This window comes from Microbacterium sp. LMI1-1-1.1 (assembly GCF_040815675.1).
Classification (GTDB): Bacteria; Actinomycetota; Actinomycetes; order Actinomycetales; family Microbacteriaceae; genus Microbacterium.
The window spans coordinates 621,952-731,788 of record NZ_JBFPNN010000008.1 but is presented as its reverse complement, the minus strand read 5'-3'; the positions used below and the strand labels follow the sequence as shown (position 1 = coordinate 731,788).

Annotated in this window: 107 protein-coding genes, 3 tRNA genes and 1 pseudogene (2 of these 111 running past the window's edge); 40 read left to right on the top strand and 71 right to left on the bottom strand. The window is 71.8% G+C overall.

Features of this window, described 5'->3' with window-relative positions:
* Both modA and MRBLMI1_RS13005 read right to left on the bottom strand, forming a co-directional pair.
* Positions 1–728 carry the 5' portion of a molybdate ABC transporter substrate-binding protein gene (gene modA, locus MRBLMI1_RS13010; RefSeq protein WP_367733584.1) on the bottom strand. Its footprint begins 37 nt before the window's first position, so the window shows 728 of its 765 coding nt (coding positions 1–728); the start codon lies at positions 726–728; its stop codon lies beyond the left edge, outside the window.
* A gap of 81 nt (positions 729–809) precedes the next feature.
* The gene (locus MRBLMI1_RS13005; protein ID WP_367733583.1) at positions 810–1,208 is read right to left on the bottom strand and encodes a TOBE domain-containing protein; all 399 of its coding nucleotides are present in this window, start codon (positions 1,206–1,208) and stop codon (positions 810–812) included.
* A 49-nt stretch (positions 1,209–1,257) separates the two neighbouring features.
* Here MRBLMI1_RS13005 and moaA point away from each other — a divergent pair, with 49 nt between their 5' ends.
* Genes moaA through MRBLMI1_RS12980 form a run of 5 tightly spaced genes read left to right on the top strand, consistent with a single transcriptional unit; the run spans position 1,258 to position 5,060 of the window.
* The gene (gene moaA / locus MRBLMI1_RS13000; protein WP_367733581.1) at positions 1,258–2,361 is read left to right on the top strand and encodes a GTP 3',8-cyclase MoaA; all 1,104 of its coding nucleotides are present in this window, start codon (positions 1,258–1,260) and stop codon (positions 2,359–2,361) included.
* Complete coding sequence (locus tag MRBLMI1_RS12995) at positions 2,358–3,128, top strand: HesA/MoeB/ThiF family protein (protein WP_367733580.1); 771 nt, start codon at positions 2,358–2,360, stop codon at positions 3,126–3,128. Before moaA ends, MRBLMI1_RS12995 begins: the two co-directional genes overlap by 4 nt.
* The gene (glp, locus tag MRBLMI1_RS12990; protein WP_367733579.1) at positions 3,128–4,351 is read left to right on the top strand and encodes a gephyrin-like molybdotransferase Glp; all 1,224 of its coding nucleotides are present in this window, start codon (positions 3,128–3,130) and stop codon (positions 4,349–4,351) included. Before MRBLMI1_RS12995 ends, glp begins: the two co-directional genes overlap by 1 nt.
* On the top strand, positions 4,348–4,827 hold the full coding sequence (moaC, locus tag MRBLMI1_RS12985) for a cyclic pyranopterin monophosphate synthase MoaC (RefSeq protein WP_367733577.1): 480 nt from the start codon (positions 4,348–4,350) through the stop codon (positions 4,825–4,827). Before glp ends, moaC begins: the two co-directional genes overlap by 4 nt.
* A complete protein-coding gene (locus MRBLMI1_RS12980; protein ID WP_367733576.1) occupies positions 4,824–5,060 on the top strand; it encodes a MoaD/ThiS family protein in 237 nt (78 codons plus the stop codon). The genes moaC and MRBLMI1_RS12980 overlap by 4 nt, the downstream gene beginning before the upstream one ends.
* A 31-nt stretch (positions 5,061–5,091) precedes the next feature.
* Here MRBLMI1_RS12980 and MRBLMI1_RS12975 read toward each other — a convergent pair whose 3' ends face one another.
* The 3 genes from MRBLMI1_RS12975 to MRBLMI1_RS12965 are packed head-to-tail and all read right to left on the bottom strand — an operon-like array spanning position 5,092 to position 7,628.
* The gene (locus MRBLMI1_RS12975) at positions 5,092–5,535 is read right to left on the bottom strand and encodes a molybdenum cofactor biosynthesis protein MoaE (RefSeq protein WP_367733575.1); all 444 of its coding nucleotides are present in this window, start codon (positions 5,533–5,535) and stop codon (positions 5,092–5,094) included.
* Entirely contained in the window at positions 5,532–6,011 is a 480-nt protein-coding gene (locus MRBLMI1_RS12970) for a MogA/MoaB family molybdenum cofactor biosynthesis protein (RefSeq protein ID WP_367733574.1), read from the bottom strand. The genes MRBLMI1_RS12975 and MRBLMI1_RS12970 overlap by 4 nt, the downstream gene beginning before the upstream one ends.
* Positions 6,012–6,020: 9 nt before the next feature.
* Positions 6,021–7,628, bottom strand: a complete 1,608-nt coding sequence (locus tag MRBLMI1_RS12965) for an SDR family oxidoreductase (RefSeq protein WP_367733573.1) — start codon at positions 7,626–7,628, stop codon at positions 6,021–6,023.
* Between the two features lie 72 nt (positions 7,629–7,700).
* Between MRBLMI1_RS12965 and MRBLMI1_RS12960 the strand changes: the two genes are divergently transcribed.
* On the top strand, positions 7,701–9,011 hold the full coding sequence (locus tag MRBLMI1_RS12960) for an MFS transporter (protein ID WP_367733572.1): 1,311 nt from the start codon (positions 7,701–7,703) through the stop codon (positions 9,009–9,011).
* Between the two features lie 12 nt (positions 9,012–9,023).
* Here MRBLMI1_RS12960 and MRBLMI1_RS12955 read toward each other — a convergent pair whose 3' ends face one another.
* The 3 genes from MRBLMI1_RS12955 to MRBLMI1_RS12945 all read right to left on the bottom strand — a co-directional run bounded on the left by MRBLMI1_RS12955 (position 9,024) and on the right by MRBLMI1_RS12945 (position 13,007).
* The gene (locus MRBLMI1_RS12955; RefSeq protein WP_367733571.1) at positions 9,024–10,865 is read right to left on the bottom strand and encodes a helicase HerA-like domain-containing protein; all 1,842 of its coding nucleotides are present in this window, start codon (positions 10,863–10,865) and stop codon (positions 9,024–9,026) included.
* 10 nt (positions 10,866–10,875) lie between these two features.
* Positions 10,876–11,574 carry a phosphatase PAP2 family protein gene (locus MRBLMI1_RS12950; RefSeq protein WP_367733570.1) on the bottom strand — a complete coding sequence of 233 codons (699 nt, stop codon included), beginning with the start codon at positions 11,572–11,574 and terminating at the stop codon, positions 10,876–10,878.
* A gap of 86 nt (positions 11,575–11,660) precedes the next feature.
* Positions 11,661–13,007, bottom strand: a complete 1,347-nt coding sequence (locus tag MRBLMI1_RS12945) for a multidrug effflux MFS transporter (protein ID WP_367733569.1) — start codon at positions 13,005–13,007, stop codon at positions 11,661–11,663.
* Positions 13,008–13,286: 279 nt separating this feature from the next.
* On the opposite strand from MRBLMI1_RS12945, the gene MRBLMI1_RS12940 reads away from it, so the two are divergent.
* Together MRBLMI1_RS12940 and MRBLMI1_RS12935 are read left to right on the top strand one after the other, a co-directional pair.
* Positions 13,287–13,994 (top strand): DUF3105 domain-containing protein, encoded by a 708-nt coding sequence (locus tag MRBLMI1_RS12940; protein ID WP_367733568.1) that lies wholly within the window; start codon positions 13,287–13,289, stop codon positions 13,992–13,994.
* On the top strand, positions 13,994–14,662 hold the full coding sequence (locus MRBLMI1_RS12935; RefSeq protein ID WP_367733567.1) for a DUF305 domain-containing protein: 669 nt from the start codon (positions 13,994–13,996) through the stop codon (positions 14,660–14,662). Before MRBLMI1_RS12940 ends, MRBLMI1_RS12935 begins: the two co-directional genes overlap by 1 nt.
* A 72-nt stretch (positions 14,663–14,734) precedes the next feature.
* Here the strand turns inward: MRBLMI1_RS12935 and MRBLMI1_RS12930 are convergent, their stop codons facing one another.
* The 3 genes from MRBLMI1_RS12930 to MRBLMI1_RS12920 form a co-directional block, all read right to left on the bottom strand.
* Positions 14,735–15,706, bottom strand: a complete 972-nt coding sequence (locus tag MRBLMI1_RS12930; protein ID WP_367733566.1) for a carbohydrate ABC transporter permease — start codon at positions 15,704–15,706, stop codon at positions 14,735–14,737.
* Entirely contained in the window at positions 15,706–16,839 is a 1,134-nt protein-coding gene (locus tag MRBLMI1_RS12925; RefSeq protein ID WP_367733565.1) for a carbohydrate ABC transporter permease, read from the bottom strand. The genes MRBLMI1_RS12930 and MRBLMI1_RS12925 overlap by 1 nt, the downstream gene beginning before the upstream one ends.
* An 85-nt stretch (positions 16,840–16,924) precedes the next feature.
* Positions 16,925–18,253, bottom strand: coding sequence for an ABC transporter substrate-binding protein (locus MRBLMI1_RS12920; RefSeq protein WP_367733564.1), 1,329 nt, complete (start codon positions 18,251–18,253; stop codon positions 16,925–16,927).
* A gap of 239 nt (positions 18,254–18,492) precedes the next feature.
* On the opposite strand from MRBLMI1_RS12920, the gene MRBLMI1_RS12915 reads away from it, so the two are divergent.
* Positions 18,493–19,500 carry a LacI family DNA-binding transcriptional regulator gene (locus MRBLMI1_RS12915; RefSeq protein WP_367733563.1) on the top strand — a complete coding sequence of 336 codons (1,008 nt, stop codon included), beginning with the start codon at positions 18,493–18,495 and terminating at the stop codon, positions 19,498–19,500.
* A gap of 90 nt (positions 19,501–19,590) precedes the next feature.
* Here MRBLMI1_RS12915 and MRBLMI1_RS12910 read toward each other — a convergent pair whose 3' ends face one another.
* From MRBLMI1_RS12910 to MRBLMI1_RS12895, 4 genes are all read right to left on the bottom strand, one after another.
* The gene (locus tag MRBLMI1_RS12910) at positions 19,591–24,312 is read right to left on the bottom strand and encodes an ExeM/NucH family extracellular endonuclease (protein WP_367733561.1); all 4,722 of its coding nucleotides are present in this window, start codon (positions 24,310–24,312) and stop codon (positions 19,591–19,593) included.
* Positions 24,313–24,557: 245 nt separating this feature from the next.
* The gene (gene rplL, locus MRBLMI1_RS12905) at positions 24,558–24,944 is read right to left on the bottom strand and encodes a 50S ribosomal protein L7/L12 (protein WP_055956082.1); all 387 of its coding nucleotides are present in this window, start codon (positions 24,942–24,944) and stop codon (positions 24,558–24,560) included.
* Positions 24,945–24,982: 38 nt separating this feature from the next.
* Positions 24,983–25,498: a 50S ribosomal protein L10 gene (gene rplJ / locus MRBLMI1_RS12900; protein WP_367733560.1), complete on the bottom strand. Its 516-nt coding sequence runs from the start codon at positions 25,496–25,498 to the stop codon at positions 24,983–24,985.
* Positions 25,499–25,761: 263 nt separating this feature from the next.
* Positions 25,762–26,175, bottom strand: a complete 414-nt coding sequence (locus MRBLMI1_RS12895) for an SIP domain-containing protein (RefSeq protein WP_367733559.1) — start codon at positions 26,173–26,175, stop codon at positions 25,762–25,764.
* 121 nt (positions 26,176–26,296) lie between these two features.
* On the opposite strand from MRBLMI1_RS12895, the gene MRBLMI1_RS12890 reads away from it, so the two are divergent.
* From MRBLMI1_RS12890 to MRBLMI1_RS12875, 4 genes are all read left to right on the top strand, one after another.
* On the top strand, positions 26,297–26,971 hold the full coding sequence (locus MRBLMI1_RS12890) for a YqaJ viral recombinase family protein (RefSeq protein WP_367733558.1): 675 nt from the start codon (positions 26,297–26,299) through the stop codon (positions 26,969–26,971).
* 95 nt (positions 26,972–27,066) lie between these two features.
* Positions 27,067–28,761, top strand: a complete 1,695-nt coding sequence (locus MRBLMI1_RS12885) for an MDR family MFS transporter (protein ID WP_367733557.1) — start codon at positions 27,067–27,069, stop codon at positions 28,759–28,761.
* A gap of 1 nt (position 28,762) precedes the next feature.
* A complete protein-coding gene (locus MRBLMI1_RS12880) occupies positions 28,763–29,275 on the top strand; it encodes a MarR family winged helix-turn-helix transcriptional regulator (protein WP_367733555.1) in 513 nt (170 codons plus the stop codon).
* A gap of 165 nt (positions 29,276–29,440) precedes the next feature.
* Positions 29,441–30,463 carry an NADP-dependent oxidoreductase gene (locus MRBLMI1_RS12875; protein ID WP_367733553.1) on the top strand — a complete coding sequence of 341 codons (1,023 nt, stop codon included), beginning with the start codon at positions 29,441–29,443 and terminating at the stop codon, positions 30,461–30,463.
* Positions 30,464–30,466: 3 nt separating this feature from the next.
* On the opposite strand, the gene MRBLMI1_RS12870 is transcribed toward MRBLMI1_RS12875, so the two are convergent.
* The gene (locus MRBLMI1_RS12870) at positions 30,467–31,354 is read right to left on the bottom strand and encodes a LysR family transcriptional regulator ArgP (protein WP_367733552.1); all 888 of its coding nucleotides are present in this window, start codon (positions 31,352–31,354) and stop codon (positions 30,467–30,469) included.
* A 69-nt stretch (positions 31,355–31,423) separates the two neighbouring features.
* Here MRBLMI1_RS12870 and lysE point away from each other — a divergent pair, with 69 nt between their 5' ends.
* A complete protein-coding gene (gene lysE, locus MRBLMI1_RS12865) occupies positions 31,424–32,086 on the top strand; it encodes an L-lysine exporter (RefSeq protein WP_367733551.1) in 663 nt (220 codons plus the stop codon).
* A gap of 73 nt (positions 32,087–32,159) precedes the next feature.
* Positions 32,160–32,438 (top strand): acylphosphatase, encoded by a 279-nt coding sequence (locus MRBLMI1_RS12860; protein WP_367733550.1) that lies wholly within the window; start codon positions 32,160–32,162, stop codon positions 32,436–32,438.
* Positions 32,439–32,463: 25 nt separating this feature from the next.
* Here MRBLMI1_RS12860 and MRBLMI1_RS12855 read toward each other — a convergent pair whose 3' ends face one another.
* From MRBLMI1_RS12855 to MRBLMI1_RS12825, 7 genes are all read right to left on the bottom strand, one after another.
* Positions 32,464–33,507: an NAD(P)H-dependent flavin oxidoreductase gene (locus tag MRBLMI1_RS12855; RefSeq protein ID WP_367733549.1), complete on the bottom strand. Its 1,044-nt coding sequence runs from the start codon at positions 33,505–33,507 to the stop codon at positions 32,464–32,466.
* 3 nt (positions 33,508–33,510) lie between these two features.
* Positions 33,511–34,314 carry an amino acid ABC transporter ATP-binding protein gene (locus MRBLMI1_RS12850; protein ID WP_367733548.1) on the bottom strand — a complete coding sequence of 268 codons (804 nt, stop codon included), beginning with the start codon at positions 34,312–34,314 and terminating at the stop codon, positions 33,511–33,513.
* Positions 34,301–34,966 (bottom strand): amino acid ABC transporter permease, encoded by a 666-nt coding sequence (locus MRBLMI1_RS12845; protein ID WP_367733547.1) that lies wholly within the window; start codon positions 34,964–34,966, stop codon positions 34,301–34,303. The genes MRBLMI1_RS12850 and MRBLMI1_RS12845 overlap by 14 nt, the downstream gene beginning before the upstream one ends.
* Before the next feature lie 142 nt (positions 34,967–35,108).
* Complete coding sequence (locus tag MRBLMI1_RS12840; protein ID WP_367733546.1) at positions 35,109–35,915, bottom strand: amino acid ABC transporter substrate-binding protein; 807 nt, start codon at positions 35,913–35,915, stop codon at positions 35,109–35,111.
* Between the two features lie 168 nt (positions 35,916–36,083).
* Entirely contained in the window at positions 36,084–36,776 is a 693-nt protein-coding gene (gene rplA, locus MRBLMI1_RS12835) for a 50S ribosomal protein L1 (RefSeq protein WP_367733545.1), read from the bottom strand.
* Positions 36,777–36,788: 12 nt separating this feature from the next.
* The gene (gene rplK / locus MRBLMI1_RS12830; RefSeq protein WP_367733544.1) at positions 36,789–37,220 is read right to left on the bottom strand and encodes a 50S ribosomal protein L11; all 432 of its coding nucleotides are present in this window, start codon (positions 37,218–37,220) and stop codon (positions 36,789–36,791) included.
* Between the two features lie 74 nt (positions 37,221–37,294).
* A complete protein-coding gene (locus tag MRBLMI1_RS12825) occupies positions 37,295–37,477 on the bottom strand; it encodes a hypothetical protein (protein WP_367733543.1) in 183 nt (60 codons plus the stop codon).
* A gap of 95 nt (positions 37,478–37,572) precedes the next feature.
* Between MRBLMI1_RS12825 and MRBLMI1_RS12820 the strand changes: the two genes are divergently transcribed.
* The gene (locus tag MRBLMI1_RS12820) at positions 37,573–38,532 is read left to right on the top strand and encodes a hypothetical protein (protein ID WP_367733542.1); all 960 of its coding nucleotides are present in this window, start codon (positions 37,573–37,575) and stop codon (positions 38,530–38,532) included.
* Positions 38,533–38,697: 165 nt separating this feature from the next.
* Here the strand turns inward: MRBLMI1_RS12820 and nusG are convergent, their stop codons facing one another.
* The 8 genes from nusG to gabT all read right to left on the bottom strand — a co-directional run bounded on the left by nusG (position 38,698) and on the right by gabT (position 47,252).
* Entirely contained in the window at positions 38,698–39,912 is a 1,215-nt protein-coding gene (nusG, locus tag MRBLMI1_RS12815) for a transcription termination/antitermination protein NusG (protein ID WP_367733541.1), read from the bottom strand.
* Between the two features lie 61 nt (positions 39,913–39,973).
* Positions 39,974–40,249 (bottom strand): preprotein translocase subunit SecE, encoded by a 276-nt coding sequence (secE, locus tag MRBLMI1_RS12810; RefSeq protein ID WP_367733540.1) that lies wholly within the window; start codon positions 40,247–40,249, stop codon positions 39,974–39,976.
* 43 nt (positions 40,250–40,292) lie between these two features.
* A tRNA-Trp gene (locus MRBLMI1_RS12805) sits at positions 40,293–40,365 on the bottom strand.
* A 173-nt stretch (positions 40,366–40,538) separates the two neighbouring features.
* Entirely contained in the window at positions 40,539–41,900 is a 1,362-nt protein-coding gene (locus MRBLMI1_RS12800) for an NAD-dependent succinate-semialdehyde dehydrogenase (protein WP_367733539.1), read from the bottom strand.
* Between the two features lie 22 nt (positions 41,901–41,922).
* Positions 41,923–43,485 carry an APC family permease gene (locus MRBLMI1_RS12795; protein WP_367733538.1) on the bottom strand — a complete coding sequence of 521 codons (1,563 nt, stop codon included), beginning with the start codon at positions 43,483–43,485 and terminating at the stop codon, positions 41,923–41,925.
* Positions 43,482–44,354: a universal stress protein gene (locus tag MRBLMI1_RS12790; RefSeq protein ID WP_367733537.1), complete on the bottom strand. Its 873-nt coding sequence runs from the start codon at positions 44,352–44,354 to the stop codon at positions 43,482–43,484. Before MRBLMI1_RS12790 ends, MRBLMI1_RS12795 begins: the two co-directional genes overlap by 4 nt.
* The gene (locus MRBLMI1_RS12785) at positions 44,351–45,814 is read right to left on the bottom strand and encodes a flavin monoamine oxidase family protein (RefSeq protein ID WP_367733536.1); all 1,464 of its coding nucleotides are present in this window, start codon (positions 45,812–45,814) and stop codon (positions 44,351–44,353) included. The genes MRBLMI1_RS12790 and MRBLMI1_RS12785 overlap by 4 nt, the downstream gene beginning before the upstream one ends.
* Before the next feature lie 88 nt (positions 45,815–45,902).
* Entirely contained in the window at positions 45,903–47,252 is a 1,350-nt protein-coding gene (gene gabT, locus MRBLMI1_RS12780) for a 4-aminobutyrate--2-oxoglutarate transaminase (protein WP_367733535.1), read from the bottom strand.
* Positions 47,253–47,344: 92 nt separating this feature from the next.
* On the opposite strand from gabT, the gene MRBLMI1_RS12775 reads away from it, so the two are divergent.
* Positions 47,345–48,871 carry a helix-turn-helix domain-containing protein gene (locus MRBLMI1_RS12775; protein ID WP_367733534.1) on the top strand — a complete coding sequence of 509 codons (1,527 nt, stop codon included), beginning with the start codon at positions 47,345–47,347 and terminating at the stop codon, positions 48,869–48,871.
* Positions 48,872–48,884: 13 nt separating this feature from the next.
* Here the strand turns inward: MRBLMI1_RS12775 and rbsD are convergent, their stop codons facing one another.
* The 6 genes from rbsD to MRBLMI1_RS12745 are packed head-to-tail and all read right to left on the bottom strand — an operon-like array spanning position 48,885 to position 54,897.
* A complete protein-coding gene (gene rbsD / locus MRBLMI1_RS12770) occupies positions 48,885–49,268 on the bottom strand; it encodes a D-ribose pyranase (protein WP_367733533.1) in 384 nt (127 codons plus the stop codon).
* A complete protein-coding gene (locus MRBLMI1_RS12765) occupies positions 49,265–50,287 on the bottom strand; it encodes a ribokinase (RefSeq protein ID WP_367733532.1) in 1,023 nt (340 codons plus the stop codon). Before MRBLMI1_RS12765 ends, rbsD begins: the two co-directional genes overlap by 4 nt.
* A complete protein-coding gene (locus tag MRBLMI1_RS12760) occupies positions 50,284–51,228 on the bottom strand; it encodes a substrate-binding domain-containing protein (RefSeq protein WP_367733531.1) in 945 nt (314 codons plus the stop codon). Before MRBLMI1_RS12760 ends, MRBLMI1_RS12765 begins: the two co-directional genes overlap by 4 nt.
* Before the next feature lie 59 nt (positions 51,229–51,287).
* Positions 51,288–52,268: an ABC transporter permease gene (locus MRBLMI1_RS12755; RefSeq protein WP_367733530.1), complete on the bottom strand. Its 981-nt coding sequence runs from the start codon at positions 52,266–52,268 to the stop codon at positions 51,288–51,290.
* On the bottom strand, positions 52,265–53,866 hold the full coding sequence (locus MRBLMI1_RS12750; RefSeq protein ID WP_367733529.1) for a sugar ABC transporter ATP-binding protein: 1,602 nt from the start codon (positions 53,864–53,866) through the stop codon (positions 52,265–52,267). Before MRBLMI1_RS12750 ends, MRBLMI1_RS12755 begins: the two co-directional genes overlap by 4 nt.
* Positions 53,863–54,897: a LacI family DNA-binding transcriptional regulator gene (locus MRBLMI1_RS12745; protein WP_367733528.1), complete on the bottom strand. Its 1,035-nt coding sequence runs from the start codon at positions 54,895–54,897 to the stop codon at positions 53,863–53,865. The genes MRBLMI1_RS12750 and MRBLMI1_RS12745 overlap by 4 nt, the downstream gene beginning before the upstream one ends.
* Before the next feature lie 454 nt (positions 54,898–55,351).
* Between MRBLMI1_RS12745 and MRBLMI1_RS12740 the strand changes: the two genes are divergently transcribed.
* Complete coding sequence (locus MRBLMI1_RS12740) at positions 55,352–56,014, top strand: endonuclease domain-containing protein (RefSeq protein WP_367733527.1); 663 nt, start codon at positions 55,352–55,354, stop codon at positions 56,012–56,014.
* 111 nt (positions 56,015–56,125) lie between these two features.
* Here MRBLMI1_RS12740 and MRBLMI1_RS12735 read toward each other — a convergent pair whose 3' ends face one another.
* Positions 56,126–57,601 carry a helix-turn-helix domain-containing protein gene (locus MRBLMI1_RS12735; protein WP_367733526.1) on the bottom strand — a complete coding sequence of 492 codons (1,476 nt, stop codon included), beginning with the start codon at positions 57,599–57,601 and terminating at the stop codon, positions 56,126–56,128.
* 125 nt (positions 57,602–57,726) lie between these two features.
* On the opposite strand from MRBLMI1_RS12735, the gene aceB reads away from it, so the two are divergent.
* From aceB to MRBLMI1_RS12700, 7 genes are all read left to right on the top strand, one after another.
* Positions 57,727–59,364, top strand: a complete 1,638-nt coding sequence (aceB, locus tag MRBLMI1_RS12730; RefSeq protein WP_367733525.1) for a malate synthase A — start codon at positions 57,727–57,729, stop codon at positions 59,362–59,364.
* Positions 59,365–59,427: 63 nt separating this feature from the next.
* Positions 59,428–61,023 carry an isocitrate lyase gene (locus tag MRBLMI1_RS12725; protein WP_367733524.1) on the top strand — a complete coding sequence of 532 codons (1,596 nt, stop codon included), beginning with the start codon at positions 59,428–59,430 and terminating at the stop codon, positions 61,021–61,023.
* Between the two features lie 210 nt (positions 61,024–61,233).
* Entirely contained in the window at positions 61,234–61,902 is a 669-nt protein-coding gene (locus tag MRBLMI1_RS12720) for a bifunctional 4-hydroxy-2-oxoglutarate aldolase/2-dehydro-3-deoxy-phosphogluconate aldolase (RefSeq protein WP_367733523.1), read from the top strand.
* Position 61,903: 1 nt separating this feature from the next.
* Positions 61,904–63,262, top strand: coding sequence for an MFS transporter (locus tag MRBLMI1_RS12715; RefSeq protein WP_367733522.1), 1,359 nt, complete (start codon positions 61,904–61,906; stop codon positions 63,260–63,262).
* Positions 63,259–63,927, top strand: a complete 669-nt coding sequence (locus tag MRBLMI1_RS12710; RefSeq protein WP_367733521.1) for an AAA family ATPase — start codon at positions 63,259–63,261, stop codon at positions 63,925–63,927. The genes MRBLMI1_RS12715 and MRBLMI1_RS12710 overlap by 4 nt, the downstream gene beginning before the upstream one ends.
* Before the next feature lie 54 nt (positions 63,928–63,981).
* The gene (locus MRBLMI1_RS12705) at positions 63,982–64,314 is read left to right on the top strand and encodes a YciI family protein (RefSeq protein ID WP_367733520.1); all 333 of its coding nucleotides are present in this window, start codon (positions 63,982–63,984) and stop codon (positions 64,312–64,314) included.
* 25 nt (positions 64,315–64,339) lie between these two features.
* The gene (locus tag MRBLMI1_RS12700) at positions 64,340–65,539 is read left to right on the top strand and encodes a pyridoxal phosphate-dependent aminotransferase (protein ID WP_367733519.1); all 1,200 of its coding nucleotides are present in this window, start codon (positions 64,340–64,342) and stop codon (positions 65,537–65,539) included.
* 218 nt (positions 65,540–65,757) lie between these two features.
* On the opposite strand, the gene MRBLMI1_RS12695 is transcribed toward MRBLMI1_RS12700, so the two are convergent.
* The 5 genes from MRBLMI1_RS12695 to MRBLMI1_RS12675 form a co-directional block, all read right to left on the bottom strand.
* Positions 65,758–66,894: a UDP-N-acetylmuramate dehydrogenase gene (locus MRBLMI1_RS12695; protein WP_367733518.1), complete on the bottom strand. Its 1,137-nt coding sequence runs from the start codon at positions 66,892–66,894 to the stop codon at positions 65,758–65,760.
* A gap of 4 nt (positions 66,895–66,898) precedes the next feature.
* Positions 66,899–67,303, bottom strand: a complete 405-nt coding sequence (locus MRBLMI1_RS12690) for a MaoC/PaaZ C-terminal domain-containing protein (RefSeq protein WP_367733517.1) — start codon at positions 67,301–67,303, stop codon at positions 66,899–66,901.
* Positions 67,300–67,749: an FAS1-like dehydratase domain-containing protein gene (locus tag MRBLMI1_RS12685; protein ID WP_367733516.1), complete on the bottom strand. Its 450-nt coding sequence runs from the start codon at positions 67,747–67,749 to the stop codon at positions 67,300–67,302. The genes MRBLMI1_RS12690 and MRBLMI1_RS12685 overlap by 4 nt, the downstream gene beginning before the upstream one ends.
* Before the next feature lie 184 nt (positions 67,750–67,933).
* Positions 67,934–68,731, bottom strand: a complete 798-nt coding sequence (locus MRBLMI1_RS12680) for a sulfite exporter TauE/SafE family protein (protein ID WP_367733515.1) — start codon at positions 68,729–68,731, stop codon at positions 67,934–67,936.
* Positions 68,728–69,459, bottom strand: coding sequence for a DUF2510 domain-containing protein (locus MRBLMI1_RS12675; RefSeq protein WP_367733514.1), 732 nt, complete (start codon positions 69,457–69,459; stop codon positions 68,728–68,730). The genes MRBLMI1_RS12680 and MRBLMI1_RS12675 overlap by 4 nt, the downstream gene beginning before the upstream one ends.
* 372 nt (positions 69,460–69,831) lie before the next feature.
* Here MRBLMI1_RS12675 and MRBLMI1_RS12670 point away from each other — a divergent pair, with 372 nt between their 5' ends.
* Positions 69,832–70,467: an NADPH-dependent F420 reductase gene (locus MRBLMI1_RS12670; protein WP_367733513.1), complete on the top strand. Its 636-nt coding sequence runs from the start codon at positions 69,832–69,834 to the stop codon at positions 70,465–70,467.
* A 108-nt stretch (positions 70,468–70,575) separates the two neighbouring features.
* Here the strand turns inward: MRBLMI1_RS12670 and MRBLMI1_RS12665 are convergent, their stop codons facing one another.
* Complete coding sequence (locus tag MRBLMI1_RS12665; RefSeq protein ID WP_367733512.1) at positions 70,576–71,736, bottom strand: cystathionine gamma-synthase; 1,161 nt, start codon at positions 71,734–71,736, stop codon at positions 70,576–70,578.
* A gap of 20 nt (positions 71,737–71,756) precedes the next feature.
* Positions 71,757–72,827, bottom strand: a pseudogene (locus tag MRBLMI1_RS12660) (pyridoxal-phosphate dependent enzyme); the annotation flags it as partial.
* Positions 72,828–73,106: 279 nt separating this feature from the next.
* Between MRBLMI1_RS12660 and MRBLMI1_RS12655 the strand changes: the two are divergent.
* The 3 genes from MRBLMI1_RS12655 (at position 73,107) to MRBLMI1_RS12645 (ending at position 75,846) form a co-directional block, all read left to right on the top strand.
* Positions 73,107–74,054: a MetQ/NlpA family ABC transporter substrate-binding protein gene (locus tag MRBLMI1_RS12655; protein ID WP_367733488.1), complete on the top strand. Its 948-nt coding sequence runs from the start codon at positions 73,107–73,109 to the stop codon at positions 74,052–74,054.
* 83 nt (positions 74,055–74,137) lie between these two features.
* A complete protein-coding gene (locus MRBLMI1_RS12650) occupies positions 74,138–75,160 on the top strand; it encodes a methionine ABC transporter ATP-binding protein (protein WP_367733486.1) in 1,023 nt (340 codons plus the stop codon).
* Positions 75,157–75,846 (top strand): methionine ABC transporter permease, encoded by a 690-nt coding sequence (locus MRBLMI1_RS12645; protein WP_367733424.1) that lies wholly within the window; start codon positions 75,157–75,159, stop codon positions 75,844–75,846. Before MRBLMI1_RS12650 ends, MRBLMI1_RS12645 begins: the two co-directional genes overlap by 4 nt.
* Before the next feature lie 12 nt (positions 75,847–75,858).
* Here the strand turns inward: MRBLMI1_RS12645 and MRBLMI1_RS12640 are convergent, their stop codons facing one another.
* From MRBLMI1_RS12640 to MRBLMI1_RS12625, 4 genes are all read right to left on the bottom strand, one after another.
* Positions 75,859–76,707: an SDR family oxidoreductase gene (locus MRBLMI1_RS12640; RefSeq protein WP_367733422.1), complete on the bottom strand. Its 849-nt coding sequence runs from the start codon at positions 76,705–76,707 to the stop codon at positions 75,859–75,861.
* A gap of 61 nt (positions 76,708–76,768) precedes the next feature.
* Complete coding sequence (locus MRBLMI1_RS12635) at positions 76,769–77,092, bottom strand: hypothetical protein (protein WP_367733420.1); 324 nt, start codon at positions 77,090–77,092, stop codon at positions 76,769–76,771.
* On the bottom strand, positions 77,089–77,670 hold the full coding sequence (locus tag MRBLMI1_RS12630; RefSeq protein ID WP_367733418.1) for an Asp23/Gls24 family envelope stress response protein: 582 nt from the start codon (positions 77,668–77,670) through the stop codon (positions 77,089–77,091). Before MRBLMI1_RS12630 ends, MRBLMI1_RS12635 begins: the two co-directional genes overlap by 4 nt.
* A gap of 4 nt (positions 77,671–77,674) precedes the next feature.
* On the bottom strand, positions 77,675–78,217 hold the full coding sequence (locus MRBLMI1_RS12625; protein ID WP_367733416.1) for an RNA polymerase sigma factor: 543 nt from the start codon (positions 78,215–78,217) through the stop codon (positions 77,675–77,677).
* A gap of 232 nt (positions 78,218–78,449) precedes the next feature.
* On the opposite strand from MRBLMI1_RS12625, the gene MRBLMI1_RS12620 reads away from it, so the two are divergent.
* Positions 78,450–79,292: an NAD-dependent epimerase/dehydratase family protein gene (locus MRBLMI1_RS12620; protein ID WP_367733414.1), complete on the top strand. Its 843-nt coding sequence runs from the start codon at positions 78,450–78,452 to the stop codon at positions 79,290–79,292.
* A gap of 58 nt (positions 79,293–79,350) precedes the next feature.
* Positions 79,351–79,605: a hypothetical protein gene (locus MRBLMI1_RS12615; protein WP_367733412.1), complete on the top strand. Its 255-nt coding sequence runs from the start codon at positions 79,351–79,353 to the stop codon at positions 79,603–79,605.
* A gap of 4 nt (positions 79,606–79,609) precedes the next feature.
* On the opposite strand, the gene MRBLMI1_RS12610 is transcribed toward MRBLMI1_RS12615, so the two are convergent.
* Entirely contained in the window at positions 79,610–81,022 is a 1,413-nt protein-coding gene (locus MRBLMI1_RS12610) for a dihydrolipoyl dehydrogenase family protein (RefSeq protein WP_367733410.1), read from the bottom strand.
* A gap of 390 nt (positions 81,023–81,412) precedes the next feature.
* Between MRBLMI1_RS12610 and MRBLMI1_RS12605 the strand changes: the two genes are divergently transcribed.
* From MRBLMI1_RS12605 to MRBLMI1_RS12595, 3 genes are read left to right on the top strand one after another with little or no spacing between them, the layout of a single operon-like run.
* A complete protein-coding gene (locus MRBLMI1_RS12605; protein WP_367733408.1) occupies positions 81,413–81,940 on the top strand; it encodes an RNA polymerase sigma factor in 528 nt (175 codons plus the stop codon).
* Positions 81,918–82,928 (top strand): hypothetical protein, encoded by a 1,011-nt coding sequence (locus tag MRBLMI1_RS12600; RefSeq protein ID WP_367733406.1) that lies wholly within the window; start codon positions 81,918–81,920, stop codon positions 82,926–82,928. Before MRBLMI1_RS12605 ends, MRBLMI1_RS12600 begins: the two co-directional genes overlap by 23 nt.
* Entirely contained in the window at positions 82,925–83,338 is a 414-nt protein-coding gene (locus tag MRBLMI1_RS12595; RefSeq protein WP_367733404.1) for a hypothetical protein, read from the top strand. Before MRBLMI1_RS12600 ends, MRBLMI1_RS12595 begins: the two co-directional genes overlap by 4 nt.
* A gap of 30 nt (positions 83,339–83,368) precedes the next feature.
* Here the strand turns inward: MRBLMI1_RS12595 and MRBLMI1_RS12590 are convergent, their stop codons facing one another.
* The 12 genes from MRBLMI1_RS12590 to pcaH form a co-directional block, all read right to left on the bottom strand.
* Positions 83,369–83,533 (bottom strand): DUF2795 domain-containing protein, encoded by a 165-nt coding sequence (locus tag MRBLMI1_RS12590; protein ID WP_367733402.1) that lies wholly within the window; start codon positions 83,531–83,533, stop codon positions 83,369–83,371.
* 212 nt (positions 83,534–83,745) lie between these two features.
* A complete protein-coding gene (locus MRBLMI1_RS12585) occupies positions 83,746–84,666 on the bottom strand; it encodes an aldo/keto reductase (RefSeq protein ID WP_367733400.1) in 921 nt (306 codons plus the stop codon).
* A gap of 33 nt (positions 84,667–84,699) precedes the next feature.
* Positions 84,700–85,101, bottom strand: coding sequence for a hypothetical protein (locus MRBLMI1_RS12580; protein WP_367733398.1), 402 nt, complete (start codon positions 85,099–85,101; stop codon positions 84,700–84,702).
* A gap of 1 nt (position 85,102) precedes the next feature.
* Positions 85,103–85,777, bottom strand: coding sequence for a DUF433 domain-containing protein (locus MRBLMI1_RS12575; RefSeq protein ID WP_367733396.1), 675 nt, complete (start codon positions 85,775–85,777; stop codon positions 85,103–85,105).
* Between the two features lie 51 nt (positions 85,778–85,828).
* A complete protein-coding gene (locus MRBLMI1_RS12570; RefSeq protein ID WP_367733394.1) occupies positions 85,829–86,995 on the bottom strand; it encodes a thiolase family protein in 1,167 nt (388 codons plus the stop codon).
* A gap of 3 nt (positions 86,996–86,998) precedes the next feature.
* Positions 86,999–87,637 (bottom strand): 3-oxoacid CoA-transferase subunit B, encoded by a 639-nt coding sequence (locus tag MRBLMI1_RS12565; protein WP_367733392.1) that lies wholly within the window; start codon positions 87,635–87,637, stop codon positions 86,999–87,001.
* On the bottom strand, positions 87,634–88,380 hold the full coding sequence (locus MRBLMI1_RS12560; RefSeq protein ID WP_367733390.1) for a 3-oxoacid CoA-transferase subunit A: 747 nt from the start codon (positions 88,378–88,380) through the stop codon (positions 87,634–87,636). Before MRBLMI1_RS12560 ends, MRBLMI1_RS12565 begins: the two co-directional genes overlap by 4 nt.
* Entirely contained in the window at positions 88,377–88,775 is a 399-nt protein-coding gene (pcaC, locus tag MRBLMI1_RS12555; protein WP_367733388.1) for a 4-carboxymuconolactone decarboxylase, read from the bottom strand. Before pcaC ends, MRBLMI1_RS12560 begins: the two co-directional genes overlap by 4 nt.
* Positions 88,775–89,542: an alpha/beta fold hydrolase gene (locus tag MRBLMI1_RS12550; protein WP_367733386.1), complete on the bottom strand. Its 768-nt coding sequence runs from the start codon at positions 89,540–89,542 to the stop codon at positions 88,775–88,777. The genes pcaC and MRBLMI1_RS12550 overlap by 1 nt, the downstream gene beginning before the upstream one ends.
* Entirely contained in the window at positions 89,539–90,846 is a 1,308-nt protein-coding gene (locus MRBLMI1_RS12545) for a lyase family protein (protein ID WP_367733383.1), read from the bottom strand. The genes MRBLMI1_RS12550 and MRBLMI1_RS12545 overlap by 4 nt, the downstream gene beginning before the upstream one ends.
* Positions 90,836–91,399 carry a protocatechuate 3,4-dioxygenase subunit alpha gene (pcaG, locus tag MRBLMI1_RS12540; protein ID WP_367733381.1) on the bottom strand — a complete coding sequence of 188 codons (564 nt, stop codon included), beginning with the start codon at positions 91,397–91,399 and terminating at the stop codon, positions 90,836–90,838. Before pcaG ends, MRBLMI1_RS12545 begins: the two co-directional genes overlap by 11 nt.
* Complete coding sequence (pcaH, locus tag MRBLMI1_RS12535) at positions 91,396–92,208, bottom strand: protocatechuate 3,4-dioxygenase subunit beta (RefSeq protein ID WP_367733379.1); 813 nt, start codon at positions 92,206–92,208, stop codon at positions 91,396–91,398. Before pcaH ends, pcaG begins: the two co-directional genes overlap by 4 nt.
* 90 nt (positions 92,209–92,298) lie before the next feature.
* Between pcaH and MRBLMI1_RS12530 the strand changes: the two genes are divergently transcribed.
* Both MRBLMI1_RS12530 and MRBLMI1_RS12525 read left to right on the top strand, forming a co-directional pair.
* The gene (locus MRBLMI1_RS12530; protein ID WP_367733377.1) at positions 92,299–93,051 is read left to right on the top strand and encodes an IclR family transcriptional regulator; all 753 of its coding nucleotides are present in this window, start codon (positions 92,299–92,301) and stop codon (positions 93,049–93,051) included.
* A gap of 92 nt (positions 93,052–93,143) precedes the next feature.
* Positions 93,144–93,383 (top strand): zf-TFIIB domain-containing protein, encoded by a 240-nt coding sequence (locus MRBLMI1_RS12525; RefSeq protein WP_367733375.1) that lies wholly within the window; start codon positions 93,144–93,146, stop codon positions 93,381–93,383.
* 92 nt (positions 93,384–93,475) lie between these two features.
* Here the strand turns inward: MRBLMI1_RS12525 and MRBLMI1_RS12520 are convergent, their stop codons facing one another.
* The 5 genes from MRBLMI1_RS12520 to MRBLMI1_RS12500 all read right to left on the bottom strand — a co-directional run bounded on the left by MRBLMI1_RS12520 (position 93,476) and on the right by MRBLMI1_RS12500 (position 97,198).
* Positions 93,476–94,162, bottom strand: coding sequence for a hypothetical protein (locus MRBLMI1_RS12520; protein WP_367733372.1), 687 nt, complete (start codon positions 94,160–94,162; stop codon positions 93,476–93,478).
* A 177-nt stretch (positions 94,163–94,339) separates the two neighbouring features.
* A tRNA-Met gene (locus tag MRBLMI1_RS12515) sits at positions 94,340–94,413 on the bottom strand.
* Positions 94,414–94,440: 27 nt separating this feature from the next.
* A tRNA-Thr gene (locus MRBLMI1_RS12510) sits at positions 94,441–94,512 on the bottom strand.
* Positions 94,513–94,576: 64 nt separating this feature from the next.
* Positions 94,577–96,127 carry a M23 family metallopeptidase gene (locus MRBLMI1_RS12505; RefSeq protein WP_367733368.1) on the bottom strand — a complete coding sequence of 517 codons (1,551 nt, stop codon included), beginning with the start codon at positions 96,125–96,127 and terminating at the stop codon, positions 94,577–94,579.
* A 279-nt stretch (positions 96,128–96,406) separates the two neighbouring features.
* On the bottom strand, positions 96,407–97,198 hold the full coding sequence (locus tag MRBLMI1_RS12500) for an inositol monophosphatase family protein (RefSeq protein ID WP_367733366.1): 792 nt from the start codon (positions 97,196–97,198) through the stop codon (positions 96,407–96,409).
* 146 nt (positions 97,199–97,344) lie between these two features.
* Here MRBLMI1_RS12500 and MRBLMI1_RS12495 point away from each other — a divergent pair, with 146 nt between their 5' ends.
* On the top strand, positions 97,345–98,919 hold the full coding sequence (locus MRBLMI1_RS12495) for a phytoene desaturase family protein (RefSeq protein WP_367733364.1): 1,575 nt from the start codon (positions 97,345–97,347) through the stop codon (positions 98,917–98,919).
* A gap of 271 nt (positions 98,920–99,190) precedes the next feature.
* On the top strand, positions 99,191–100,699 hold the full coding sequence (locus tag MRBLMI1_RS12490) for an HNH endonuclease signature motif containing protein (RefSeq protein ID WP_367733362.1): 1,509 nt from the start codon (positions 99,191–99,193) through the stop codon (positions 100,697–100,699).
* 182 nt (positions 100,700–100,881) lie between these two features.
* Here the strand turns inward: MRBLMI1_RS12490 and MRBLMI1_RS12485 are convergent, their stop codons facing one another.
* Positions 100,882–102,336 carry a PLP-dependent aminotransferase family protein gene (locus MRBLMI1_RS12485; RefSeq protein WP_367733360.1) on the bottom strand — a complete coding sequence of 485 codons (1,455 nt, stop codon included), beginning with the start codon at positions 102,334–102,336 and terminating at the stop codon, positions 100,882–100,884.
* An 82-nt stretch (positions 102,337–102,418) separates the two neighbouring features.
* Here MRBLMI1_RS12485 and MRBLMI1_RS12480 point away from each other — a divergent pair, with 82 nt between their 5' ends.
* On the top strand, positions 102,419–103,093 hold the full coding sequence (locus MRBLMI1_RS12480; protein WP_367733358.1) for a pyridoxamine 5'-phosphate oxidase family protein: 675 nt from the start codon (positions 102,419–102,421) through the stop codon (positions 103,091–103,093).
* A gap of 105 nt (positions 103,094–103,198) precedes the next feature.
* Here the strand turns inward: MRBLMI1_RS12480 and MRBLMI1_RS12475 are convergent, their stop codons facing one another.
* A complete protein-coding gene (locus MRBLMI1_RS12475; protein WP_367733348.1) occupies positions 103,199–106,678 on the bottom strand; it encodes a bifunctional proline dehydrogenase/L-glutamate gamma-semialdehyde dehydrogenase in 3,480 nt (1,159 codons plus the stop codon).
* A gap of 100 nt (positions 106,679–106,778) precedes the next feature.
* On the opposite strand from MRBLMI1_RS12475, the gene MRBLMI1_RS12470 reads away from it, so the two are divergent.
* Positions 106,779–107,672, top strand: a complete 894-nt coding sequence (locus MRBLMI1_RS12470) for a LysR family transcriptional regulator (protein WP_367733346.1) — start codon at positions 106,779–106,781, stop codon at positions 107,670–107,672.
* A 4-nt stretch (positions 107,673–107,676) separates the two neighbouring features.
* Here MRBLMI1_RS12470 and aztD read toward each other — a convergent pair whose 3' ends face one another.
* Complete coding sequence (aztD, locus tag MRBLMI1_RS12465; RefSeq protein ID WP_367733344.1) at positions 107,677–108,891, bottom strand: zinc metallochaperone AztD; 1,215 nt, start codon at positions 108,889–108,891, stop codon at positions 107,677–107,679.
* A gap of 50 nt (positions 108,892–108,941) precedes the next feature.
* Positions 108,942–109,837 carry the 3' portion of a zinc ABC transporter substrate-binding protein AztC gene (aztC, locus tag MRBLMI1_RS12460; protein ID WP_367733342.1) on the bottom strand. Its footprint extends 37 nt past the window's final position, so 896 of the gene's 933 nt are visible here — the last part of the coding sequence; the start codon falls outside the window, past its right edge; it ends in the stop codon at positions 108,942–108,944.

Below are 109,837 nucleotides of genomic sequence, written 5' to 3'. Positions count from 1 at the left end.
TGCCCACGGGCCGACAGCACGAAGTCCACGAACGCGGCCGCCGCGTCCGGGTTGCGGGCGTCCGCCAGCGCGGCGATCGGGTACCGGTTGACGACGTCGGCCGCCCCGTCGGGCACGATGGCCTCGACGTCGTCGCGGCCCACCACGTCGGTGGCGTAGACGAGACCGGCATCCGCCTCCCCCGCCGCCACCTTGGTGAGCACCGCCGTCACGTTCTGCTCCGCGCTCGCGGGCGTCACCGCGACCCCGGCGTTCGACAGCAGGGTCGCGGACGCGGCGCCGCAGGGCACCTCCGGCGCGCACAGCACGGTGGTCACGCCGGCCAGGTCGGCGAGGTCGTCGACGGCCCCCGGGTTGCCGGCCGGGACGACGATGACCAGCGTGTTGCCGGCGAACACCTGCGGGTCCGGCGCGCGGTCGGCGACCTTCGCCATGTTCTTCTCGTCGGCGGAGGCGAACACGTCCGCGGGCGCGCCCTCGCCGATCTGCGTGGCCAGGGTGCTGGAGCCGTCGTAGACGGCCGTCACCTGCACGTCGGGGTTGTCCTCTTCGAACGCCGCCGCGATCTCGTCGAAGCTGCGCTGCAGCGAGGCCGCGGCGTAGACCTCGACGGTTCCGGAGACGCCGCTCCCGGCGGACGTGTCCTCCGAGGGAGCGGGGGCGGCGCAGGCCGTGAGGACCGCGGCGGTCACCGCGAGCAGGACGGGCAGACGCAGGGTGTGGCGCACGATGATCCTCTCCCCGGCGCTCCGGAGGACGGGAGGCCGAGGTCTCCAGTATTCCGCATCAGCGGATGCAGGAGCCGCAGATCACCGCTCCCGCGGCTTCTCGATCGTGACGACGGTCGCCTTCATGGATGCCACGGCGAGCGCCCCCGGCTCGAGGGCGAGCTCCTCCGCCGCCTCGGCCGACATCAGCGACACCACCCGGTGGGGCCCGCACTGCAGGTCGACCTGCGCCATGACCCCGTCGACGCGGACCCGTGTGACGATCCCGACGAAGCGGTTGCGGGCACTGGAGGCGACGTCGGTGGGATCGGCGGGCTCGGCGGCGAGGGCCACGGCGCGCTCGGCGAGGGCCGCGCCGGGGATCTCCACGGGCGTGGTCCCCGTCGTCGGGAGCACGCCCTGATCGATCCAGCGGCGCACGGTGTCGTCGCTGACGCCGAGCAGCCGGGCGGCCGCGGCGATGCGGAAGGTGTTCGGCATGCGACGACCGTACCGCCCCGACGTGCGGGGACTGTCTTAGGCTCGACCCATGGATGCCGAGCACGTGACCGGGACCCCGAGACCGGTCCCCGTGACGCTCGGCGCCATCCGCACGACCGGCGCCCCGCAGGAGGGGGGCCTCCTCGACCGTTTCGGCCGCGTGGCGACGGACCTGCGCGTGTCCGTCATCGACAAGTGCAACCTCCGCTGCACGTACTGCATGCCGGCCGACGGGATGCCGTGGCTCCCGCAGTCGCAGCTGATGAGCACCGACGAGATCCGCCGCATCGTCCGCGTCGCGGTGCAGTCCCTCGGCGCCGAGGAGCTGCGCATCACCGGCGGCGAGCCGCTCGTGCGCAAGGACCTCGAGTTCATCATCGCCGGCATCCGCGAGGACAACCCGGACCTGCCCATCTCGATGACGACCAACGCCGTCGGCCTCGACCGTCGCGCCCAGGCGCTCGCCGACGCCGGACTCACGCGCGTGAACGTGTCGCTCGACACCCTGCACCCCGAGACCTTCGCCGAGCTCACCCGCCGCCCGCACCTCGACAAGGTGCTCGCGGGGCTGCAGGCGGCCCGTGCGGCGGGCCTCGGCCCGATCAAGATCAACGCCGTGCTGCTGCGCGGCGTCAACGACACCGAGGTCGTCCCCCTGGTGGACTGGGCGGTGGCGAACGGCTTCGAGATGCGCTTCATCGAGGACATGCCACTGGACGGCGACCGCTCCTGGTCCGCGATGAACGTCATCCCCGCCCGCGACATCCGCGCCGCGATCGAGGAGGCCTTCGTCCTCACGGCCGACCCGCGCGGCCGCGGCGCCGCCCCGGCCGAGCGCTGGGAGGTGCGCCGGCCCGGCGAGACCGACGTTGCCGGCCACGTCGGGATCATCTCCTCGGTCACCGAGCCGTTCTGCGCGGCGTGCACGCGCACCCGCGTGACCGCCGACGGCAAGGTGCGCTCGTGCCTGTTCTCGCACGAGGAGACCGACCTCCTCGCCGCCCTCCGCGACGGGACGACCGACGCGGGCCTCGCGCAGATCTGGCGGGATGCCATGTGGGCCAAGCCCCGCGCCCACGGCTCGGACACCGTGGGTCTGGCGCGGGAGGACTTCGTCCAGCCGGAACGCACCATGAGCGCGATCGGCGGATGAGACCGCTCGTCGAGCCGGTGGCCGCCCTCGCGCCCGAGGAGCTGATCCGCACCGCACGACACGCCGTGCTCGCCGCGATCGGCGAAGAGGGCCAGCGCCGTCTCGCGAACGCCCGGATCGCGGTCGTCGGCGCCGGCGGTCTCGGCTCCCCCGTGCTGCTGGCCCTCGCGGCCGCGGGCGTCGGCGAGCTCGTCGTCATCGACGACGACACCGTCGAGCGCACCAACCTGCAGCGTCAGCTCGCGCACCGCGTCGACGACATCGGGACGCCCAAGACGACGTCCGCCGCCCGCGCCGTCCGCGACCTGTCGCCCCTCACCGTCGTCCACGAACGACAGGTCCGGCTCGTCCCCGGCAACGCCGTCGACCTGCTCGCCGGCGCCCACCTCGTCATCGACGGCAGCGACACCTTCGACACGCGCGAGGCCGTCGCCGCCGCGGCCGAGACCCTCGGCATCCCCCTGGTGTGGGGAGCCGTGCAGGAATGGGCCGCACAGGTGACGGTGTTCTGGTCGCACCCGCCCGAGGGGTACGCGCCCGTCGTGCTGGGCGACCTGTTCCCGCCCGGATCCGCCGGGGAGCCGCCCACGTGCGCCCAGGTCGGCGTGCTCGGCTCGCTGTGCGTGCAGGTGGGCGGGCTCCTCGCCACCGAGGCCGTCAAGCTCGTGACCGGTGCCGGCGACCCGCTGCTCGGCCGCCTCGTCGTGATCGACGCGCTGCGCGCGCGGCAGGACGTGATCCCCCTGACCCCCGGAAGGACCCCGTGATGAGCGACCTCCGCACCGTCGAGGAGCATCGTGCCCGCGTGCTCGCGGCCGTCTCGGCCCTCCCCGTCGAGACCGTCCTGCTCGCGGACGCCGCGGGCCGCACGCTCGCCGAGCCCGTGCATGCCGCGCACGACCTCCCCGGCGTCGACAACTCCTCGATGGACGGGTTCGCGGTGCGCTTCGCCGACGTGGCGGGGGCGGATGCCGACAGCCCTGTCACCCTGCGAGTCGTGGCGGACCTGCCGGCCGGCACCGCCGACGACCCGCCACTCGCGCCCGGGGAGGCGGCGCGCATCATGACGGGAGCCGCCGTCCCGGCGGACGCCGACGCCATCGTGCCCTTCGAGGACACCGCGGGCGGCCTCGCCGACTCGCTCGGGACGGTGACGGTGCTCCGCGCCCCCGCGGCATCCGGTGCCTTCATCCGCCGGCGTGGCGGCGACACGCGCGCCGGGGCGACCGTGCTCTCCCCCGGCGAGCGCCTCGGGCCCTTCGCCCTGGCCGCCGCCGCGGCCGCCGGGGTCGCCGAGGTCGTCGTGCGCCGTCGCCCCCGCGTGGCCGTCGTGTCGACGGGCAGCGAGCTCGTCGCCCCCGGAGAGGTCCCCGGCCGCGGGCAGACGCCGGACTCCAACGCGACGCTCCTCGCCGGGCTCGTCGCCGGGGCCGACGCGGAGGTCGCCCTCGTCGATCGCGTCGGCGACGACCCGGCCGGGATCGACGCGGTCCTCGCGCGCGCGGCGGACCTCGACGTCGTGGTGTTCACCGGAGGGGTGAGCGCCGGAGCCTACGAGCCGGTGCGCCTGGCGCTGTCCGACCGCATCGCGTTCGAGAAGGTCGCGATGCAGCCGGGCAAGCCGCAGGCCTTCGGCGTCCTCGACGACGGGCGGCTCGTGTTCGGCCTCCCCGGCAACCCGGTGAGCGTCGCGGTGTCCTTCGAGGTGTTCGTCCGCCCAGCACTGCTGGCCCTGCAGGGCCGGACGACGATCGACCGGCGGATCGCCCGGCTCACGGCATCCGAGACCTGGACGACCCCGCCCGGCCGCCGGCAGTACCTCCCCGCCGCGATCGACCTCGTCGCGGGCACCGTGCGTCCGGCGACGGCCGGCGGGTCCGGATCGCACCTCGCCGCCTCCCTCGCGCGGGCCGAGGCGTTCGCCGTCGTCCCCGCGGAGGTGTCCGCCGTCGCCGTGGGCGACCCGCTCGATGTCATGCTGATCCCATGACCTTCACCCACCTGGATGCCGCGGGCCACGCCCGCATGGTCGACGTCACCCTCAAGCAGCCCACCGTCCGCACCGCGACCGCCCGCGGTTTCGTGCGGTGCGCGCCCGCGGTGGTCGACGCCCTCCGCGACGGCACCGCCCCGAAGGGGGACGTCCTGGCGGTGGCCCGCATCTCCGGCATCCAGGCCGCCAAGTCCACGCCCGCCCTCCTCCCCCTCGCCCACGTCATCGGCGTGCACCGCGCCTCGGTCGACCTGGCCATCACCGACGAGGGCGTGGAGATCGAGGCCACCGTCGGCACCGCCGACCGCACGGGCGTCGAGATGGAGGCGCTGACGAGCGTGTCCGTCGCCGCGCTCGCGGTCGTCGACATGGTGAAGGGGATGGACAAGGGCACCTCCATCGAGAACGTGCGCATCGTGTCCAAGACCGGCGGCAAGTCCGGCGACTGGCACCGTCCGGGAGAGGGATCGTGAGCGTGCGGGTCCGGTACTTCGCCGCGGCCGCGGACGCCGCGGGCACCGACGCCGAGGAGCGGGGCGAGGCTTCGCTCGCCGGGCTGCGCCGCGCCGTCGTCGCCGACCACCCCGCGCTCGGCGGCATCCTGGACCGGTGCGCCGTGCTCGTCGACGGCACCCGCCGCGACGACGACGCGCCCCTCGACGGCGCGACCCACGTGGACGTGCTGCCGCCGTTCGCCGGCGGCTGAGCCGGCTGCTGCGCCGCTCGCTAGCCGCTCGCTAGCCGCCGAGGCCCTTCCAGGCGGTCGTGCCGTCGGCCTCGACCTGGCGCTTCCACACGGGCAGGTCGGTCTTGATCGTCTCGATCACGGTGCGGCAGACCTCGAACGCGGCGGCGCGATGACCGGATGCCACGGCGATGACGACCGCGGCCTCCCCCACGCCCAGCCGGCCGATGCGATGGCTGACCGCGACGATCGCGTCGGTGCCGGCGGCGGCGTCCTCCGCGATGCGGTGCAGCGCCTGCTCGGCATCCGGGTGGGCGCTGTACTCGAGGGCCACGACCGCGTCGGAGGCGTCCGGATCGGTGTCGCGCACGCGCCCGACGAACGTGGTCACGGCGCCCGACGAGGACTCCTCGACGGCATCGAGGTGCGCGTCCAGATCGAGCGGGGTCTCCGAGAGGCGGGCGATCCGCACCGCGGATGCAGGGGTGGCGCTCATGAGTGGTCTCCTCCGGCGAGCTGGTCGACGATGTGCGGGGCGAGCTCGGCCACGACCGCGATCCCCGAGGCGACCGCCCGCGTGGACCCCGGCAGGTTCACCACGAGCGTGCCCGGGTCGACGATGCCGGCGAGCCCCCGCGAGATGACCGCCATCGGGGTGTCGGCCAGGCCGCGCCGGCGGAGCTCCTCGGCGATGCCCGGCAGCTCCCGGTCCAGGACGCGGGCCGTCCCCTCCGGCGTGCGGTCGGTCGGGGCGATGCCGGTGCCGCCGGTCGTCACGACGAGGGATGCGCCGGGGACGACCCGTCGGAGGGCGCCCTCGACGCTGTCCGCGCCGTCGGGCACGACGATCGGGTCGTCGCACGAGAAGCCGGCCTCGCGCAGCAGCGCGACGGCCAGCGGCCCCCCGCGGTCCTCGCGGAGCCCCGCGGCGGAGCGGTCCGAGACGGTGATGACCCGAGCGATGTGCGGCACCGCTCCAGCCTAGGCCGACGCGGTGGTCTCGACCTCGGGCACCGCCGGGGCGATGCGCCCGGCCTCGGCCTTCGGCTCCGGGTTCTCGCGCTGCACGTGCTCGGCGGCGGCGGTGATGCGCCGGGCCATGCCGCTGAAGATGAGACCGTGGAACGGCAGGACGGCGATCCAGTACAGCCGGCCCGCCAGACCCGTCGGGAAGAACAGCGCGCGCTGGTCGAAGCGCGCGCCCTCGCCCTCGGCGGACGCGCGCAGCTCGAGCCACGCCCCGCCCGGCACCTTCATCTCCGCGCGCAGCCGCAGCAGGTGTCCCGGCTCGATGGCCTCGACCCGCCAGAAGTCCAGGGCGTCGCCCACCGTCACGACGGAGCGGCTGCGGCGCCCGCGGGCGAGCCCGACGCCGCCCACGAGCCGGTCCATCCACCCGCGGATGGCCCACAGCAGCGGCGACGAGTACCACCCGTTCTCGCCGCCGATGCCCTCGATGACCGACCACAGCTGCGCCGCGTTCGCGGTCGTCCGCATGGTGCGCTCGTCGGTGTAGACGAGCCGCCCGGCCCAGTCGGGGTCGCTCGGCAACGGGTCGCTGGGAACGCCCGAGACCTCGGCGTCGAGCCAGCTCGTCTCGATGTCGTCGTCGTTCACGCGGCGCAGGGCCAGACGGACGGCGTCCCGATAGGGCATGAGCCCCTCGGCGGGGCGCGGGATGAGGTCGTCCACCGCGCGGTCCTTGACGACGCAGTCGTTCTGCAGCGACTCCACGAGCGGACGCGCGATGGCCTTCGGGATGGGAGTGACGAGGTTGACCCAGTGCGAGGCCAGGCGCGGCGTCAGCACCGGGAGCGATGCGATCGGCCGCTGGTGCAGCCCTGCCTCGAGCGCATAGCCGTTCATCATCTGGCCGTACCGCAGGACGTCCGGTCCGCCGATGTCGACGGCGCGGTTGACGTTCGGCGCGACGCGGGCCGCCCCCAGCAGGTAGTGCAGCACGTCGCGGACCGCGATCGGCTGGATGTGGTTGCGCACCCACTTCGGCGCGGGCATGTAGGGCAGCACGTCGGTCAGGTGACGCACCATCTCGAACGAGGCCGAGCCCGAGCCGATCACCACGCCCGCCTGCAGCACGAGCGTCGGCACCCCGCTGCCGAGGAGGATCTCCCCCACCTCGACGCGGGAGCGCAGGTGGGCGGACAGCTCGGTGTCGGTCGGGTGCAGACCGCCGAGATAGACGATGCGGGACACGGATGCCGCGGCCGCCGCGTCCGCGACCGTCCGGGCCGCCCGCCGGTCGGTGCTCTCGAAGTCGCGCCCGCCGCCCATCGAGTGGATCAGGTAGTAGAGCACGTCCACGCCCTCGACGGCCTCACCCACTGCCACCGGGTCGGTGGCGTCGCCCTGGACCGACTCGACGTCGCCGCCCCACGGGAAGGCCTGGATGCGACGGACGTCGCGCGCGAGGACGCGCACCCGGTAGCCGGCGGAGAGGAGACGCGGGACGAGCCGGCCGCCGAGGTAGCCGGTCGCGCCGAGGACGAGGGCGAGCGGCGCGGAGCCGTCGGGACGGGGCTGGGCGACCAGGGCCGGTTCGCGGCCGGTCGGGGTGGTCAACGCGCTCATGGCCGTCAAGCTACGCCCGGCCACGGTCTCAGATGGCGGGCTTGACGTCCGCCCGGTCACGCTGACCCCCTGGTGTTCACCCCCGAGCTGCCCGACCCGTGGGGCCTGCTCGTGACGCTGCTCGGCTTCGCGATCTCGTTCCTCGTGCGCCCCTTCGGCGGTTTCGTGCTCGGCCCCCTCGGCGACCGCATCGGGCGCCAGAAGGTGCTCTTCCTCACGATGGCGATGATGGCGGCGGCCACCGCGCTCATCGGCGTCCTGCCCACCTCCGCCGCGATCGGCCTGTGGGCCATCGTCCCGCTCTACCTGCTCAAGATGGTGCAGGGCTTCTCCACCGGCGGCGAGTACGCCGGTGCGACGACGTACGTGTCGGAATTCTCCCCCGACCGCAGTCGCGGCTTCTGGTCGTCCTGGCTCGACGTCGGGTCGTACGTCGGCTTCGCCGCCGGCGCCTCGGCGGTCGCCGTCACCACCGCGATCACGACCGCGATCTCCGGCGACGACGCGATGGTCGAGTACGGCTGGCGCATCCCGTTCCTCCTCGCGATCCCCCTGGGCATCGTCGCGATCTACTTCCGGCTGCGCATCCCGGAGACGCCGTCCTTCGAGCAGACGCACGCGGCGGAGTCCGACCGGGTGCCGGACGCCGACGACCCGATGGCACGGCAGGGTCTCCGCGGCATCCTTCGCCATCACTGGCGGGCGCTGCTCATCGGGATCGCGCTGGTCGCGGCGACCAACACGGCCGGATACGCGCTCACCAGCTACATGCCGACCTACCTCGAACGCGAGGTCGGCGTGTCGAACCTCTTCGCCGCCGTCGCCACCGTCCCCGTGCTGCTCGTGATGTCGGCGACACTCCCGCTCATCGGCCGGCTGAGCGATCGCATCGGCCGCCGACCGGTCTACGCCATCGCGGCGGGTTCCGCGCTCGTCCTGCTGGTGCCGGCGTTCCTCATCATGCAGATCGGCGAGCTGTGGGCCGTCATGATCGCGCTCGTGATGGCCGCCGTGCCCGTGGCGTTCTACGTCGCGATCTCGGCGTCGGCGCTCCCCGCCCTCTTCCCCACGGCATCCCGGTTCGGTGCGATGGCGGTCGCCTACAACGTCGCGGTGTCGCTGTTCGGGGGCACGACCCCGCTGTTCAGCCAGGCCCTGATCGCCTGGACCGGCAACACGCTCATGCCGGCCTTCTACATCATGTTCTTCGCCGCGCTGGGGCTGGTCGCCCTGCTCGCGATGCGCGAGACGGCGAAGCGCCCCCTGCTCGGCTCGGTCCCCGCCGTGGAGACGGCCGAGGAGGCGCGCGCGGTCGTCGACCGGCAGGACCGCGACCCCCTCATCGACACGTCGACCATGCCGCTCCCGGTCCGTCGCCCCTGACGGGAGCGCGGGTCAGCGTCGGCGGCCCGTGCCGAACAGGCCCCGGATGACGCCGGAGAGGATGCTCTTCGTCGCCCCGCGGCCGAGCAGGTCGTCCAGCGGCGCGGTCGGGGCGGACGAGCGTCGCGAGGGGGCGGCGGTGCTGCGCAGGATCCGGTCGTACTCCCGCTGCGCCTTCTTCTGCGCCGCGGCGTGCGCCTTGTCGATCGCCGCCTTCTGCTTCTCGTACTCGGCCTGGTCCGCGGCGTCCTTCTCGGCCCGCTCCTCCGCCTCCCGGGCGACGGTGGCCGCCTCCAGCCGCGCGCCGAGGATCTCCCGCGCCGACTCGCGATCGATGGGGGTCCCGTACCGGGCGAGGAGAGGGGATGCCGCCACGGCCGACGACAGCTCGTCGGCGGGGATCGGCGACATCGACGCCTCCGGGGCGAACATCCGCGTCCACGCCACGGGCGTGGGCCGGCCGCGCTCGTCCATCACCGTGACGATCGCCTCGCCGGTGCCGAGCTCCTGCAGCACCCGCTCGAGGTCGTAGCCCGACTCCGGATAGGTGCGGACCGAGGCCCGCAGCGCCTTCGCGTCGTCGGGCGTGAAGGCGCGCAGCGCGTGCTGCACGCGCGAGCCCAGCTGCGCGAGGACGTCGGCGGGGACGTCCTTCGGGGTCTGCGTCACGAGGAACACCCCGACGCCCTTGGACCGGATGAGCCGGACCGTTTGCGTGATCGCGGCCAGGAAGTCCTTCGACGCATCGCGGAACAGCAGGTGCGCCTCGTCGAAGAAGAACACGAGCTTCGGCTTGTCGACGTCGCCGACCTCGGGCAGCATCTCGAAGAGCTCCGCGAGCAGGTACATGAGGAACGTGGAGTACAGCGCGGGGCGCGACGCGACATTCGGCACCTCGAGCAGACTGACGATCCCCTCGCCCGACGCGGCCGTCCGCAGGAACACCGCGACGTCGAGCTCCGGCTCGCCGAAGAAGCCCTCCGCTCCGTCCGCGGCGAACGCGACGAGCTCCCGCAGGATGACGCCGGCGGTGGCGGACGACACCCCGCCGATCCCCTTCAGCTCGGCCTTCCCCTCGTCGCTGACGAGATGGGTGAGCACCGCCCGCAGGTCCGCCAGGTCGACGAGCGCGAGCCCCTTCTGGTCGGCGTAGTGGAACACCAGCGCGAGGCTCGACTCCTGCGTCGCGTTCAGGCCCAGGACGCGGCTCAGCAGCAGCGGACCGAACCCCGACACGGTGGCGCGCACCGGGATGCCCGCACCCGCGTCGTCGCCGAGCACGAAGAACTCCGTCGGCCGCGCGCGCGGCGTCCACTGCTGGCCCAGCGCGGCGGTGCGGGCGGACAGCTTCTCGCTCGCGACACCGGGCGCCGCCACGCCGGACAGGTCGCCCTTGATGTCGGCCGCGAAGACCGGGACGCCGTTGGCCGACAGCTGCTCCGCGAGCAGCTGCAGGGTCCGGGTCTTCCCCGTTCCCGTGGCTCCCGCGACGAGACCGTGACGGGCGACCATCGACAGCGGGATCCGCACCGGCACCGCGGGCACCGGTCCGCCGTTGACGAGCACGCCGAGGTCGAGCGCCGGCCCCTCCGCCGCGTAGCCCCGGGCGATCTCCTCGACCTGCGCGGGATCGAGCGGGACGGATGCCACCGGTGCCGGGCCCGCGTCCGGGGTGGCGGGCGCGGCCGGCGCGGCCTCCCCGGCGGCGGCCATGCGGGCGCGCGCGGCGGCGGCCTCCGCCTCGGCGAGGTCGGCGCGGGCGCGGGCCAGCCGCAGCTCCGCCTCGGCCGCCTCCGCCTCGGCGCGCAGCCGCGCCACCGCGGGATCGATCTCGGACCGGCCGGGCTCGCTCATGCGCGTCAGCCTACGACGGCTGCGAGATCGAGGCATCCCGCCGTCGTCGTCGCAGCGTTCGCCGGTCGTCGTCTCGGGATCGCAGGTGGGAGAAGAGGGCGGCGAGCAGGAGGGCGGCGCCCGCGCCCGCCATCGTGCCGCCGATGGTGTCGGACAGCCAGTGGGCGTGCAGGTAGGTGCGGCTGAACGCCATCAGCACCACCCACGCCACCCCGACGATGCGCACCCACAGGTGCGGGAACACCACCGCGGCCACGACCGCGACCGTGGCGGCGTTGGCCGTATGCCCCGACGGGAATGAGCCGTAGTCGCTGAGGACCAGGATGTCCTCCGGGCGGGCACGGCCGAAGGTCTGCTTGAGCACCTGCACGAGACCGGCGCTGGCCGCCGAGGCGACGAGGAAGTACAGCGCCGACCACCGGCGACCGACGAGGAAAAGGACGAGCGCCCCGCCGAGCGGGACGATGTAGATCGCCGTGTAGTAGCCGCCCAGCTGGTTCATGACGTAGGCGAAGTCCAGCAGCGGCCGCGAGGCCGCCCCGGCGAACAACCCGTTCCACCACACGTCGACGGCGAAGGGGCTCGGACCGCGGAAGAACACCCACGCGCCGAGGCCGCAGGTCAGGGCGATGAGGACGAGTCCGGCGATGGCCCGCGCACGCTGCGGGCGGGTGTCGAGGACCGGATCGTCGGCGACGGTGGCATCCATCGACCCATCCTGGCGGGCGGAAGACGTCAGCGAAACACCGACGGCCGGTCTGCTACTGTTCGCGGCCGTCGGTCTGCGCCCGCAGGTCAGGGGGCGAGGCGCTCGACGGTGCGCGGACGGACGAGCGTCCAGAGCGAGACGACGCCGATCGCGGCGCAGCCGACCATGACGGAGGCCATCGTCGTGGCCGTGATCCCGGACCCGCCCGAGAGCAGGCCGACGACGGGCGAGATGATGCCCGCGACGCCGAAGTTGGCCGCGCCGATGATCGACTGCGCGGTGCCGGCGGCCTTGCCGTGCCGGTCGAGGGCCAGCACCTGGGCGCAGGGGAAGGTGAAGCCGCAGGCCGTCATGAAGACGAACAGCGGGACGATCGTCCCCCACAGCCCGAGGCCGAGCTGGTCGGTGAGCACGATCGCGCCGCCCGCCAGCACGAGCACCGAGGTGGACACCGCCAGCACCCACTGGGGGCCGAAGCGCGCCGCGAGACGCGCGGCCACCTGCACGCCGACGACGACGCCGACCGAGTTGGCGGCGAAGAGGATGCCGTACTGCTGGGCGTCGAAGCCGTAGCTGACCTGGAAGAGGAACGAGGATGCCGACAGGTACGAGAACAGCCCGCTGAAGGTCATGCCGCCGATGATGAGCACGCCGATGAAGACGCGGTCGCGGAACACACTGGCGTAGCGCTGCCAGATGGTCGTGGACCCGTGCGCCTGCCGGCGGGCCGGCGGCAGCGTCTCGGGCACGAAGAGGATCGCCGAGACGAGCATGATCACGCCGTACGCGGCGAGCACCCAGAAGATGCCCCGCCACGGCATGATCAGCAGCAGGCCTGAGCCGGCGAGCGGCGCGAGGACCGGCGCCACGCCTGAGACGAGGGCCAGGCGCGACAGCATCACGACGAGCCGGCGTCCGCCGAACAGGTCGCGGACGATCGCCGCGGCGACGACACCGCCGGCCGCGGCGCCGGCGCCCATGAGCACGCGGGCGATCGACAGCGTCTCGAGCGTGGGGGCCAGGGCGGCGAAGGCGCTGGCGAAGACGTGCAGCGCCGTCACGGACAGCAGCGGGATGCGACGCCCCACCTTGTCGCTGAGCGGTCCGACGATGAGCTGGCCGAGCGCGAAGCCGATCATGGTGCCGGTCAGCGTGAGCTGGATCGCGGCCGCGGAGGTCTGGAAGTCGGCCTCGAGCACCGGGAACGCCGGCAGGTAGAGGTCGATCGTGAACGGGCCCAGCGCCGTGAGCGCGCCCAACAGCACGATGTAGAGGATGCGGCGGCGGTTCGGGATGGCATCCCCGGGGTGGAGGACGACGGGCGCCGTCGCGGGGTTCGCGCCGAGGGTCCGGATGGCGTCCGTGGCGGGGCGACGGTCGGCCCCGCGGGCGGCGGAGGAGGGGATCACGGGAGTGGAGGCAGTATCGAGCACGCGCGTCAATTCGTTTCGCAACACGGACAGCCCGGAGGACCGGGCTGGAGATTCGGGGGGAGCATCGAACCTCGAATCGATTCGACATCGTTCATCCTAGCGTGTGGCCCTGCGCGGCTCCATGCCCGTCTCCCGCAGGGACGGGCCGGAATGCGGCGGCGACGGACGGAGTTCGCTCGCGGTTTCCTCCCAGGACCCATCACGATTCACCCGCCTAGGCTGGGGATGTCGGCGGCTGCCGATGTGTCCCGCCCCCTCAGAGAAGACAGCACACACCGCATGACCACTCCCTCCGACAAGCGTGCGAGCGGCAACCCCGCGACGCAGGCCAAGATCGAGCTCTCCCAGAAGCAGCAGCGCGAGCAGAAGCGCCAGGAGAAGCTGGCCGAATACCAGAAGCAGATCGCCCGCCGTAAGCGCAGCAAGCTCGTGTGGTGGGTCGTGGGATCCACCGCCGGCGTCGCCGTCATCGCGCTCGTCGTGGCGTCCTTCGTCTTCGCGCCCGAGCCCGCTCCGACGTACGAGGCGCAGAACAGCACCGGCGAGGTGCCCGACGGCGTGCAGACGTTCGAGAACCGCTCCGACCACGTGCAGGGCACCGTGGACTACGAGCAGAACCCGCCCGCCGGCGGGCCGCACAACCCGTACTGGCTGAACTGCGGCATCTACACCGAGCCCCAGCAGAACGAGTACGCCGTGCACTCGATGGAGCACGGCGCGATCTGGGTGACCTACGACCCCGCCCGCGTCGACGAGGCGGGCCTCGACACCCTCAAGGCCGTCCTGCCCTCGAGCTACGTCATCCTCTCGCCGTACTCCGACATGGACACCCCCATCGCCGTGAGCGGCTGGAACCACCAGCTCAAGGTCGACGACCCCGCCGACCCGCGCATCGCGGACTTCTTCACCGAGTTCTGGCGCAGCCAGAACGTCCCCGAGCCGCAGGCCGCGTGCTCCGGCGCGATCGACGGTCCGGGCAAGGCCTGATGACCGACGCCCCGGTCGCCCGGCCGGCGGTCCGGTGGATCGTCGCGGCCGTCGCCGTCTTCGCCGTGGTGGCCGTGGCCTTCGCGATCGGACGCTTCACCGCGTTCGGCGCGACGGCCGCGCCCGCCCGGCCGAGCACGACGTCGGCGGACGCGGGCTTCGCCCGTGACATGCAGGTGCACCACACGCAGGCCGTGCTGATGGCGATGGAGATCTACCGCAAGACCTCGGACGACGAGCTCCGCGCCCTCTCCTACGACATCGCGACGGCGCAGTCCGGCCAGCGCGGCGAGATGTTCGGCTGGCTCGTCGAATGGGGCCTCCCCCAGACCTCCCCGCAGCCGCTCATGACGTGGATGGAGGCGTCCGGCGAGCACAGTCACGGCGACACCGCCGCGCTGTCGCAGGACGAGCTCATGGCCGAGATGGGCATGGCGACGGATGCGGAGATCGCGCAGCTCCAGGAGGCGGAGGGCCGCCCCGCCGACTGCCTCTTCCTCGACCTCATGATCCGCCACCACCAGGGCGCGATTCCGATGGCCCAGGCGGTCATCGAGCTGGGCGACGAGCCGCGGGTCGCGGAGGTCGCGCAGACCATCGTCACCGGTCAGTCGGCCGAGCTCGACGCGATGCAGGACATCCGCACGCGTCTGTCCTGCGGCGGCTGACCCGCCTCTCCCCCACGCACGAGAAGGGGGCGGCATCCCCCCACGGATGCCGCCCCCTTCGTCGTGAGCGCGTCAGCCCTTCGTCGACCCCGCCAGGAGGCCGCGGACGAAGAAGCGCTGCAGCGCGATGAACACCGTGAGCGGGATGACGATCGCGATGAACGCGCCCGCCGTCAGCAGGTACCAGTCCTGACCGCGGCTGCCGGTCATCTCCGCCAGGAGCTTGGTGATCGGGGCGACGTTGCCGTCGGCGAAGATCAGCGCCACGAGCAGGTCGTTCCAGACCCACAGGAACTGGAAGATGGCGACGGATGCCACGGCGGGCATCGTCAGCGGCAGGATGACGCGGAAGAAGATCTGCCCGTGCCCGGCGCCGTCCACGCGCGCCGCCTCGATGACGTCCCGCGGGATCTCGGACATGAAGTTGTGCAGCAGGAAGATCACCAGCGGCAGGGCGAAGATCGTGTGCGCGACCCACACCTGGGCGTAACCGGCCTGACCGATGCCCTGGATGACGGGGATCCCGAAGATCGTGCCGCCCGAGAACAGCTGGAGCAGCGGGATCAGAGCCATCTGGATCGGGACGATCTGGAGGGCGAACACGAGGATGAACAGGATGTTCCGTCCGCGGAACTCCATCCAGGCGAAGGCGTAGGACGCGAGCAGCGCGATCGAGATCGGGATGATCGTGGCCGGGACCGTGATCGCGATCGAGTTCACGAACGCGCCCGCCATGTTCAGCTGGCTGTTGCCGGCCTGCAGGGCGGTGCCGTAGTTCTCGAGCGTGAAGCCCCAGTTCTGGAAGACGGTCCACCAGCCGGTGCTCTGGATGAGCTGCTGCGGGCGGAACGACGACAGGAACAGGCCGAACGTCGGCAGCGTCCACAGCACCGCGATGACGAGCGCGGCGATGGTCGCGCCGCGGGAGCTCAGACGCTTCTTGGCGCCCGAGGCCACGCTCTGCTCGGCCTTGCGCTCCCCGCGGGTGAGCTGCGTCTTGGTGGCGTCGTCGACGGGCAGGTCGATGGGGGCGACGGCGGACATCAGCGGACCTCCTGTTGCTTGCGCAGCTGCACCGCGTTGTAGATGACCAGCGGCAGGACGAGCACGAACAGCACGACGGCGAACGCCGCCGCCCGTCCCTGCTCGAAGCTGCGCAGCTGCGTGTACATCTCGTTCGCGATGACGGACGTGTTGTTGGTACCGGCCGTCATGGTGCGCACGATGTCGAACACCTTGAGGGACGCGATGGCGATCGTGGTGAGGACCACGACGAGGGAACCTCGGATGCCGGGGACGACGACGTTCAGGAAGCGCTGCCACGCGTTGGTGCCGTCGAGCTCCGCGGCCTCCAGCTGCTCGGTCGGCACGCCCTTGATGGCGGCCGAGAGGACGACCATGGCGAAACCGGTCTGCACCCAGATGAGCACCACGATGAGGAACAGCGTGTTCCACGGCTCCACGGCCAGGAAGTTCACGGGCTGCCCGCCGAGCCACACGATGACCTGGTTCAGGAAGCCGATCTGCTCCTGACCCGCGGGGCGGGAGGTGTACATGAAGCGCCAGATGATGGACGCGCCGACGAACGAGATCGCCATCGGGAGGAACACGAGGATCTTGTAGTACTTCTCCCCGCGCGCCTTGTCGATGAAGTAGGCGTAGGCCAGACCGGCGACGGTCGAGACGATGGGCGTGACGACCACCCAGACGATCGTGTTGAGCACGACGCGCAGGCCCTGCGGCTGCGTGAAGATCCAGACGAAGTTGTCCAGGCCCACGAAGGTGTCGCCGCCGCGGTCGAAGAACGCCTGACCCGTGGTCTGGACCGCCGGAACGATGAGCCCGACCACGAGGAGCAGGATCGCCGGGGCGAGGAACGCCACCAGCTGGAACAGCGAGCCGGCGCCCTTGCGGGCCCGCATGTCGAGGAGGAAGAAGCCGAGGCCGACGAAAGCGGCGGCGATGATGGCCCACTGGTAGGACTGGAGGAGCCACAGGACAAGGGCCGGGGTCACGACGCAGGCCGCGAGCCGGGCGATCGTGTAGCCGCGCCCGCGACGCGGGGCGATCTCCACGAGGAAGAGGATGAGACCCACGACCGCCAGGAAGACGCCGATGATGATCGGGATCTCCAGGAACGGCGAGAGGGTGCTCAGCCATTGCAGGAATTCGCGCATGATGAACCTTTCGACTGCGCCGACGGACTGCGAGGGAGCCGACGGGGCCGCCCCTCCGGAGAGGGGCGACCCCGCGGCATCCAGGTCAGCTGGAGGGCCAGCCGGCCTCGATCTGCTCGAGCACGGTCGCGGTGGGCGTGCCGTTCACGAACGCGTTCATGCCGGACCAGAAGGTTCCCGCGCCGACGGCGGAGGGCATCAGGTCGGAGGCGTCGAAGCGGAACGTCGTCGACGGGTCCTGCAGGATGGTGATGGCCTGCTGCAGGATCGCGCTGTCGGCGTTCTCGGGGTCGAGTCCGGTGTTGGCGGAGATGACGCCGCCCAGCGAGACGCGCGAGTTGGCCCATTCGGGGCTGGAGAGGTACTCCTGCACCTTCTGGGTCGCCTCGTCGTCGCTGAACGCGCCGACGATCTCGCCACCGCCGGTGACGACGTCACCCGAGGCGCCGGCCTCGAACGGCGGGGTGAGGAAGGCCCAGATGTCGCCGTCCTCGGCCACGGTGCCGCCCGCGTCGGTGATGAAGCCGTCGTAGAAGGAGGCCTGGTGGTGCAGGGCGCACTGGCCCTCGACGAGCGCGGTCGCCGGGTCGCCGAAGGGCGTCGTGACGATCGTGTCGACGCCGCCGAAGCCCGCGTTGACGTAGTCGGGGTTGAGGGCGATCTTGCCGAACTCGTCGAACGCCGAGGCGATCTGCGGGTCGGTGAAGGGGATCTCGTTCTCAACCCACTGGTCGTAGACGTCGGCGCCCGATTGACGCAGGACGATGTCCTCGATCCAGTCGGTGCCCGGCCAGCCGGTCGCCGCGTCGGAGCCGAAGCCGATGCACCACGGGGGCGTGTTGGTGGTCTGCTGGATCTGCGCGGTGAGGTCGAGCAGGCCCTGCCAGTCGGTCGGGACCGTCCAGCCGTTCTCCTCGAACTGCTTCGGGGAGTACCAGACCCAGCCCTTGACGCTCGCCATGAGCGGGGCGCCGTACTGGGTGCCCTCGTACTGCCCGTAGCCGGCCCAGTCCTCGGACCAGTACTCGCTGACGTTGTTCTGGACGGCCTCCGGCGCCTCCTTCAGGAAGCCCTGCGCGGCCATGTCGCGCATCAGACCCGGCTGCGGGAAGATCGCGATGTCGGGGGCGTTGCCACCCTGCGCACGGACGGCGATCTGCGCCTCGAACTCCTTCGACGCCTCGTACTGGATGTCGATGTCGTTCTCTTCTTCCCAGTCGGCCCAGGACTGCTCCAGCAGTTCGGCCTCGGTGTCCGAGATCGTTCCATAGACGGTGACGACGTTGGAGTCGCCCCCGCCGTCTCCGCCTCCGCTGCTGGCGCCGGGTCCCCCCGAGCATCCGGCCAAAGCGATGCCGGCAACGCCGGCCAGGGCAAGCGGCGCCAGAAGGCGACGACGCTGTGTCATGCCCATGTGGTCCTCCTCATCGAGTCACTGTCGGTGCATCAGTTCCTCTCGGGAACCGATTCCAGGTAACCGTAAGGGACATCTCACAATCCCGCAACACCGATATATCACGAAGCGGTAACGCCGCGTATTTCTGCGGGAAGACGCACATTTTCGCGACGACAACCGGTTCCAGGTTTGCGCCGTGTGGGTTATCGTTCTTCCGTGTCGACATCGCAGTCGGCAGCAGCACCGAGGAAGACACCATGAGCGGAATAGCCGATGTGGCACGCCTGGCGGGCGTGTCCAAGTCGACGGCGAGCCGTGCCCTCACCGGCGGCGGCTACGTCTCCGACGGCACACGCCGACGCGTCACCGACGCCGCGGCATCCCTGGGCTACGTCCCGACCACCAGCGCCGTGAGCCTGGCCACCGGTCGCACGCGCACGATCGCCCTGATCGTCCCCAAGGTCAACCGGTGGTACTTCGGCGCCATCGTGGAGGGCGTCGAGCGCTCCCTCATCCCCCACGGCTACGACCTCACGCTCTACGTCGCGGAGCCCGGCTCCCGCGACCGCGAGAGCCTCTACTCCACCTACCTGGCCCGCAAGCGCTTCGACGGCATCATCGCGGTGGCCCTCGAGCCCGACGACAGCGACCTCGAACGCCTCGTCGCGATCGACAAGCCGACGGTGAGCATCGGCAACGCGCTCGGCGACATCGCCACGCTCGGCCTCGACAACGTCGCCATCACCCGCATCATCACCGAGCACCTCATCACGCTCGGGCACACCGACATCGCGTTCGTGGGCAGCACCCCCCCGACGGACGCGCCGGCGCGCGACGTCGACGAGCGCTCCATCGGCTATCGCAACGCGATGAACGACAACGGCCTCGCCGTGCGGATCCGCGCCGTCCCCTCGACCCTGACGATCACCGACGCGTACGCCGCGGCGGCGTCCTTCCTCGCCGACGCCGCGAACCGCCCGACGGGCATCGTCGCGGCGTGCGACGAGGTCGCCATCGGCGTCATCATCGCGGCGCGGCGGCTCGGCATCTCCGTCCCGACCCAGCTCAGCGTGGTCGGCATCGACGGTCACGACTACGCGGAGATGTTCGCACTGACGACCATCGAGCAGTACCCGCGCGACCAGGGCACGGCGGCCGCGGGCCTGCTCATCTCCATGATCGAGGGCGTCGCCGCCCCGCTGCGCACCCCCGCGGCCACGCGGCTGGTGGTCCGCGCCTCGACCGCTCCCCCGCGGTCCGTCTGACCTGGCCGCTCCCGTCGAGAACCTCCACGGGCACGGAAAGGGAAGGACCCCGGATGCCATGGCATCCGGGGTCCTCCTCGTCGTCAGTCGTCAGTCGGCACGACGAGCCGCGCTGCGACGGGCGATCACGCCCAGGCCGATCATCAGCATCGCCGCGAGGGCGGCGCCGCCGATCCAGCCGGCGTCGGCACCCGTCACCGGGAGCAGACCCGAGCCGGAGCCGGAGCCGGTGCCAGTGCCGGTGCCGGTGCCCGCACCCGAACCGGAGCCCGAACCGGAGCCCGAACCGGTGCCCGGATCGACGACGCTCGGCGCCGCCGTCAGGACGGGGACGGTGAGCGTCGTGCCGGACGGCTGCGCGAGCAGGTCGAGCTCGAACGCCTCCGGTGCGTCCGCGGCGATCGGCACGGTCACCGTCGCCGCACCGCCCGTGACGGGCACCTCGAGGGCGACGGCCGCAGCCGTCGTCGCGGGGGGCGCGGTGGGCGAGGCGGAGGCGAGGGTCCCCAGCTGGTCGGCCGGCGACGCCGTCGCGGACAGCGAGGCCGGGGCCACGGGCGTGGCGGTCTCGACCGTCAGCGACGTGTTCGCCGGGGCGCCGAGCGACGTGAGGTCGAGGTTCGACACCGTGAACGTCAGGTCGGTGCCGCGCTCGACCGGGGCGGTCGGAGCCTGGACCTGCACCGCGCGGGCGGTGAAGTCCGGGGTCAGGCCGGGGTTCGCCTCGAGGTAGGCGATCCAGGCGTCGCGGTCGATGAGCCCCGAGTCGCGGGTGTCGGAACCGTCGCGGAACGCGGTGAACGCGTCGCCGCCCTGCAGCAGGAAGCTGAACGAGCCGACGCGGTACTCGGCGGCCGGGTCGACGGACTCACCGTCGATCCAGATCCCCGTGATGCGCTCGCCCGCCGGACGGGCGGCGTCGTAGGTGACGCGCACGTTCTCGGACACGCCGAGGGCGAGGTCGCGGTCGCGACCGGCCGCGGCGCCCCACTGCTGCTCGAACACCCGACGCAGCTCGTCGCCGGTCAGCGTCGTCGTCCACAGGTTGTTGACGAAGGGCAGCACCGCGTTGGCCTCGGCCCGCGTGATCACCCCGTCCGTTCCGTAGAGGAGCTCCGCACGCAGACCACCGGGGTTCACGATGGCGATCTCGGCGCCCCCGCGATCGGGGTCGGCGAGGGTCTCCCGCAGGGCGTCGGCGACGAGACCGCCGAGGGCGGACTGCTTCGACCGGTCGTCGCGCTGACCGCCGGCGTAGCGGCCGTCGACGTACGCCCCGCCCCGGAAGGCGGTGGTGATGTCGGCGGTGACCGAGCCCACGGGCTCCGCGCCGACCCGGTCGGCCTCGGCCCGGGCGAGGGCCACGATCTCCGCGACCTCCGCGACACGGGGGTACGTCGCGATCAGCTCGGCGTCCAGCGCCGCGCTGTTCGCCGCGGTCGCGGCCGGGTCGTTCGCCACGACCGCCGAGGCGAGTCGGGCGACGTTGCGGGCGCTGTAGTCCACGACCTCGCCGTTGTCCCGGTCGACGGTCAGGACGACCTGGCCGATGTTCTCGCCGTAGCTGCCGGTCTGGACGATCGGACGGGTGCCCTCGCCACCGGGGATGGGGGCGTCCCACGCGTACTTCTGGTGCGTGTGCCCGGTGAAGATGGCATCCACGGCGGGGTCGGTCTCGTTCACGATCGTCGCGAACGCGCCGCCGCGGGCCAGGGCCTGCTCGAGCGTCGCCGCCGTCGCATCACCCTCGGCCGCACCCTCGTGATACTGGGCGACGATGATGTCGACCTCGTCCTCGATCTCGGCAACGACGCGGTTGACCTCGGCGACCGGCTCGCGGAACTCGATGCCCTCGATGCCGCCCGGGGAGACCAGCTGCGCGGTCTCCCGGGTCACGGCGCCGACGACGCCGATGCGGACGCCGTCGACCTCGAAGATCGCGAACTCGTCGAGGAGCGGCTCGCCGTCCTTGTACACGTTCGCCGCGAGGTACGGGAAGTCCGCGGACGCCGACACGCGTCCGGTGAGGTCCTCCGCGCCCTTGTCGAACTCGTGGTTGCCCACGGCCGAGGCGGCCAGGTCCAGCGCGTTCAGCACCTCGATGGTCGGCTCGTCGTCGAAGTACGCCGAGGCGAAGAGCGACGCGCCGATGTTGTCGCCGTTGGAGAGGAAGAGGGAGTTGGCATCCCCGTACTCCGCCCGCAACTGCTCGATCGTCCCCGCGAACTTGACCGTGTTGGCGTCGATACGACCGTGGAAGTCGTTGATGCCGAGCAGGTTGACGTCGGTGGTGTTGGCCAGGTTCAGGCCGACGATCACCGGGTCGTGGTCGCTGGAGCGGTAGGGCGTCGTGTCGTACAGGTCGGTGACGTTGTAGTTGTACCGGCTGTACTCGAGGGCGATCGACTCGCCCGCGTTGATGTTCCAGATGTCGGCGCCGGTCACGATGGCCTGCGCGTCCGCGGAGGCGAGCACGTGGTCCAGCGAGCCGGACAGACCGGAGAACGAGTAGGAGAATTTGCCGGACTGCTCGCCGAGGCTGGCGTAGCCCGCCTCGTAGAGCACCTGCATCGGGTCCTCCTGCGTGTAGGAGTTGAAGTCGCCGAGCAGGAACGACAGCTCGGTGCCGTACTTCGTCTCCATGTCGTCGGCGAACGCCGCGAGCGCGGTGGCCTGGGAGACGCGGGACGCGTTCGACGCGCCCTGGCCGTCGCCCTGGTCCGCGTCGGCGCCCGAGCCGGAGCCCTTCGACTTGAAGTGGTTCACGATCGCGACGAAGGTCTCCTCCGCGCCGCCGTCGACGGGCACGAAGGCCTGCGCGAGCGGCTGCCGGGCGTTCGAGAACGCCGCGGCATCCAGGATCGTGCTCTCGCCGACGGTCTCGACGACCGCCTTCTTGTAGATGAACGCGGTGCGGATGACGTCCTCGGATGCCGGGACCTGCGCGGGCGAGGGCACGAACGCCCACACCTCGGAGCCGGCGCCCGTGTTGAGGGCGGTCACCAGCGTCTGCAGGGCCGCGTCGCGGTTCTTGCCGTACGCCGCGGAGTTCTCGATCTCCTCGAGGGAGACGACGTCGGCGCCGAGGGCGTTGATCGCGGAGACGATCTTGTCCTGCTGACGCTTCAGGCTCTCGGCCGTCGCCGCGCCGCGCGGACCGGTGCCCGAGCAGTTCGCGGTGATGGGCGTTCCCGCACGGTCCTTGTACGAGCCGGTGCAGCCGACCTCGGCGGGGAGCGTCGTGAAGTAGTTGAGGACGTTGAAGCTGGCGATCTTGACGTCGCCGCCCACCTCGGCCGGGGCCGCGGTGCGGGTGTTCTCGAAGGTCGCGGGCTGCGCGGTGGCCGCGTTGGCACCGGTGAGCACCTGCGTCGGCTGGAAGCCCCACTTCTCGAAGCGGTAGTCGAGGACGACCGGCTGCGTGAACGTGACCGCCGCTCCGACGCGCACGGGCGCGGTCCGCGAGAGGTACGGCAGCGGCACCGTGGTGGCGCTGGAGAAGTTCGTCGTCGCGCCGTCGTCGAGGAGCACCGCGCGGGCGGCGTTGTCGGCGACGACGGTGGCGTACTCCGCCGTGCCGGGACGGGCGACCTCGGTCGGCTGGATCAGCGGGGTGGTGCCCGCGGCCAGGCCGACGCTGCCGAACCGGTTGGTGTCGTAGGTGTTGGTGACGGTGAAGTCGCCCTCGGGTGCGAGCAGCATGCTCTCGAGGCTGCGGCGCTGCGCCTCCCCGGCGGGCCACTCGACCGCGGCCGGGGTGACGGGGGCGGCGGTCTCGGTGAGGACGGCGACGTCCGCCGCGCTCGCGCTGATCTGCGTGAGTCCGTAGTAGTCGCCGACGGTGCCGGTCACCTCGACGTGCTGACCGACCGAGACCGCGGCGGCGGCGGCTCCGCCGAACACGAAGATGCCGTCCGACGCGGTGTGGGTGGCGAGGTCGAGCTCACCGCCGGTGCCGGCGGTCTGCAGCGAGAACCCGTTGAAGCCGCCGGTCGGGTAGGTGGCGGTGACGATGCCGCGAGTGGTGACCCGCTGACCGGCGAGGGGGCTGACCGTCCCGGTGCCCTGGATGTCGCGGATGGCCGTCACTGCGCCGGGCTGCGGCTCGGGCTCGGGCTCCGGCTCGGGCTCGGGCTCCGTCGGGGCGCCGCCCGTCGAGGACTGCGGCGTGACCGTGGTGGCGGTGGTGAAGTCCGACGCGTTGTCGTCGTTGTCGGCGAAACCGGTGCGCACGAGCGCGTTCGGCACGCTGTTGCCGCCCGTCACGGTCGCGGCGGCGGTCTCGAAGCTGACGCCCGCGCCGTAACCGAGGAGGTCGGCGACCTGCGGGTTGTTCACCACGGAGCCGGCCGGCAGGGCCAGGCGCTCGGTGGTCTTGGCGAGCCAGAGCTGTCCCGTCGTGCCCGAGGGGTTCAGGCTGCCGGACACGTCCGGGGTCGGAAGGGCCTCGCCGACGGCGCCGTTGCCGGGCAGGGCGATGAGGTAGTACGCGCCCGCGGCGATCGATCCGGTCAGGGCGAGCGTGTTGGACGCGGTCGGGGCGTCCGTGCTCCCGGCCGAGCGGTACTGCAGTGACCATCCGCTGAGATCCTGCGTCGTCGCGCCCGAGTTGTAGAGCTCGACGAACTTCTGGTTGAACGGCGCGTTGGCGCTGCCGCCCTTGAAGTAGGCCTCGTTGATCACCACCCCGGACGGGTCGGCCGCGACGGCGGCGGTGGGGACGAGGGCGGAGCCGAGAAGAGCGGCTCCGAGGGCGGCGCTGAGCGTCGTCGTGAGACGACGCGAGCGCAGCCGCGAGTGCACGGTGGGCATGAGTCTCCTGCGAGACCGACGTACGGCGACGTCGGCGGGGGGTGTTCGACGGGGGTACCCATCGACCGTAAACGACTCGCATAGCGTTTTCCCAGGTCGAATGTTGCGATCAGATGAACTTCCGTCTGCGCGAGGGTGACACCCGGTCCCACTCCGACCCGCGGTGCGGCGGGGACGACGAAGGCCCGGATGCCATGGCATCCGGGCCTTCGTTTATCGCGTTGCCGCGACCGCGTGAAGCGTGATTACTTCAGGGTCACCGTGGCGCCGGCGCCCTCGAGGGCCTCCTTGGCCTTCTCGGCGGTCTCCTTGTTCGCGCCCTCGAGCACGGCCTTGGGGGCACCGTCGACGACGGCCTTGGCCTCGCCGAGGCCGAGCGAGGTGAGCTCGCGGACGACCTTGATGACCTGGATCTTCTTGTCGCCGGCGGCCTCGAGGACGACGTCGAACGAGTCCTTCTCCTCGACCTCTTCGGCGGGGGCGGCGCCACCGGCGGCGGGGCCGGCCACGGCCACGGGGGCGGCGGCGGTGACGTCGAAGGTCTCCTCGAACGCCTTGACGAACTCGGACAGCTCGATGAGCGTGAGCTCCTTGAACGCGTCGAGCAGCTCTTCGGTGCTGAGCTTAGCCATGTTGTATCTCCTTGATCGGGTTAATCAGCCGGGCCGGGTCAGGCCGCGGTGTCCTGCTTCTCGCGCAGCGCGTCGACCGTGCGAACGGCCTTCGACGGAAGCGCCTGGAAGACGTATGCCGCCTTGGTCATCGTCGCCTTCATCGCACCGGCGAGCTTCGCCAGCAGGACTTCACGGCTCTCGAGATCGGCGAGCTTGTTGACCTCATCCGCGGTCAGAGCGGCGCCATCGAAGTAGCCGCCCTTCACCACGAGCTGAGGGTTAGCCTTGGCGAAGGCGCGCAGACCCTTCGCGACGGCGACCGGGTCGCCGTGCACGAACGCGATGGCAGACGGGCCCTTGAGCTCGTCGTCCAGTCCCGTGACCCCCGCGTTGTTCGCGGCGATCTTGGTCAGCGTGTTCTTCACCACGGCGTAATCCGCGTCCTGACGGATGTCGTTGCGCAGCTGCTTGAGCTGGGCAACCGTCAGACCGCGGTACTCGGTCAGCAGAACGGCGGTCGAGTTCTCGAAGTTCTTCGTGAGCTCGGCGACCGATGCATCCTTCTGCGCCATGGCCACTCCTTGTGTGTACGAGGCGCTCCGCGATGGCGGGGCGCCGGCCGTGGACATCGGGGTCTGGGCAAAAAAGAAGAGCTCCGGCGCAGGCGCACGGAGCTCGGAATCCCTGTCGGGAGGAGGTTCGTCCACCTGCGTAGGTCCCCTGCTTCTCAGCAGACGCTTCGATCGAAGTGCAGGCACTCCGATGACCGACGGTCTTTGGCTTGTCCCCTACTGTACCCGACCCCCGCCCCCTCGCCAAACCCGGGCGGGCGGTGCTAGGGGACGCGCGGGGTGGGGAGGAGGGCGCGCGTCATGCGGACGATGCGCGACGGCGTCCGCGCCCCGAGCCACACCGTGCACACCGGGTCGGAGCCGTCGGCGGCGCAGGCCCATTCCGCGCACCACGCGTGGATCGCCGTCGCGAGGCGCTCCCCGCGGGGGCGCATCCCCTCGCCGTCGGACCGGACGAGCCAGGTCACCCGCGCCGCTCCCCCGGCCGGCACCGGCTCGACCTGCGAGGCGACCGCGGCCTCGACCAGCACCGTGACGTGCGCGGCGGGCGACAGCGCCGCGGCGATGCGCCGCATCTCGGGCAGGTTGCGGGCGTCGCCGGCGAGCAGCACCGCCCCGCCCAGGTCGCACCAGCGCCCGCCGTCCGGTCGCCGAAGGGGCGTGGCATCCGATTCCATGCCCCCCAACTTAGGTGACCCTTACCTCGCGAACAAGGGGGTCGGGATGCCAGGACGACGAGGCCGCGAATCGCCGTCGTCGCACCCTCGGGCCCGGCGACGTCGGGTTAGGGTCGAACACATGTCCCCCGAGCTCGTCGCGTCGCGCAGCGCCGACCTCGAGTCCCGGATCGTCGCGGACTCGCGTGATCGCGTGGCGTGGATCCGCGCACGGTCGCGCGGCATCACCGCCACGGACGTCGCCGCTCTCACCAGCGCGAACGCGATCTCCCGCGCCGCGGACGCGAAGCTGATGGGCTCGAGCTTCTCGGGCAACGCGTTCACCGCGCACGGTCGTCGACGCGAGCCGGAGATCGCCGCCTGGGTGGCGGCGACGCATGGCATCCGCCCCTCCTCCGCCCTGTATCACGCGGTCGTCGAGAAGCGGCACCTGGCGACGCCGGACGGGGTCGTCGTGGACGGCGAGGGCCGCATCGTGCTGGCCGAGATCAAGACGACGAACAAGGCGTGGCGGTCGATCCCGCGCACCTACATGCGGCAGATCTGGTGGCAGCAGCACGTCCTGGGCGCCGAGCGCACGCTCGTCGCGTGGGAGCAGCACGACGGGTTCGTCCCCGTGGACGACGAGCCGCGCTGCCAGTGGATCGATCGCGACGAGCGGGAGATCGCCAAGCTCGTGTCGCTGGCCACGGCGCTCATCGACGAGCTCTACCACCGCACCATGCGGACGCGTCAGGCGCCGGTGCGGCCGGCCCCCACGGAGAGGTACCGCGCTCTCGCGCTGATCGACGACTGATCGTTGATATTTGTCAACCATTCGGCGTATAGTTGATTTTCGTCAACTAACGCGCCGATGTCGTCGCGGTCCCCTTTTCCCGTGGAGAGCTCCGCATGACCACTTCGTCCCCCGACACCGCCGCTTCGCGGCGCGTGCTCCCGGCCCTCATCGGGCTGCTGCTCGGCATGTTCGTGTCGATGCTGGCCTCGACCGTCGTCTCGACGTCGCTGCCGGTCATCGTCCACGACCTGCAGGGCGATCAGAACGCCTACACCTGGGTCATCACGGCGACCCTGCTGACCACGGCGATCTCCACCCCCATCTGGGGCAAGCTCGCCGACCTGTTCAACCGCAAGGTCCTCATCCAGATCGCGATCGCGATCTTCGTCCTGGCGACGGCCGCCGCCGGCTTCTCGCAGAACACCGAGATGCTCATCGCGTTCCGCGCCGTGCAGGGCCTCGGCGCCGGCGGTCTCGCCGCGCTCAGCCAGGTGATCATGGCCGACATCATCAGCCCGCGCGAGCGCGGTCGCTACATGGGCCTGTTCGGCGCGGTCATGGCCGTCGCCACCGTGGGCGGACCGCTGCTCGGCGGCGTCATCACCGACGCGTTCGGCTGGCGCTGGAACTTCTTCGTCGCGATCCCGTTCGCCGTCGCCGCCCTGCTCATCCAGCAGCGGACCCTGCACCTCCCGGCGCGGGCCGCCCGCAAGGTGAAGATCGACTACCTCGGCATCGTCCTGCTCTCCACCGCGGTCTCGCTCCTGCTCATCTGGGTCACCAACGCCGGCGACTCCTTCGAGTGGGCCAGCGTCCCCACGCTGCTCATGGTCGGCGGCGCCGTCGTCGCGGCCCTGCTGTTCGTCCTCGTCGAGCTCCGCTCGTCCGAGCCGCTGGTCCCGCTGACGCTGTTCCGCGACGCCACCTTCACGCTGGCCACCATCGCCTCCATCGCGACGGGTCTGGCCATGTTCGGCACCTCGGTCTTCCTGAGCCAGTACATGCAGATGGCCCGCGGCGCGACGCCGACCGAGGCCGGCGTCATGACGATCCCGATGATCGCGGGCCTGCTGGTGGCATCCGTCGTCGTCGGCTCGCTCATCTCGCGCTTCGGTCACTGGAAGCCGTTCCTCGTCGTCGGCGGCATCCTGCTCATCGCCGGCTCGTTCCTGCTGTCGACGATCCACTACGACACGAACTTCACCCTCGTCTCGATCTACATGGCCCTGCTCGGCGCCGGCGTCGGCATGACGATGCAGAACCTCGTCCTCATCGTCCAGAACACCGCCGACCCGTCCCAGATGGGCGCGGCCAGCTCCGGGGTCACGTTCTTCCGCAGCCTCGGCGGCACGATCGGCGTCTCGGTCATGGGCGCGGCCCTCGCGAGCATGGCGACGAGCCTGTTCACCGACCGCGCGGCGGACCTGCAGGCCGCGATCATGGGGCTCGGCGCCGAGGGGGCCTCGGTCGCGCAGGCCCTCCAGTCGGGGGCCATCCCGCAGGTGTCGACCCTGCCCGAGAGCGTCCGCGTGATCGTCGAGGACATCTACGCCCAGTCCATCGCGCACTCGTTCCTCATCGCCGTGCCGGTCGCGGTGGTCAGCCTCCTCGCGATCCTCTTCCTCCCCAACCGCCCGCTGACCCGGATGACGACGAGCGAGCGCGTCGCCGCCAGCGAGGCCGACCTCGCGACGGTGTCGGTCCCCGAGGGCATGGCGAGCCTGTCCGCCACCGGGTCGGTCCGGACCGTGGATGCCACGGCCCCCGGCTCCGCGCGCCGAGGCGCCTCCGTGGGAGAGGATGACTGACATGGTCGCGTCCCCGTCGTCCCCGCCCGTCTCGTGCATCGCGAGCGGCGGGGACGCCGTCGCGTCCGACGAGCGCCGGGAGGCGGTGCAGGCCCTCGAGGGCTCGTTCTCGGAGCTGATGACCGTCTTCCGCCGGTACGTGTCCGAGGCCGCCGAGCGGGTGAGCCCCGGGATGCTCCCGGCGACGTTCAAGGCGCTGTCGGTCGTGAGCCGGTTCGGTCCGCTCACGCTGTCGGCCCTCGCCGAGCGGCTGACGGCCGACAAGGGCTTCCTCAGCCGCAGCATCAGCGAGCTCGAGGAGCTCGGCCTCGTCACGCGCACGCCCGACCCGGCCGATCGCCGCTCCCGCGTGATCGCCGTGACCGAGGACGGTCACGCGCGGCTCGCCGAGGCGCGTGCCCCGCACGAGAGCCGCCTGTTCGAGGCCATGGCGGACTGGTCGGTCGACGACATCCGTCACCTGTCGACCCTTCTCCACGCTCTCGCCGTGGGCGAGTCGCCCGCGCGGGGCTGACCCCCGCGGCCCTCCGTCGCACCCCGGAGGCCCCCGCTCCACCGCCCCGGTGAGCACCGTCGCGACACGGTGACCCCGGTGTAACACCGGCGAGACAAAGTCGCGATTGACTGAGGGGGTCGAGGCGACGCCGCAGCGACGCGACCGCTTGTGAAGGAGCGCCGAATGAGATTCCGATCGACGCGTCCCGAGGCCGCCGAGGCGCCTCCGGCCCCGCCCGTGCCCGCCACGATGCAGGCGGCGGTGATCGACTCGACCGGGTCCGCCGAGGCCCTGCACCTGGTCGAGGTGCCGGTGCCCTCCCCCGTCCTCAGCGAGGTGCTCGTGCGCGTCGTCGCTGCGGGCGTCAATCCGATCGACGCCAAGACGCGGGCCGGCGGCGGCCCCTCGGCGGCGATCGGCGCCTGGCCCGCCACCCTCGGCTACGACGTCAGCGGGGTCGTCGTGCGCGCGCCGTACGAGTCGCACCCGTTCCCTCCGGGCACGGAGGTGATCGGGATGGCCACGACCCCGCGGACTCCCGGCACGTACGCGGAGTACACCGTCGTCCCCTCCCTCTCGCTCGCCCGCAAGCCGTCGACCCTCTCGCACGTCGAGGCGGCCGGCATCCCCCTGGCCGCACTGACGGCCTGGGGCATCGTCGTCGAGACCGCCCTCGCCCACGAGGGGCAGCGGATCCTCATCCACGCCGGCAGCGGCGGCGTCGGTCATTTCGCGGTGCAGTTCGCGGCCTACTTCGGGGCGCACGTCATCGCGACCGGCTCGGGGCGAAACCTCGACTGGCTGCGGGAGCTGGGCGCCGCGGAGGTCGTCGACTACACCGACGTGCGCTTCGAGGACGTCGTGGCCGACGTCGACGTCGTCATCGATCTCATCGGCAACGTCCACGACGACACGGGGACGCGCTCGCTGGAGGTCATCCGACCCGGGGGCCTGCTCATCGAGGTACCGACCGGTGCGTGGCCCGGATTCCGTGACGCGGCGTCGGCCCGTGGCATCCGGTCCACCTCCTACAAGGTCGTGCCGGACGGGAGCGCGCTCGCCACGATCGGTCGCCTGATCGACTCGGGGGCGGTGCGCGTGTTCATCGACCGGGTGTTCGACCTCGCCGACGCCTCTGCGGCCCACACCGAGCTGGAGCGGGGGCACACGCGGGGCAAGATCGTGCTGCGCGTCAGCGACGACTGAGCCTCACCCCGCCGCGAGGACCCGTCGCCCCTCGGTGACGAGCTCGTCGGCGACCTCGTCGAGCAGCGGGGACGTGAGGTTCCACTGCTGCCAGTACAGCGGCACGTCGACGGGGTCGCCGCCGAGACGGACGAGTACGCCGTCGTCCAGATGCGGCTCCGACTGGAAGACGGGCAGGAGGCCCCAGCCGAGGCCGAGGACGACAGCGGCGGCGAAGTCCTGCGACGCCGGCACCCGGTGCCGGGGCGGGGCCTCGACCGCCACGCCGCGGGCACGCAGCCACTGGGTCTGCAGGTCGTCCCGGCGATCGAAGTCCACCAGCGGAGCCGCGGCCAGCGTCGCCGACGTCACGCCGTCGGCGAACCACCGCCGCGCGAACGGGGCCGCCACCACCGCCTCGTACCGCAGCACCCCCATCGGGCGGACGCGGCATCCGGCGACGGGCGTCTGACGCGAGGTGACCGCGGCCATCACCGTCCCGGACTCGAGGAGCGCCGCGGTGAAGTCCTGGTCGTCGCGGTGCAGGTCGAAGACGACGTCGCGGCGGGCGGCGACCCGGGCCAGCGGTGGGAGGAACCACGTCGCGAGGGAGTCGGCGTTGACGGCGAGAGAGAGGGATGCCGCTCCCCCGCCCGCCGCGCCCATGCCGACGAGGGCGTCGTGCTCCAGGAGCGCGAGCTGCCGGGCGAGACGCACCACGGCGTCGCCGGCCTCGGTCGTCCGGACCGGCTTGGACCGCACGAGCAGCACCCGCCCCAGCTGATCCTCGAGCGCACGGATCCGCTGGCTCACGGCCGAGGGTGTGATGTGGAGCCGCCGGGCGGCGGCATCCAGGGTACCCTCGTCGACGACGATGGCCAGGGTGCGCGCGAGGTCGAGCGGAACGTGCATGAAGCGATGCTAACGGTGCTGCAGAATCCTGAGCTGTTCTGCGGCGACCGCACGTCCTAACGTCGAGACGTGCTCCCCGTCCTGCTCGCCGGCTTCGGCCTCGGTCTCTCGCTCATCGTCGCCATCGGCGCCCAGAACCTCTTCGTCCTGCGCCAGGGGATCCGCCGCGAGCACCTGTTCGCCGTCGTCGCCGTGTGCGCGGTGTCGGATGCGGTCCTCATCCTCCTCGGCGTCTCCGGCGTGGGCCTCGTCCTGGAGGCGATCCCCTGGCTCCTCGACGTCGTGCGGTGGGCGGGCGCGGCGTTCCTGACCGTCTACGGCGTGCTCGCGGCACGGCGGGCGGTGCGCCCGAACGGGCAGACGCTGCACGCGACCCCCGAGACGGCGGCATCCGGTTCCCAGACGACGGATGCCGGCGGCACCCTGGTCCGCACCCGCCCGACCCGCCTGGCCACGACCGTGCTGACGTGCCTGGCCCTGACCTGGCTCAACCCGCACGTCTACCTCGACACCGTGTTCCTGCTCGGGTCCGTCGCCACGACGCACGGCGACGGCCGGTGGGTGTTCGCGGCCGGAGCGTGCGCCGCGAGCCTGCTGTGGTTCACGGGCCTCGGCTTCGGCGCCCGCTTCCTGGGACGCTGGCTCGACACCCCGCGCGCCTGGCGGATCCTGGATGCCGCCATCGCCCTCGTCATGTTCGCGATCGCGCTGTCGCTGGTCCTTCCGCACTGAGCATCCGCCCGCCCGTCCGCCCCCGCGCGAGCCGCGCCTCCATCCCCGCCGGTCGTTCGGGGAGGATGGAGGCATGCGAACGGTGACGATGACGGTCGAGGGACGGGTGCAGGGCGTGGGGTTCCGCTACGCCCTGCAGGACGCAGCCACCGCCGCCGGCGCGACCGGGTGGGTGCGGAACCGACGGGATGGGAGCGTGGAGGCTCAGGTCACGGGCGCCGACGAGGCCGTGGAGGCCGTCATCGCGTGGGCGCACCGGGGTCCGGCCTCCGCCCGCGTGGACCACGTCACGGTCGCCGAGACGGAGGCCGACGCCTCACCGACGGGCTTCGAGATCCGCGCGACGGCCTGATCCGCGCGCTGCCGGGACGCCCGCGTCAGCCGGGCAGGCCCGCCCGCAGCTCGGCCATGACCTCGGCGGCGGTCTCGCGGCGCGCGAGCCCCGCGGCCTGACCTGCCCACAGCGACAGCAGATCCCCGTCGCCCGCAACCGTCGCCGCCGCGCGGAACACACCGGTCAGCCAGTTCTGCGCCGGGAACGGCGCGATCATCCCGGAGGCCTCGATCTCCCGCAGGGCGCGATTCGGGATGCCGCGCGCCAGACGACCGCTCATCGCCCGCGTCAGCACGGTGTCGGTGTCGGCCGCCGCGGTGAGCGCCGCACGATGGGCGTCGGTCGCCGCGGACTCGCGAGTGCGGAGGAACGCGGTGCCCACCTGCACCCCGTCGGCGCCGAGGGCCAGGGCCGCGGCGACGCCGCGACGGTCCGCGACGCCGCCCGCCGCGATCACCGGCGCCGATACGGCGTCGACGACCTGCGGCACGAGCGCGAACGTGCCCACGAGCGAGCGCTCCGGCTCGCGGAGGAACGACACCCGGTGACCCCCGGCCTCCGCGCCGGTCGCCACGATCGCGTCCACGCCCGCCTCGTCGAGCGCGACGGCCTCGGCCACCGAGGTGGCGGTGCCGACGACGCGGATGCCGCGATCCCGGGCGCGCGAGAGGGTGGCGGCATCCGGGATCCCGAAGACGACGCTGAGGACGTCCGGACGCGCCTCGAGGACGGCGTCCAGCTGCGCCTCGACGTCCGGCAGGAACGCGGACGGCGGGACAGGGACCTCCGCGCCGGCGTCGGCGAACAGCCCCGCGTGGGCGTCGAGGTGAGGACGCAGGTCGACCTCGGCCGGAACCACCTCGTCGCCGCGGGGCAGCCACAGATTGACCGCGATCGGGCGCGAGGTCGCGGCGCGGAGAGCGGCGACCGTCTCGGCGATGCGGTCCGGGGTGTAGCCGTAGAGGCCGAACGAGCCGAGGCCGCCGGCCTCGCTCACCGCCGCGGTCAGCGCGACGGACGACAGCCCGCCGAACGGGCCGAGGACGACGGGGACGTCGATCCCGAGAAGACGGGTCAGTCGTGACATGGCTCAGTCCAGGGGGCGCAGGATGCGGTCGAGGAACCGGCGGGTCCGGTCCTTCTCGGGGTGGGTGAACAGCTTCTCCGGGGCTCCCCGCTCGACGATGACGCCGTCGTCGAAGAACAGCACCTCGTCGGCGACCTGACGGGCGAACTGCAGCTCGTGGGTCACGATGACCATCGTCCACCCCTCGTCCGCGAGCTCGCGGAGCACCGACAGCACCTCGCCGACGAGCTCCGGGTCCAGGGCGCTCGTCGGCTCGTCGAAGAGCAGCAGCTGCGGCTCCAGAGCGAGCGCGCGGACGATGCCGACCCGCTGCTGCTGGCCGCCGGACAGCTCGAACGGGTACGCGTCGCGCTTCTCAGCGAGACCGACGCGGTCGAGCAGCCGCTCCGCACGGGCGACCGCCTCGGCCTTGGGCACGCCGTGCGCCTGGATCGGCCCCTCGGTCACGTTCTGCAGCACCGTGAGGTGCGGGAAGAGGTTGTGGTGCTGGAAGACCATCGCGGACCGGTCGCGCAGCGCGTTGCGGTCTGCCTTCGACACCTTCGCGCCGAAGTCCACCGCGGGGCCGCCGTCGAAGACGACCTCGCCGCGGTCCGGGGTCTCGAGCCCGTTGAGGCACCGCAGCACCGTGGTCTTGCCCGAGCCCGAGGGGCCGATGAGCACCAGCACGTCCCCGCGGTTCACCTGCAGGTCGACGCCGTCCAGCACGCGATTCGCGCCGAAGCTCTTCTCCAGGCCGCGGACCCGCAGGAGCGGCGTCTCGTCGGCCGGGACGGCGGGCGTGAGCGGATCGTCAGCGTGCGACATAGCGGTCCAGCCTCCTCTCGATCACGCTCTGCCCCGACGACAGCACGAGGCAGAACAGCCAGTAGATCAACGCGGCCTCGAGATACACGGCCATGAACTCGTACGAGAACGCGGCGATGTTCTGCGCCTGCCGGAACAGCTCGGTGACGAGGATGAGGGATGCCAGGGAGCTGTCCTTCACCAGGGAGATGAAGGTGTTCGACAGCGGCGGCACGGACACGCGGGCCGCCTGCGGCAGCACGATGCGGGTGAGCGTCTTGCGCGGGGACAGGCCCACGGTGTGCGCCGCCTCCCACTGCCCGCGGGGCACCGAGAGGATCGCAGCGCGGATGACCTCGGCCGCGTACCCTCCGACGTTCAGCGAGAACGCGATGACGGCCGCCGGGAACGGGTCGATCGTGATGTTGATGGCGGGCAGGCCGTAGAAGATCACGAACAGCTGCACCAGCAGCGGCGTGCCGCGGATGATCGAGATGTAGAAGCGCGCGAAGCCCGACAGCACGATGTTGCGCGAAAGCCGCAGCAGGGCCATCGCCAACGCGATGACGAGACCGATCGCGAACGAGGCGAGCGACAGGGGGATCGTCCCGCGCAGCCCCGCCAGCAGCATGGGCCAGAACGAGTCGATCAGAAGTCTCCAGATGTCGTCCATGCCCCTCCTTCCTCGTCGCCGCACGCGGCATCCGCCCCTCCACGCTAGGCGGGAGAGGCGGATGCGGTGCGGGGGTTTACAGCGTGTCCGTGACGGACGTCACTCGTGTCACTGCGTGACGTCCCCTCGGACGTCACTCGCTTCACTGGGTGACGTCTGCCCCGAAGTACTTCTCGCTGATCTCGGCGAGCGTGCCGTCGGCGCGCAGCTCGTCGAGGGCGCCGTCGATCGCGTCGGCGAGGGCCTGCTTGTCCTTGGTGAACGCGAAGGCGCTGTCCGAGGTCTCCTCGGTCTCGGCGGCGATCTTCAGTCCGGTCGGGCTGTTCGTCTTCTCGTAGTCGAGGTAGGTGAGCTGGTCGTTCACCGTGGCATCCACGCGTCCCTGCTGCAGCAGGGCGACCGCCTGGGCCCAGCCCTCGACGGCCTCGACCTGCGCGCCACTGTCGGTGGCGAGCTCGTACCAGTTGCTGGTGAGCGACTGGGCGGTGGTCTTGCCCGCGAGGTCGGCGAAGCTCGAGATGGAGTCGTCGTCCTCGGTGGTCACGATGACACCGCGCGAGACGGTGTACGGCTCGCTGAAGAGGTACTTCTCCTGGCGCTCGGCGTTGATGGAGACCTGGTTGCCGATGACGTCGAAGCGACCCGCGTCGAGACCCGCGAAGATCGCGTCCCACTGGGTCTCCTGGAAGCGGATGTCCAGACCGAGCTTCTCGGCGACCGCCTCGGCGATCTCGACGTCGAAGCCGACCAGCTCGCCGGTCTCGTCGTGATACGAGAAGGGACGGTACGTGCCCTCGGTGGCGACGGTGAGGGTGCCGGAGTTCACCAGGCCCAGGTCTTCGCCCGCGGCGGCGGAGCCGGACTCGGACGATCCCCCGCTGCACGCGGTGAGGGTGAGGGCGGCGGCGGCGAGGCCTGCGGCCAGGACGGACAAACGGCGACGGGGCATGGCTGTTCCTGTGGGATTGCGGGGCAGGGGTGAGGCGTGCGCGACGCGCACATGCAAGCACAACACGTCCCGGCATCCAGGTCTTCCCGGATGACGCCGTGTTGCAGGTCCGTTCACGCGAGAACCCCGCCGGGCACGGGGCACGACGGGGTTCTCGGACGCGGAGCGTTACGCGATGGCGTTGACGTCCAGCGGGATGCCGGGACCGAAGGTGGTCGAGACGGCGCCCTTCTGGATGTAGCGGCCCTTCGAGCTGGACGGCTTGAGGCGGACGATCTCCTCGAGCGCGGCGGCGAGGTTCTCGTCGAGCTGCTCGGCCGAGAACGAGGCCTTGCCGACGACGAAGTGCACGTTGGCGTGCTTGTCGACGCGGAACTCGATCTTTCCGCCCTTGATCTCCTCGACGGCCTTGGCCGGGTTGGGGGTCACGGTGCCGGTCTTGGGGTTCGGCATGAGGCCGCGGGGTCCGAGGACCTTACCGAGGCGACCGACCTGGCCCATGAGCTCGGGCGTGGCGACGGCCGCGTCGAACGCGGTGTAGCCGCCGGCGACCTTCTCGATGAGCTCGGCGCCGCCGACCTCGTCCGCACCGGCGGCGAGGGCCGCCTCGGCCGCGGGGCCGTTGGCGAAGACGATGACGCGCGCGGTCTTACCCGTGCCGTGGGGCAGGATGACCGTGCCGCGGACCATCTGGTCCGCCTTACGGGGGTCCACCGCGAGCTTCAGCGCGACCTCGACGGTCGAGTCGAACTTCTTCGAGCCGGTCTCCTTCGCGAGGGCGACGGCGTCGGCGGGGGTGTAGTACGTGTCGGGCGCGATCTTCTCGGCGGCGGCCCGGAATGCCTTGGACTTGGTAGCCATGTTCTTCTCCCCTTAGTCCTCGACCGTGATGCCCATGGAGCGGGCGGTGCCGGCGATGATCTTGGCCGCGGCCTCGATGTCGTTGGCGTTCAGGTCGGGCTGCTTGGTCGTCGCGATCTCGCGCACCTGCTCCTTGGTGAGCTTGCCCACCTTGACGGTGTGCGGGGTGGCCGAGCCCTTGGGCAGGCCGGCGGCCTTCTTGATGAGCTCAGCGGCCGGGGGCGTCTTCAGGATGAACGTGAAGCTGCGGTCCTCGTAGACGGTGATCTCCACGGGGATGACGTTGCCGCGCTGCGACTCGGTCGCGGCGTTGTACGCCTTGCAGAACTCCATGATGTTCACGCCGTGCTGACCGAGCGCCGGACCGATCGGCGGCGCCGGGTTGGCAGCACCGGCGTTGATCTGGAGCTTGATCAGGCCGGTCACCTTCTTCTTGGGTGCCATTTCCTCTTCCTTTCCTCGAGCGGGGGCGGGTGCCCGCGCTCTCCCGCAGACCCGGCGGATCCGGGCAGCGGTCGTCACGCGCCGAAGCACGCAACCTCCTCATCATACGCGACGTCGGCCCTCCCGGCATCCCTCCCTCCCCCCGCCCCCCGCCGATAAACGCTCTCTGCACCGATAAACGCGCGCACCCGCCGTTTCTCAGTGCAGGAGGCGTTTATCGGCTGGCTGACCGCGACGCGAATGACGAGGGATGCCATGGCTCCGGCTCCTCCACAGGCGCACGATCGGCGGGGCGCTCCCCAAAACGTCGGCTGCGACCGCGTGAAGACGCGCGAGTCGCCACGATGGCGGCATGCACCCCGCTGAACCGCCGCTGCCCTCGGCCCTCCCCCTGCTTCGCGCCCGCGACGCCCGATCGGCGGGACTGCATCCGGAGAGTCAGGCCGGGTCGCTCCGCGTGCGGAACGGTGTCTACATCGCGCGGGACCTCTGGGATGGGCTTGCGGAATGGGACCGTTATGTCGTGCGGGTCCACGCTTTCGGCGGTTCCCGTCCTGGCGCCGTCTTCTCGCACGAGTCGGCGGCCGCTCTGTGGAATCTTCCCATCTTCGGGCACCCCCGCCAGATCCATCTCTTCGACGGCCGGCGTTCGCGCTCGCTGCGGTACGGGGATGTGACAGTGCACACCAGCGCCGACAAGCGCGACGTCGCCCGCCGTGGGGAGCTCCTCGTCACGACCGTGGCGGACACCGTCCTGGATCTCGCCCGGTGCCTCCCGCCGGCGTTCGCGCTGGCGGTCGCCGATGCGGCGATCCGCTTCCGCCCCGCCGACGTCTCGCTCTCCGTGTTACGTGAAGTGGTCGCATCCCAGCGGAACCCGCGCGGTCGCCGCCGAGCCGAATGGGTGATCGATCACGCCGATGCAGCCTCCGAGTCCGTCGGCGAGTCCGTGAGCCGCGCGGTGATCGGCTGGTGCGGCTTTCCCCCTCCTCTCCTGCAGCAGACGCATATCGTCGACGGCCGTCGCTATCGCAGCGACTTCTGCTGGCCCGCGCTCCGCGTGATCGGGGAGTCCGACGGGTGGGCCAAGTACGGGGCGGACCCGCAGGAGGTCACTCGTGCCCTGCGAGCGGAGAAGCGTCGCGAACAGGACCTCCGGCGCGCCGGGTGGACCGTCGCACGGTGGGACTTCGCCGATGCGGTCAGCGGAGAGGGGCTGCGCGCCGCGCTTCTCGCCGCCGGCCTCCGCCCTGAGCGCCGTGCCGACACTGCACGGCTCTCGAGCATCGGCCGAAACCCCCGATCTCGATGAGGCCGAGCCCACCCTGCCGATAAACGCCCTCTGCACCGATAAACGCGCGCACCCGGCGTTCCTCGGTGCAGCGGGCGTTTATCGGCGAAGGAGACGACCCGCCGCCGGACGCGAGAACGCCCCGCCGGGCGCGAGCCGGGCGGGGCGTTCTCGAAGCGACGGGTGTCAGACCATCTTGGTGACCTGGTCGAACGACAGCTCGACCGGGGTCTCGCGCTCGAACAGCGACACGAGCACCGTGAGCTTGCCGCTCTCGGGCTTGATCTCGCTGATCGTGCCGGGAAGACCCGCGAACGAGCCCTCCTTGATGGTGATGGTCTCGCCGGTCTCGAAGTCGACCTCGGCGGGGATGACGCGCTGCGCCGCGGGTGCGCCCTTGGCGGCGCCGGCCTTGGCGGGAGCGGACTCCTTGACCTCGACGAGGCTCTTCAGCATGTTGAAGGCCTCCTCGAAGCGGAGCGGCGTCGGGTTGTGGGCGTTGCCCACGAAGCCGGTGACACCGGGGGTGTGACGCACGACCGACCAGGTGTCCTCGTTGAGGTCCATGCGCACCAGCACGTAGCCGGGGATGCGCACGCGCGTGACCATCTTGCGCTGGCCGTTCTTGATCTCGACGACGTCCTCCATCGGGACCTCGATCTGGTAGATGTCGTCCTCGACCTCGAGCGTCGACTTGCGCTGCTCGATGTTGGCCTTCACCTTGCGCTCGAAGCCCGCGTAGGAGTGGATGACGTACCACTTGCCCGGGAGCGACCGCAGTTCCGTGCGGAAGGTCTCGTAGGGGTCGGCGTCCTCGTCGTCCTCGGAGTCGATGGATGCCACGGCGTCGTCGTCCAGGTCCACGGGAGCCTCCGCGGCGTCGGCGGGCGACTCGGTCCCCACAGCCCCTCCACTCGCCGCTTCCGCGTCGAGCGGAGCCTCCGGCTGCGTGGGCCCAGCCTCGACCTCGTCGACGACGGAGGCGGCGGCGCCGACCTCCTCAACGAAGTCCTCGTCGAGCACCGGCTCGTCGGGCTCGCCGTTCACGTCGGGGCCGTCGTAGGGGGTGACCTCGTCGGCGGCCTCGGCGGCCTCCTCGGCCTGCTCCTCCGCGAGGGAGTCGGTGAGGACCTCGGCGGCGGCCTCGGCCTCGCTGGTCTCGTCGATCTCGAGAGCGTCGTTCACGATCGCGTCCGCCTCCGGGTCGGTGATGTCGATGTCGCCGAGGTCGCCCTCGTCGTCGGTGTCGTCGTCGGCGACCACGTGGATCGCGCTGTGCTCGGCGGAGTCGGAGGCGTGCTCCTGCGACGCGAGCACGCTGCCCTCCTGCGCCTCGTCGTCCTCACTGGACTGCTCGGCGGCCGTCGCCCAATCGGCGTCGTCGACATATCTTTCAGACACTGGTGATCTCTTCCGTTGCAGGGCGCCCGCTCGTGGCAGGGCGCGATCGCCGAGACGCCGGTCAGGCGCCGGCGGTACCGGGAACGCCGAAGACGGCGCTGGTGAGCCACACGAACAGCACGTCGAGGCCGTACACGATCGCCATCATGACGACGACGAAGCCGAGAACCACGGCCGTGAACTTGAGAAGCTCCTGGCGGGTGGGGGTGACGACCTTGCGGAGCTCCGCGAAGACCTGGCGGATGAAAAGAGCGATCCGCGCGAAGAAGTTCGGCTTCTTCTCACGGGGCGCGCCGCGGTCAGCGACGATCTCGCCCTTCGCCTCGTCCTGCGTCATCGAACCACCTAGGTCATTTCTCGTTGCCAGCGTGCGCTGTGCGCAGGGCGGACAGGAATCGAACCTGCAACCTGCGGTTTTGGAGACCGCTGCTCTGCCAATTGAGCTACCGCCCTAAGAACCCTCGCGGGCTCCGGGTTCGAAATCCGCCCGCTCTCGCGAAGGCCTCTCCGGGGGAAAGAGCCGCATGCCCACCGGGCACGGCGAAAGATTGCAGATTTCGACTGCACTCCCCAGTCTATGTCATGTCCCCCGGCCTGGCGAACCGGACCGGGGGACGACACGCGACTCAGGCGGTGCGGATGAGCTTCTTGTTGACGAACTCGTCCGCCGCCAGCAGACCCATCTCGCGCGAGGTGCCGCTGCGCTTGACCCCGCCGAAGGGCAGTTCCGGCGAGTCGGCGAGAACGACGTTGACATAGACCATCCCGGCCTCGATCCGATCGGCGATGCGCTCGGCCTGGGCGGCATCCGTCGTGAAGACGTAGGAGCCGAGACCGTAGCCGGTGTCGTTGGCGAGCTCGACCGCCTCGTCCTCGCTCGCGACGCGGTAGACGGTGCCGACGGGGCCGAAGAACTCCTCGCCGTACGCGTCCATCTCGCTCGTGACGCCCGTGAGCACGGTGCCGGGATAGAAGGCGCCGTCGCGGGTGCCGCCCACCTCGACGGTGGCGCCCTGGGCGACTGCACGCTGCACCTGCTCGTCGAGGCGCTCGGCCGCGGTGAGCGACGACAGGGGTCCGAGTACCGTGTCGTCGGCGAAGGGGTCGCCGACCTTGGCCTCGCCGAGCGCGGCGCTGAACTTGGACAGGAAGGCGTCGTAGAGCTCGTCGATCACGATGAAGCGCTTCGCGCCGTTGCAGGACTGCCCGTTGTTGTCCAGGCGCGCGTCCACGGCGGCCTGCACGGCGGCATCCAGGTCATCCGTGGAGAGCAGGATGAAGGGGTCCGATCCGCCGAGCTCGAGCGCGACCTTCTTCAGGTTGCGACCGGCGATCTCGGCGACCGCCGCCCCCGCCCGCTCGGAGCCCGTCACCGACACGCCCTGCACGCGACGGTCGGCGATGATCGTCGCGGCCTGGTCGTTGGTGGCGCGGATGTTGACGTACGCGCCCTCGGGCAGGTCCGCGTCGCGGTAGATCGTCTGCAGCGCCTCCGCCGACTCGGGGCACTGCGGAGCGTGCTTGAGCAGGATCGTGTTGCCGACCGCGAGGTTCGGGGCGGCGAAGCGGGCGACCTGGTAGTACGGGAAGTTCCACGGCATGATGCCCAGCAGCACGCCCAGCGGCGAGCGCCGGATCACGGCCGTGCCCTCGCCGAGGATGTCGAGCGGACTGTCACCGGTGATCTTGGCGATGTTGTCGGCGTAGTACTCGGTGATGTCGGCCGCGAAGTCGACCTCGCCCAGCGCCGCCTCGAGCGGCTTGCCCATCTCCCGCACGATGATGGCCGCGAGGTCGTCGCGGCGATCGCGGTGCAGCTGGGCGACACGGCGCAGGGCCTCGGCGCGCTCGGCCGGGGCGGTGCGCGACCAGGCCCGGTACCCGTCGTGGGCGGAGGCGATGGCGTCCTCGACACCGGAGTCGCTCAACGTGTCGTACTCGGCGAGGGTCTCACCGGTGGCGGGATTGACGACGGCGTAGTCGCTCATGGTGCTCCTTTTCGTTTCGTTGTCAGGACGTGAGGCGGCGGCGGCGTGCGCTGGCGGGGGCGTCGCGTCCCAGCGTCTCACCCCGGAAGAAGCCGGGACTCGCGATGCGCTGGGCGATCATCAGCACGAGTCCGACCACGATGATCACGACGGTGATCACGAACACGAGACCGACGCCGCCGATCTCCGAGCCCGAGCCGTAGTCGGGGCTCGCGCTGTCGATGAGGGTGGTGACGAACAGCACTGCGAGGATCAGCCCGCCGATCAGCGGCGCGAGCAGCGTCAGGAACACGTTGCGCACCGAGTCGAACCACTGCTTGCGGAAGTACCAGACGCACGCGAAGGCGGTGATGCCGTAGTAGAAGCAGATCATCGCGCCGAGGGCCGTGATGGTGTCGGTGAGGACGTTCTCGCTCAGCACGCGCATGACGGCGTAGAACGCCGAGGCGACGATCGCCGAGACGATGGTGGCGTAACCGGGGGTGAAGAAGCGGGGGCTCACCTTCGCGAACTTCCTCGGCAGCGCGTCGTAGTGCGCCATCGCCAGCAGCGTGCGGGCGGGCCCCACGAAGGTCGCCTGGAGCGAGGATGCCGAGCTGGTGAGCACCGCGAGCGAGACGAGGAACGCGAGCGGTCCGAGGATCGGCCCCGACAGGTGGAAGAAGACGTTCTCCTGGATGTCCTCGTTGCCGAGGCCGAGCTCCCCGGTGCCGTTGCCGGCGAACATCAGCAGCGCCACGGCGATGAGCAAGTACAGCGCGACGATGAGGAACACCGTGACGGTCGCGGCACGACCCGGCGTCTTGTCGGGGTCCTTCGTCTCCTCGTTCATGGTGAGGATGACGTCCCATCCCCAGAAGATGAAGATCGACAGCGAGAGCCCGGCGGCGAAGGCGCTGAAGGACGGGACCTCGAACGGGTTGAACCACGACAGCTCCACGGGGCTGGCGTCGAACGCGTTGCCGTTCAGCATCTCGACGACGGCTGCTCCCGCGAAGACCAGCAGGACGAGGATCTGGAAGCCGACCAGACCGTACTGCAGGCGCTGCGTGGTCTGCAGGTCGCGGTACGACACGACCGTGGCCAGGAACATGAACAGCAGGCACACCGCGACGTTGATGGGCACGACGCGGGTGAGCTCGGCGATCTCGGCGTTGCCCGTGATCTGCGCGATCAGCAGGAACAGGAAGTCCACCGCGATGCCGGCGAGGTTCGACAGCACGATGACGGTGGCGGCGATCAGCCCCCAGCCCGCCATCCACCCCACCCACGGACCGAAGGCGCGGGCTGCCCAGGTGAAGGAGGTGCCGGCATCCGGCATCCTCGAGTTCAGCTCGCGATAGCCGAGCGCCACCAGGAGCATGGGGATGAAGCCGACGAGGATGATCGCCGGCACCTGGAAGCCGACGGCCGAGACGGTGGGGCCGAGCGCGCCGGTGAGCGTGTAGGCCGGGGCGATGGTCGAGATGCCGATGACGACGGCGCCGATCATGCCGATCGAACCGACCCGCAGGCCCTTGTTGGAGATGCCGGTGGTGACGGCGCTGTCGGGCGCGGGGCTCGCGCCGCCCAGGGAGCTGGTCATGAGGAGGCCTCCGAGGTGCGCGGCACCACGATCATGGGGACGGGGAGGGCGCGGAGGATCCGGCCCGCGGTGGAGCCGAGGAAGAGGCGCCGCGGCTGCGCGAGACGGCTCGAGCCGACGAGGGCGACCTCGCCGGGATGCCAGTCGATGCGCGAGACCGCGTCCTCGATGTCGGAGCCGGCGCCGACGACGGCCTCGGCCTCGATCTCGGCGGGAAGGGACGTGCGGACGGCGTCGAGCACGCTCTGGGCGTGCGCCTGGCCGGTCAGACGCGTGAGCGAGGCGTCCACGCGGCCGGGCAGATCGACGCCCGCGAGCGAGAGCAGCCGCAGGGGCGCCTGCGAACGACGGGAGAGGGATGCCGCGGTGTCGAGCAGGACGTCGGCTCCGGGGCGGGTGCCGATCGCGGCGGTGACGCGCGGCAGCCCGACGGACGGGTCCACCTCGCGCGCCCCTTCGGGAGCCAGCGCGACGGGGACCGGCGCGGAGTGGACGAGCTCCTCGGCGGTGGTTCCGAGGCGGTGCCGGCCGCGGGGTGCTCCCCCGCCGGTGCCGACGACGATCACGCCGGCGCCGAACTCCTCGGCGGCGGCGACGAGCCCGTCCGACACCGCGTGGGCGGAGCGGACATGACCACGGATGCCGGGATACGGCGCCACGGCCTCGCGAAGCCATCCGCGGGCGGTGTCCTGGACGAGACGCTCGTACCCGGCGTCCGTCGGGATCGAGACGTTGTTCTCGGCGGAGGGCAGGACGACCACCGCATGCACGGGCGCGCCGAGTGCCGCACCCAGTCGGGCCCCGAGCGCGAGCGCGTCGGCGCCCGCGTCGGTGGCGGTGTACCCGACGACGACGCGGTCGCCGCTCATCCGCGCGTCCGCTCGAGGATCTCCTCGGCCGCGCGGCGGCCCTGGCGGATCGCTCCGTCGACGTGCTGGAACCCGGCGCCGGCCATGTCGCTGCACGCGAGGTGGAGGGGGCCGACGGGCTCGCGCAGGTCCGCGCCGTAGCGGTGCAGGCCGCCCAGGTCGAAGCTGCCGGCGTAGGCGCCGCGCGTCCACTCCTCGGTGCCCCAGTCGCTCTCGTAGTAGACGACGGGCTCCTTCGCCTCGGGTCCGTAGTAGCGGGAGAGCGAGTCGAGGATGCGCTCCTTGCGCTCCTCGGGGCTCAGCCGGAACAGGTCGTCGGCGTTCTGATCGGACACGAAGCCCACGAGGGTTCCGCGCTCGTCGCCGTGGTTGGTGTTGTCGTATGCCTCGTGGCAGAGCTCGTAGGGGCTGAAGGCGGTGCCCGACAGACCCTTGTCGCGCCAGAACGGCGTCTCGTAGACGGCGTGCACCTTGATGACGAAGCCCATCGAGAAGTGCTGGTGCATCTGGTGCTGCAGGCGCGGCAGCGGCGGCTCGAACGAGATGCGCGGGTACAGGACGGGCGCCAGCGCGAGGATCGCGAAGCGGGCGCGGACGGTGACGCCGTCGGCGATCACGGTGACTCCCGCGGAGGAGGTCTTCGCGGCTTCGACGCGGGCGGTCAGGGCGCGCAGGTCGTCGACGCGCTGCCCCGTCGCGGAGTCGGCCGCGCGGTCCGGCGTCGCGACCGCCTCGGCGCCCCAGAGGATGCGCCGCACCGGCTGGTTGAGCAGCACGTCGTCGCCGAGACGCTCGGCGAGCAGCTCGGGCACCTGCTGGAGGCCGCCGGCCACGCGCTTGTCGAGGATGAAGTCCGCGTCGACGAGGTTCGAGTAGGAGCCCGCGGATGCCGCCATGTGCAGCGACTGCAGCAGCGAGAAGGTGTGCGTGGGCTTGGTGAGCATCGCCGACCCCGTGGCGAAGGCGAGGTTGCGGACGGCCTCGTCGTCGTCGGTCTGCTGTCGGAGCCAGGCGTCCCACGAGATCGCGTCCCACTCGGCGGCCTTCGGGTGGGCCCACGGGCGGTCGGGGTCGATCTCGGCGACCATGGCGTCCAGACGCGCGGTGACCTCGTCGATGGCCTTCTCGGTCTCGGGGGCGACGGGGAACATCTCGCCGGTGAAGCGCTTCGTCTGACCGTCGGGGCCCACGTAGACGCTGTCGCCCTCGCGGTAGCGGCTGTAGGTCGACAGTCCCAGGTCGGCGACGGTGTCGATGAGCGCCGTCTGGTCCGGCGAGACCCACTGGCCGCCCAGCTCGAGCATCGCGCCGTCGATCACGTCGGTCCACAGGCGCCCGCCGACGCGGTCGCGCGCCTCCAGCACGACGACCGACAGGCCGGCCTTGCGCAGGTCGTTGGCGGCGGTGAGTCCGGCGGCGCCGGCTCCGATGACGACCACGTCTCGGGTGATCTCGTCCATGAAAGCTTCCTTACTCGTCGTTCGCGCGGGGGTGTCGAGGTGATCCCGGCGGCGGCGGTGTCCGGGCGCACACGCCGCCGGGCGTTCCTCAGGTGCGGGCGAGGGCGGCCGCGACGACGTCGAGGCCCTCGTTCAGCAGGTCGTCGCCGATCGACAGCGGCGGCAGGAACCGGATGACGTTGCCGTAGGTGCCGCACGTGAGGACGATGACGCCCTCGGCGATGGCGGCCTTCGCGACAGCCGACGTGAGCGCGGCGTCGGGCGCCCCGGTGGCGGGGTCGACGAACTCGGCCGCGATCATCGCGCCATGTCCGCGGACGTCGCCGATGCGCGGGTCGCCGGCCTGCAGCGCGCGCAGACGTCCGGTCAGCAGCTCGCCGATCTCCCGGGCCCGCTCGACGAGCCCCTCGTTCTCGAAGGCGTCGATGGATGCCAGCGCCGCGGCGCACGCGATGGGGTTGCCGCCGTAGGTCCCTCCCAGGCCGCCGGTGTGGGTGGCATCCATGATCTCCGCCCGGCCGGTGACGGCGGCGAGCGGGAGACCGCCGGCGATGCCCTTCGCGGTGGTGACGAGATCCGGGACGATGCCGAAGTGCTCGGACGCGAACATGGCGCCGGTGCGGGCGAAGCCGGACTGCACCTCGTCGGCGATGAAGACGACGCCGTTCTCGCGGCACCAGTCGACGATCGCGTTCAGGAAGCCGTCGGCGGGGACGATGAAGCCGCCCTCGCCCTGGATGGGCTCGATGATGACGGCGGCGAGGTTCTCGGCGCCGACCTGCTTCTCGATGAGCGAGATGGCCTTCGCGGCGGCGTCGGGACCCGACAGGCCGTCGCGGAAGGGGTACGACAGCGGGGCGCGGTAGACCTCGGCGGCGAAGGGGCCGAAACCGCTCTTGTACGGCATGTTCTTCGCGGTGAGCGCCATCGTCAGGTTGGTGCGGCCGTGGTACGCGTGGTCGAAGGCGACGACGGCCTGACGGCCGGTGTGCTTGCGGGCGATCTTGACCGCGTTCTCCACGGCCTCGGCGCCGGAGTTGAACAGCGCGCTCTTCTTCGCGTGATCGCCGGGGGTGAGGCGGTTGAGGGCCTCGGCGACGGCGACGTACGACTCGTACGGCGAGATCATGAAGCACGTGTGGGTGAAGGCGGCGACCTGCTCCTGCACGGCGGCGACGACGGCCGGGTGGGCGTTGCCGACGCTGGTGACGGCGATGCCCGAGCCCAGGTCGATGAGCGAGTTCCCGTCGGCGTCGACGACGACCCCTCCGCCCGCGGCGACGGCCTCGATCGGCACGGTGTGACCGACGCCGGATGCCACGGCGGCGGCCTTGCGGGCCAGCAGCTCCTGCGAGCGCGGGCCGGGGATGGCGGTGACGAGGCGGCGCTCCTGGGCGAGGGTCGGACCGCCGACGGCGGGGAGGGTGTCGAGGCTCATGGCGGCGATGCTACGGAGCACGCGCCGCGGCCCGCACTGTGCGGGCTGTACAGTTCGAGGCATCCCCGTGTACGAACCGTATAGGAGCGACCGTGGCAGAGCCCGCCGCCGTGCCCCCGACGCTGCGCGCCCTGCTCGGGCGCCGCGATCTGCGTCTGCGCCTGGCCCTGGACGAGTCCGCGCTGCCCGGCGGGAGCCTGGACCGCGCCGCGCGATGGGTGCACTCGAGCGACCTCGCCGATCCCACGCCGTTCCTCAGCGAGGGGCTCGTGCTGCTGACCACCGGCACGCAGTTCGCCGACGCCGCGCCCGCCGACTACGACGCGTACGTCGACCGGCTGTCGGCGCGGGGGGTCGTGGGGCTCGGCTTCGGAACGGAGGTCGTCCGCGACGGCATCCCGGCGCATCTCGCCGCCGCGTGCCTCACGGCCGGCATGCCCCTCTTCGAGGTGCCGTACCGCACCCCGTTCATCGCGGTGGCGCGGGCGGGCGCCGAGGCGATCGCCGCGGAGGCGTACGCCCGTCGGAGCTGGTCCCTCGCGGCGCAGCGCGCCGTGTCGCTCGCGGCCCTGCGCCCCGACGGGCTGTCCGCCACCCTGGCCGAGCTGTCCCGGCAGCTGGACTGCTGGGTGGGCCTCTACGACGCCTCCGGCGCCCTGCGCACCGCCCACCCGACCGGGACGATGGATGCCGACACCCTCGGCATCCTGGCCGGCGACGTGGCCGAGGTGCTCCGCCGCGGCACGCGGGCGGGATCGGCGCTGCGGGTGAACGGCGCCGAGGCGACCCTGCAGACCCTCGGACGCGGCGGGCAGCTGCGGGGCGTCGTCGCGATCGTCGGCACCGACCTGGATCACGAGGCGCGTAGCGTCGTCACGGCCGTCGTCGCCATGGCGGGTCTCGCCCTGGAGCAGCAGGACGGACTCGGCCGGGCCGTCGGCGCCCTGCGCGCCGGGCTCGTGCAGTCGCTGCTGAGCGACGACCCGTCCCTCGCGCGGCGCGCGGCGCGCGAGCTGTGGGGCGCGCTTCCGACCGCCCCGGTCGTGGTGGGGCTGACGCCGGCCGCATCGGTGCGGTCGCGGGCTCTCGTGGAGTGGTTGGAGGCGCGCGCGCACGAGCAGCTGTTCTTCGGCCGCGGCGACGACGGCGTGGTGCTGGTCGTCCCGGCGACGTCCCGCGCGCTGATGGACGAGACCGCGGAACGGTTCGACCTCGTGGTCGGGGTGTCGGCCCCCACAGCGTACGACGCCTTCTCGAGCGCGCTCGCGCAGGCCCGCACGGCCCGCGACCGCGCCTCCGCCCCCGGCGTGGCGGACTTCGCCGACGCGTCCCGGGCGGGGGTGCTCTCCGCGCTCGGCTCCGACGCCGCCCGCACCGTCGCGGCCGGCGTGCTCGCCCCGCTGCGGCAGCACGACGACGCCCAGGGCGCGGCACTCGTCGTCACCCTCGACGCGTGGCTGGCCCACGACTGCTCGCACGAAGCGACGGCCCAGGCCCTCGGCATCCATCGCCACACCGTCCGGGCGCGCGTGGCGCAGGCCGAGCGGGTGCTGCACCGGGACCTGTCGTCCTTCGCCGCGCGCGCCGAGATCTGGACGGCGCTGCGCCTCGCGGAGTGACGGCCCGCCCGTCTCAGAACGCGACGCCGCAGCGCAGCACGACGTTGGCGTAGGGCGTCTGGTCGCCCGTGCGGACGAAGAGGCGGGCCGAGGCGCTCCGCCGTTTGAGCTCGCTGTGGGACACGAACTCGATGTCGGGGAAACGAGAGGTGATGAAGTCCCGGGCGTCCGAGTCCGCGCTCTCCTCCGCGGCGAGCCCCGCTTCGAACACCACCTCCTCCTGCAGCGCATGGGCGACCTGGGCGAAGCTCGGGATGCCGGCGACCAGCGCCAGATCGACCACGGCCACCCCGGGGGGAACGGGCAGGCCCCGGTCGGCGACGACGACGAGGTCGCCGTGGCCGAGTCGGCTGATCGCCTCGTTCAGCGCCGCGTTGAGGATGCCCCCGCGCTTCACGGCGCTCCCGCCGAGGACCCGGCGGCCGGGTCGTCCGCGGCCTCGGTCCCGACGACCCGCTCCCCCGCCGCCGCGGGAGGGAGCACGGTGTCGGCCGTCGGGTACGAGGTCTGCGTCCCGGGCGAGGTGACGGCGTGGGCCGCGACACGGACCGCCTGCCGCACGGCCTCCGTCATCTCCACGCCCGCCGCGAGCGCGCCCGCCAACGCGCCGACGAAGGCGTCCCCCGCACCCGTGGTGTCGACGGCCTGCACGCGCGGAGCAGGGATGTGGACGATACCGTCGTCCGTCGTCACGAGCGCGCCCGCCGCGCCTCGGGTGATCACGACCGAGGGTATGCCGAAAGCGAGAAGTGCCGCGGCCGCCGCGGCATCGCGAGGGAGATCCGCGCCTGCGTCGTCGTCCGTCCACGACCCCGGCTGGACACGCTGACGGAGGAGTCGGGCTTCGTGCTCGTTGACCACCAGCGGGTCGGCCCGCCGCAGCGTGCGCTCGTCCACATCCACCACCGGCGCGAGGTTGAGGAGGAAACGCGAGAGGGTGATCTCCGCGAGACGGTCGATGCCGGCGACGGGGATCTCTCCCTGCGCCACCACGACGGCCGCGCGAGCGATCGTGCCGGCGGAGGCGTCGATCGCCGCGGCGGTCATCGCCCCGTTCGCGCCCGGGACCACGACGATCGTGTTCTCGGCGCCGACCGTCTCGGCCACCGTGACGACCGCGAGGCCCGTCGGCGTCCCGGTCGCCGTGCGCACCTCGTCGAGCTCGACACCGGCGTCGGCGAGCACCTGAAGGGCGTCGTCGCGGCGCCCGTCGTCGCCGACCGCTCCGACCATGACGGTCCGGATGCCGCGACGCGCAGCCGCCACAGCCTGATTGGCGCCTTTCCCTCCCGGCGAGAGCGTCATCGACGAGGCGATGAGCGTCTCACCGGGGAGGGGGAGCCGATCGGCGACGATGCGCTGGTCGACGTTGATCGACCCGACGACGACGACGGTCGGCTCAGGCAGGGAGGTCATTTGGTGAAGTCGCCCACGTTGTCGGCCGTCACGGTGATGACCTCGACGGCCTCGTCGGCGGCCCCCTCGCCGCGCAGGGCCTTGACGGCCTGCTGCACCGCCAGGGAACCGAGCTGGGCCGGCTGCTGAGCGATCGTGCTCGTCATGGTCCCGGCCTCGATCGCCGCGATGCCGTCGGCGGTGCCGTCGAAGGCGGCCACCTTGACGTCGGTGCCCGCGCGGGAGCCGAGGGCCTGGATCGCACCGAGGCCCATCTCGTCGTTCTCGGCGAAGATGCCGACGACACCCGGGTTGGCCTGCAGCAGGTTGGTCGTGACGTCCAGCGCCTGGGCACGGTCGAAGTTGGCCGTCTGCGTCGCGACGACCGTGATGTCGGGGTAGGCCGCGAGACCCTTCTGGAAGCCCTCGCCGCGGTCGCGGCTCGCGGACGTGCCCGCCACACCCTGCAGCACGATGACCTGCCCCGTCCCCCCGATCGCCTCGGCGAGGGCGATGGCCGCCTGCTCTCCTCCGGCCACGTTGTCACTGGCGACGAAGGAGGCGACATCGGCGCCGTTGACCGCGCGGTCGACTGCGACGATCGGCTTGCCCGCCTCGTTCAGCGCGACGGCCGAGGAGGACACCGCATCGCTGTCGACGGCGTTGATGATGACAGCGTCGGCGGTGGTCGCCGCCGTGGCCAGCTGATTCGCCTGCGTGGCCGAGTCGTTCTGCGCGTCGGTGATCTGCAGCTCGACGCCGAGCTCGTCCGCCTCGGCCTGCGCGCCGTCACGCAGCTCGATGAAGAAGGGGTTGTTGAGCGTCGACAGCGAGAGGACGACGGTGGGGCGGTCGGAGCCGCCGGCGGAGCCGCTGTCGCGGTTGCAGGCGGTGAGTCCGACGGACACGAGTGCGGCGATGGCGGCGACGGACGCGACCTTGCGCCAGGTGAAGGGGGCCATGACGATCCTGTTCTGAGTGATGTGGAGGTGGTGAGGGAGGAGAAGAGGGAGGGCGCCGGTCAGGCGTTGCGGGTCTTGCGGCGGATGACGTCGAATCCGACCGCCAGCGCGATGACGACGCCGATGACGACCTGCTGCCAGAACGACGACACGTCGAGGAGGTTCAGGCCGTTGCGGATGACCACGAGCACGAGCGCGCCGATGACGGTGCCCGAGATCCGTCCGACGCCACCGGCGAGGCTCGCGCCGCCGATGACGACCGCCGCGATCGCGTCGAGCTCGTAGCCGACGCCCAACTGGGGCTGGACCGAGTCGAGCCGGCCCGCAAGGAGCAGCCCGCCGAGCGCCGCGAAGGTGCCCGAGAGGGCGAAGACCGTCACGACGATGCGCTTGACCGGGAGACCCGAGAGCCGGGCGGCCTCGGCATTGCCGCCGACGGCGTACATCGAGCGACCGATCACCGTGCGGTTGAGGATGAACGAGGCGATCAGGGCGGCGACCACGAGCACGAGGATGGGAACCGGGACGGGCCCGATGGACGATCCCAGGAACGACACCTCCGGAGAGGTGGGGATCGGCACGCCGTCCGAGATGACGAGGGTGAGGCCCCGCGCAACGCTCAGCATCGCCAAGGTCGCGATGAACGACGGCAGCTTTCCGTAGGCGCTGGCCAGACCACTCACCGTCCCCGTCACCGCACCGGTGACGAGCCCCAGGAGGAGCGTCAGCCAGCCGGGCAGGCCCGCGTCGGCGTACAACCAGGCCGACGCCATCGACGACAGCGCGGCCACCGAGCCCACGGAAAGGTCGATGCCGCCCGCGACGATGACGAACGTCATCCCGAAGGCGAGCACGGCGACGGTCGACACCTGGATGCCGATGTTGAGGAGGTTCGGGCCGGTGAGGAAGTCGGGGGTGGCGATGAACAGCGCCACGCACAGAACGACGAGCCCGACGAGCGCACCGTTGTTGGCGAGGAACCTGGTGACCCGCGTCGAGACGGTGGCAGGGGTCGGGGTCGACGTGGTCGCAGTGGTCATGAGGGGGTCTCTTCTTCGTCGTCGGAGATGGCCGGGCCCGGGCGGGAGGTGTCGGTGTCGTCGGTAGGGACGTCGGAGGGGACAGAGGCCACGACGTCTTCGGTGTCGAGCGCTGCAAGGCTCATCAACAGGTCCTGGGTGGCGTCGGCCGCCGCGACCTCCCCGGCGATGACCCCGTCGCGCATCACGAGGATGCGATCGCTCATGCCCATGACCTCGGGCAGCTCGCTCGAGACCATCACCACCGCTCCCCCGGCATCGGTGATGCGGTTGATGAGCTCGTAGATCTCGACCTTCGCCCCCACGTCGACACCGCGCGTGGGCTCGTCGAGCAGGAGCACGCTCGAACCGGCGATGATCCAACGCCCGAAGACGGCCTTCTGCTGATTGCCGCCGGAGAGCGACCGGATCTCCTGGTCGATGTCGCGCATGCGGATGCGCAGCTGAGCGGCGACGTCCTCGGCCTTGCGTCGTTGCCCGGCGAAGTCGACCAGACCGGCGCGGGCCGTGGACGCGAAGGTCGCGAGGCCCAGGTTCTCGTTGATGGAAGCGCCGAGGACGAGGCCCTGCGCCTTACGGTCCTCCGGCACGTGTCCGATGCCGGCCGCGACCGCACCGGCGATGTCGCCGCGCTTGAGCGTCTTCCCGCGCACCGTGACCGATCCGCTGGTGTAGCGGTCGACCCCGGCGATCGCCCGGATGACCTCGGTCCGTCCGGCACCGACCAGCCCGGCGATGCCCACGACCTCCCCGGCGCGGGCGGTGAACGTCACGTCGCGGAAGGACGTCGAGGTCAGACCGTCGACCCGGAGCACCTCCGCCGCGGACGGGTCGACGCGCGGAGTACGGGGGTACTGCTCGTCGATGCTGCGCCCCACCATCAACCGGACCAGCTCGTCCTCGCCGGTGGATGCCGGAACCTCCGCGACGAAATGGCCGTCGCGCAGCACGGCGACGGTGTCGCCGATCTCGGCGATCTCGTCGAGATGGTGGCTGATGAACAGCATCCCGACCCCGCGTCCGCGCAGCTGGGCGACGACGGCGAACAGCGCCTCGGTCTCGTGGCGCGTCAGCGCGGCGGTCGGCTCGTCCAGGATGAGGATTCGCGCGTCGACGCTCAGCGCCTTGGCGATCTCGACCAACTGCTGACGGGCGATGCCCAGTTCGCCCACTTTCTGATCGAGGTCGACGCGCAGGCCGATCAGGTCGAGCGCGGCCTGCGCGCGGCGACGCAGCTCTCGACGATCGACGAGACCGAATCGGCGCGGATAGCGCCCCATCATCACGTTCTCCGCGACGCTGAGCGAGGGCACGAGGTTCAGCTCCTGGTGGATCGTCGCAATGCCGAGACGTTCCGCGGCGAGCGCATTCGGGAGGTCCACGGGGGAACCGTCGACGAGTACCCGCCCACGGTCGGGTTGATACACGCCCGCCATCATCTTGATGAGCGTCGACTTGCCCGCGCCGTTCTCTCCGAGAAGCACCTGCACCTGACCGGCGCGCACGTGCACGGTCACGTCCTCGATCACGCGAACCGGCCCGAAGGCCTTGCTGACCCCCTCGAGGGTGAGCAGCGCGGGAGGGGCGGTTTCGCTCATGACGGGTTCCTCGGAGACGGGGGCGCGGCGGTCGAGGAGCGTACGATCAGCTCGCTCGGAAGGGTGACGGAGGCCGGGGTCTCGCCGGCGATCACGGCGTGCAGGAGTTGGACGGCGGTGCGGCCCATCTCGTCGACGTTGTGACCGATGACGGTCAGCGCCGGATCGAGCAGCGAGAACCACTCGACGTCGTCGAAACCGATCAGCGACACGTCGGTGCCGATGCGCCGACCCCCTCGCGTGAGCATCGCGATCGCACCGACCGTCATGAGGCTGTCGGCGGCGACGACGGCGGTGGGCGGTGCGGCGAGATCGAAGAGGTGGTGCACGGCGGCCGAGCCGCTCGCCGCCTGGAAGTCGCCCTCGAAGACGAGATCGGGGTCGTTGCTCAGCCCCGTCTGTTCGACGGCATCGAGCCAGGCAGCCAGACGCTCGCGTCCGGTCGAGACGGTCTGGGGTCCGGCGATGAATCCGACGCGGTCGTGACCGAGCGCACGCAGGTGCTCCGCGGCGTGACGAAGGCCCGGTGCGCTGTCGGTCGTAACGCTCGGGACGGCGATTCCCGGGAGGGTGCGGTCGACGAAGACGGTGGGGATGCCGCGGCGCAGGAGCGCGTCGATGGAGGCCGAGTCGCCCCCCTGCGGGGCGATGATCGCGCCGTCCACGCGCCGGGAGATGAGCGTGTCGAGGTAGCGGTCTTGCTGGGCGTGGTCCTCGTTCGCGTTGCCGAGCAGGGTCACGTACCCCTCGACGAGCAGTTCCTGCTCGATCGCGTGGGCGAGGTCGGCGAAGAAGGCGTTGCGGACGTCGGAGACGAGCAGACCGATCGTGTCGGACCGCGTCGACCGCAGCGCGCGCGCCTGGGCATTGGGGTGGAAATCCAGCTCCCGCACGGCGGCGGCCACACGCTCGCGCGCCTCGGGCGAGGTCGCGGGGTTGCCGGAGAGGACGCGGGAGGCGGTCGCTGCGGAGACACCGGCCCGTGCCGCCACGTCCTTCAGCGTCACTGCGCCCGTCGCGGGTCCCGTCATGGCGGTGGTCCTTCGTACGTCGTTGTCTATGGAATCGATTCCATGGAAAGGATTCCATCACTGTACGACAGGGTCTCGCCACCTGTCAACGCGACGGTGACGACCTCCGCGAGCACAGCTGCGGACCGTCCGACGACACGCCGCCGCCCGGCCGCCGCGACCGGAGTGTCGCCGGAGATCTCCGCGGTCGTGCACGGATGGCGGGGCGCGCACGACTCCTCCACAGGCACATCTGTTCACAGAAGGCCGCGGGAAGCAGGTGGGAGGCCGCGGTGGACGTAACGCTGTCAGGATGTGCGCGCTCGATCACGGCATCCGGACATTCGCCGACCTCCGCGCGGGGGGTCGGTCGCGTCGAAGCATCTCCCACGCGGTCGCGTCCGGGTCCCTCGTCCACGTGAGGAGGGGGGTGTACGCGGATGCCGGAACGTGTGCACCCGTTCGGACGGCCGCGTTGCACGGCGGAAGCGCGGCATGCGTCACGGCGGCTCGCCACCGCGGCCTCTGGACGGTCGCGGCGGCCGAGGAGATCCACGTCTGGCTGGGCAATGGAGGGCACGCGTACGACCACGGAGACTGTCGCTGCCGGCCGCATTGGGACGACGCCGCCGAGGACGTCCTCGCCCCTCTCCCCCTCCCCCTCGTCCTTCGTCAGATCCCCGGATGCCGCGGGGTCGAGGAGTTCTTCGTGGCCGTGGAGTCCGCCCTGCGTCAGAAGCTGTTGGCGACGGCGGACATCGACTGGCTGCGGCGGAACACGAACGGTGCCGGCCGCGACGCCCTCTCCTTCGCCCGGTCCGATTCCGACAGCGGCCTCGAGTCGATCGTTCGATGGCGACTACGGCGATGGAACATCCCGGTGCGCACCCAGGTGGGCATCGTCTCGGTGGGACGGGTCGATCTCCTCATCGGGGACACACTGATCGTCGAGGTCGACGGCGCGGAATATCACGACGGCGCATCGCACCGGCATCGCGATCTCGTCCGCGACGCTCACGCGGCGATCTGGGGCTTCATCACCCTGCGTTTCGATTACGCCCTCATCATGCACGACTGGGACACCGTCGAACGGGCGATCCTCGCCCACGTCGACCGTCGTCGACATGTCGCTCCGTAACCTCGGCCGTGCACAACGGCGGACATCTGGCCGCACACGCCGTCACGGCGGCATCCCGGATCGGCGTGTCGAAATCTGGTCCGCCGTTGTGCACGGCTGGCACGCGGCCGGTCAGGACGGGGCGTGGCCCTCGAGGAACTCGTACATCTCGGTCGTGTCCACGCCGGGGAACGCCCCGGTCGGAAGGGTCGCGAGAAGGGTCCGCGGGGTCCGCACGTTGGGCCACGCCGCGCCCCGCCACGCGGCCTCGAGCTCGACGGGCGCCCGGCGGCAGCAGGTCTCGACGGCATGCCGCGACACCCCTCGGTTCGCCGTGTCGCGGCCGCGGAACCACTTCGTGTCGTCGAAGCGCACGCCCACGCTCACGGAGTGCGCGCCCTCGCTGGACTGCTCCACGCGGGCCGTGCACCAGTACGTCCCGTTCCCGGTGTCGGTGTACTGGTAGTACGGGTTGAAGCGGTCGTCGACGTCGAACACCACGCGGCTCGTCCACCGCCGGCAGCACATCTGCCCCTCGATGGACCCGAGCCGGTCGGTCGGGAAGTTCACGTCGTCGTTCTCGTAGGCCTTCGTGATGGTGCCCGACTCGTGCACCTTGAGGAAGTGCACCGGGATGCCGAGATGCACGGTGGCCAGGTTGGTGAACCGGTGGGCCGCGGTCTCGTACGACACCGAGTACGCGTCGCGGAGGTCTTCGATGCTGATCGCCCGCCGTTCCTTCGCCTCGCGCAGCGCCGTCACGACGTCGCCCTCCGGCATCAGCAGCGCCCCGGTGAGGTAGTTCGTCTCCACGCGCTGCCGGAGGAACTCGTCGTAGCTCGTCGGCTCGCCGTGGCCGAGGAGGCGGCTGGACAGCGCCTGCAGCACCGCCGTCCGCGGGTCGCCCTTGGCCACCCCGGTCGACAGGTAGAGCCGGCCGTTCTTCACGTCCGCGATGCTGCGCGTCGACGAGGGCAGGTCGGGCACATAGTGCAGCGAGAACCCCAGATGGGCGGCGATGTCGCTCGCCGCGCGCTGCGTCAGCGGACCCCCGGGGTGGTCGACGGCGGAGAGGACACGGGATGCCTCGGCCTCCAGCTCCGGGAAGTGATTGTCCTGCGTGCGCATGAGCCGCCGCAGCGCCACGTTCGCCCGTCGCGCCTCCTCGGGCGTCGCCGAGCGCTCCTCGCGCAGCCGCTCGATCTCCCCTTGGAGGGCGAGCATCGCCGCCAGCACCTCGTCGGGCACCGACCGGCCGACGCGGAACGGCGCGATGCCGAGGGCTTGGAACGTCTGACCGCGCATCGCGCGCTCGACGGACACCTCGAGCGCGGTGCGCGGGTCCAGCGGCTCCGCATCCAGGAGCGCGTCGAGCTTGCACTCGAGGGCGCGCGCGATCGTCTGCAGCAGCGTGAGCTTCGCCTCGCGGTGGCCGTTCTCGATCATCGACAGCTGACTCGGGGCGCGGCCGACGGCCTGCGCGAGGTCGTCCAGCGTCATTCCGCGCGCGGTGCGCAGCTGTCGGATGCGGCGGCCGATCGTGAGGGTGTCCACCTCCTCATCGTCGATCGGGAGGGACGTCGAGGGAGCAGGAGCGCGCGTCGCCATACGGCACGATCTCACAGAAGCAGAAGATCGGTCCATCTTCTCCGCACGAACCTCGTCGGCAGGCGGGAGTGTTCGCCCACAGTTGTGGTCACGAGCCCCGCACACCCTTCCGAGAGGACGACCTCATGACCCTCATCACCGCTCCCCCGCTCACGACGACCCCGGCGTCCGCTCCGCACCTCCGCGTCGAGCGGCCGCTGGAGGGACAGGACGGAAGGATCCTCAGCCCGGCCGCGCTCGCCTTCCTCACCGAGCTGCACGACCGTTTCGCCCGCCGCCGGCACGACCGTCTCGCCGCCCGCGAGCGCCGTCGCTTCGAGATCGGTACGGGCGACGACCCGCACTTCCGCGCCGAGACGGCGTACATCCGCGACGACCCGTCGTGGCGGGTGGCGGGAGCCGGCCCGGGCCTGGAGGACCGCCGCGTCGAGATCACCGGACCGACCGACCCCAAGATGACCATCAACGCGCTGAACTCCGGTGCCCGCGTGTGGCTGGCCGACCAGGAGGATGCCACCTCCCCGACGTGGCGCAACGTGATCGGCGGTCAGCAGTCGCTGTTCGACGCCATCCGCGGTCAGCTCACCTACACGAACGCCGACGGCAAGGAGTACCGCGTCACCGCGGAGCGGACCCCGACGATCGTGATGCGCCCGCGCGGCTGGCACCTGCCCGAGAAGCACATGACGTTCATCGATCGGGCCGGCCGCGAGCTGGCGGCATCCGGTTCCCTCGTCGACTACGGGCTGTACGTGTTCCACAACGCCGACGCGCTGATCGCGGCCGGCCGCGGGCCCTACTTCTACCTGGCGAAGATCGAGTCGGCGGAGGAGGCGCGCCTGTGGGATGACGTGTTCTCGTTCACCGAGGAGCGACTCGGGCTGTCGCACGGCACGATCCGCGCCACGGTGCTGATCGAGACGCTGCCGGCCGCGTTCGAGATGGAGGAGATCCTCTTCGCCCTGCGCGACCACTGCGCGGGCCTGAACGCCGGCCGCTGGGACTACATCTTCTCGATCATCAAGACCTACCGCGGCCGCGGGGCGCGCTTCGTCCTGCCCGACCGCAGCGAGGTGACGATGACGGTGCCGTTCATGCGGGCCTACACCGAGCTGCTCGTGCAGACCTGCCACAAGCGGGGCGCGTACGCCATCGGCGGGATGAGCGCCTTCATCCCGAACCGCCGTCGCCCCGACGTGACGGAGGCGGCGTTCCAGAAGGTCGCCGCGGACAAGCGGCGCGAGGCCGGCGACGGCTTCGACGGCACCTGGGTGGCCCACCCCGACCTCATCCCGGTGGCCCGGGCGGAGTTCGACGCGGTGCTCGGCGACGAGCCGAACCAGCTCGGGCGCACCCGGGACGAGGTCGCCGTCGACGCCGCCGACCTGCTCGACCTGCGCATCGGTCTGCCCGTCACCGCGGCCGGGGTGCGCGGCAACGTCTCGGTGGCGATCCGCTACCTCGAGGCGTGGCTCCGGGGCCTCGGTGCCGTCGCCATCGACGACCTCATGGAGGACGCCGCCACCGCCGAGATCTCGCGCTCGCAGATCTGGCAGTGGATCCACCAGGATCGCGAGACCGCGGAGGGCGACGCCATCACCCGTGCCTACGTCGAGGGCATCGTCGCGGAGGTGCTGGCGGAGGTGCCGCGCACCGACGGCGACCGCTTCGACGACGCCGCCGAGATCTTCCGCGAGGTGGCCCTGCGGCCCGAGTTCCCGGCCTTCCTGACGCTGCCGGCCTACGCGAAGCACCTCGACTGACCCGCGGGTCGGACCCGCCCCCTCCCTCTTCCGACATCACCACCCCGACGCAAGGACGCGAACATGACGCAGTACACGGACACCATCGACGCCGTCACGGCCCTCACGCAGCAGCATGGATCGAGCTGGAGCGCCATCGATCCCGAGAACGTCGCGCGGATGCGGGCGCAGAACCGCTTCCGCACGGGTCTGGAGATCGCCCAGTACACCGCGGACATCATGCGGCGCGACATGAGCGAGTACGACGCCGACTCCTCGGTCTTCACCCAGTCCCTCGGGGTCTGGCACGGATTCATCGGGCAGCAGAAGCTCATCTCCATCAAGAAGCACCTCAAGAGCACGAGCAAGCGCTACCTGTACCTGTCCGGCTGGATGGTCGCGGCGCTGCGGTCCGAGTTCGGGCCGCTGCCCGACCAGTCCATGCACGAGAAGACCGCGGTGCCGGCCCTCATCGAGGAGCTGTACACCTTCCTCCGCCAGGCCGACGCCCGCGAGCTGGACCTGCTCTTCACCCAGCTCGACCAGGCCCGGGCGGTGGGGGACGACACGGCGGAGGAATTCATCCGCTCGCGGATCGACACCTTCGAGACCCACGTCGTGCCGATCATCGCCGACATCGACGCCGGGTTCGGCAACCCCGAGGCGACCTACCTGCTGGCCAAGAAGATGATCGAGGCCGGCGCGTGCGCCCTCCAGATCGAGAATCAGGTCTCCGACGAGAAGCAGTGCGGCCATCAGGACGGCAAGGTCACGGTGCCGCACGCGGACTTCATCGCCAAGCTGAACGCCGTCCGCTACGCGTTCCTCGAGCTCGGCATCGACAACGGGATCATCGTCGCCCGGACGGACTCCCTCGGCGCCGGACTCACGCAGAAGCTCGCCGTCTCGTCCGCCCCCGGCGACCTGGGCGACCAGTACAACGCGTTCCTCGACGTCGAGGAGGTCTCACCGTCGTCGCTCGGCGACGGCGACGTCGTCATCCGCCGCGAGGGACGACTGCTCCGTCCCCGGCGCCTGGCCAGCAACCTCTACCAGTTCCGTCCGGGCTCGGGCGAGGACCGTGTCGTCCTCGACTGCATCACCGCACTGCAGCACGGAGCGGATCTGCTGTGGATCGAGACGGAGAAGCCGCACGTCGAGCAGATCGCCGGGATGGTCGATCGCATCCGCGCAGTGGTCCCGGACGCCAAGCTCGTCTACAACAACAGCCCGTCGTTCAACTGGACGCTGAACTTCCGCCAGCAGGCCTACGACCAGCTCGTCCACGAGGGCGCGGACGTCTCCGCGTACGACCGCGCGAACCTGATGGGCGCCGAGTACGACGACACCGTGCTGGCCCGACTCGCCGACGAGAAGATCCGCACGTTCCAGAAGGACGGCTCCGCGCGCGCCGGCATCTTCCACCACCTCATCACGCTGCCGACCTACCACACGGCCGCGTTGTCCACCGATGACCTCTCCAAGGGCTACTTCGGCGACGAGGGCATGCTCGCGTACGTCCGGGGCGTGCAGCGTCGGGAGATCCGCGAAGGCATCGCGACGGTCACGCACCAGAACATGGCCGGCAGCGACATCGGCGACAACCACAAGGAGTACTTCGCCGGCGACGCCGCCCTCAAGGCGGGCGGCAAGGACAACACCATGAACCAGTTCGGCTGAGTTCCCGGTTCTCCGTCGCCCCCCTCCCCGCCCGACCGCGGGGAGGGGGTCGCGTCCGCCGGGGAGGGGCCGTTCCGGCACCCGCGTTCCGGGGCGGGTGTCGCGTCCGCCGGGGAAGGGGCCGTTCCGGCACCGGAGGCCAGGGGCGGGTCGGCACGGCGGGTGAATTCGCTGTGCATGTAAACATTCGGTGTCCTAGCTTGGGCCCCGATGTTGACACATGCACAGACCCTTTCCCTCATCCACGACACCGGCGTCGTCCTGATCATCCGTCTCGACGATGCCGACAAGGCCCTGGAGGTGGCGCGCGCGGCCGTCGCCGGCGGCATCCGGGCCCTCGAGATCACGCTCTCCGTCCCCCGGGCGCTGGAGCTCGTGACCACCCTGGCGAACGAGTTCGCGGGGACGGGCGTCGCCGTCGGGGCGGGCACCGTCGTCGACGCCGGCAGCGCCGTCCGCGCGATCCACGCCGGCGCGAGCCTGCTCGTGAGCCCGCAGCTGGACCCGGCCATGATCGCGACGGGCCGACGCCACGGCGTGGTCACCATCGGCGGCGCGCTGACCCCCACGGAGATCGTGCAGACGCTCCGGGCGGGAGCCGACCTCGTCAAGCTCTTCCCTACCGAGATCGCCGGGCCCGACTATCTGCGCGCCGTCCGCGCGCCGCTCGCCTCGGCGCCGATCCTCCCCGCCGGCGGGGTCACGGTCGACACCGTCGGACGGTGGTTCGCGGCGGGAGCCGTCGCCGTGGGGGTGGGCAGTGCCGTCACGAAAGCCGGGAGCGCGGGCGATGTCACGCGCGCCGCACGCGAGATGCTCGCCGCCGTCGCCGCCGCACGCCGATCGCCGGTGACCGCTCCGCACCGCGAGGAGGCCTGACGTGACGACGACCGCCCTCCCGGACCTGACCCGCGAAGAGAGGAGAAGCGTCCGCATCCGCTGGGTGCTCGTCTGCTTCCTGCTCCTCGGCGGGATCGTGAACTATCTGGACCGGTCCACGCTGAGCGTGGCGAACACCACGATCGCCGAGGAGTTCGGCCTCGACCCCCTCGAGATGGGGCTGCTGCTCGCCGCGTTCTCGTGGCCGTACGCCCTGGCCAACCTCCCGGCCGGGTACCTCGTCGACCGCCTCGGCCCCCGGCGGATGTTCGCCGGCGCGGCGACCGCGTGGTCGCTCGTCGCCGTGGTGACGGCGGCGGCGCAGTCGTTCGGCGTCCTCTACGCCTGCCGGGTCGCTCTCGGCATCGCCGAGGCACCGTTCTTCACATCTGCCCTCGCCGTCAACCAGCGGTGGTTCCGCGGCTCCGAACGGGCCCTGCCGATCGCGCTCGTCAACACCGGCTCCCAGATCGCGAACGCCATCGCCCCGCCCCTGCTGACGGTCCTCCTGCTGACCCTGAGCTGGCGGGGCATGTTCGTCGTAGTCGGGGCGGCCGGGATCGTCGTCGCCCTCGTCTGGCTGCGGATCTACCGCGACCCCACGCTCGCCCAGCAGGCCGTCCTCGCGGGGCTGTCGACCGCGCCCGCTACCGGCGCCGAGCCGGTCGCCGCGGCCGCCGCCGGCGCGTCCGATCCGGCGTCCGGTGCGAGCGCCGAGTCAGCGCGTGCAGGATGGACACGTCTACTGAGGCAGCCCAACACCTGGTTCATGGTGCTCGGCGCGTTCGGCATCTTCTACACCTCATGGGTGTACCTCACGTGGCTGCCCAGCTACCTGCAGACCGCGCGCGGCTTCAGCCTCACGAACAGCGGCTGGCTGGCCGCCGTCCCGTTCCTGTGCGGCGTCGCGGGCGTCCTCGTCGGCGGCGCGGTGTCGAACCTGCTGATCCTCCGCGGTGCGCCCACGCTGACGGCCCGCCGCATCCCCATCGTGGGCGGCGCCGTGCTGGCGGCCGCGGCGGTCCTGCCGGTCGCCTTCGTGGACGACACCGCCGTCGCGATCGGTCTTCTCTCGCTCGGCTACTTCGCCGCGCAGGTGCCGGTCGGGTGCCTCTGGACCCTCGCCGCGGACATCGCCCCGCCCGCACAGGTCGCCTCCCTCGGCGCCATCCAGAACTTCGGCGGTTTCCTCGGCGCGGCGCTCGCGCCCGTGGTGACGGGAGCGATCCTGAACGCCACCGGCGGGAGCTACGCGTGGGTGTTCGTCGTGGGCGGGGTCCTGCTGCTGGTCGGCGCCGTCGCCTACGGCGTCTTCGTGCGCGACCGGTCGGCTGCGGAGTCGCCGGGAGCGGACGCGTGAGCCCGCGGCTGTACGTCGTCGTGGGCTGCGCGGGAAGCGGCAAGTCCACGGTCGCGGAAGCCATCGCCCGGACCCGACGGGCCGCCTACCTCGACAAGGACGCCGTCGCGGACGAGTTCACGACCGCCCTGCTGCGGGCGGTCGGCACCGACCCGCACGGCCGGGAGGACAACGCGTACTACCAGCAGGTCGTCATGGACGTCGAGTACGCCACCCTCCTGCGCGTCGCCTCCGGCGTCCTCGGCGTCGGCCTGGACGTCGTGCTGGACGCACCGTTCGGGAGGTACCTCTCCCAGCCCGACTTCCTGGAGCGGACCGCCTGGGAGCACGACTGGCCGGATGACCTCGCGGTCGTCGTCGTGCGCGTCACGGCCGATGAGCGGCTGGTCCGCGAGCGCATCACCGCGCGCGGCCTCGACCGCGACGCGTGGAAGCTGGCGCACTGGGACCGGTTCTGGGCGTCGGCGCAGGCGGTCGAGTGCCGGTGGCGGGGCGCACGTCAGGTGCTCATCGACAACGGCGACCGCCCCGTCGATCCCGTCGTCATCGAGCGGACCCTCGCCGACGCGATGGCGCGGCCGCTGTCCCTCCCCGCGGCGGCCGCCCGGGCGGATGCGGATCGTGACCCCGCCGCAGGGGTTCCGGATGTCGGAGGAGCGCCGTAGGGTTCCCGAAAGCCGACGCGAGCCCCGGCTCGCCTCACGGAGGGAGCAGCCCAGATGAGATTCCTCATGCTGGTCGTGGTCGACCCCGACAACGACGGCACCGAGGCCCCCGAGCTCTCGATCGAGCAATGGGGCGAAGAGGTGGACCGGCACGACGCGTGGCGCGAGGGCGACCGCCTGCGGCCGGTCGCCGAGGCGGTCACCATTCGTCGGCGCGGCGGCGAGGTCACGACGACGCCGGGACCGTTCGCCGACACCCGCAAATGGATCGCCGGGTTCGACGTCCTGGAGTGCGACGACATGGATGCCGCTGTCGCCCTCGCGTCGCGGCATCCCATGGCCACGCATGGGGCGATCGAGGTGCGCCCGTACTGGCCGTTGGAATGAGCCGGAGGCCGGATAGGCTTCGTGCGTGACAGACCGCGCACCGCTCTCCCGCAAGCTCTCCGCCATCGCCGAGTCCGCGACCCTCAAGGTCGATGCGAAGGCGAAGGCCCTCCAGGCCGCCGGCCGCCCGGTGATCTCGTACGCCGCCGGCGAGCCGGACTTCGCCACGCCGTCGTTCATCGTGGATGCCGCCGCCGAGGCGCTGCAGAACCCGGCCAACTACCGGTACACGCCCGCCGCCGGCCTGCCCGTGCTGCGCGAGGCGATCGTCGAGAAGACCCGCCGCGACTCGGGCCTGGAGGTCTCCCCCGCGCAGGTCATCGTGACCAACGGTGGCAAGCAGGCCGTGTACCAGGCCTTCCAGACCGTGGTGAACCCCGGCGACGAGGTGCTGCTGCCCGCCCCGTACTGGACCACGTACCCCGAGGCGATCGCGCTGGCCGACGGCATCCCCGTCGAGGTCTTCGCCGGTGCCGACCAGGACTACAAGGTGACCGTCGAGCAGCTCGAGGCGGCCCGCACCGACAAGACGACGGTGCTCGTCTTCGTCTCGCCGTCGAACCCCACCGGCGCGGTCTACACGCCGGAGGAGACCGCCGAGATCGGCCGCTGGGCGCTCGCACACGGCATCTGGGTCATCACCGACGAGATCTACCAGAACCTCACCTACGAGGGTCTGCGTGCCGTGTCGATCGTCGAGGCGGTTCCCGAGCTCGCGGGGCAGACCATCCTCGTCAACGGCGTCGCCAAGAGCTACTCGATGACCGGGTGGCGTGTCGGCTGGATGGTGGGACCGGCGGATGCCATGAAGCTGGCGGCCAACCTGCAGTCGCACCTGTCGAGCAACGTGAACAACGTCGCCCAGCGCGCCGCCGCGGCCGCCCTCACGGGCCCGCAGGACGAGGTCGAGCAGTTCCGGCAGGCGTTCGACCGCCGCCGGCGCCTCATCGTGTCGGAGCTGTCCAAGATCGACGGCGTCGAGGTCCCGAACCCGCTCGGTGCGTTCTACGTGTACCCCGACGTCCGCGGACTGCTGAACCGCGACTGGAACGGCACGACCCCCGCGACCTCGCTCGAGCTGGCCGACCTCATCCTGGAGCAGGCCGAGGTCGCCGTGGTCCCGGGCGAGGCGTTCGGTCCGAGCGGGTACCTCCGCCTCTCGTACGCGCTCGGCGACGAGCAGCTGCTCGAGGGTGTGCAGCGCCTGCAGCGCCTCTTCTCCTGAGCACCGCGGGGCCGCGCCCCGGCTGGCGGCGCGGCTCCCCCTTTGTGCGGTGTCCCACTTTGTGCAGTTCCAGGCCTGGCCGGCTGTACAAAGTGGGACATGCCCCACCGGAGGCAGCGCACCTTCTCCAGCGGTGTCCCACTTTGTGCAGTTCCAGGCATGGCCGGCTGCACAAAGTGGGACATGCCCCACCACCGGCCGCCGCCGGGCGGAAGGGGCTAGAGCTCGACGTCGATCAGGACGGGCTCGGGCTGCAGGAGGAGCCCGAACTCCGCGTGCACACGCTGCTGGACGAACCGCGCGAGCTGCGCGATCTCGGCGGCCGACGCCTCGCCGCGGTTCGTCAGGGCGAGGGTGTGCTTCGTCGACAGTCCGGCCCGTGAGCCGGGCAGACGGAAACCGCGCGACAGCCCGGCGTGCTCGATGAGCCACGCCGCGCTCACCTTCACCTCGCGACGCTCGACCGGGGGCGGCGGCAGCACGCCGTCGAACGCCGCGAGCGGGATGACCCGGATCGGGTCGAGCACCGGCGACATCGGCCAGCGCGGGCACTCGTCCGGAAGCGTCCGCGCGAACCCCTCGGAGACGATCGCGTTCTGGAAGAACGACCCGGCGCTCCAGGTGTCGGGGTCCTCGTCGTCGAGCACCATGCCCTTGCGCGCCCTTGTGGCCAGGACGTGGTCGCGGATCCAGCGCAGCGACACGGCCTCGTCGGGGCCGAGGCCGAGCGCCGATCGCAGCTGCTCCCCCGCGAGCGGGCGTTCGGCGGCCCCGACCCGCTCGAGCTCCAGCGTCACCGACAGGATGACGGCCGGACGGTCGGGCACCGAGCCGTAGTGATGCTTGAGCACCGACGTGCGGAACCCGAGACCCAGATCGGATGCCGGGACGGTCGACACATCGCCGGTCGACTCGTCGATGAGCTCGACCTCCACCAGGGTCTGCACGATCTCCTGGCCGTAGGCGCCGACGTTCTGCACGGGCGCCGCGCCGACCGTGCCGGGGATGCCCGACATCGCCTCGATTCCGGCGTAGCCGCGCACGACCGTCTCGGCGACCAGGGCGTCCCAGTCGTGACCGGCCTGCACGCGGAGACGGACCGTCTCGGGTTGGGAGCCGGGCAGCTCGTCGATGCCGGTGCTGCGCACGCGGATCACGGTGCCGTCGAACTCGTCGTCGCCGGCGAAGAGGTTGGAGCCGCCGCCGAGCACGAGCCAGCGGTCGCCGTCGGCCCACACGTCGCGCAGCGCGGCGACGAGCTCGTCGGACGTGGACGCCTCGACCATCCGTGCCGGGATGCCGCCGGTGCGCAGCGTCGTCAGCTGGGACAGGGGGACGGGGGGAACCTCAGGCATGACGTCAGGACAGCCGCACGCGCACCTGCGCCTTGCCGAGCACGGTCGTGCCGGCGAAGGTGACGGTGAGGTCGATGCGGGCGGTCTCGTCGTCGACGGCACCGACCTTGGCGCTGACGTGGAGCTCCGCCCCGGTCTCGGGGTCGACGACGACGGGACGGGTGAAGCGCACGCCGTACTCGAGGATGCGTCCTGTGTCGCCGAGCGCCTCGGCGAGGGTGCCGACGGCGACGCCCATGGTGAGCATGCCGTGCGCGAGCACGCCGGGCAGTCCTACGGCCGCCGCGACGTCGTCGCGGTAGTGGATCGGGTTGAAGTCCCCCGACGCCCCGGCGTAGCGCACGAGCGCCTCGCGGGTCAGGTGGACCGAGCGCTCGGCGATGACGTCGCCGACGACGAAGCCGCTCATGCGTCGGCCTCCCCGGCCAGCAGGACGCTCGTCGTGGTGACGACGTGGGCGCCGGCGGCATCCACGATCTCCGCCTCGCTCGTGATCATCGTCCCGCCTCCCATGCTCCGGATGCCGGTGACCGACAGCGTCGCCACCAGCTCGTCACCCGCGACGATGGGGCGCGAGTAACGGAAGCGCTGCTCCGCGTGGACGAGGCGGGAGAGCACGATCCCCGAGTCGGGGTCGCCGAGGAGCTGCTGGAGGGTGAGGTCCTGCACCACCATGGCGAACGTCGGCGGTGCGACGACGTCGGCGTAGCCGAGGGCGCGAGCGGCCTCGGGGTCGGAGTGCTGCGGGGCTTCGGCGAAGACGGCGCGGGCGAACTCGCGCACCTTCTCGCGGCCGACCAGATACGGCGCGGTCGGCGCGAAGGCGCGGCCGACCAGTTCGGGATTCACGGGCACCCCGCAAGTCTACCGGCGGGGCCGGAACGCCCCGCCGACCCCCGCCGGGCGCACCGGGGACAGGCAACGGCTCCGCGACAGGAGGATCCGCGCCGGAACTGCCTGTTCCGGACGTTCCGCCTGTCGCCGGCACGACGCGACGGCGCCGACCCCACCCCCGCAGAGCGGGGCCGCCGCCCGCGGGTCAACGCTGGTGCCGCCCGCGCACCGCCTTGATCGCCATCTGCGTGGCGATGAACAGCAGGAAGGCCGCGAAGAGGATGTTGGCCACGAACGGGTCGAGCAGGTGCGCGAGGAACGCACCCAGGGCCGTCGTCGTACACGCCGCCAGTCCGACGCAGAGCGCGGCGGGGAGGTCGACGTTCGACCGGCGGAGGTTGCCGACGGTGCCCGAGATCGCGGTCGGGATCATCATGAGCAGCGACGTGCCCTTGGCGATGAGGTCGCTCGTTCCGAAGAGGAGGACCAGCGCGGGCACGACGATGATGCCGCCGCCCACCCCGAGGAGTCCCGCCAGGATGCCGGTGATCACGCCGAGCACGGCGAGGCCGGGGCCGGTGAGCCAGGTCAGCGGGAGCTCCGCGTCGCGCGAGGGGATGACGAAGAAGAGGCTCACCATGACGGCGAGGAGGAAGGCGACGAACGACCAGCGGAGCGCGGTCTGCGACAGCTTCGGCAGCAGCCACGTGCCGATCTGCGCGCCGATGACGGCTCCCGCAGCGAGGATGAGCGCCGGGATCCACGCCACGTCGCCACCGACGGCGTAGGAGATGACGCCGACCGAGGCGGTCGGCACGATCGCCGCGAGGGAGGTGCCCGCCGCGCGACGCTGGTCGAAGCCGAGCAGCAGCACGAGCAGGGGCACGATGACGGTGCCGCCGCCCACGCCGAACAGACCGGACAGCAGGCCCGCCAGCAGGCCGACGCCGATGCAGAGAAGGAAGAAGCGCACCGGGCGCCGGGTGGTGGTGTCAGGGCTCACGGGGTCTGAGCGTCCTCCGGGTAGTAGAAATCGTTGATGAGCCACTGCTCACCCACCGGGACGACGACGTACTCGTACTCGAGGAGGAAGGGCTCCGGCTCCGCCAGGGCTTCTCCCTCCGCACCGACGAGGTTCAGGTAGGACTCCTCGGTGCGTACGGCGACGGTGCCGTCATCCCGCCGCGTCACGGTTGTGACGGACTGCTCGTAATTCTGCACCGTCTCGCCGAAGATCTCGGCATCCTGAACGAAGACCGCGCAGTCCGCGTACCCGAGACTCTCGCGGAGCTCGGCGGTCGTGGACGCCTCGAACCGCGCGCAGTCCGCGTCGCCCCAGGCCGCGTCGTACCCCTCGACGGCCGCGACGGCGGCCCGCTCCTGCTCGCTGGCCCGGACGGCGTCCGACACGAGGGTCACCACGACCGCGACCACGACGCCGACGAGCAGCCCCACGACGACGAGGACCGTCCAGAGGATCCACCGCGGACGCTGGGGCCGGACCGGGGATGCCGCGGGGGCGGTGCGCTCGGCGACGGCGACGCCCGCGGACGTGGAGCCGTACGCGGGCCCGGAGGCGGAGCCGGGCAGGGAGGCGGCGGCATCCGGAGTCCCGGGACCCGCCTCGGGAACGTCGGACGGCGTGTGGACGTGGCCGGTCCAGCCCTGCCCGTCCCACCAGCGCAGATCGCCGCGCTCGTCGACGTACCAGCCGGGGGATCTCTCGTCCATGGGCACCTCGTTCCGCTCGCGCGGCGGCGCCGCATGCTCACCCTAGCGAGATGACCGCCATCCCCCATCGGGGATTGCTCCCGTCCGCCGGCTCCCGGTACTCGGGGCGGGAAAGAAAGCGGCCCCCGGTGGTCCGAAGCCGCGTCCACCGGGGGCCGTCGCCCTCACAGGTCAAGCGGAACGGTGACCCGAACACCGGTCTGCGACCATGATCGCGAGGGTGCGACAGAAGGAAGGTAACCCGGTCGATGGACCAGGTCCGACCGGTTGACACCGATACTTCGGGGTGCTAGTTACTTTCCTCGCTGATTTTTCACGCGGTGCCCGCTTCCCCGGGAATGCCGACGCGACCGCGGGGCGTTGCAGGGAGGCATGACGACTGTAGGAATCATCGGAGCAGGAAACATCGGTCAGGCCCTCGCGCGGGGCTTCGTGGACCACGGCTACGACGTCGTGATCGCGAACTCGCGCGGACCCGAGACCCTCGCGGATCTCGTCGGCGAACTGGGTGAGCACGCCCGGGCGGCGACGGCTCAGGATGCCGCCGAGGCCGGCGACATCGTCGTCGTGACGGTTCCGTTGAAGGCGTACACCGAGATCCCCGCGGCGCCGCTGGCGGGCAAGACGGTGCTGGACACGAACAACTACTACTGGGAGCGCGACGGTCGCATCGCCGCACTCGACGAGAAGCGGACGACCACGTCGCAGCTGCTGCAGGAGCACCTTCCCAAGTCGACCGTGGTCAAGGCGTTCAACCACATCCCCGCCGCGGACATCCTCACCGACGGCTCCCCCGCCGGCACCCCGGGTCGTCGCGCGCTGGCGACCTCGAGCGACAGCGACGAGGCCGTCGCCCTCGTCACCCGCATCTACGACGAGTTCGGCTTCGACACCGTCAACGTCGGACCCCTCGCGGAGAGCTGGCGCGTCGAGCGCGACCAGCCCGCCTACGTCGTGCCTCAGAACCGCGACGAGCTCGAGCAGAACCTGGCCCGCGCGGAGCGCTGAGCCCGGCTCCCCGCCGAGGAACGCTCTCTGCACCGAGACACGCCGGCACCCGGCGTTCCTCGGCGCAGGGAGCGTTTCTCACGGCGGGGGCGAGGCCCGGCGCGGCGCTCAGAGCGCGGCGAGCGCCTGGTCGACGTCGGCGACGAGGTCGTCCACCGACTCGATGCCGACCGACAGGCGCACGATCGTCTCGGGGACGGCGAGCTCCGTTCCGCGCACGGAGGCGTGGGTCATGGCATCCGGGTAGTTCACCAGCGACTCCACGCCGCCCAGCGACTCGGCGAGGGTGAACAGCCGGGTCGACTCGGCGAAGCGGCGCGCGGCGGTGCCGTCGGCCAGCTCGAGCGAGACGATGCCGCCGAAGGCGCTCATCTGCCGCGCGGCCAGCTCGTGTCCCGGGTGCGACGCGAGGCCCGGGTAGTACACCTTTGCGACCCGGTCGTGCGCGTCCAGGTGCGCGGCGAGCGCCTGCGCGTTCTCGCTGTGACGCTGCATGCGGATGCCGAGGGTCTTGATCCCGCGGGTGGTGAGGTAGGCGTCGAACGGGCCGGACACCGCACCGGCGGCGAACTGCAGGAACTGCGTCTTCTCCGCCAGCTCGGCGTCGGCGAAGGCCAGCGCGCCGCCCACGACGTCGGAGTGACCGCCGAGGTACTTCGTCGCGGAGTGCACGACGACGTCGGCGCCGAACGACAGTGGACGCTGCAGCGCGGGCGACGCGAACGTGTTGTCGACGACGACGACCGCCCCGGCCTCGTGCCCGAGGCGGGCGAGGCCGGCGATGTCGGTGACGCGGAGCATCGGGTTGCTGGGGGTCTCCACCCAGACCATGCGGGGAGCACGCTCGCGGATGGCGGCGGCGACGGCATCCAGGTCGCTCATGTCCACGACGCGGAGACCGACGCCCCAGGGGGCGAGCACGCGGGCGAGCAGGCGGTAGGTGCCGCCGTAGACGTCGTTGCCGAGCAGCACCTCGTCGCCCGGGACGAGCGCAGCGCGCAGCAGCGCGTCCTCGGCCGCGAGCCCGGACGAGAACGACAGCGCGCGGGCGCCTCCCTCGAGGGCGGCGATCTGCGTCTCGAGGGCGGTGCGCGTGGGGTTGCCGCTGCGGCCGTACTCGTAACCGCCGCGGAGGCCGCCGATGCCGTCCTGCGCGTACGTCGTGGAGACGTGGATGGGCGGGATGACGGCGCCGGTGGTCTCGTCGAAGGCCTGACCGGCGTGGACGGCGAGGCTGTCGAAGCCGCGCGCGGCGTCGTGGGTGCTCATGCGGAGTGCTCCTCGGGGGTGGCGGTCGAGACGGAGGGGGCGGTCGGGACGGAGGCGGCGGTCGCGTCTGAGGCGGCGGTCGCGTCTGAGGCGGCGGTCGCGTCGGCGTCGGAGGGGAGGAGGGATGCCACCGGCTCGACGTCGTAGCCGTGGTCGCGCATCCAGCGGTCGTCGAAGATCTTGCTGAGGTAGCCGCGGCCGTGGTCCGGGAGGACCACGACGACGACCGCGTCGGCGGGCAGGTCGCGTGCGACCCGCAGCGCTCCCACGACGGCCATGCCGCTGGAGCCGCCGACGAGCAGGCCCTCCTCGCGGGCGAGGCGGCGGGTCATCGCGAACGACTCCGCGTCGGACACGCGCTCGTACGCGTCGACGACCGTGGGGTCGAAGGCGGGCGGGTAGAAGTCCTCGCCGACACCCTCGACGTCGTAGCCGTGGATGTCGCCGCCGGAGTAGATCGAGCCGACCGGGTCGACGCCGACGATCCGCACCGCCGCGCCGGCGACCTCGCGGAGATAGCGGCCGGTGCCGCTGATGGTGCCGCCCGTGCCGACGCCGGCGACGAAGTGGGTGAGCGTCCCGTCGGTGTCGCGCCAGATCTCCGGACCGGTGGTCTCGTAGTGGCTGCGCGGCCCGTTGGGGTTGGCGTACTGATTCGGCTTGTACGCGCCGGGGATCTCGCGCACGAGGCGGTCGGAGACGCTGTAGTAGGACTCCGGGTCCTCGGGCTCGACGTTCGTGGGCGTGACGACGACCTCGGCGCCGTAGGCGCGCAGGACCGCGCGTTTGTCCTCGGCGACCTTGTCGGGCACCACGAAGACGCAGCGATACCCGCGCTGCTGCGCGACGAGCGCGAGACCGACGCCGGTGTTGCCGCTCGTCGGCTCGACGATGACGCCGCCGGGCTGCAGCAGGCCGTCGCGTTCCGCGGCGTCGACGATGTTGGCCGCGATGCGGTCCTTCGCCGAGCCGCCCGGGTTGACGTACTCGATCTTGGCGAGGACGGTGGCGGCGATGCCGTCCGTCACGCGGTTCAGACGGACGAGGGGGGTGCCGCCGACGAGGTCGACGACGCTCTGGGCGTAGCGCACGATGCAGTCCTGAGGGTGTGGGGCGCCGGAGGCGCGGGGGCTGAAGGGGTCGTCGAGAAGGAGAGCGGGAGCTCTCAGCGACAACAGCGACAGGTCAGCACGCGGACAGCCTACCGGACCGGGAGGGGGCACGGGCGAGAGACCGTCGTCATCCGTCGCCGTCATGCGTCGTCACACGGAAGGTCATGCTTCGTCACGCGAATTGGGTGCGGCGGCATCCCTGTCTAACGTGCTCGGGTGCCCCTGCACCGGGGCGCAGCACCAAGGAGACACACCACCATGAGTGACAGCACGAACGGCTCCACCGGGCCGACCCTCCCCTCGAAGCCCCGCCGCCGGGGCGGCCTCTACGCGATCATCGCCGTGGTCGCCGTGGCCGTCGTCGTCGCCGGCGCCCTGCTGATCCCCCGCCTGATCGGCGGCTCCGACACCGCCGCGGGCGGCGATCGCACGACCGTCCGGCTCGGCACCACCGACGCCGCGCAGGGCCACTGGCCCGTGCTGCAGGAGATCCTCGCCGAGGAGGGGATCGACCTCGAGATCGTGCCGTTCGACTCCTACGAGACGCCGAACCCGGCGCTGGCCGACGGGTCCATCGACCTGAACGCCTTCCAGCACATCGACTACCTCTCCGACCACAACGTCGCCACGGGCGACGGCCTCAGCGTCGTCGGTCCGACGATCATCGTCCCGCTGCCGATCTACTCGGAGCAGTACACCGACGTCGCGGACATCCCCGAGGGCGGCCGCATCGCGATCCCGCAGGACGCCACCAACCAGGCCCGCGCCCTCAAGGTGCTGGAGTCGGCCGGTCTGCTGGAGCTGAACGACGCGACCACGCCCACGCCCGCCGACATCACGTCCGCCCGCGTCGAGGTGGAGCCGGTGGACGCCTCGCTCACCGCGCCGTCGCTCCAGGACCCCTCGATCGCCGGGGCGATCGTCAACAACAACTTCGCCACCGACGCCGGCATCCTCGACAAGGCGATCTTCTCGGTCGACCCGTCGGACGCGAACAGCTGGCCGTACATCAACATCATCGCCGCCCGCGCCGGCGAGGAGGACGACGAGGCGTACCAGAAGGTCTGGGAGGCCTACCACGACCCCCGCGTGACCGAGATCGTCGTCGAGGAGTCGGGCGAGACCGCCCGCATCGTCGAGGAGCAGCCCGCGCAGGTGCGCGAGTGGCTCGCCGAGATCGAGAAGCAGAAGGAGGACGCGGCCTGAGCCGCATCCGTCCCGCCGCCGGCGGGGCGACCGGTTGCGGCCGGACGCCCCGCCGGCGTCTCACGTTCTGACGAGGAGCCCCTGTGGACCCCATCATCCGCCTCTCCGGCGTGACCAAGACCTTCGAGGCGAACGGCGGGACCGTGTCCGCCCTCGACGGCATCGACCTCGAGATCGCCGCGGGCGAGATCTTCGCCGTCATCGGCCAGTCCGGTGCCGGCAAGAGCACGCTCGTCCGCCTCATCAACGGCCTCGAGCGGGTGACGACCGGAACGGTCGTCGTCGACGGCGTCGACATCTCGACGCTCCCCGAACGCCGTCTGCGCGAGGTGCGCCGGCGCACGGGCATGATCTTCCAGCAGTTCAACCTGTTCTCGTCGCGCACCGTCGCCGGGAACGTCATGTACCCGCTCAAGGTCGCGGGATGGAGCAAGGCGGACCGCGAGAAACGCGCCGCCGAGCTGCTCGACTTCGTGGGCCTGCTCGATCGGGCCCACGCCTACCCCGACCAGCTGTCGGGCGGCCAGAAGCAGCGCGTCGGCATCGCCCGCGCGTTGGCGACCTCTCCCCCGATCCTGCTCGCGGACGAGTCGACCAGCGCGCTGGACCCCTCGACGACCGCCGACGTCCTCGCGCTGCTGAAGCGCGTGAACCGCGAGCTCGGCGTCACCGTCGTCGTCATCACGCACGAGATGGACGTCGTCCGCGCGATCGCCGATCGGGTGGCCGTGCTCAGCGCCGGACGCGTTGTCGAGTCGGGCACGGCGTTCGACGTGTTCGCCGAGCCGTCGTCCGATACCGGGCGCGCCTTCGTCTCGACGGCGCTGCACGATCGGCCGAGCGACGACGAGCTGGCGCGTCTGCGCACCGCGCACCCGGGCCGCATCGTCATCGCGGACGTCGTGGACGGCGCCGGCATCGGCGGCATCCTGTCGGGCGCGGCGGCCCGCGGCGTGAGCTTCGAGCTGCTCTACGGCGGGATCAGCTCGCTCCAGCAGCGCTCGTTCGGCTCGCTCACGATCGAACTGACCGGACCGGACGAGGGAGTGGATGCCGTGATCTCCGAGCTCCGTACCGTCACCCGCACCGAGGAGGTGGCCCGATGACCGTGTTCCTGGCGCAGATCGCGACCCAGTGGGACGGGGACCGCTACGGCCCCATCCTGCTCGAGGCGATCGGGCAGACCCTCACGATGGTGCTGCTGACCATGGTGTTCGGCGGCATCGGCGGGCTCGTGCTCGGGCTGGCGCTCTACGTCACGCGCGGCGGCGGCGTGCTGCCCAACCGGGCGGTGAACGTGGTGCTGAACCTGCTCGTGAACGTGTTCCGCCCGATCCCGTTCATCGTGCTGATCCTCGCCCTCTCCCCCGTCACCGCGGCGGTCGTGGGCACGTCGATCGGCACGACGGCGGCGATCGTCCCGCTGTCGATCGCGGTGACGTTCGGCTTCTCCCGCATCGTCGAACAGAACCTCGTCACCATCAGCCCGGGCGTGATCGAGGCGGCCCGTGCGGCCGGCGCCGGTCCGTGGCGCATCATCGCCACGCTCCTCGTGCCGGAGGCGCTGGGACCCCTCATCCTCGGCTACACGTTCGTCGTCGTCGCGATCGTCGATATGACGGCCGTGGCGGGCGCGGTCGGCGCCGGCGGCCTCGGGTCGTTCGCGCTGACGTACGGCTTCCGCCGGTGGGACTTCGTGACGATGTGGGTCGCCATCGCGATCATCATCGTGCTGGTGCAGCTGGCGCAGTTCCTCGGCAACCGTCTGGCGCGTCGCTTCCTGCGTCGCTGAGCCCCCCCGCCTCTAGGACACGGCGCCGAGGAACTCCTCGAAGCTCTGCGGCGGGCGCCCGGTCACGGCCTCCACGTCGCCCGACACCCCGGCGAGCTCGCCGCTGGCGATGGCGGTGTAGGTGCTGACCCACGCGTCCAGCTGCCACCGGGGCGCGCCGTACCGGGCCCGCGAGGCGTAGGCCTCCTCGACGGTCTCGTCGACGAAGCGCACCTTCGTGCCGCGGACGAGGGAGATCCTGTCGGCGACCTCGGCGAGGGTCAGCGCCTCCGGGCCGGTGAGGTCGTACACGCGCCCTCGGTGCGGGGCGGGGTCGAGCAGCACGGACACGGCGGTCGCGGCGACGTCGGCGCGCGAGACCAGCGAGCAGCGTCCGTCGCCCGCCGGGCCGCGGATCGCCCCGTCGTCGCCGGCGAAGAGCTCCATCATGTCCATGTAGAAGTTGTCGCGCAGCAGGGTGGCATCCATCCCCGAGGCGCGGAGCGCCTCCTCCGTCGCCGCGTGATCGCGTCCGAGGGTGAAGACCGCGTCGGGCGCCGCGGCGAGGAAGGACGTGTAGACGACGTGGCGCACCCCGGCCGTCGCTGCCGCGTCGATGAAGGTGCGGTGGTGCTCGACGCGATCGGCGCTCTCGGACGCCGAGACCATGAAGAGCGTCTCCACCCCGTCGAGGGCGCGGAGGGCGGCATCCCGGTCCGAATACCCGGCGACGTGCACGTCGCCGCCGTCAAGGCGCGGGGCACGGGAGGCGTCACGGACGAGGAGACGCTGAGGGATGCCGCGGGCGGCGAGGTCGCGGGCGACGCGGCCTCCCACGGCTCCGGTGGAGCCGGTCACGGCGATGGCGGGTCGAGTCGACATGCGTCCTCCGAGGAAAGGGGCCTTCCTCCAGCGTAGAGCGCACGTCCGGCGCCGGCACCGCTCAGGCCGACGGGGCCACCAGTCGGGCGACGCGGACGCGCACGTGCGTCGCGACGCCGTCCGGCTCGACGCCGCGGACGGCCGAGGCGACGGCGGACGCGACGCTCGCGCTGTCGGTCTGGCCGGACACCCCGATGCACACCGTCACGTCGCGCGCGTCCGCGGACTCGCGTACGTGGGCGAGCGCGGTGGCGCCGGGGGCGATCACCCGTTCCACCGCGCGTGCCGCCGCGGCCCGTGCGGAGTAGCTCTCGCACACACCGTCGACGGCGGCCACGGCGCCATCGATGCGGGGGGCCAGCTCCGTGCTCGACGTGTGGTTCATCGCTCCTCCTCCTCGTCCAGGTGGACATCGCCCACCGTGACGTCGATGGTCCCGACGCGCAGGTCGCCCTGCCGTTCGACGGCTGTGCGGACGTCCTCGCGCAGCTGGTCGACCGCGTCCGCGATGCGGCGGCCGAAGCGCACGCTCATCGCGATCCGGATCGACAGCGGTCCGCCCGCCTCGGGGTGGTCCAGCCGCACGCGGCTGATGAGCACCCCGGGGATCTCGTCGCCGACGCAGCGGATGAGCTCGTAGAGCGCGCCCTCGGTGACGACGATCTCCGTCCCGTCGTCGGTGCGCGCGAGGGGGATGTCGCGCCCGGCCCGGAACTCGCGCATGACCTCGCGCATGATGTCGTCGTACCAGGAGTCCGCCAGCGGCTCCGCGGCCTGCTCGGCCACCAGCTCCCGTGACAGTCGTCCCATCCGCTCCATGGATGCCAGGACGGCCTGGCACTCCGCATCGCGCTCGATGGCCGCGATCCGCGGAGTCCGATTCCGGTCGAGGTAGGCCGACAGGTCCTCGAGGGTGTACCCCGAGCCCCCGATGGTCTCCGTCGTCTCGTCGTGAGCCGTCACCGGGTCACCTCCACTCCTGCATGCGTTCGAGCACGGTCTTCCGTGCCCGGGCGAGGCGGCCACGGACCGTGGCCGGCGTCGCACCGACCTCCTCGGCGATCTCCTCGTAGCTGTGGCCGCCGATCTCGCGCAGCACCCAGACGACGCGGAGGTCCTCGGGGAGCTCGGCGAGCACGCGCTTGAGCGCGTCCATCTGCGACGATGCCACAGTCGCCCGCTCGGGATCGCCCTCGGCGGCGACCATCTCCTCGTCGATCTGCTCCGAGATCTTGCGCGACCGGAGGCGGTCGGTCGCCTTGCGCGACACGATCGTGGTCAGCCAGCTGCGGACCTTCTCGGGCTCGGCCAGGTCGGGCAGACGGCGCCAGGCGGTGATGAGCGCCTCCTGGACGCAGTCGTCGGCGTCCGCGCGGGAGCCGGTCAGTTTCGTGGCGAACGCCACGAGGAACGGCGCGTGACGTCGGACCAGCACGCCGAACGCGAGCTGGTCGCCGTCCGCGGCGCGCGACGCGAGCAGCGCGTCCGTCGCCGAAGCCAGCGTGCTCATCTTTTTTCTCTTCCCCCGTCTGGACCGCGACGTTTCGCGAACCAAATGCTCTGGATAGCGAAACATCCCCGGGTGACACACCCTGAGCGCTTGACGCGCCGGTGAGTTCGTGGCACTGCGTCCGGAGACAGCAGGACGAGGGATGCCTCACCGAGCTGCTCCGGTCCGGCCCGGCCCCGTCTCGTTACCGGTAACGTCGACGCAGACAACCCTCGGACCAAGGACGGACCCCATGCGCATCGCTCTCACCGGCTCGTCCGGCAAACTCGGCACCGTCGTCGCGCGGGAGCTTCGTGCCGCCGGCCACGACGTCATCGGCCTCGACATCGTCGGGCAGCGCGGACCCGGCTTCGTGCAGGTCGACCTCTCGGACTACGGCCAGGTCATCGACGCCCTCGCCGGAGTGAACGACCAGCACGACGGCGTCGACGCGCTCGTGCACCTCGGCGCCATCCCCGCCCCGGGCCTGCGCTCGGACGTGGCGACCTTCCACAACAACATGGTCAGCACGTTCAACGTGTTCTGGGCCGCCGTGCGCCTCGGCATCCACAAGATCGTCTACGCGTCCAGCGAGACGGTGCTCGGCCTGCCGTTCGACGTGCCGCCGCCGTACATCCCGGTCGACGAGGAGTACGCGGCCCGGCCGGAGTCGGTGTACTCCCTGGTCAAGCACCTCGAGGAGCAGCTGGCGATCGAGCTCGTCCGGTGGCATCCCGAGATCTCCATCACCGCGCTGCGGTTCTCGAACGTCATGGTGCCCGAGGACTACGCGGAGTTCCCCTTCGACGAGGACGCGACGACGCGCAAGTGGAACCTCTGGGGTTACATCGACGCCCGCGACGGCGCCCAGGCCGTCCAGCGCGCGCTCGAGAACGCCCCCGCCGGGTTCGACCGCTTCATCATCGCCGCGGCCGACACCGTGATGACCCGCAGCAACGACGAGCTCGTCGCGGAGGTGTTCCCCGGCGTCCCGACGACGGGCGACCTGGGGACGAACGACACGCTCCTCTCGATCGACAAGGCGCGTCGCCTGCTCGGGTACGACCCGCAGCATTCCTGGCGCGACCACCGCTGACCGGGCCTGCGCCCGCCGCGATCGCCCCGGCCCCGTCGCGCCGTGTCACACTCGGGGGATGAGCGCCGACGAACCCCTGATCCCCCTTCCGACGGCGCACGAGAAGGAGGTCAGCTTCCTCGCGCGCAGCGGGGCCGTCGTGACGCTCCGCCTCATCGACACGGACCGGTTCGAGGTCAAGCTCGACACCCGCATGGACTACACGGCGACGCTGCTGAAGAGCGGCGACGTCTACGAGCTGCACCCCGCCCCGGGCGTCCACGCGATCGGCGGCACGGGCCTGACCGCCACGGACCTCTACGAGAGGTTCTGAGCCCTCACTCGAGGTGCCCCGGCTCCTCCTCGTGCAGGAGCGACCGGGCGGCCATGCCGATGACGGCGCTGTACGTCGGGTAGGCGAAGCGCACACCCGCCAGGGTGGCCACGTCGATGCCGGCCGCCATCGCCGTCGTCACCGACTGGATGACCTCGACGGCGTTCTCGCCGACGGCGTGCGCGCCCAGGATGAGCTCCCGGCGCCGGTCGGCGATGAGCTTGAGGAAGCCTCGCTCCCGGTCATCGATGACGGCGCGGTCGAGGTCGGCGAAGCGCACGGTCGCCACGACGCACGACGGGTCGCGGTCGCGGGCCTGCTCCTCGGTGAAGCCGACGCCGGCGTAGTCCGGGTCGGTGAAGCCTCCGGCGGGCAGCAGGTGGTGCGGGGTGCGGCGGTTCGCGCCGAGCACGGCGTTCTCGGCCGCCGCCTCGCCCTCGAACTGGGCGGCCTGCACGAGCATGTCGCGGCCGTTGGCGTCGCCCACCGCGAGGATGTGCGGCACGATCGTGCGGAAGTACTTGTCGACGGGGATCGCGGAGCGCTCGATGTCGACGCCGGCGTTCTCGAGGCCGAGGTCCTCGACGTCGGCGGGCCAGCCGGTGGCCATGATGACGACGTCGACCTCGATGCGCCGGCTCTCCCCGTCCCCGCGCCAGGTCAGGGCGATGGCCCCGTCGTCGGTGCGCTCGAGCCGTTCCACCGTCTCGATTCCGGCGTGCACGTCGACGCCATGGCCCGAGAGCGAGGTCGCGATGGCCTCCGAGATCGCGGCATCCGACGCGATGAGGACGCGCGGCGCGACGTCGAGCAGCGTGACCTCCGAGCCGAAGGAGCTGAAGACGGTCACCAGCTGCGCGCCGGTGTTGCCCGCGCCGATCACGGCGACGCGCCGAGGCAGCTCGGTGAGCGACAGGACGTCCTCGGGGACGGTGGCCAGCTCGGCACCGGGGATGGGGAGGCGGCGGGAGTGGCCGCCGACGCACACGAGGATCGACTCGGCGCGGATGCGGCGCCCGCTGTCGAGCACGAGCGTCCGGTCGTCCGCGAAACGGGCGCGCCCCTCGTGAACGAGGTCGACACCGGCGGCGGCGAACCTCTCCGCCTCGCGCTTGATGGAGCGCACGGCATCCACCCGTTCGTGCACGCGCGCGACGACCGCGGGCCAGTCGATGCGCGGTTCGTCGACCACGATGCCGTAGTCGTCCGCCGAGCGGGTCTCGCGCATGAGGCGGGCGGTCTTGGCGAGGACGCGGGTCGGCACGCAGCCGGTGTTGACGCACGTGCCGCCGACACGGCCGGCCTCGAGGACGACGACCCGCGCCCCCAGCTCGGCTGCGCGCAGGGCGGCGGCGGTGCCCGCCGGGCCGGCGCCGATGACGGCGACGTCGTAGCTGTCGATACTGTCGTGGTCCACGCGGGTCTCCTCGCTCTGACGGGGACCTCAGTCAACGGGAAAGTCCGCGTCGCCGCGGAGGGGTTGCGCGTGGGAGGTGAGCGGCATCCCGATGCAGGATCCGCGCCGCTGCGTGCCTGGAGCCGACCGGCATCGCCGACGGAGGATCCGAGGGGTTGTGCCACCCCCACGCGGCACAACCCCTCGCCCGCCCGACGTCTGGCCCGAACATCGACAGGGCGGGCGTGCGGGTGCCTCCTCGAAGCCGGAGTCGGCACCCACCCCCACCTGTGCTGTGTCGCCGCGGCGGGCTTCCTTACACGGCGTCATGAATTTTCTTTGGACATGTCGATCTGTAAGGATTCGGCTCTGGGCAACACAGCCCGATCGACACATCGCGAGGACGATTCGGTGACCGACGAGACGGACTTCGTGGCGCTCTTCCGGGAGCACTACACCCCCGTCCGCCGTTTCATCGAGCGACGCGTCTCCAGTGCGGAGGCCGCCGCCGACCTCACCATGGACTGCTTCGAGATCGCCTGGGCGAAGCGGGTGCCCGACGAGCCGTTCGGTCTCCCGTGGCTCTACCGCACCGCGCGCAATCTCATCGCGAACGAATACCGACGACGAGACCGGGAGGAGGCGCTGTGGTCGCATCTGCACGACGACGCGCGCGCCCGGTCCGCGGACGGGACCGGCGACATGACCGGTCGACTCCTGGATGCCATGAAGGCGCTGCCGGAGCGGGACCGCGAGATCCTCTGGCTGACCTACTGGGAGGACCTGTCCGCAGCGGACATCGCCGTGGTCCTGGAGATGTCGGACGGCGCGGTGTGGACGCGGCTGAACCGCGTCCGCGCGAAGCTGCGTCCGCTGCTGACGGATACCGCCGCTGCCGAGGGAACGGAGGCGTCCTATGAGCGACGACGCCCTCGCTGACGCCCTCCGGCGGCTCGACCCCGCCCGTACGCCCGTCGACGCGCCGCTGCCGCTGGACGCGGAGCGCCGCGTGCGCGAGATCGTCGGTCGCCCCGTCGCCGGCGCCCGTCGCGCCCCGCGCGCCCGCCGGCGCTTCGCCCTTCCCGGGGTCGTCGCCGCCTGCGTCGCCGTGCTGCTCGCGGTCGTCGTCGGGGTGATCGCCGCCCCCGCGCCCTCCGCGTCGGCCCTCACGCCCGACCCGCTGGCCTACCGACCGGTGTCGGACTCCGTCGCGGAGGTCATCGACGAGGCGCAGGACCGGCTCGCCGAGGCCGGCGGGGTGAACAGCACCGAGCGCCGCTCGCTCTCGCTCGGCTGGTACTTCTCGGCGACGGCCGATGACGCCGACGCGGCGACCGTCTTCCGCCGGGAGTGGGTCGACCTGCGCTGGAACGCCGACCTGTCCGGTCAGATCGTGACGACGGCCGCTGAGGCGACGAACGCCGCCGGCGACACCGTGCCCAGCACGGACCCCACACCCGGAACCCTCATCAGCGAGTTGACGTTCCGACGCGGACAGTACTCCCCCATCTCCTTCGAGACCCCGGAGGCGACCCCGGATGCCATGGCGGACTGGATCCGTCTCGTCACCGGCGCCGACGAGATCGAGGCCGCCGACGCGATCGTCGGTGCGCGCCGCATGCTCGAGGAGTGGACGTTGACCGACGCGCAGGAGTCCGCGCTCCTCGACGTCGTCGAGGCGGCCCCCGACGCGACGGTGCTGGGCGAGACCACGGACCGGCTGGGGCGCCCCGCCGTGGCCGTCGCGGGCGTCCCCTCGGATACCGCCTCGCACGAGCTGGCACTGCTGATCTCGACCGAGACCGGCCGGATCCTCGGCCTGGAGGACACGCTCCGCGACGCCGATCCCGCGTTGAAGCTCCCCGCCGACTCGGTCGCGGAGTACATCCTGTGGGACGTCGACGCCTGGAAGAACGGAATGCGATGACCGACGACACCACCCCGAGCGACCTGCACCCCGACGTCGCCTACGCTCTGCGCGAGGTCGCCGGCGGGTTCGCCATCGACTCCCACCACGCGGAGTGGCCGGAGCTGGGCATGGTGCTCGAGGTCCCGGAGCACGACAAGCGCGGCGAGCACGACCGGGCCGTGGGCAGCTGTGCGACCGGCGCGATCTGCGCCTTCTCGGGCTCCAACCTGTCGGGGACGCGGCTGTCGTGGTCGAGCTGCGGCACGTATTCGACCTCGGGCCTCAGCTCCGTCGGCTCCATCGCGAACGCCCGCTCCGCGGGCTACCTGCAGGCGCGGACGTCGTCCGGCTCGGTCGTCGCGACCGCGATCGCCGGCTCGTGGTCGAACACCTCGGGCGCCGTCACGAACGTCCGCTGCGTCTCCTGAGCCGCGGGCGCGTGAGGCATCCTTCGGGCCTCAGGCCCGGTGAGCGGCGCGCACGTCCAGCGCGCCGTGGAACGCCCTGTCCTGCAGGTCGCGCAGAAGCGCGAGGGCGCGGCCGGTGAGGCCTTCGCGCTCGGCCTCGCGCAGCAGGTCGTCCTTGGTGCAGGGGTACTCCATGGTGCGGAGGAAGGCGTCCATGCGGGCTCCCGGTCGTCAGCTCGTGCCCCTCTGTCGCCGGGGATCCGGCAGGACAGCGACGACGAGAAGTTCAGCGTTTCCCTGACTCTAGAAGGCCTCCGTCCGCTCTTGACGCCGATCAGGGACGAAAGAACGGGCGGATTTGCCACTGAGGCAGGAGCGCCTGATTTCGCTCCCGTCAGACCCGGGGACGTCCGGCTCGTCGGCCCGCTTCACCGCCAGGGGCGCTCCGACCGGCGGCGCCAGTAGTCCGCGGGGTCCATCGCAAGCTCGTCCGGCGCATCGACCGGACGCGCGCTCGCGCCCCGACGCAGGTGCGCGCGCGTGGTCGCGCCGCTCAGCACGATGTCGGCCCACGGCTGCGCCAAGACGGCTCCGAGGGCGTAGACGTCCGACGGCATGCCCGATGCCAGGGCCTCGAGGCGACTCCCCGACTCGGCGCGGGCGAGCTCGCCGTTGGCCAGCGCCTCCTTGACAACGACCGTCCAGCCGGCGTCGTGCGCGTCCTGCAGAGCGGAGGCGACCGACGTCTCGAGCAGGTTCCAGGTCGACTGCACCACCGAGAACGGGGAGTCCTCGATCGCGAGCGCGGCGTGGACGACCTCGTCCTGATGCGCCCCGCTGGTCGACAGGCCGACGCGCACGCCCTCCTCCTGGAGGCCGCGCAGGCGGTCCAGGAGCTCGTCGTCGGCGAGGGCCGTGCTCTCCGGCGTCACCGAGTGGATCACGTAGAAGTCGGGGGCCGAGCCGAGGGCGGAGAGCGTCTCGGGCCACTGTCGGGCGAACATGGCGACCGAGTGCTCCTTGCGCTCGTGCACGGCGGCATCCATCCGCCACTCCCCGACGTAGGCGTAGCCCCACTTCGACCCGACGGTGAGCTGCTCCCGACGACCCGGGTGCGCGGCGAGCCACGACCCCAGGAACTCCTCGGCCCGGCCGTACGAGCGGGCGACGTCGACATACCGGATGCCGAGCGCCCACGCCTCGTCGAGCAGCACATGCGCGCGCTCGCGCAAGGCCTCGACCGAGCGGTCGGCGGGCGCGCCCAGGTCGCTCTCACGCGCGGTCGTGATGTACGCGGGGCGGCCGACGGCGGCGAGGCCCAGACCCAGGCGGGCGGTGGTGTCGTCCATCCCTCGACGCTAGCGCGGCGGGCGGACGGGTCGTCACGGCGCCGCGAGCCGCTTACGAGCCAAGCCGTGCTCCGCGAGAGAGAAGACGAAAGGCCCGTGCACGGTCGCGAGCCGCTGGATCGCAGCCTCGTGCTCGAGGCAGAGGTCCCCCATGCGGGCGGCCGTAAGGTCCCCCCGGGCGAAGACGACGACCCGGGCCTCGTGCATGTAGATCGCCTGCGCCTCGAGCGGCCGCGTCGCGATCCGGTGGTCCTTCGCGAGGAGAAGGAACCCGGCCGTCGCCCCCGCGCCGATCCACTCCTCGTCTCGCATCCGCTGCGCACGTTCGTCACCGAACTCCTCCGCCAGCGTCCGGACGTCCCACCCGCCGCTCCGGAGCCGCTCCGCGAGCACTCGCTGGCCCAGCGAGCGGTCGAGGAGGAAGCGCGGCGTCACCTCACGCTGCCCGCAGGATGAGAGATCTGAGTTCCCGGCGCTCGAGGCCGAAGTCCTCCGCCACCTCCACCATCGGCTCCCCGGCACGGACGCGACTCACGATGTCCTCGACTCGAACGCCGAGGCGATCCACCGTCGGCTGCCCCGCATTGCGTTCGGGGTCGACGACGACGTCGACGCTCTCGAACATCGGCAGCCGGAGGTGACGGGCGAAGCCGTCGCGATAGGTGAGGCTCTGCAGGAACTCCGCCACGACTTCGTTGAAGACGCCCTGATGGTTCCTGACCACGACCAGCTCGTCCCCGCCGTTGCGGTAGAGGATCTCGGCACCGTCCGTCTGGAGGCGCTCGCTGAGCAGGGCGTTCTCGAGCCCGATCTCTTCACGCAGGACCTCCACGGCCGGACGGATGCGCGCCATGGGGAGTCCCGCGCGCCGGAACGACTCGATGATGAACCCCTCGGCGAGCGCATTGAAGGGCACAGTGAGACCACGCCCCGGGTGCACGCCCGTCAGCAAGGGCCCGCTCCAACCGAATTCCCCTGCCGTCCGCTGGGCGAACCGGTGCCCGTGCGCCCACCGCGCGAAGGACGAGGCAGGAGCCTGAATGATGTGCGCGGCCTCGTTCTGTCCGTAGATGGGCGTCGTGTACGCCGGACGCGCGATCGGTGTTTGCACACAAACAGCGTACCCTCGGGCCGGTCGACGAGCCAGGTGAGAAGGACGCCGTCAGCGCTCCAGGACGACCGCGAGACCCTGCCCCACGCCGATGCAGATCGCCGTGACCGCGACGCCGCCGCCGCGCCGCTTCAGCTCGTGCGCGGCGCGCGCGATGATGCGTCCGCCGGAGGCGCCCAGCGGATGGCCGATCGCGATGGCCCCGCCGTTCTCGTTCAGCAGCGACGGGTCGAGCTCGGTCCACAACTTCGCGCACGCGAGGGACTGCGACGCGAACGCCTCGTTCAGCTCGACGAAGGCCACGTCGTCCCACGAGCGTCCCGCGCGCGCGAGCGCGCGGTTGGCGGCCTCCACGGGGGCGACGCCGAACACGTCCGGGTCGTTGCCGAACGCGGCCCGGCCGGCGATGCGGGCCAGGGGCTCGGCATCCAGGATCCCCTCCGCCCCCAGCAGGACGGCGGACGCCCCGTCGTTGATCGGCGAGGAGTTGCCTGCCGTCACGGTGCCGTCCTTCTGGAACGCCGGGCGCAGCCCCGCGAGCACCTCGGCCGTCGAGTCGTCGCGGATGCCCTCGTCGCGCGCGAGCTCGTGCCCTTCGACCTGCACGATCTCGTCGACGAACCGGCCCTCGGCCCACGCCGCCGCGGCGAGGCGGTGGCTGCGCGCGGCGAAGGCGTCCTGCTCCTCGCGCGAGATGTCGTAGATCTGCGCGAGCTTCTCGGCGCTCTCGCCGTTGGAGATCGTCCAGTCCTTCCGCAGGCGCGGGTTCGTCATGCGCCAGCCGATCGAGGTGTTCCACATCGTCTGGTTCGCCGCCGGGAAGGGGCGCGGGCTCTTCTCCACCACGAAAGGCGCGCGGGTCATGGACTCGACGCCGCCCGCGAGGATGACGTCGACGTCGCCGGACTCGATCGCGCGAGAGCCCTGGATGACGGCGTCGAGCGAGGAGCCGCAGAGGCGGTTGATCGTGGTGCCCGGGACCGACGAGGGGAACCCGGCCAGCAGCGCGCCGAAGCGCGCGACGTTGCGGTTGTCCTCTCCGGCCTGGTTGGCGTCGCCGAAGATCACATCGTCGATGCGGGCGGGGTCGATGCCGGTGCGCTCGACGACGGCGGCCATGACGGCCGCGGCGAGGTCATCGGGGCGGACGTCCGCGAAGCCCTTGCCGTGCCGTGCGAAGGGCGTGCGGACGGCGTCGTAGACGAAGGATGCGGGCATGGGTCAGGCCTCCAGTCTCAGACCGAGCAGCGACGCGATCTCGGCGTGGGTGTTGTCGCCGAACAGCTCGCGGACGCGGAAGCCGTCGGGGGTGACGTCGAAGACGCCGTGGTCGGTGTAGACGCGGGACACGCAGCCGACGCCGGTCAACGGGTAGGTGCACGCCGCGACGAGCTTCGGGTCCCCGCCCTTGGTGAGCAGGTCGGTCATCACATAGACGTCCTTCGCGCCGATCGCGAGGTCCATCGCGCCGCCGACCGCGGGGATCGCCCCGGGCTCCCCCGTCGACCAGTTGGCGAGATCGCCGGCGGCCGACACCTGGAACGCGCCCAGGACGCACACGTCCAGATGCCCGCCGCGCATCATCGCGAACGAGTCGGCGTGGTGGAAGTACGCCGCCCCGGGGAGCGCGGTCACCGGCTGCTTGCCGGCGTTGATGAGGTCGGGGTCGATCAGCCCGGGTGCGGGCGCGGGACCCATGCCGAGCATGCCGTTCTCGGTGTGCAGGACGATCTCGAGACCCGCGGGCAGGTAGTCCGCGACGAGCGTGGGCGCCCCGATGCCGAGGTTGACGACGGAGCCCTCCGGGATGTCGGAGGCCACGCGTGCGGCGAGGTCCCGACGCGAGATGCGGGTGGTCACGGGGTGTCCCCTTCCGAAGTGAGCCGTCGGCCCTCGATGTCGACGCCGCCGACGAACTCGCCGTCGCGCAGCCAGGCCCGCTCGCCCACGGCGACGACGCGGTCGACGTAGAGGCCGGGGGTGACGATCGCCTCCGGGTCGAGCGCCCCGAGGGGGACGATCTCGTCGACCTGCACGATCGTGGTGGCTGCGGCGGCGGCCATGATGGGGCCGAAGTTGCGGGCGGTCTCGCGGTAGACGAGGTTGCCCCACCGGTCCGCCCGCCGCGCGCTCACGAGGGCGACGTCGGCGTGGATGGGGTACTCGAGCACGTAGTCGCGCCCGTCGATGCGCCGCGTCTCCTTGCCCTCGGCCAGCTGCGTGCCGAAGCCGGTGGGCGTGAAGAAGCCGCCGATGCCCGCTCCCGCGGCGCGGATGCGCTCGGCGAGGTTGCCCTGCGGCACGAGCTCGAGCTCCACCTCGCCCGCCCGGTAAAGACCGTCGAACACCCAGGAGTCGCTCTGCCGTGGGAAGGAGCAGATCATCTTGCGGACCTGACCGGCGGCCAGCAGCGCGGCCAGCCCGGTGTCGCCGTTCCCGGCGTTGTTGTTGACCACGGTGAGGTCGCGTGCGCCGTGCGCGATGAGCGCGTCGATCAGCTCGACGGGCTGTCCCGCGCGGCCGAAGCCGCCGATCATCACGGTGGCGCCGTCGTCGATGCCCGCGACGGCCGCGGCCAGGTCGGGGACGGTCTTGTCGATCACGAGGCGTCTCCGTCCGCCACCGCGTCGCCCAGGACCTCGGTGGCGATGCGGAACGCCGTGTTGGCGGCGGGAACCCCGGAGTAGACGGCGGACTGCAGGATCACCTCGCGGATCTCGTCGACCGTGAGGCCGTTGCGCAGCGCTGCGCGCAGGTGCATCGCGAGCTCCTCGTGGTGGCCGTGCGCGATGAGCGAGCTGAGCACCGCGATCGAGCGCGACCGGCGGTCGAGCCCCGGGCGCGACCAGACGTCGCCCCAGGCGACGCGGGTGATGAAGTCCTGCCAGTCGGCGGTGAGCGCGGTGGCCGCGGACATCGCCCGGTCGACGTGGGCGTCGGACAGCACCTCGCGTCGCACCGCCATCCCCTGGTCGTGGCGTTCCTGGTCGGTGGGCATCAGGCGTCTCCTCGGGTGACGGAAGCGAAGAACGAGCGCAGCAGCGCGGCGACGGCCTCGGGCTGCTCGGCGGGAGGCAGGTGAGCGGCCCCGTCGATGCGGGCGGAGCGGCCGTCCGTCACGCCCTCGGCGATCTCGACGGCCTTCGTCTCGGGGGCGACCGCGTCGTGCTCGCCCCAGGCCGCGAGCACCGGCACGGTGATCCCGCCCAGCCGGGGGCGGACGTCGTAGGCGGCAAGCGCTTCGCAGCACCGGGCGTAGCTGTCGTCGTCGGCGTCCTGCAGGGCGTGCAGCAGGCGTCCGCTCAGCTCGGGGCGGCGGGCCATCGAGTCCGGGGCGAACCAGCGCTGCGCGGAGCCGACGATGAGGCTCGAGGTGCTCTGCGCGCGTGCCTGGGCAGCTCGGTCCGCCCAGGCGTCCGGGTCGCCGAGCACGGCTCCGGATGCCACGATCGCGGCGGCCCGCACCCGCTCGCCGTGCCGCAGCGCGAGCTCCAGACCGGTGGCCCCGCCCAGGGACACCCCGGCGTAGAGGAAGGTCTCCTCCGGGGCGGCGGCGGCCACGGCGTCGGCGAGGTCGGCGACGGTGAAGCCCTCCTGGGCGACGGGGGCGGCACCGTGGCCGGGGAGGTCCCAGGCGGACACGCGGTAGTCGTCCGCCAGCAGCGGCACGACGTCCTCCCAGAGGATCGTGGAGGTGCCGAGCGAGGGACCGAGGATCACCAGCGGGGCGTCCGCGGGCCCGACCGGGGCGGTGAGGGCGATCATGGGCGTCCTCCGAGATCGTCGACGAGACGGGGGGCGAGTCCGACGTATTCGGCGGGGTCGAGCAGCGCGTCGACGTCGAGCGCGGCCGCCTCGGGCAGCGCGCGCACGCGTGCGGCGAGGTTGCCGTCCCCGGCGAGCAGCGCGCCGAACCGTTCGGCGCCGATGAGCGGGACGAGCACCCCACGGAGGCGTTCGCTCACGATGAGCCCGTCGGTGAGGTCGAGGTTCCGTGCCACGGCGGCGGCGTCGACGCGCAGCCCGTGCGCGAGGAAGACACCGTGCGCCGCCGCCCCCAGGGCCACGCGGCAGAGCTCCCGCAGCGCGGGCCACTCGGCGTGCCAGGCGCCGTCGGGACGCTCGTCCACCGCCGCGGCCGCGGCCGCGTGCACGGTCGCGCCGAGCAGGGGCGCGCGCAGCGAGGCGGCGCGCAAGAGGACGGATGCCACCGGGTTGGCCTTCTGCGGCATTGCGGACGATCCGCCCGCCGAGGGGTCCGACAGCTCGGCGATCTCGGTGCGGCCGAGGGTCGCGACGTCGGCCGCGATCACGCCGAGGGCGTCGACGGCCTGGACGAGCGCGTCGGTGAGCTCCGTGAAGGGCCAGCGCTGCGTGTGCCAGGGCGCGTCGGGGGTGGCGAGCCCGAGCGCTTCGGCGAAGGCGCCCGGGAGGGCGGCGGCCGCCTCGATCCCGACGTCCGCGACGGCGGCCGAGAGGGTCCCCGCCGCTCCGCCGAGCTGCGCGGGGAGCGCATCGCGGGCCTCGCGGACGCGCGTCGCGGCACGGCGGATGCCGCGTACCCAGCCGGCCGCGCGGGCCCCGACCGTGGTGGGCACGGCGTGCTGCGTGAGCGTGCGGGCCGCCGCGACGACGTCGCGATTGTCGCGGGCGAAGGCCGTGAGGGCGTCGTCGATCGCGTCGAGGTCGCGGACGACGGCCGCGGCGGCGGACCGGCCGACGAGGGCGAGCGCCGTGTCCAGGACGTCCTGGCTCGTCGCCCCGCGATGCACCCACGGCCGTGCCTCCGCGGGGACGCGCGGGCGGAGCAGCCCGACCAGCGGGATGACCGGGTTGCCGCCGGCGACCCCGGCCGCGGCGAGCGCCGCGACGTCCAGCCCGTGCGGTTCCAGGGCGTCCGCGGCGGCGTCGGCGACCTCGCGGGCGAGGGCTCCGGTGGCCGCGTAGGCCGAGAGCAGCGCGACCTCGGCGGCGACGAGCGCGTCGAGCACGGCGGCATCCGAGACCGTGTCGTCGTGTCCGAGGGTGCCGGGCGAGAGGAGTCCGCTGTCGAAGACCTCAGAAGGCAAGGAACACCGTCTCCTTCTCGCCCTGCAGCCGGATGTCGTGGTGCAGGTGTCCGTCGGCCGTGCGGACCGCGACGAGCGTGTCGCGCTCCTCGGCGGACAGCGACGACAGCAGCGGGTCCGCCGCCAGCGCGGCGGCGTCGTCGGGCACGTAGATGCGGGTGTGCAGCTTGTCGGGCAGGCCCCGGGCGAAGACGACGACCGCGAAGAACCCCGGGCGACCCTGGATGCCGCCGGGCGTGCGCGTCCAGAACTCGTAGTGCCCCTCGTCGTCGGTGAAGGCCCGCCCGAAGCCGGTGAAGGTGTGACCGTCGCGGCGGAACGCGCCGCGGGCGCGGGGCACGGTGCCGTCGGCATCCGCCGCGAAGACCTCCACGACGGCGTCCGGGATCGGCGCCCCCGCACCGTCGAAGACCGTGCCGCCGAGCACGATGGCGCCGGGCGAGTGGGGGAACGCGATCTCGTGCTGACCGGGGTACTCCAGGCCGTAGGCGAAGAACGGCCCGACGGTCTGGCCCGGCGTGGCCGGGCGGGTCTGGTCGGGGACGCGGCTCACGACTCCTCCTCGGGCTCGAAGTACGTGGCATCCGGTCCATCCACGACGATGTCGAAACGGTACCCCGTCGCCCACTCGGGTGAGGTGAGGTCGTGGTCGTAGACGCCGACGAGGGCGTCGCGGTCGCTCTGGCGGCGGATGGTGTTGTAGATCGGGTCGAGCGCGAAGAGCGGGTCGCCCGGGAAGTACATCTGCGTCACGAGCCGCTGGGTGAAGGACGACCCGAAGACGGAGAAGTGGATGTGCGCGGGGCGCCAGGCGTTTCGGTGGTTCTTCCACGGGTAGGGGCCCGGCTTGATCGTCGTGAAGAGGTACTCGCCGCGGTCGTTCGTGACGGTGCGGCCCGCGCCGGTGAAGTTCGGGTCGAGCGGCGCCGGGTGCTGGTCGCGCTGATGGATGTAGCGGCCGGCGGCGTTGGCCTGCCAGATCTCGACGAGCTGGTTCGCGAGGGGGCGGCCCCACGAGTCCAGCAGTCGACCGCGCACCGTCATGCGCTCGCCGAGCGGCTCCCCCGCGTGCTGCAGCGTGAGGTCGGACTCGATCGCGGCGACGTCGCGCTGGCCGAACGCGGGCGAGAACAGTTCGATCGTCTCGGGGTCGACCAGCTTCGGGTTCTTCGTCGGATGGCGCAGGACGCTCGAACGGTACGGGGGGAAGTCGTGAGCGGTGAGCGGCAGACGTTCGCCCGCGGCCTCACGGGCGTCGAGCGCGGCGTGACGCTCGCGGATCTCGAGCGAGATCTCATCCTGCGACGCCTGATCGGGTGCCGCCAGCAGCGTCTCGGGCGCGGCGACGGGGGTGTGCGACATGGGGTCTCCTTCGACCCCTCGATTGTGGGGTATCCGCGAGCCGTGCGTCTGCCTCATCCCGCTGAATGGGAGCCGTGGCATCCTGTGTCCATGGCCAACTCGCCCTCCGGGGACTCCGCGATCGACCGGTTCGTGCGGATCCTCGAGACCTTTACCCCGACGCGGACGGCGCAGTCCACCGCGGACATCGGCCGGCGGGCGGGCCTGCCGCGGTCGTCGGCGCACCGCATCGTGAACGAGCTCGTCGACGCCGGCCTGCTGGAGCGGGACGACGAGCGCCGCATCCGGATCGGCCTGCGCCTGTGGGAGCTGTCGACGCGGTCCTCGCACGCCCTCCGGCTGCGGCAGGCGGCGCTGCCGTTCATGGAGCGGGTGCAGCAGCGCGTGCGGGAGCACACGCAGCTGGCGATCCTCGAACAGGACGAGGCGCTCTTCCTTGAACGCTTGAGCGCACCCGACTCGGGGGCCAACGTCACGCGCGTCGCGGGGCGCCTGCCCGTGCACGCCTCGTCGTCGGGGCTCGTCCTGCTCGCCTTCGCCCCGCACGACGTGCGGGAGCGGGTGCTCGCGCAGCCGCTGGTCCCCGTGACCCCGGAGACGATCGTCGACCCGACGGCGTTGCGTCGCGAGCTGGCGGAGATCCGGGCGCTGGGGCGCGCCGTCGCGCCCGGGTACGTCGACGCGGTGTCCACGGGGGTCGCCGTCCCGCTCCGCGACGAGACGGGGACGGTCATCGCGGCCCTCTCCGTCGTGCTCCCCCGCGACGCTGAGACGCAGTTCGCCCTGGTCGAGCTGCACCGTGCGGCGCGTGACACCGAGCGTGCCCTCGGCTATCGGCGGTAAGTCCCGTGGTATCCCGTTCATCGAGATGGCCTTACGATCCCCGCGCTGAACAGGCGGGACCACCGAGCCCGACCACCCCCGCAGGAGGTTGAATGGAGATCTGTGATCCCGGCAGCAGAGGAGCGAACGACGACGCCATGGTCTACGGACAGTCCCCGGATGACGCCCAGCCCATCTGCCCGTCGTGCGGCATCACGATGCACCCGCTGCTCGACGAAGGCGTCGAGGCCGACGAGTGCCGGGACTGCGGCTTCCGGATGAGCTGGACCGACGCGGCGGAGTCCGACGAGGAGTCCGACGACGAGGAGGACATGCGCTCGCGCTGGTGGTGAGGGGTGTCGTCGTGCCCCCGCCGGCGCACACGGAATGGATCGGCGCACTCGGGCCTGACCCATCGTTGGAAGAGCGCTCCCTTCCGCCGGGGTCAGGAGAACAGCTGCCGAAGCGCGTCCGGGTCGCCGGAGTCGACGACCTCTTGGACCGCGTCGAGGGTGCCCTGATTCGTGAACATGCCCTTCAGGGTGTCGTTCCAGATGGCTCGCACGGTGTCGACGTCACCAGCATCGACTGCTCTGCCTGCAGACTCGATCGCCTGCTGGTAGGGAATCTGCTGGAATCCCGCAGGCGCGTCAGCGGGGCTGAAATACGGCACCCAGGGACTGTCGGGGTCGGGGGTGAGCCAGAGCACCTGCCCCGGCTGGATCGTGCGTACGTGATTCATCATGCCGAGGGTGGGGTACGCGCAGAGCCGTTCCGCGATCACAGCCTCGACGTCGCCCGGCTCGACGGTATAGGTCACGGGGGTGCCCTCCTCATCGAATGCCACCTCGCCCTGTGCGAACTCCCGCGGGCCGAGATCCCGGAGTGTCCCTCGCCGTTCCATGTACAGGCCCCCGCCGGAGCCGTAGACCTCTGACATGCCGGAGCAGGTTTCCGATTCGGCCGATTGTGTCGTCGGGGTGGCACCGGTGACCGGCTCGGCGACAGCCGTGGGAGTGGATGCCTCGGACGTCTCGCCTTCCACCGTCGCTATAGCGGTGCATCCGGCCGACACTGCGGCCGTCACGGCGAGGACGGCGAGCAAAGAGGTGCGCTGGGGTGTGCCGGACATGACGCCATACTGACAGACCCGCAACTTCAGAACTGGGATCGCCCGTGCCGTCCCGACGACCCGCGTCGCCAGATCGGCGGCGGCTCCGTGAGCGGGGTGCTGCGGATGTCGTGCGGGATCGCCCACCCTGGAAAGTGAAAAGCCCCGGCGTGAACCGGGGCTGATCTGGGCTTCCTGTAGCGGGAGCGGGGCTTGAACCCGCGACCTCACGATTATGAGTCGTGCGCTCTCACCAACTGAGCTACCCCGCCGCACGGCATCCAGTACTGGATGCTTCGAGCCCCGAGTCAGGATTGAACTGACGACCCCTTCCTTACCATGGAAGTGCTCTGCCACTGAGCTATCGGGGCGTTACCGGATCGCTCCGGGCAACTAGAAGAGGCTATCAGAAACAGCCCCTTCGGACGAATCGGTTCAGCCTCCGGCGTGTGCGCGGAGCCATTCGATCGGGTCGACCGGCGTGGTGCCGTTCTGAAGGATCTCGAAGTGCGTGTGAGCGCCGAACGAGCGGCCGGTGTTGCCGGTGCGGCCGAGGAACTGGCCAACCGTGACCTTCTCGCCCGGGGAGACCTGCAGCGAACCGTAGAGCATGTGTCCGTAGCGGCTCGAGACGAGCTGCCCGTCGATCTCGTGGTCGATGAGGACGGTGACGCCGAAGGCGCCGCCCGACTCGGTCGCGATGCGCACGGTGCCGTCGGCGATCGCCTGGATCGGCGACCCCTCGCCGGGCACGAAGTCGGCGCCCTCGTGCATGCGGCCGTCGCGCATGCCGAAGCCGTAGGTGATGGGCACGCCGACCGCGAAGGGCCACTGGATGGCCGCGGTCGGGTCGTTGACGTAGAAGTTCGAGAAGTTGGTGATGCCCGACTCGGCCGCCATCTCGCGGTAGCTGGAGGCGGTGTAGCCGTCCGACCGCTCGACCGCGTCGATGTGCGCTTCGGCGGGGGCGACATAGGCCTGGATGCCGCTGCCTCCCGCGACGTCGCCGGCGGCGAGCGTCGTGGTGGCCGGGGCGACCGCGGCGACGTCGGCCACGCTCTCGGTCCCGCTCGCCGACGCGAGGGCGCTGACGGGCATCGTCATGCCGACGGTCAGGAGTCCGACGACGCCCATGACGCCGACGGAGAACGACGCGGCGGCGACGCGACGTGCGGCGCTGCGGCGACGGATGCCGTCGAAGGGAAGTCCCTCGGTGACCCGCCGCTCGGGCTCGGCCAGGGCCTGCGCGGCGACCTGGATGGGGGTCTCGCCGGTGAAGGCGAAGAGGCGGGCGGCCGCCTCGAACTCGTCCTCGACGGTCTCGTCGGCGTCGCGGGCGCTGTCGGCTGCCGCGCGAACGGGCTCGTCGGCCGACGCGATGGGCGTCGCGGCGAGGACGGGGGTCTCACGCTCCTCCCCCGCGGTGGGCGTCGCCGGAGCGATTGCGCGACGACGGCTGCGGCGCGTGACCGGCAGCGTGATCGGCGAGGTGGGGAGGGCGATGGGAGTGGTCGCGGTCGAGGCGTCCGCGCTCTGCATGATGACGGCGACGTCGCCGTCGGTCGAGCGGCGCTCGTCGACGACCGTCACGGCCAGGGCGTCCGCGGTGAGCTCCGGCAGGTCCGCGATCGCGGGGGTCTCGTCGTGGACGGGGCCGGCCTCGAGGGCCAGGGCCGGCGCGGCGCCGCTCTCGAGGGCGGGCGTGTTCGACGGGGCGGCCGGCGTGGACGCAGCGGTCGGCTTCGTGCGGCGACGGCGGGCCGGAAGGGTCGGCTGGATCGTGGCGGCGAGGACGGTCTCGACGACCGCGGCGGCCACCTGCTCGACCATGGCGGGCTGCGGGGCGGCGTCGGCGTCGACCGGTGCCGGATCGAGGGGGGCGGCGTCGGCCGCCTCGTCGACGGCGACGGCCGGGGCCAGGACCGCGGTCGGCGCCGGGGTCTCGGAGGAGTCGGTGTCGACCGTGACGGTCGCGCGGCGGCGCATCTCGGCCCGCGTGAGGTGCGGGTGGGACGCGGGCGCGGAAGTGGGTCGACTGGATCGCCGTGTACGGGCGGGCTCAGTCTCGGGGGCTTCTGACGGCAACGCGCGGGGGCTCTCGTGTCGTGTCGCAGCAGCGACGGCTTCGGGCTTTCGGGGCTTCTGGCCAGCTTCGCCGTTCGGGCAGCGAAGATAACGATCGGGTAAACACATTACCCCGGACGGTCTGGGAAAGCCATGTGCGGCGGCGAATCCGTCCGCGGAGTCCGGGATCGGTGAGCGGTATCAGTAGTCCAGAACCGCCTCCAGCACCGGGAAGAACTCCGCTCCTGCGGCGATCACCATGCCGCGTCCGGGCCGTCCGCCCGGCGCGCCGCCGAGGGTTCCGCCGGCCTCCGCGACCAGCAGGGCACCCGCCGCGTGGTCCCACGGATGGGTGCCGCGCTCGTAATAGGCGTCCATCCTTCCGGCCGCGACGGAGGCGAGGTCGAGGGATGCCGCGCCGATGCGCCGGACGTCACGAGCGATCGGCATGACCCGCGACAGCTGCTCGAGAGCGGGCGCATGGGTGGCCGGGTCGTAGCCGAAGCCGGTGGCGATGAGACCGCCGGCCGGACCGACCTCGGACACCGCCAGACGCTGGCCGCCCAGCCACGCGCCGCCGCCGCGCGACGCGCGGAAGAGCTCCCCGGTGACCGGGTTGAACACCACGCCGGCCAGGGCCGTCCACGAGGCGGTGTCCGGCGGACCCTCGACCGCCGCGATGCTCACGGCCCACGCGGGGATGCCGTAGGCGTAATTGACGGTGCCGTCGATCGGGTCGACGACCCAGGTGATGCCGGTCTCGCCCTCCTCCGCGCCGGACTCCTCGCCGAAGAACCCGTCGCCCGGTCGCTCGCGGGCCAGCTCGGCGCGGATGTACGCCTCCACCTCGCGATCGGCGGCGGTGACGATGTCGGCCGCCGCGGACTTGGTCGCGGCGACGGTCACCCCCTCCTGCCGGCGTCGGTGGGCGAGCGCCCCGGCGTCGCGCGCGATGCGCGTGGCGATGTCGAGCAGGTCCGCAGCGAGGGTCATGGCGTCCACGCTACTGCGCGCGAGCCGGACAACCCGGGCCGGGAGAAGAACACGCAGCAGAGTCAGCCTGTGGAGGAGTGAACGTCCCGAGCGCAAGGGCGGTGGCATCCATTCTTCCGTCGACGGCGCTTCGCTAGCGTGGGCGCATGAGTCTCGCCGACACCACCCGCTACGACGTCGTCATCGTGGGAGGCGGGCACAACGCGCTCGTCGCCGCCGCCTATCTGGCCCGTGCGGGGCGGAGCGTGGTCGTCCTGGAACGCCTGGACGCCGTGGGCGGCGCGGCCGTCTCGGAACGGCCCTGGCGCGGCGTCGACGCGCGCGTCTCGCGGTACTCCTACCTCGTGAGCCTCCTGCCGCCGCGGATCGTCGCCGATCTCGGGCTCCGGATCGACCTGCGCCGGCGGCGCTACTCGTCCTACACCCCCGACCCGGCGGACCCGTCGCGCGGTGTGCTCATCGACACGAGGGATGCCGCGGCGACCGAGGACTCGTTCACGCGGACGTTCGGCGACGCCGACGAGGCCGCGCGATACCGAGCCTTCAACGAACGTCTCGCGAAGCTGGCGCGGGCCGTGTTCCCCACGATGACCGAGCCGCTGCCGACGGCGGACGAGCTGCGGGAGCGGGTCGGGGACGACGAGCTGTGGACGGCACTGACGGAGCGCCCGCTCGGCGATCTGCTGCGGTCGTCGCTCGAGACCGACCTCGTACGCGGCGTGGCTCTGACGGACGGGCTGATCGGCACCTTCGCGGCATCCGATGATCCGTCCCTCGCGCAGAACCGGTGCTTCCTCTATCACGTGGTCGGCGGGGACTGGAACGTTCCCGTCGGCGGCATGGGGGCCGTGACGGCCGAGCTCGAGCGCGCCGCACGGGAGGCGGGCGCGGAGATCCTCACGGGCGTCGAGGTGATCTCCGTCACGCCGGACGGCGAGGTCCACGGGGTGACCGACCGGCCCGTCTCGTTCCGGGGAGCGCTGGTGCTCAGCGGCGTCGGACCGGCGGTGCTGGCCGACCTGCTCACGGCGGGCGGGACGTCGGTCGCCGCGCCCCCGGAGCCGGAGGGGTCGCAGATCAAGGTCAACATGCTCCTGTCGCGGCTGCCGCGCCTGAAGGACGCCGCGGTGTCGGCCGAGGCCGCGTTCTCGGGGACGCTGCACGTCAACGAGTCCCTCACGCAGCTGGACTCCGCCTTCATCGCCGCGACCGGCGGGATGCTGCCCGACCCGCTGCCGATAGAGGTGTACTGCCACTCGCTGACCGACCCCTCCATCCTCGGACCGGAGCTGCGCGAGAGCGGCGCCCAGACGCTGACCCTGTTCGGGCTGCACGTGCCCCACCGGCTCATCGCGGACGAGGACCCGGTCGCGGCGGGCGCACGGCTGCTCGCGGCGGCGCAGCACTCGCTGGAGTCCGTGCTCGACGAGCCGCTGCGCGACTGCATCATGCGGACGCCCGAGGGCACTCTGTGCATCGAGGCGAAGACGACGAGCGACCTCGAGCGCGCGTTGAACCTGACCGGCGGCGACATCTTCCACGGCGGCCTGTCGTGGCCGTGGTCGGAGGGGCGGGCGACGCGTCCGGCGGCCCGGTGGGGCGTGGAGACGGCGCACGCCCGCATCCTCCTCTGCGGGTCGGGTGCGCGGCGCGGCGGCGCCGTGAGCGGCATCGGCGGGCAGAACGCCGCGATGGCGGCGCTGGAGATCCTCGGGGAGTAGGGCGCGGGATGTCCCGTTCGCGGGTTGTTCGGTTCGCGGGTTGTTCGGTTCGCCGGCTGTCGCGGGTTGTTCGGTTCGCGGGTGGCCGGGGTGGCCGGGGCGGGGTGCCGCGGATCGGATGCCGTCGGGGCGGGGCTCGAGGGAGGGATGCCACGGGGCGGGGCTCGAGGGAGGGATGCCGATAGGGGCAGTTCCACCGCCGGGTGAATTCCTTCTCGGGGCCGGGTGAAGAGACTGTCAGACCCTCGAACATCCTTTCTGCCGTTGACGCATGGCCGCATCTTCCTCTCCCCCGCCGCCGGCAGACGCCGACGCCTTCATCGACGACCGGTTCGCCGACGAGCAGGCGGAGCTGCGCGCGCTCGTCGCGGGCATCCGCGACGACACCATGGCCATCGCCCGGCTGTCCGCGTCGCTCATCCGAAGACGCGCCGCCGTCATGAGGATCGCCCTCGCCCGCATGGAGCGTTCGGGCTCACGTCTCTCTCTGGAGCGCGAGCTCCCGGTGCGGTCGGTCGCGCTCGAGATCGGCGTGGCCACGCGCACGCACGATCTCACCGTGCAGAAGGAGCTGTCCGACGCCCACACGCTGACCGAGAAGTTCGCCGCCACGGTGGGGGCTCTCGAGGACGGCCGGATCACTCCGCGACACGCCGCCGCAATCCTCGAGACCGGCATCGTGCTCGACGACCCGGCCGCACGTGCGGGGTGGGAGACGGTCGTCCTGGTCCGCGCCGAGCGCGACTCCCCCGGTCGTGTCCGGGCCTACGGCCGCGAACTGGCCGAGAGCGTGCAGCCGGAAGGCATGACGGCTCGACACCTGCGCGCCGCCGCGCAGCGCGGGGTGAGCGTGCGCGACCTCGCCGACGGGATGGCGGAGCTGAGCGTCATCCTGCCCGCGACCGTGGCCTACGGGATCCGGGATCGTCTGCGACGCCAGGCCGCGGCCATCCGGGCTGCCGTGACGGCCCCGGACACGAGCGGAGACTCGGCGACCGCCGGGGACGGCGGGTCGTCGAGTGCGGAGGACCCAGGATCGATGCCTGACGGGATCGACGGATCAGCGACCGCCGGGAACCGAGAACCGTCTCTCGCCTCGATGGGAGGGTCAGAGGCCGCCGGGACGGAAGGGACACCTGCCGGGAACGACGAGGGCAGCGTCGCGGACGAGCGGACGCTCGCGCAGATCGGCGCGGACGTCCTCGCCGATCTGCTCCTGACCGCCGCTCCTTCCCACGACCCGACGACGGAGGACTCCTGTCCGGGCGGGCTCGGCGCCGTGCGCGCCCAGGTGCAGATCACGGTGCCCGTGCTCACGCTGCTGGGCCGCACGGACGGCGGCGCCATCGTCGACAACACCTGCCCGATCGACCCTGCGACGGCGCGACGGCTGGCGGCCGGGGCTCCCGGCTGGGACCGCGTGCTGTGCGATCCGGTGACGGGGACGGTGCTTGAGGTGGACCGATACACCCCGACCTCCGCCCAACGACGGTTCCTCGCCGCTCGCGACCGGCACTGCCGCGCGCCGGGATGCCGTGCGCCGATCGCGCGCTGCCAGCTGGACCACAACCGCGAGGCCCAGGACGGCGGCCCCACGCACCTGCGGAACCTCTGCCACCTCTGCGTCCGCCATCACGTCCTGAAGACTGAGGAGCCGTGGACGATCCAGCAGAACGCCGACGGCAGCCTGCTGTTCCACAGCCCGCTCGGCCAGCAGACCCGGGAGAGCCCTCCCCCGCGCGTCATGTTCCGTCCGACGGGCGATCCCCCGCCCTTCTGAGGCCCGAAGCCCGAGGCCCGAAGCCCCGAAGCCCGAGGCCCGAAGCCCCGAAGCCCGAGGCCCGAAGCCCGAAGCCCGAGGCGCAGGCCCGACGCCCCAGGCCCGTCGCTCGAACCCGAACCCGAACCCCCCGGCCCGAGCCCGCAGCCCGCCCCCCCCTCAGCTTTCACATCCCCGCTCGGTCAGCTGCGCGCCTGCGCCCGGCGCCGCACGACCTCGATGATCTCCGCGACACCTGCCGTCAGCTCCACCGTCGTGGGCGCCGCATAGCCGAAGACGAGACCGGCCGGAACATGCGTGGAGGAAGGCGAGACGGCGTACGACGACATCCCCGCGACCTGGATGCCGCGCTCCCCCAGCTCGGCCACGATCTCGCGTTCGTCGCGCGGCGTCGCCCAACGCAGAAGCGCGAAAGCGTGGAGCCCGCCGTCCATCGCCGTGAGGCTGATCTCGGGCACATCCGCGAAAGCCTCGAGCAGCAGCGCTCGCCGGTGTCGGTAGTCCCGGCGACGGCGGGCGGTGTGCCGCGCGAGTGCGCCCGTGGCGAGGTATCGGGCCATGGCATCCATCTGTACGACGGACACGGGCAGGTCCAGGTCCTCGCGCGCGGCCACCAGGCGATCACGGATGCCGCCCGACGCCACCAGCCACCCGCACCGCAGCGCCGGCGTGAGCACCTTCGACAGACTCCCGACCAGGACCACCCGGGCGGGGTCGATGAGATGCAGCGGCGGGAGGGGCGCACGTCCGTGCGGGAATTCGCTGTCGTAGTCGTCCTCGATCACGACGGCGCCCGACCGTTCCGCCCACGCCAGCAGACGGGCGCGCTCGGGGCCGCTCAGACGGCTCCCCAGCGGGTAGTGGTGCTGAGGAGTGACGACGACGGCATCCAGGTTCGCCTGTGCCTCGAGAGCGTCGAGGTCCAGGCCCGTGTCCGAACGGACCGGGATGCCGACGACCTCGGCCCCGAGACGGCGGAGAATCCTCGGCACCCTCCGATACCCGGGATCCTCCACGCCGACGCGCAGCCGAGCCCCGGCCTTCCGCGGCACGGCGGAGAACGTCAGCAGCAGCGCATCACTGGTGCCGGCGGTCACGATCACGTCGCCGGGCGCGACGTCTATTCCCCGGGTCCGCCCGAGATGCGCCGCGATCTCCTCCCGGAGGTGCGGTGTCCCCAGAACCGAAGAGGGCGCCACGTCCGCGGGCACCGGAGCGGCCGCCGCCCGTCGCCACGCGGACCGCCACGACGCGTCGGGAAGACCGCGCGTGCTGGGCCGTCCCGGGCGGAGGTCGCGGGTGTCCGTCGGACCGAGGCCGTCCGCTCCCCCGTCCCCCGGCGTCGACCACTCCCGTGGCACGCCGTCGGCGACGACCCCGCCGCCCCCGCGCGTCACATCCGCGACGACGGTGCCCCCGCCCACTCGCGAGAGCAGATATCCCTCTCCGAGAAGGGTCTCGTAGGCGGCGACGACCGTGCCGCGCGCCACCCCCAGGTCCGCGGCGAGGGAGCGCGTCGACGGCACCGTCTCCCCACCGGCGACCCGCCCCGTGACAATGGCTGAACGAAGTCCGGCGGCGATCTGCTGGTGCAGAGGAGACGGGGAGGAGCGGTTCACCAGCCCGAGCGAGATCACGCTCCATCCTGACACAGTGGTCCACCCGAATGAGCCGAATCCGGACTACCCACTGGTCCACACGGGCGGCTGTACTCGACGCATGACCGAACTCCCCCTCACCTCGCTCACTCGTGTCCGGCGGGGCGCCCGCCATCAGCGCACCGACCGCGCAGCGCTGTATGACGTCCTCGACGGGGCGCTCTCCGGAACGTTGGCGGTCGTCCGAGACGACCGTCCGATCGTGCTCCCGGTGGGCATCGCCCGCGACGACGACTCCGTGCTGTTCCACGGCTCGACGGGGAGCGACTTCTTCCGCCGAATCGCCGACGGGGCTCCCGTCTGCCTGACGGTCACCCACCTGCTCGGCCTCAAGTACGCCCGCTCCCTCTTCGACAGTTCCATGCGCTACCGCTGCGCCGTCGTCCACGGCACCGCCGCCGCGGTCGGAGCCGCGGAGAAGGAGGACGCCTTGTCCCGTCTGTCCGAACACCTCATGCCGGGACGCGAGGCCGACGTCCGTCCGATGACGGCTCGGGAGATCGCGGCGACGATGGTCCTCCGCCTCCCCCTGGACCAGGCGAGCGTGAAGGACAACGTCGGCTCCCTCGCCGAGGTGGACGGGGACGGCGAGGACCGGACCGTGTGGGCGGGCATGCTCCCCCTGCGGACGGTCGCCGGGGACCCCGTCACCGCGCCGCAGACGGTCTCCGGGACTCCCGTGCCGGAGTCGGTGCGCCGAGCCGCCGCCCGGATCGCGGACCTCGGCACAGCCTGACAACTCCGCCCGAGGAGCGGCCGCCCGACACAGCGGAGCGGCCCCCCGGATCACCGAGGGGCCGCTCGCGCTCCCCCGTCGACGGGGGCAGACCGATGCCCGGGCTCAGCCGACGAGAGCCGGCACGACGTAGCGCCGCGGCGTCCCGAACCGATGCGCGGTGACCGAGACCGCCTGCTCGTGCAGGAACGGGAGCAGCTCCACACGCCCGGCACGCGTGACATCGCCGGCGTAGACGGCGACCGACGGCGACCCGCCCGTCGCCTCGGCGAGAGCCGCGACCGACCCGCCCAGCAGACGCACACGGCCCCCGGTCCGCGCGAGACGCGCGGCGCGACGCGCCCAGCTCTCGCCGTCCTCGACCACTCCGCGGACGCCCGCGCCCTCGAGCCATGCCCGCACGGCCGCGGGGAGCTCGGTCGCCGCGCTCACGGTGACCTCCGACCCTGCGCGGACGCCCGCGGCGACGACGCGCACGACCGCGGACAGCGTCGCCTCCTCGATGCGGACCGTCACCGGCACCGCGGCGTAGCGCAGGACGTTCTGCTCCGACTCCAGACCGGTCACGTCGCGGGCGAGCGAGAACTCCGTCGCCCACGCGGCGGCGTCGGACGCGAGAGCCTGCGCCAGCCAGTCCCGCTCGTCGGCGGGCACGGCGGCCAGCGCCGGCGCGGCGAGCGCATCGGAACCGGACGCCCCGGCGGGAACGAGCGCGGGGGCGGCATCCGTCCACGAACCGAACCCGAAGAGGTAGTGCGGTCCGCCCGCCTTGGTGCCCGCGCCGACGGCGGACCTCTTCCAGCCGCCGAAGGGCTGCCGCTGCACGATGGCGCCGGTGGTCCCGCGGTTGACGTACAGGTTGCCGGCCTCGATGCGGGCGAGCCACTGCTGGATCTCGTCCTCGTCGAGCGAGTGCAGGCCGGTGGTGAGGCCGTACTCGATGGCGTTCACGATGTCGATCGCCTCGTCGAGGGTCTCCGCCGTCATGATGCCGAGCACGGGACCGAAGTACTCCGTGCGGTGGAACTCGCTGCCGGGGCGCACGCCCTCGCGGACGCCGGGACGCCACAGCCGACCCTCGTCGTCGAGCTTCTCGGGCGTGACGACCCAGCGCTGGCCGGGCTCGAGGGTGGTCAGCGCGCGCAGCAGCTTGCCCTGCGCGGGCTCGATGAGGGGTCCGATGCGGGACGCGGGCTCCCACGGCATCCCGACCTCCAACGAAGTGACGGCGTCGACGAGCTGGTCCCGGAACCGGCGAGAGCGCCCCACCGAGCCGACGAGGACGACGAGGGATGCCGCCGAGCACTTCTGCCCCGCGTGACCGAACGCCGAGAGGGCGACGTCCTTCGCGGCGAGGTCGAGGTCGGCGGACGGCGTGACGATCACCGCGTTCTTGCCGCTGGTCTCGGCGAGCAGCGGGAGGTCGGGGCGGAAGGAACGGAACAGCTCGGCCGTCTCGTACGCACCGGTCAGCACGACCCGGTCGACGGCGTCGTGCGTGAGCAGCTGCCGGCCGAGGTCCTGCTCGGACAGCTGGACGAGCCGCAGCACGTCCCGGGGCACGCCCGCCTCCCACAGGGCCTCGACCATCACGGCGCCGGAACGCTCCGCGAGGGCTGCGGGCTTGATGACCACGGCGGAGCCCGCGGCGAGCGCGGCGAGGGTCGAGCCGGCGGGGATGGCGACAGGGAAGTTCCACGGCGGCGTGACCACCGTCAGGCCGACCGGGGCGAAGGTCGCCCCGTCCACGTCCTCCAGCGTCCGCGCCTGCTCGGCGTAGTAGTGCGCGAAGTCGATCGCCTCGGACACCTCGGGGTCGCTCTGCTCGATGACCTTGCCGCACTCGGCGCCCATGACCTCCAGCAGCTCGGCTCGTCGCGCCTCGAGCACGTCCCCGGCCCGGTGCAGGATCGCGGCCCGCTCGGCGGCACCGCGGTCGCGCCACCCGGCGGCGGCCGCCGCGGCGTCCCGCATCAGCTCGTCCAGGACGTCGGCGTCGGTGACCGTGTGCGTCCGGATGGTCTCCGCCCCCAGGCGGGAGTCCGCCATGCGCGCGACGATGCCCTCGGCCCATCCGCGGTTCGCGGCGATCGCGGGGTCCGAGTCGGGGGTGTTGCGGAACCCGGACGTCGGCGCCGGCGCGGCCGGCGCGGTGCGGTCCTGCACGCGGTTGGAAGCGGGCACTCCCGCGGGCATGTCGGCGAGGGATGCCAGGAAGCGGTCGCGCTCGCGGGCGAACAGCGCCTCCTGCGTGTCGAGGTCGAACACCGCGGACATGAAGTTCTCGCTCGAGGCGCCCTCCTCCAGCCGGCGGATGAGATAGGCGATGGCGACGTCGAACTCGTCCGGGTGCACGACGGGGGTGTACAGCAGGATCGACCCGACCGTCCGCCGGACGACCGCCTGCTGCGCGGTCGCCATGCCGAGCAGCATCTCGACGTCGATGCCGCTGCGGCCGGTCGTGCTCGTGACGCCGCGGCGCTCGGCCAGCAGCCACGCGAGGGCGATGTCGAACAGGTTGTGACCGGCGACGCCGATCCGCACGTTCGCGGTGTGCTCGGGCCGCAGCGCGTAGTCCAGGACCGCCTTGTACGACGCGTCGGTCGCCTGCTTGCTCGGCCAGGTCGCCAGCGGCCAGTCGTGCACATCGGCATCCACGCGTTCCATGGGCAGGTTCGCCCCCTTCACGACGCGCACCTTGATGGAGGCGCCACCGGATGCCACCCGGGCGGCGGTCCACTCCTGGAGCCGCACCATGGCGGCCAGGGCGTCCGGAAGGTAGGCCTGCAGCACGATGCCGGCCTCGACGCCGTGGAACTCGGGCTCGCCCAGCAGCGTCTCGAACACGGCGAGGGTGAGGTCGAGGTCCTTGAACTCCTCCATGTCGAGGTTGAGGAACGTGCCGGTCTCCTTCGCCACGCGGTACAGCGGGCGCAGCGCGGTCACGGCGTCGTCGACGGCGGCCTCGAACGCCCACGGCGTGTGCGGCGCGACGGTGGAGGACACCTTGATGGAGACGTAGTCCACGTCGTCGCGGGCGAGGAGCTTGCGGGTCCCGGCCAGGCGGCGCGCGGCCTCCTTCTTGCCGAGGATGGCCTCGCCGAGCAGGTTGACGTTGAGCCGGATGCCGTCGCCCCGACCGCGGATCGCCGAGATCGCGTCGCCGAGCTTGCGGTCGCTGGCGTCGACGATGAGGTGCCGCACCATCGACCGCAGGGCCGTGCGCGCAGCCGGGACGACCACCTGCGGCAGCACCGGCGCCGTCAGGGCGCCCAGGCGGATCGCGGACTTCAGGTGCGGAGGGAGGAACGCCGGGACGAGCGGGGTCAGCGCGGCGAGGTTGCGCGCGGCGACCCGGAGGTCCTCGGGACGCACGACGCCGTCCACGAACCCGACGGTGAAGTCGAGCCCGTGCGGGTCGCGCAGCACGCCGGCCAGACGCTGAGCCGCAGCGTCGACGGGCTCGTCGCGGCTCTCCACCAGCCACCGGCGGACGAGCGCGATCGCCTCGTCGGCCAGCTCGGACGGCGAGACGAGCGCCGGCGCGGCGCCGGCGGTGGTGCGGGGGACGTCGGTGAGAGACATGGCGATCCTTCCTCGGTTGGGATCAGTGTGAGGCCCGGCATCCCTTCGAGAAAAGCGATCATTTACGATCGGTATTGTTCGCTGGGAACGAAAGGATGCCGTGTTCGACCTGCGCCGCCTCCGCCTGCTCCACGAGCTGTCCGTGCGCGGGACGCTGTCCGCGGTCGCCGAGGCCCTCGCCTACAGCCCGTCGACCATCTCGCAGCAGCTCGCCCAGCTCGAACGCGACGCCGGCGTGCCCCTCCTCGAGCCCGACGGGCGGCGGGTCCGCCTCACCGCGCAGGGTGCGGCCCTGGCCGCCCATGCCGCCCGCATGCTCGCCGCCGACGAGGCCGCGCGCGCGGAGCTGGAGCGGATGCAGCCCTCGCTCGCCCCGGTGCGCCTCGCCGTCATGCAGTCCGCCGCCCACGGCCTGCTGCCCCGCGCACTGGACGCTCTCGCCGTCGCCGAGCCCGGACTCCGCGTGGAGGTCGCCGAGCTCGCGCCCGAGGAGGGGCTGTTCGAGGTCGCCGCCCGCGGGTTCGACCTCGTCGTCGCGGAGCAGTACCCGGGCCACACCCGCGAGCACCGCGACGGCCTGGAGCGCAGTCTGCTCGGGCGCGACGCGATCCGCCTCGCGGTGGGAGAGGCCACCTCCCCCGACGTCCGCCTCGAGGACCTGCGCGACCGCGCGTGGGTGATGGAGCCCGTCGGCACGGCCGCCCGCCAGTGGGCGACGCAGCAGTGCCGCGCGGCGGGGTTCGAGCCCGACGTCCGCTTCGAGCTCGCCGACCTCACGGCGCACGTGCGGCTGGTCGCGTCCGGGCACGCGGTGGGGATGATCCCCGACCTCGTCTTCGCCGGCGAGGAGCCTCCCGTCCGACTGATCGACCTCCCCGCCCGGCCGCGCCGCGACGTGTTCACCGCGGTGAGACGCGGAACGGCCGACCGCCCCGGTGTCCGCGCTGTGCGCCAGGCGCTGCAGATCGCGTACGACCGGGACGGCCGACCGTGAGCCCTCAGCGGGTGAGGGCGATCTCGTTGGGCGTGACCTCGAGGGTCGCGCTGGCCAGGACCTCACCGGTGGTGAGGTCCACCGAGTGGACCATGTTCTTCGCGGGCTCGGTCACGTAGGCGACGTCACCGCTGACCTTGATGGCCGGGTGGGCGTCCTGCCACTCGACGGGACCCTCCCACGCGTCGATGACCGGGAAGGAGTCCGTGAACTCCCCCGCCTCGAGGTCGAACACGTGGATCGCGCCGTCCGACGCGAGGATGTAGCCGAGGTCCTCCGGCCCGCGGGCGAGATCGCGGAACGTGTACTCCGCCCCCTCCGGCATGTCGACGACGGTCTGGGTCTTCGCGGCGGTGTCGAGGACGGCGACGCGGTGGAGGAGGTACCCCTCGGCGTCGCGGTCGTCCTTGTAGTCGCCGAGCACGAGCGGGCTCGTCTCGCTGACGAACAGGTTGCCCGTCCGGCCGTACGGCTGGTCGGGGGCGTCGAGCTTGGTGATCTCGCCGTCGGCGTACACCAGCGCGCCGTTCTCGCAGCCGAAGACGACGACCTCGTCCTGCGCGGTGCCCTCGCCGTGCACGCCCGGGCAGACCGTGTTCTCGGCGATCGTGTTCCCGGACGCGTCCGCGACGGTAATTCCGGTGCGGCCGTCGGCGTTGCCGACCGTCGTCACGAAGGACCCGTCCTCGAGCACGATCGACACCCCGTGGTGCGCCTCGACACCCGGGATGGTCTCGGTCTCGGGGAGCTCGTCGGTGGATGCCAGCAGGGCATCGGTGTCGAAGACGGTGGTGTCGCTCGTCCCGTCGGCGTAGAGCACGGTCTTGCCGCCGTGGACGACGACGTGACCGGCCTTCTCGGCCGCGAAGACCAGGTCGGTCAGCTCGGGGTCCTCCTCGGCGGTGCCCGCGTCGAGCACCTGGAAGCCGGCGCTGGTCGTCACCATGATGTGGCGGCCGTCTCCGGCCGCGTTCAGGCGGGTGAACTCCTCCGAGTCGACGTCGCCGACGACCTCGAGCGTCTCGCCGTCCAGGACGACGATGCCGCCGGGGTAGGACAGGGCGACGCGCGTGCCGGTCTCGTCGCCGGTCGCGCCGGACGCGGCCGGGGCGGGAGCCGCGGATCCGCCGCCCGAGCCGCCCGAGCAGGCGGCCAGACCGACGGTCGCACCGACCGCGAGCGCGAGCAGGCCCGCGCGGCGGAGGGGGAAGGTGCGCATGTGATTCCTCTTTCTTCTCTGGGTGGGGAGCGTGGCGACGGCGACGGATGTCACCGCGGCGCCAGGCCCGTGGCGATGCGCTCCGTGTTCACGCGCATCATGGTCAGGTAGTCCGGCGCCCCGCCGGAGGGCTCGGTGAGGGACTCGGTGAACAGCTCCTCGACGGCGACGTCGACGTCGGCCTCCCGGGCGAGCGCCTGCACGAGACGGTCCGGCTGCGAGGACTCCGCGAAGATGGTGCGGACCCCCGCCTCCTCGATCGCCGACACCAGGTCGGCCAGATCGCTCGCGCTCGGCGCGGCGAGGGTCGTCCCGCCCGGGATCACCGCACCCACGACGCGGAAGTCGAAGCGGTCCGCGAGGTACCCGAACACGTGGTGGTTCGTCACCAGGGCCCGCTGCGCCGCGGGGATCGCCGCGAAGGCGTCCGACATCTCGGCGTCGAGCGCTTCGAGCTCGCCGCGGTAGGACGCGGACCGGGATGCCACCGCGGTGGCATCCACCCCGTCCATCCCCTCCAGGACCGGCACGAGCGCGTCGACCACCGCGATGGTCTGGGCGGGATCGGTCCAGAAGTGCGGATCGTCCGCCCCTTCGGCGTCGGTGGAGGTGTACGGGAGCACGTCGACCGCGTCCCCCGCGACGAAGGAGGGAACGCCCTCCTGCGCGGCCGCGTCGAGGTGCTGCTGCAACCCCTCCTCGAGGCCGATGCCGTTCGACACGATCAGGTCGGCCGATCGGAGACGGGCGGCCGCGGCCGCGGAGATCTCGAACGAGTGCGGGTCGGCGCCCGGGCGCATGAGGGTCATGACCTCGACGTCGTCGCCGACGAGGTTCGTCACGACGTCGCCGAGGATGTTCGTCGAGACCGCCACGAGCGGGCGGTCGTCGGACGAGCCGGCGCACCCGGTGAGGAGCGCGCCGACGACGGTCAGGGCGGCCGCGG

What these genes read in the sequence shown, in the direction of transcription:
- MRBLMI1_RS13005 (WP_367733583.1), bottom strand. Translation starts at nt 1,208, where the DNA reads ATGCCGAACACCTTCCGCATCGCCGCGGCCGCCCGGCTGCTCGGCGTC.
- moaA (WP_367733581.1), top strand. Translation starts at nt 1,258, where the DNA reads ATGGATGCCGAGCACGTGACCGGGACCCCGAGACCGGTCCCCGTGACG.
- MRBLMI1_RS12995 (WP_367733580.1), top strand. Translation starts at nt 2,358, where the DNA reads ATGAGACCGCTCGTCGAGCCGGTGGCCGCCCTCGCGCCCGAGGAGCTG.
- glp (WP_367733579.1), top strand. Translation starts at nt 3,128, where the DNA reads ATGAGCGACCTCCGCACCGTCGAGGAGCATCGTGCCCGCGTGCTCGCG.
- moaC (WP_367733577.1), top strand. Translation starts at nt 4,348, where the DNA reads ATGACCTTCACCCACCTGGATGCCGCGGGCCACGCCCGCATGGTCGAC.
- MRBLMI1_RS12975 (WP_367733575.1), bottom strand. Translation starts at nt 5,535, where the DNA reads ATGAGCGCCACCCCTGCATCCGCGGTGCGGATCGCCCGCCTCTCGGAG.
- MRBLMI1_RS12965 (WP_367733573.1), bottom strand. Translation starts at nt 7,628, where the DNA reads ATGAGCGCGTTGACCACCCCGACCGGCCGCGAACCGGCCCTGGTCGCC.
- MRBLMI1_RS12955 (WP_367733571.1), bottom strand. Translation starts at nt 10,865, where the DNA reads ATGAGCGAGCCCGGCCGGTCCGAGATCGATCCCGCGGTGGCGCGGCTG.
- MRBLMI1_RS12950 (WP_367733570.1), bottom strand. Translation starts at nt 11,574, where the DNA reads ATGGATGCCACCGTCGCCGACGATCCGGTCCTCGACACCCGCCCGCAG.
- MRBLMI1_RS12940 (WP_367733568.1), top strand. Translation starts at nt 13,287, where the DNA reads ATGACCACTCCCTCCGACAAGCGTGCGAGCGGCAACCCCGCGACGCAG.
- MRBLMI1_RS12935 (WP_367733567.1), top strand. Translation starts at nt 13,994, where the DNA reads ATGACCGACGCCCCGGTCGCCCGGCCGGCGGTCCGGTGGATCGTCGCG.
- MRBLMI1_RS12930 (WP_367733566.1), bottom strand. Translation starts at nt 15,706, where the DNA reads ATGTCCGCCGTCGCCCCCATCGACCTGCCCGTCGACGACGCCACCAAG.
- MRBLMI1_RS12925 (WP_367733565.1), bottom strand. Translation starts at nt 16,839, where the DNA reads ATGCGCGAATTCCTGCAATGGCTGAGCACCCTCTCGCCGTTCCTGGAG.
- MRBLMI1_RS12920 (WP_367733564.1), bottom strand. Translation starts at nt 18,253, where the DNA reads ATGGGCATGACACAGCGTCGTCGCCTTCTGGCGCCGCTTGCCCTGGCC.
- MRBLMI1_RS12915 (WP_367733563.1), top strand. Translation starts at nt 18,493, where the DNA reads ATGAGCGGAATAGCCGATGTGGCACGCCTGGCGGGCGTGTCCAAGTCG.
- MRBLMI1_RS12910 (WP_367733561.1), bottom strand. Translation starts at nt 24,312, where the DNA reads ATGCCCACCGTGCACTCGCGGCTGCGCTCGCGTCGTCTCACGACGACG.
- rplL (WP_055956082.1), bottom strand. Translation starts at nt 24,944, where the DNA reads ATGGCTAAGCTCAGCACCGAAGAGCTGCTCGACGCGTTCAAGGAGCTC.
- rplJ (WP_367733560.1), bottom strand. Translation starts at nt 25,498, where the DNA reads ATGGCGCAGAAGGATGCATCGGTCGCCGAGCTCACGAAGAACTTCGAG.
- MRBLMI1_RS12895 (WP_367733559.1), bottom strand. Translation starts at nt 26,175, where the DNA reads ATGGAATCGGATGCCACGCCCCTTCGGCGACCGGACGGCGGGCGCTGG.
- MRBLMI1_RS12890 (WP_367733558.1), top strand. Translation starts at nt 26,297, where the DNA reads ATGTCCCCCGAGCTCGTCGCGTCGCGCAGCGCCGACCTCGAGTCCCGG.
- MRBLMI1_RS12885 (WP_367733557.1), top strand. Translation starts at nt 27,067, where the DNA reads ATGACCACTTCGTCCCCCGACACCGCCGCTTCGCGGCGCGTGCTCCCG.
- MRBLMI1_RS12880 (WP_367733555.1), top strand. Translation starts at nt 28,763, where the DNA reads ATGGTCGCGTCCCCGTCGTCCCCGCCCGTCTCGTGCATCGCGAGCGGC.
- MRBLMI1_RS12875 (WP_367733553.1), top strand. Translation starts at nt 29,441, where the DNA reads ATGAGATTCCGATCGACGCGTCCCGAGGCCGCCGAGGCGCCTCCGGCC.
- MRBLMI1_RS12870 (WP_367733552.1), bottom strand. Translation starts at nt 31,354, where the DNA reads ATGCACGTTCCGCTCGACCTCGCGCGCACCCTGGCCATCGTCGTCGAC.
- MRBLMI1_RS12860 (WP_367733550.1), top strand. Translation starts at nt 32,160, where the DNA reads ATGCGAACGGTGACGATGACGGTCGAGGGACGGGTGCAGGGCGTGGGG.
- MRBLMI1_RS12855 (WP_367733549.1), bottom strand. Translation starts at nt 33,507, where the DNA reads ATGTCACGACTGACCCGTCTTCTCGGGATCGACGTCCCCGTCGTCCTC.
- MRBLMI1_RS12850 (WP_367733548.1), bottom strand. Translation starts at nt 34,314, where the DNA reads ATGTCGCACGCTGACGATCCGCTCACGCCCGCCGTCCCGGCCGACGAG.
- MRBLMI1_RS12845 (WP_367733547.1), bottom strand. Translation starts at nt 34,966, where the DNA reads ATGGACGACATCTGGAGACTTCTGATCGACTCGTTCTGGCCCATGCTG.
- MRBLMI1_RS12840 (WP_367733546.1), bottom strand. Translation starts at nt 35,915, where the DNA reads ATGCCCCGTCGCCGTTTGTCCGTCCTGGCCGCAGGCCTCGCCGCCGCC.
- rplA (WP_367733545.1), bottom strand. Translation starts at nt 36,776, where the DNA reads ATGGCTACCAAGTCCAAGGCATTCCGGGCCGCCGCCGAGAAGATCGCG.
- rplK (WP_367733544.1), bottom strand. Translation starts at nt 37,220, where the DNA reads ATGGCACCCAAGAAGAAGGTGACCGGCCTGATCAAGCTCCAGATCAAC.
- MRBLMI1_RS12825 (WP_367733543.1), bottom strand. Translation starts at nt 37,477, where the DNA reads ATGGCATCCCTCGTCATTCGCGTCGCGGTCAGCCAGCCGATAAACGCC.
- MRBLMI1_RS12820 (WP_367733542.1), top strand. Translation starts at nt 37,573, where the DNA reads ATGCACCCCGCTGAACCGCCGCTGCCCTCGGCCCTCCCCCTGCTTCGC.
- secE (WP_367733540.1), bottom strand. Translation starts at nt 40,249, where the DNA reads ATGACGCAGGACGAGGCGAAGGGCGAGATCGTCGCTGACCGCGGCGCG.
- MRBLMI1_RS12800 (WP_367733539.1), bottom strand. Translation starts at nt 41,900, where the DNA reads ATGAGCGACTACGCCGTCGTCAATCCCGCCACCGGTGAGACCCTCGCC.
- MRBLMI1_RS12795 (WP_367733538.1), bottom strand. Translation starts at nt 43,485, where the DNA reads ATGACCAGCTCCCTGGGCGGCGCGAGCCCCGCGCCCGACAGCGCCGTC.
- MRBLMI1_RS12790 (WP_367733537.1), bottom strand. Translation starts at nt 44,354, where the DNA reads ATGAGCGGCGACCGCGTCGTCGTCGGGTACACCGCCACCGACGCGGGC.
- MRBLMI1_RS12785 (WP_367733536.1), bottom strand. Translation starts at nt 45,814, where the DNA reads ATGGACGAGATCACCCGAGACGTGGTCGTCATCGGAGCCGGCGCCGCC.
- gabT (WP_367733535.1), bottom strand. Translation starts at nt 47,252, where the DNA reads ATGAGCCTCGACACCCTCCCCGCCGTCGGCGGTCCGACCCTCGCCCAG.
- MRBLMI1_RS12765 (WP_367733532.1), bottom strand. Translation starts at nt 50,287, where the DNA reads ATGACCTCCCTGCCTGAGCCGACCGTCGTCGTCGTCGGGTCGATCAAC.
- MRBLMI1_RS12760 (WP_367733531.1), bottom strand. Translation starts at nt 51,228, where the DNA reads ATGGCCCCCTTCACCTGGCGCAAGGTCGCGTCCGTCGCCGCCATCGCC.
- MRBLMI1_RS12755 (WP_367733530.1), bottom strand. Translation starts at nt 52,268, where the DNA reads ATGACCACTGCGACCACGTCGACCCCGACCCCTGCCACCGTCTCGACG.
- MRBLMI1_RS12750 (WP_367733529.1), bottom strand. Translation starts at nt 53,866, where the DNA reads ATGAGCGAAACCGCCCCTCCCGCGCTGCTCACCCTCGAGGGGGTCAGC.
- MRBLMI1_RS12745 (WP_367733528.1), bottom strand. Translation starts at nt 54,897, where the DNA reads ATGACGGGACCCGCGACGGGCGCAGTGACGCTGAAGGACGTGGCGGCA.
- MRBLMI1_RS12735 (WP_367733526.1), bottom strand. Translation starts at nt 57,601, where the DNA reads ATGGCGACGCGCGCTCCTGCTCCCTCGACGTCCCTCCCGATCGACGAT.
- aceB (WP_367733525.1), top strand. Translation starts at nt 57,727, where the DNA reads ATGACCCTCATCACCGCTCCCCCGCTCACGACGACCCCGGCGTCCGCT.
- MRBLMI1_RS12725 (WP_367733524.1), top strand. Translation starts at nt 59,428, where the DNA reads ATGACGCAGTACACGGACACCATCGACGCCGTCACGGCCCTCACGCAG.
- MRBLMI1_RS12720 (WP_367733523.1), top strand. Translation starts at nt 61,234, where the DNA reads ATGTTGACACATGCACAGACCCTTTCCCTCATCCACGACACCGGCGTC.
- MRBLMI1_RS12705 (WP_367733520.1), top strand. Translation starts at nt 63,982, where the DNA reads ATGAGATTCCTCATGCTGGTCGTGGTCGACCCCGACAACGACGGCACC.
- MRBLMI1_RS12695 (WP_367733518.1), bottom strand. Translation starts at nt 66,894, where the DNA reads ATGCCTGAGGTTCCCCCCGTCCCCCTGTCCCAGCTGACGACGCTGCGC.
- MRBLMI1_RS12690 (WP_367733517.1), bottom strand. Translation starts at nt 67,303, where the DNA reads ATGAGCGGCTTCGTCGTCGGCGACGTCATCGCCGAGCGCTCGGTCCAC.
- MRBLMI1_RS12675 (WP_367733514.1), bottom strand. Translation starts at nt 69,459, where the DNA reads ATGGACGAGAGATCCCCCGGCTGGTACGTCGACGAGCGCGGCGATCTG.
- MRBLMI1_RS12670 (WP_367733513.1), top strand. Translation starts at nt 69,832, where the DNA reads ATGACGACTGTAGGAATCATCGGAGCAGGAAACATCGGTCAGGCCCTC.
- MRBLMI1_RS12665 (WP_367733512.1), bottom strand. Translation starts at nt 71,736, where the DNA reads ATGAGCACCCACGACGCCGCGCGCGGCTTCGACAGCCTCGCCGTCCAC.
- MRBLMI1_RS12655 (WP_367733488.1), top strand. Translation starts at nt 73,107, where the DNA reads ATGAGTGACAGCACGAACGGCTCCACCGGGCCGACCCTCCCCTCGAAG.
- MRBLMI1_RS12645 (WP_367733424.1), top strand. Translation starts at nt 75,157, where the DNA reads ATGACCGTGTTCCTGGCGCAGATCGCGACCCAGTGGGACGGGGACCGC.
- MRBLMI1_RS12640 (WP_367733422.1), bottom strand. Translation starts at nt 76,707, where the DNA reads ATGTCGACTCGACCCGCCATCGCCGTGACCGGCTCCACCGGAGCCGTG.
- MRBLMI1_RS12635 (WP_367733420.1), bottom strand. Translation starts at nt 77,092, where the DNA reads ATGAACCACACGTCGAGCACGGAGCTGGCCCCCCGCATCGATGGCGCC.
- MRBLMI1_RS12625 (WP_367733416.1), bottom strand. Translation starts at nt 78,217, where the DNA reads ATGAGCACGCTGGCTTCGGCGACGGACGCGCTGCTCGCGTCGCGCGCC.
- MRBLMI1_RS12620 (WP_367733414.1), top strand. Translation starts at nt 78,450, where the DNA reads ATGCGCATCGCTCTCACCGGCTCGTCCGGCAAACTCGGCACCGTCGTC.
- MRBLMI1_RS12615 (WP_367733412.1), top strand. Translation starts at nt 79,351, where the DNA reads ATGAGCGCCGACGAACCCCTGATCCCCCTTCCGACGGCGCACGAGAAG.
- MRBLMI1_RS12600 (WP_367733406.1), top strand. Translation starts at nt 81,918, where the DNA reads ATGAGCGACGACGCCCTCGCTGACGCCCTCCGGCGGCTCGACCCCGCC.
- MRBLMI1_RS12595 (WP_367733404.1), top strand. Translation starts at nt 82,925, where the DNA reads ATGACCGACGACACCACCCCGAGCGACCTGCACCCCGACGTCGCCTAC.
- MRBLMI1_RS12590 (WP_367733402.1), bottom strand. Translation starts at nt 83,533, where the DNA reads ATGGACGCCTTCCTCCGCACCATGGAGTACCCCTGCACCAAGGACGAC.
- MRBLMI1_RS12585 (WP_367733400.1), bottom strand. Translation starts at nt 84,666, where the DNA reads ATGGACGACACCACCGCCCGCCTGGGTCTGGGCCTCGCCGCCGTCGGC.
- MRBLMI1_RS12570 (WP_367733394.1), bottom strand. Translation starts at nt 86,995, where the DNA reads ATGCCCGCATCCTTCGTCTACGACGCCGTCCGCACGCCCTTCGCACGG.
- pcaC (WP_367733388.1), bottom strand. Translation starts at nt 88,775, where the DNA reads ATGCCCACCGACCAGGAACGCCACGACCAGGGGATGGCGGTGCGACGC.
- MRBLMI1_RS12550 (WP_367733386.1), bottom strand. Translation starts at nt 89,542, where the DNA reads ATGATCGCCCTCACCGCCCCGGTCGGGCCCGCGGACGCCCCGCTGGTG.
- pcaH (WP_367733379.1), bottom strand. Translation starts at nt 92,208, where the DNA reads ATGTCGCACACCCCCGTCGCCGCGCCCGAGACGCTGCTGGCGGCACCC.
- MRBLMI1_RS12530 (WP_367733377.1), top strand. Translation starts at nt 92,299, where the DNA reads ATGGCCAACTCGCCCTCCGGGGACTCCGCGATCGACCGGTTCGTGCGG.
- MRBLMI1_RS12525 (WP_367733375.1), top strand. Translation starts at nt 93,144, where the DNA reads ATGGAGATCTGTGATCCCGGCAGCAGAGGAGCGAACGACGACGCCATG.
- MRBLMI1_RS12520 (WP_367733372.1), bottom strand. Translation starts at nt 94,162, where the DNA reads ATGTCCGGCACACCCCAGCGCACCTCTTTGCTCGCCGTCCTCGCCGTG.
- MRBLMI1_RS12505 (WP_367733368.1), bottom strand. Translation starts at nt 96,127, where the DNA reads ATGCGCCGCCGCGCGACCGTCACGGTCGACACCGACTCCTCCGAGACC.
- MRBLMI1_RS12500 (WP_367733366.1), bottom strand. Translation starts at nt 97,198, where the DNA reads ATGACCCTCGCTGCGGACCTGCTCGACATCGCCACGCGCATCGCGCGC.
- MRBLMI1_RS12495 (WP_367733364.1), top strand. Translation starts at nt 97,345, where the DNA reads ATGAGTCTCGCCGACACCACCCGCTACGACGTCGTCATCGTGGGAGGC.
- MRBLMI1_RS12490 (WP_367733362.1), top strand. Translation starts at nt 99,191, where the DNA reads ATGGCCGCATCTTCCTCTCCCCCGCCGCCGGCAGACGCCGACGCCTTC.
- MRBLMI1_RS12480 (WP_367733358.1), top strand. Translation starts at nt 102,419, where the DNA reads ATGACCGAACTCCCCCTCACCTCGCTCACTCGTGTCCGGCGGGGCGCC.
- MRBLMI1_RS12475 (WP_367733348.1), bottom strand. Translation starts at nt 106,678, where the DNA reads ATGTCTCTCACCGACGTCCCCCGCACCACCGCCGGCGCCGCGCCGGCG.
- aztD (WP_367733344.1), bottom strand. Translation starts at nt 108,891, where the DNA reads ATGCGCACCTTCCCCCTCCGCCGCGCGGGCCTGCTCGCGCTCGCGGTC.